Source organism: Klenkia taihuensis (genome assembly GCF_900112525.1).
In the GTDB taxonomy this organism is placed as follows: domain Bacteria; phylum Actinomycetota; class Actinomycetes; order Mycobacteriales; family Geodermatophilaceae; genus Klenkia; species Klenkia taihuensis.
Genome location: NZ_FOMD01000003.1, coordinates 509,268 through 624,087 on the forward strand (window position 1 = coordinate 509,268; position 114,820 = coordinate 624,087).

General features: G+C 75.2%; 111 protein-coding genes and 1 tRNA gene (2 of these 112 only partly in view). 71 read left to right on the forward strand and 41 right to left on the reverse strand.

Annotation, left to right across the window (positions count from 1 at the left end):
- Window positions 1–197 carry the 3' end of a leucine-rich repeat domain-containing protein gene (locus BM158_RS21380; RefSeq protein ID WP_109504849.1) on the forward strand. Its footprint begins 688 nt before the window's first position, so only the last 197 of its 885 coding nucleotides appear in the window; its start codon lies beyond the left edge, outside the window; the stop codon is at window positions 195–197.
- Window positions 198–286: 89 nt separating this feature from the next.
- Entirely contained in the window at window positions 287–2,407 is a 2,121-nt protein-coding gene (locus BM158_RS14545; RefSeq protein ID WP_091560330.1) for a DEAD/DEAH box helicase, read from the forward strand.
- A gap of 43 nt (window positions 2,408–2,450) precedes the next feature.
- Here the strand turns inward: BM158_RS14545 and wrbA are convergent, their stop codons facing one another.
- The 4 genes from wrbA to BM158_RS14565 all read right to left on the reverse strand — a co-directional run bounded on the left by wrbA (window position 2,451) and on the right by BM158_RS14565 (window position 7,314).
- Entirely contained in the window at window positions 2,451–3,050 is a 600-nt protein-coding gene (gene wrbA, locus BM158_RS14550; RefSeq protein WP_207506602.1) for an NAD(P)H:quinone oxidoreductase, read from the reverse strand.
- Window positions 3,051–3,107: 57 nt separating this feature from the next.
- On the reverse strand, window positions 3,108–4,412 hold the full coding sequence (locus BM158_RS14555) for a carboxylesterase family protein (RefSeq protein ID WP_207506604.1): 1,305 nt from the start codon (window positions 4,410–4,412) through the stop codon (window positions 3,108–3,110).
- A 509-nt stretch (window positions 4,413–4,921) separates the two neighbouring features.
- On the reverse strand, window positions 4,922–5,935 hold the full coding sequence (locus BM158_RS14560; protein ID WP_091560336.1) for a hemolysin family protein: 1,014 nt from the start codon (window positions 5,933–5,935) through the stop codon (window positions 4,922–4,924).
- Window positions 5,932–7,314: a hemolysin family protein gene (locus BM158_RS14565; protein ID WP_091560340.1), complete on the reverse strand. Its 1,383-nt coding sequence runs from the start codon at window positions 7,312–7,314 to the stop codon at window positions 5,932–5,934. The genes BM158_RS14560 and BM158_RS14565 overlap by 4 nt, the downstream gene beginning before the upstream one ends.
- 228 nt (window positions 7,315–7,542) lie before the next feature.
- On the opposite strand from BM158_RS14565, the gene BM158_RS14570 reads away from it, so the two are divergent.
- Together BM158_RS14570 and BM158_RS14575 are read left to right on the forward strand one after the other, a co-directional pair.
- A complete protein-coding gene (locus tag BM158_RS14570) occupies window positions 7,543–8,415 on the forward strand; it encodes an NHL repeat-containing protein (protein ID WP_091560344.1) in 873 nt (290 codons plus the stop codon).
- Complete coding sequence (locus BM158_RS14575) at window positions 8,416–9,510, forward strand: DUF7507 domain-containing protein (protein WP_091560348.1); 1,095 nt, start codon at window positions 8,416–8,418, stop codon at window positions 9,508–9,510.
- A 6-nt stretch (window positions 9,511–9,516) separates the two neighbouring features.
- Here BM158_RS14575 and BM158_RS14580 read toward each other — a convergent pair whose 3' ends face one another.
- Both BM158_RS14580 and BM158_RS14585 read right to left on the reverse strand, forming a co-directional pair.
- Window positions 9,517–10,107, reverse strand: coding sequence for a pyridoxine/pyridoxamine 5'-phosphate oxidase (locus BM158_RS14580; RefSeq protein WP_091560351.1), 591 nt, complete (start codon window positions 10,105–10,107; stop codon window positions 9,517–9,519).
- The gene (locus BM158_RS14585; protein ID WP_091560356.1) at window positions 10,104–11,438 is read right to left on the reverse strand and encodes an FAD-binding oxidoreductase; all 1,335 of its coding nucleotides are present in this window, start codon (window positions 11,436–11,438) and stop codon (window positions 10,104–10,106) included. Before BM158_RS14585 ends, BM158_RS14580 begins: the two co-directional genes overlap by 4 nt.
- Window positions 11,439–11,527: 89 nt before the next feature.
- Here BM158_RS14585 and BM158_RS14590 point away from each other — a divergent pair, with 89 nt between their 5' ends.
- The 8 genes from BM158_RS14590 (at window position 11,528) to BM158_RS14625 (ending at window position 20,445) form a co-directional block, all read left to right on the forward strand.
- The gene (locus BM158_RS14590; protein WP_091560360.1) at window positions 11,528–12,484 is read left to right on the forward strand and encodes a PDR/VanB family oxidoreductase; all 957 of its coding nucleotides are present in this window, start codon (window positions 11,528–11,530) and stop codon (window positions 12,482–12,484) included.
- A complete protein-coding gene (locus BM158_RS14595; RefSeq protein ID WP_091560363.1) occupies window positions 12,481–13,479 on the forward strand; it encodes a methylenetetrahydrofolate reductase C-terminal domain-containing protein in 999 nt (332 codons plus the stop codon). Before BM158_RS14590 ends, BM158_RS14595 begins: the two co-directional genes overlap by 4 nt.
- A complete protein-coding gene (locus BM158_RS14600; protein WP_091560367.1) occupies window positions 13,476–14,711 on the forward strand; it encodes an amidohydrolase family protein in 1,236 nt (411 codons plus the stop codon). The genes BM158_RS14595 and BM158_RS14600 overlap by 4 nt, the downstream gene beginning before the upstream one ends.
- Before the next feature lie 115 nt (window positions 14,712–14,826).
- Complete coding sequence (locus tag BM158_RS14605; protein WP_207506606.1) at window positions 14,827–15,606, forward strand: ABC transporter ATP-binding protein; 780 nt, start codon at window positions 14,827–14,829, stop codon at window positions 15,604–15,606.
- A complete protein-coding gene (locus tag BM158_RS14610) occupies window positions 15,603–16,469 on the forward strand; it encodes an ABC transporter permease (protein ID WP_091560373.1) in 867 nt (288 codons plus the stop codon). Before BM158_RS14605 ends, BM158_RS14610 begins: the two co-directional genes overlap by 4 nt.
- Window positions 16,470–16,575: 106 nt before the next feature.
- Window positions 16,576–17,751, forward strand: a complete 1,176-nt coding sequence (locus tag BM158_RS14615; RefSeq protein ID WP_091560376.1) for a nitrate ABC transporter substrate-binding protein — start codon at window positions 16,576–16,578, stop codon at window positions 17,749–17,751.
- 103 nt (window positions 17,752–17,854) lie between these two features.
- A complete protein-coding gene (locus tag BM158_RS14620; protein WP_091560379.1) occupies window positions 17,855–19,039 on the forward strand; it encodes an LLM class flavin-dependent oxidoreductase in 1,185 nt (394 codons plus the stop codon).
- Window positions 19,036–20,445 (forward strand): amidase family protein, encoded by a 1,410-nt coding sequence (locus tag BM158_RS14625; RefSeq protein WP_091560381.1) that lies wholly within the window; start codon window positions 19,036–19,038, stop codon window positions 20,443–20,445. The genes BM158_RS14620 and BM158_RS14625 overlap by 4 nt, the downstream gene beginning before the upstream one ends.
- A gap of 19 nt (window positions 20,446–20,464) precedes the next feature.
- Here the strand turns inward: BM158_RS14625 and BM158_RS14630 are convergent, their stop codons facing one another.
- From BM158_RS14630 to BM158_RS14645, 4 genes are all read right to left on the reverse strand, one after another.
- Window positions 20,465–21,595 carry an acetamidase/formamidase family protein gene (locus BM158_RS14630; protein WP_091560384.1) on the reverse strand — a complete coding sequence of 377 codons (1,131 nt, stop codon included), beginning with the start codon at window positions 21,593–21,595 and terminating at the stop codon, window positions 20,465–20,467.
- A complete protein-coding gene (locus BM158_RS14635) occupies window positions 21,592–22,953 on the reverse strand; it encodes an amidohydrolase family protein (RefSeq protein ID WP_091560387.1) in 1,362 nt (453 codons plus the stop codon). The genes BM158_RS14630 and BM158_RS14635 overlap by 4 nt, the downstream gene beginning before the upstream one ends.
- On the reverse strand, window positions 22,950–24,053 hold the full coding sequence (locus BM158_RS14640) for a Rieske 2Fe-2S domain-containing protein (protein WP_091560390.1): 1,104 nt from the start codon (window positions 24,051–24,053) through the stop codon (window positions 22,950–22,952). The genes BM158_RS14635 and BM158_RS14640 overlap by 4 nt, the downstream gene beginning before the upstream one ends.
- 101 nt (window positions 24,054–24,154) lie before the next feature.
- Window positions 24,155–25,714, reverse strand: coding sequence for a phytoene desaturase family protein (locus tag BM158_RS14645; protein ID WP_091560393.1), 1,560 nt, complete (start codon window positions 25,712–25,714; stop codon window positions 24,155–24,157).
- A 139-nt stretch (window positions 25,715–25,853) separates the two neighbouring features.
- On the opposite strand from BM158_RS14645, the gene BM158_RS21575 reads away from it, so the two are divergent.
- Window positions 25,854–26,837, forward strand: a complete 984-nt coding sequence (locus tag BM158_RS21575; protein ID WP_165628942.1) for an isopenicillin N synthase family dioxygenase — start codon at window positions 25,854–25,856, stop codon at window positions 26,835–26,837.
- 72 nt (window positions 26,838–26,909) lie between these two features.
- On the opposite strand, the gene BM158_RS14655 is transcribed toward BM158_RS21575, so the two are convergent.
- Window positions 26,910–28,190: an amidohydrolase family protein gene (locus BM158_RS14655; RefSeq protein ID WP_091561308.1), complete on the reverse strand. Its 1,281-nt coding sequence runs from the start codon at window positions 28,188–28,190 to the stop codon at window positions 26,910–26,912.
- Window positions 28,191–28,287: 97 nt separating this feature from the next.
- Between BM158_RS14655 and BM158_RS14660 the strand changes: the two genes are divergently transcribed.
- From BM158_RS14660 to BM158_RS14680, 5 genes are read left to right on the forward strand one after another with little or no spacing between them, the layout of a single operon-like run.
- Window positions 28,288–29,067 carry a creatininase family protein gene (locus tag BM158_RS14660; protein ID WP_091560400.1) on the forward strand — a complete coding sequence of 260 codons (780 nt, stop codon included), beginning with the start codon at window positions 28,288–28,290 and terminating at the stop codon, window positions 29,065–29,067.
- Complete coding sequence (locus BM158_RS14665; protein ID WP_109504851.1) at window positions 29,064–29,819, forward strand: SDR family NAD(P)-dependent oxidoreductase; 756 nt, start codon at window positions 29,064–29,066, stop codon at window positions 29,817–29,819. The genes BM158_RS14660 and BM158_RS14665 overlap by 4 nt, the downstream gene beginning before the upstream one ends.
- Window positions 29,816–30,565 carry a cysteine hydrolase family protein gene (locus tag BM158_RS14670; protein ID WP_229827392.1) on the forward strand — a complete coding sequence of 250 codons (750 nt, stop codon included), beginning with the start codon at window positions 29,816–29,818 and terminating at the stop codon, window positions 30,563–30,565. The genes BM158_RS14665 and BM158_RS14670 overlap by 4 nt, the downstream gene beginning before the upstream one ends.
- A complete protein-coding gene (locus tag BM158_RS14675; protein WP_091560404.1) occupies window positions 30,565–31,002 on the forward strand; it encodes a cupin domain-containing protein in 438 nt (145 codons plus the stop codon). The genes BM158_RS14670 and BM158_RS14675 overlap by 1 nt, the downstream gene beginning before the upstream one ends.
- Complete coding sequence (locus BM158_RS14680) at window positions 30,999–32,522, forward strand: AtzH-like domain-containing protein (RefSeq protein ID WP_091560407.1); 1,524 nt, start codon at window positions 30,999–31,001, stop codon at window positions 32,520–32,522. The genes BM158_RS14675 and BM158_RS14680 overlap by 4 nt, the downstream gene beginning before the upstream one ends.
- Window position 32,523: 1 nt before the next feature.
- On the opposite strand, the gene BM158_RS14685 is transcribed toward BM158_RS14680, so the two are convergent.
- Genes BM158_RS14685 through BM158_RS14695 form a run of 3 tightly spaced genes read right to left on the reverse strand, consistent with a single transcriptional unit; the run spans window position 32,524 to window position 35,840 of the window.
- Entirely contained in the window at window positions 32,524–34,524 is a 2,001-nt protein-coding gene (locus BM158_RS14685) for a potassium transporter Kup (RefSeq protein ID WP_229827391.1), read from the reverse strand.
- A 46-nt stretch (window positions 34,525–34,570) separates the two neighbouring features.
- Window positions 34,571–34,858 (reverse strand): hypothetical protein, encoded by a 288-nt coding sequence (locus BM158_RS14690; protein WP_091062101.1) that lies wholly within the window; start codon window positions 34,856–34,858, stop codon window positions 34,571–34,573.
- A gap of 37 nt (window positions 34,859–34,895) precedes the next feature.
- Window positions 34,896–35,840, reverse strand: coding sequence for an SDR family oxidoreductase (locus BM158_RS14695; RefSeq protein ID WP_091561316.1), 945 nt, complete (start codon window positions 35,838–35,840; stop codon window positions 34,896–34,898).
- 138 nt (window positions 35,841–35,978) lie between these two features.
- On the opposite strand from BM158_RS14695, the gene BM158_RS14700 reads away from it, so the two are divergent.
- The 4 genes from BM158_RS14700 to BM158_RS14715 all read left to right on the forward strand — a co-directional run bounded on the left by BM158_RS14700 (window position 35,979) and on the right by BM158_RS14715 (window position 40,364).
- On the forward strand, window positions 35,979–36,818 hold the full coding sequence (locus BM158_RS14700; protein ID WP_091560410.1) for a helix-turn-helix transcriptional regulator: 840 nt from the start codon (window positions 35,979–35,981) through the stop codon (window positions 36,816–36,818).
- Between the two features lie 87 nt (window positions 36,819–36,905).
- A complete protein-coding gene (locus BM158_RS14705) occupies window positions 36,906–38,240 on the forward strand; it encodes an MFS transporter (RefSeq protein ID WP_091560413.1) in 1,335 nt (444 codons plus the stop codon).
- A 73-nt stretch (window positions 38,241–38,313) separates the two neighbouring features.
- Window positions 38,314–38,991 (forward strand): response regulator transcription factor, encoded by a 678-nt coding sequence (locus BM158_RS14710; protein WP_091560417.1) that lies wholly within the window; start codon window positions 38,314–38,316, stop codon window positions 38,989–38,991.
- Window positions 38,988–40,364, forward strand: a complete 1,377-nt coding sequence (locus BM158_RS14715; RefSeq protein WP_091560419.1) for a sensor histidine kinase — start codon at window positions 38,988–38,990, stop codon at window positions 40,362–40,364. The genes BM158_RS14710 and BM158_RS14715 overlap by 4 nt, the downstream gene beginning before the upstream one ends.
- Here the strand turns inward: BM158_RS14715 and BM158_RS14720 are convergent.
- Entirely contained in the window at window positions 40,294–41,274 is a 981-nt protein-coding gene (locus tag BM158_RS14720) for a TAXI family TRAP transporter solute-binding subunit (protein ID WP_165628943.1), read from the reverse strand. The genes BM158_RS14715 and BM158_RS14720 overlap by 71 nt on opposite strands.
- A 100-nt stretch (window positions 41,275–41,374) precedes the next feature.
- On the opposite strand from BM158_RS14720, the gene BM158_RS14725 reads away from it, so the two are divergent.
- Window positions 41,375–42,076: a hemerythrin domain-containing protein gene (locus tag BM158_RS14725; RefSeq protein WP_229827390.1), complete on the forward strand. Its 702-nt coding sequence runs from the start codon at window positions 41,375–41,377 to the stop codon at window positions 42,074–42,076.
- Between the two features lie 20 nt (window positions 42,077–42,096).
- Window positions 42,097–42,903 (forward strand): DNA-formamidopyrimidine glycosylase family protein, encoded by an 807-nt coding sequence (locus BM158_RS14730; RefSeq protein WP_091560428.1) that lies wholly within the window; start codon window positions 42,097–42,099, stop codon window positions 42,901–42,903.
- A gap of 10 nt (window positions 42,904–42,913) precedes the next feature.
- Here BM158_RS14730 and BM158_RS14735 read toward each other — a convergent pair whose 3' ends face one another.
- Both BM158_RS14735 and BM158_RS14740 read right to left on the reverse strand, forming a co-directional pair.
- Window positions 42,914–44,983 carry a SpoIIE family protein phosphatase gene (locus tag BM158_RS14735; RefSeq protein ID WP_091560433.1) on the reverse strand — a complete coding sequence of 690 codons (2,070 nt, stop codon included), beginning with the start codon at window positions 44,981–44,983 and terminating at the stop codon, window positions 42,914–42,916.
- A 120-nt stretch (window positions 44,984–45,103) separates the two neighbouring features.
- A complete protein-coding gene (locus BM158_RS14740) occupies window positions 45,104–46,000 on the reverse strand; it encodes a LysR family transcriptional regulator (protein ID WP_091560437.1) in 897 nt (298 codons plus the stop codon).
- Window positions 46,001–46,083: 83 nt separating this feature from the next.
- Here BM158_RS14740 and BM158_RS14745 point away from each other — a divergent pair, with 83 nt between their 5' ends.
- From BM158_RS14745 to BM158_RS14755, 3 genes are all read left to right on the forward strand, one after another.
- Complete coding sequence (locus BM158_RS14745; RefSeq protein ID WP_229827389.1) at window positions 46,084–47,376, forward strand: aspartate aminotransferase family protein; 1,293 nt, start codon at window positions 46,084–46,086, stop codon at window positions 47,374–47,376.
- A gap of 73 nt (window positions 47,377–47,449) precedes the next feature.
- On the forward strand, window positions 47,450–48,256 hold the full coding sequence (locus BM158_RS14750; RefSeq protein ID WP_091560443.1) for an aquaporin: 807 nt from the start codon (window positions 47,450–47,452) through the stop codon (window positions 48,254–48,256).
- A 185-nt stretch (window positions 48,257–48,441) separates the two neighbouring features.
- Complete coding sequence (locus BM158_RS14755) at window positions 48,442–48,957, forward strand: VanZ family protein (protein ID WP_091560447.1); 516 nt, start codon at window positions 48,442–48,444, stop codon at window positions 48,955–48,957.
- Here the strand turns inward: BM158_RS14755 and BM158_RS14760 are convergent.
- Window positions 48,911–49,567: an HAD family hydrolase gene (locus tag BM158_RS14760; protein ID WP_091560450.1), complete on the reverse strand. Its 657-nt coding sequence runs from the start codon at window positions 49,565–49,567 to the stop codon at window positions 48,911–48,913. The genes BM158_RS14755 and BM158_RS14760 overlap by 47 nt on opposite strands.
- 130 nt (window positions 49,568–49,697) lie before the next feature.
- Here BM158_RS14760 and BM158_RS14765 point away from each other — a divergent pair, with 130 nt between their 5' ends.
- From BM158_RS14765 to BM158_RS14800, 8 genes are all read left to right on the forward strand, one after another.
- Window positions 49,698–51,359 (forward strand): CocE/NonD family hydrolase, encoded by a 1,662-nt coding sequence (locus tag BM158_RS14765; RefSeq protein ID WP_165628945.1) that lies wholly within the window; start codon window positions 49,698–49,700, stop codon window positions 51,357–51,359.
- 120 nt (window positions 51,360–51,479) lie between these two features.
- Window positions 51,480–52,274: an ABC transporter ATP-binding protein gene (locus BM158_RS14770; RefSeq protein WP_091560455.1), complete on the forward strand. Its 795-nt coding sequence runs from the start codon at window positions 51,480–51,482 to the stop codon at window positions 52,272–52,274.
- Window positions 52,271–52,981 (forward strand): ABC transporter ATP-binding protein, encoded by a 711-nt coding sequence (locus BM158_RS14775; RefSeq protein ID WP_091560458.1) that lies wholly within the window; start codon window positions 52,271–52,273, stop codon window positions 52,979–52,981. The genes BM158_RS14770 and BM158_RS14775 overlap by 4 nt, the downstream gene beginning before the upstream one ends.
- On the forward strand, window positions 52,982–53,863 hold the full coding sequence (locus tag BM158_RS14780; RefSeq protein ID WP_091560462.1) for a branched-chain amino acid ABC transporter permease: 882 nt from the start codon (window positions 52,982–52,984) through the stop codon (window positions 53,861–53,863).
- Window positions 53,863–54,966 carry a branched-chain amino acid ABC transporter permease gene (locus BM158_RS14785; RefSeq protein WP_091560467.1) on the forward strand — a complete coding sequence of 368 codons (1,104 nt, stop codon included), beginning with the start codon at window positions 53,863–53,865 and terminating at the stop codon, window positions 54,964–54,966. Before BM158_RS14780 ends, BM158_RS14785 begins: the two co-directional genes overlap by 1 nt.
- A 20-nt stretch (window positions 54,967–54,986) precedes the next feature.
- Window positions 54,987–56,240: an ABC transporter substrate-binding protein gene (locus BM158_RS14790; protein WP_091560470.1), complete on the forward strand. Its 1,254-nt coding sequence runs from the start codon at window positions 54,987–54,989 to the stop codon at window positions 56,238–56,240.
- Between the two features lie 93 nt (window positions 56,241–56,333).
- Complete coding sequence (locus BM158_RS14795) at window positions 56,334–57,863, forward strand: sensor histidine kinase (protein WP_165628946.1); 1,530 nt, start codon at window positions 56,334–56,336, stop codon at window positions 57,861–57,863.
- Entirely contained in the window at window positions 57,860–58,543 is a 684-nt protein-coding gene (locus tag BM158_RS14800; RefSeq protein ID WP_091560476.1) for a response regulator, read from the forward strand. Before BM158_RS14795 ends, BM158_RS14800 begins: the two co-directional genes overlap by 4 nt.
- Before the next feature lie 14 nt (window positions 58,544–58,557).
- On the opposite strand, the gene BM158_RS14805 is transcribed toward BM158_RS14800, so the two are convergent.
- Entirely contained in the window at window positions 58,558–60,282 is a 1,725-nt protein-coding gene (locus BM158_RS14805; protein WP_131802056.1) for an HNH endonuclease signature motif containing protein, read from the reverse strand.
- A 217-nt stretch (window positions 60,283–60,499) separates the two neighbouring features.
- Window positions 60,500–61,903, reverse strand: coding sequence for a vanillate/3-O-methylgallate O-demethylase (gene ligM, locus BM158_RS14810; RefSeq protein ID WP_091560479.1), 1,404 nt, complete (start codon window positions 61,901–61,903; stop codon window positions 60,500–60,502).
- 221 nt (window positions 61,904–62,124) lie between these two features.
- Here ligM and BM158_RS14815 point away from each other — a divergent pair, with 221 nt between their 5' ends.
- From BM158_RS14815 to folP, 3 genes are read left to right on the forward strand one after another with little or no spacing between them, the layout of a single operon-like run.
- Complete coding sequence (locus BM158_RS14815; protein ID WP_229827388.1) at window positions 62,125–62,475, forward strand: protocatechuate 3,4-dioxygenase; 351 nt, start codon at window positions 62,125–62,127, stop codon at window positions 62,473–62,475.
- A 28-nt stretch (window positions 62,476–62,503) separates the two neighbouring features.
- Window positions 62,504–63,325: a class III extradiol dioxygenase subunit beta gene (locus tag BM158_RS14820; RefSeq protein ID WP_242657472.1), complete on the forward strand. Its 822-nt coding sequence runs from the start codon at window positions 62,504–62,506 to the stop codon at window positions 63,323–63,325.
- 4 nt (window positions 63,326–63,329) lie between these two features.
- Window positions 63,330–64,208 carry a dihydropteroate synthase gene (folP, locus tag BM158_RS14825; RefSeq protein ID WP_229827387.1) on the forward strand — a complete coding sequence of 293 codons (879 nt, stop codon included), beginning with the start codon at window positions 63,330–63,332 and terminating at the stop codon, window positions 64,206–64,208.
- A 15-nt stretch (window positions 64,209–64,223) separates the two neighbouring features.
- Here the strand turns inward: folP and BM158_RS14830 are convergent, their stop codons facing one another.
- On the reverse strand, window positions 64,224–65,534 hold the full coding sequence (locus tag BM158_RS14830) for a bifunctional folylpolyglutamate synthase/dihydrofolate synthase (protein WP_229827386.1): 1,311 nt from the start codon (window positions 65,532–65,534) through the stop codon (window positions 64,224–64,226).
- A 210-nt stretch (window positions 65,535–65,744) separates the two neighbouring features.
- Here BM158_RS14830 and BM158_RS14835 point away from each other — a divergent pair, with 210 nt between their 5' ends.
- Genes BM158_RS14835 through BM158_RS14855 form a run of 5 tightly spaced genes read left to right on the forward strand, consistent with a single transcriptional unit; the run spans window position 65,745 to window position 70,396 of the window.
- Window positions 65,745–67,106, forward strand: coding sequence for an aminomethyltransferase family protein (locus BM158_RS14835; protein ID WP_091560488.1), 1,362 nt, complete (start codon window positions 65,745–65,747; stop codon window positions 67,104–67,106).
- Window positions 67,106–67,987: a methylenetetrahydrofolate reductase gene (locus BM158_RS14840; RefSeq protein WP_109504852.1), complete on the forward strand. Its 882-nt coding sequence runs from the start codon at window positions 67,106–67,108 to the stop codon at window positions 67,985–67,987. The genes BM158_RS14835 and BM158_RS14840 overlap by 1 nt, the downstream gene beginning before the upstream one ends.
- Window positions 67,984–68,904, forward strand: a complete 921-nt coding sequence (locus BM158_RS14845) for a bifunctional 5,10-methylenetetrahydrofolate dehydrogenase/5,10-methenyltetrahydrofolate cyclohydrolase (RefSeq protein ID WP_091560492.1) — start codon at window positions 67,984–67,986, stop codon at window positions 68,902–68,904. The genes BM158_RS14840 and BM158_RS14845 overlap by 4 nt, the downstream gene beginning before the upstream one ends.
- Window positions 68,901–69,773, forward strand: coding sequence for a formyltetrahydrofolate deformylase (gene purU, locus BM158_RS14850; protein WP_091560494.1), 873 nt, complete (start codon window positions 68,901–68,903; stop codon window positions 69,771–69,773). Before BM158_RS14845 ends, purU begins: the two co-directional genes overlap by 4 nt.
- Entirely contained in the window at window positions 69,770–70,396 is a 627-nt protein-coding gene (locus tag BM158_RS14855; RefSeq protein ID WP_207506608.1) for a cyclodeaminase/cyclohydrolase family protein, read from the forward strand. The genes purU and BM158_RS14855 overlap by 4 nt, the downstream gene beginning before the upstream one ends.
- Window positions 70,397–70,405: 9 nt before the next feature.
- Here BM158_RS14855 and BM158_RS14860 read toward each other — a convergent pair whose 3' ends face one another.
- The 8 genes from BM158_RS14860 to BM158_RS14895 all read right to left on the reverse strand — a co-directional run bounded on the left by BM158_RS14860 (window position 70,406) and on the right by BM158_RS14895 (window position 76,439).
- The gene (locus BM158_RS14860; RefSeq protein ID WP_091560497.1) at window positions 70,406–71,125 is read right to left on the reverse strand and encodes an SDR family NAD(P)-dependent oxidoreductase; all 720 of its coding nucleotides are present in this window, start codon (window positions 71,123–71,125) and stop codon (window positions 70,406–70,408) included.
- Entirely contained in the window at window positions 71,122–71,397 is a 276-nt protein-coding gene (locus tag BM158_RS14865) for a muconolactone Delta-isomerase family protein (protein WP_091560499.1), read from the reverse strand. Before BM158_RS14865 ends, BM158_RS14860 begins: the two co-directional genes overlap by 4 nt.
- 14 nt (window positions 71,398–71,411) lie before the next feature.
- Window positions 71,412–72,116 carry an alpha/beta fold hydrolase gene (locus BM158_RS14870; protein ID WP_091560505.1) on the reverse strand — a complete coding sequence of 235 codons (705 nt, stop codon included), beginning with the start codon at window positions 72,114–72,116 and terminating at the stop codon, window positions 71,412–71,414.
- Complete coding sequence (locus tag BM158_RS14875; RefSeq protein WP_091560509.1) at window positions 72,113–72,832, reverse strand: 4-carboxy-4-hydroxy-2-oxoadipate aldolase/oxaloacetate decarboxylase; 720 nt, start codon at window positions 72,830–72,832, stop codon at window positions 72,113–72,115. The genes BM158_RS14870 and BM158_RS14875 overlap by 4 nt, the downstream gene beginning before the upstream one ends.
- Complete coding sequence (locus BM158_RS14880) at window positions 72,829–73,554, reverse strand: PIG-L deacetylase family protein (protein WP_091560512.1); 726 nt, start codon at window positions 73,552–73,554, stop codon at window positions 72,829–72,831. Before BM158_RS14880 ends, BM158_RS14875 begins: the two co-directional genes overlap by 4 nt.
- A gap of 109 nt (window positions 73,555–73,663) precedes the next feature.
- Window positions 73,664–74,557, reverse strand: a complete 894-nt coding sequence (locus BM158_RS14885) for an alpha/beta hydrolase fold domain-containing protein (protein ID WP_091560516.1) — start codon at window positions 74,555–74,557, stop codon at window positions 73,664–73,666.
- Window positions 74,558–74,602: 45 nt separating this feature from the next.
- Window positions 74,603–75,637, reverse strand: a complete 1,035-nt coding sequence (locus tag BM158_RS14890) for an aldo/keto reductase (RefSeq protein ID WP_207506610.1) — start codon at window positions 75,635–75,637, stop codon at window positions 74,603–74,605.
- Window positions 75,638–75,641: 4 nt separating this feature from the next.
- On the reverse strand, window positions 75,642–76,439 hold the full coding sequence (locus BM158_RS14895; protein ID WP_091560518.1) for an SDR family NAD(P)-dependent oxidoreductase: 798 nt from the start codon (window positions 76,437–76,439) through the stop codon (window positions 75,642–75,644).
- Between the two features lie 54 nt (window positions 76,440–76,493).
- Here BM158_RS14895 and BM158_RS14900 point away from each other — a divergent pair, with 54 nt between their 5' ends.
- The 4 genes from BM158_RS14900 to BM158_RS14915 all read left to right on the forward strand — a co-directional run bounded on the left by BM158_RS14900 (window position 76,494) and on the right by BM158_RS14915 (window position 79,502).
- Window positions 76,494–77,099, forward strand: coding sequence for a TetR/AcrR family transcriptional regulator (locus BM158_RS14900; protein WP_091560520.1), 606 nt, complete (start codon window positions 76,494–76,496; stop codon window positions 77,097–77,099).
- Between the two features lie 80 nt (window positions 77,100–77,179).
- Window positions 77,180–77,803, forward strand: a complete 624-nt coding sequence (locus BM158_RS14905; protein ID WP_131802057.1) for a DUF6518 family protein — start codon at window positions 77,180–77,182, stop codon at window positions 77,801–77,803.
- Window positions 77,800–78,720, forward strand: coding sequence for a class A beta-lactamase (bla, locus tag BM158_RS14910; protein WP_091560528.1), 921 nt, complete (start codon window positions 77,800–77,802; stop codon window positions 78,718–78,720). The genes BM158_RS14905 and bla overlap by 4 nt, the downstream gene beginning before the upstream one ends.
- 20 nt (window positions 78,721–78,740) lie before the next feature.
- Window positions 78,741–79,502 (forward strand): dienelactone hydrolase family protein, encoded by a 762-nt coding sequence (locus BM158_RS14915; RefSeq protein ID WP_091560531.1) that lies wholly within the window; start codon window positions 78,741–78,743, stop codon window positions 79,500–79,502.
- On the opposite strand, the gene BM158_RS14920 is transcribed toward BM158_RS14915, so the two are convergent.
- Both BM158_RS14920 and BM158_RS21825 read right to left on the reverse strand, forming a co-directional pair.
- Complete coding sequence (locus BM158_RS14920; RefSeq protein WP_091560534.1) at window positions 79,499–79,840, reverse strand: UBP-type zinc finger domain-containing protein; 342 nt, start codon at window positions 79,838–79,840, stop codon at window positions 79,499–79,501. The genes BM158_RS14915 and BM158_RS14920 overlap by 4 nt on opposite strands.
- A gap of 18 nt (window positions 79,841–79,858) precedes the next feature.
- On the reverse strand, window positions 79,859–80,020 hold the full coding sequence (locus BM158_RS21825; protein WP_165628947.1) for a hypothetical protein: 162 nt from the start codon (window positions 80,018–80,020) through the stop codon (window positions 79,859–79,861).
- 57 nt (window positions 80,021–80,077) lie between these two features.
- On the opposite strand from BM158_RS21825, the gene BM158_RS14925 reads away from it, so the two are divergent.
- The 5 genes from BM158_RS14925 (at window position 80,078) to BM158_RS14945 (ending at window position 84,035) form a co-directional block, all read left to right on the forward strand.
- Window positions 80,078–80,965: an NAD-dependent epimerase/dehydratase family protein gene (locus BM158_RS14925; protein ID WP_091560537.1), complete on the forward strand. Its 888-nt coding sequence runs from the start codon at window positions 80,078–80,080 to the stop codon at window positions 80,963–80,965.
- A 103-nt stretch (window positions 80,966–81,068) separates the two neighbouring features.
- Window positions 81,069–81,881 carry a DUF4397 domain-containing protein gene (locus BM158_RS14930; protein WP_091560539.1) on the forward strand — a complete coding sequence of 271 codons (813 nt, stop codon included), beginning with the start codon at window positions 81,069–81,071 and terminating at the stop codon, window positions 81,879–81,881.
- A 13-nt stretch (window positions 81,882–81,894) separates the two neighbouring features.
- Entirely contained in the window at window positions 81,895–82,563 is a 669-nt protein-coding gene (locus BM158_RS14935) for a class F sortase (protein WP_091560542.1), read from the forward strand.
- 37 nt (window positions 82,564–82,600) lie between these two features.
- Window positions 82,601–83,191 (forward strand): RNA polymerase sigma factor, encoded by a 591-nt coding sequence (locus BM158_RS14940; RefSeq protein ID WP_229827385.1) that lies wholly within the window; start codon window positions 82,601–82,603, stop codon window positions 83,189–83,191.
- Window positions 83,172–84,035, forward strand: a complete 864-nt coding sequence (locus tag BM158_RS14945; RefSeq protein WP_091560549.1) for an anti-sigma factor — start codon at window positions 83,172–83,174, stop codon at window positions 84,033–84,035. The genes BM158_RS14940 and BM158_RS14945 overlap by 20 nt, the downstream gene beginning before the upstream one ends.
- 134 nt (window positions 84,036–84,169) lie before the next feature.
- Here BM158_RS14945 and BM158_RS14950 read toward each other — a convergent pair.
- A tRNA-Leu gene (locus tag BM158_RS14950) sits at window positions 84,170–84,254 on the reverse strand.
- 121 nt (window positions 84,255–84,375) lie between these two features.
- Here BM158_RS14950 and BM158_RS14955 point away from each other — a divergent pair.
- Both BM158_RS14955 and BM158_RS14960 read left to right on the forward strand, forming a co-directional pair.
- Window positions 84,376–85,707, forward strand: a complete 1,332-nt coding sequence (locus BM158_RS14955; RefSeq protein WP_091560552.1) for a M20/M25/M40 family metallo-hydrolase — start codon at window positions 84,376–84,378, stop codon at window positions 85,705–85,707.
- 2 nt (window positions 85,708–85,709) lie between these two features.
- Window positions 85,710–86,072 (forward strand): hypothetical protein, encoded by a 363-nt coding sequence (locus tag BM158_RS14960; RefSeq protein ID WP_091560554.1) that lies wholly within the window; start codon window positions 85,710–85,712, stop codon window positions 86,070–86,072.
- On the opposite strand, the gene BM158_RS14965 is transcribed toward BM158_RS14960, so the two are convergent.
- Complete coding sequence (locus BM158_RS14965) at window positions 86,054–87,988, reverse strand: sensor domain-containing diguanylate cyclase (protein WP_131802058.1); 1,935 nt, start codon at window positions 87,986–87,988, stop codon at window positions 86,054–86,056. The genes BM158_RS14960 and BM158_RS14965 overlap by 19 nt on opposite strands.
- 87 nt (window positions 87,989–88,075) lie before the next feature.
- Between BM158_RS14965 and BM158_RS14970 the strand changes: the two genes are divergently transcribed.
- Window positions 88,076–88,873, forward strand: coding sequence for an SDR family oxidoreductase (locus tag BM158_RS14970; protein ID WP_091560561.1), 798 nt, complete (start codon window positions 88,076–88,078; stop codon window positions 88,871–88,873).
- Window positions 88,874–88,896: 23 nt separating this feature from the next.
- Window positions 88,897–89,850, forward strand: a complete 954-nt coding sequence (locus BM158_RS14975; RefSeq protein ID WP_091560563.1) for an NADPH:quinone oxidoreductase family protein — start codon at window positions 88,897–88,899, stop codon at window positions 89,848–89,850.
- A gap of 1 nt (window position 89,851) precedes the next feature.
- On the opposite strand, the gene BM158_RS14980 is transcribed toward BM158_RS14975, so the two are convergent.
- Window positions 89,852–90,055 (reverse strand): DUF5703 family protein, encoded by a 204-nt coding sequence (locus tag BM158_RS14980; RefSeq protein ID WP_091560565.1) that lies wholly within the window; start codon window positions 90,053–90,055, stop codon window positions 89,852–89,854.
- 108 nt (window positions 90,056–90,163) lie between these two features.
- Between BM158_RS14980 and BM158_RS21830 the strand changes: the two genes are divergently transcribed.
- Entirely contained in the window at window positions 90,164–90,322 is a 159-nt protein-coding gene (locus BM158_RS21830; RefSeq protein WP_165628949.1) for a hypothetical protein, read from the forward strand.
- On the opposite strand, the gene BM158_RS14990 is transcribed toward BM158_RS21830, so the two are convergent.
- Entirely contained in the window at window positions 90,319–91,317 is a 999-nt protein-coding gene (locus BM158_RS14990; RefSeq protein WP_091560572.1) for an NHL repeat-containing protein, read from the reverse strand. The genes BM158_RS21830 and BM158_RS14990 overlap by 4 nt on opposite strands.
- Window positions 91,318–91,432: 115 nt before the next feature.
- Window positions 91,433–92,047 carry a 30S ribosomal protein S4 gene (gene rpsD, locus BM158_RS14995; protein ID WP_091560575.1) on the reverse strand — a complete coding sequence of 205 codons (615 nt, stop codon included), beginning with the start codon at window positions 92,045–92,047 and terminating at the stop codon, window positions 91,433–91,435.
- A 55-nt stretch (window positions 92,048–92,102) separates the two neighbouring features.
- Here rpsD and BM158_RS15000 point away from each other — a divergent pair, with 55 nt between their 5' ends.
- Window positions 92,103–92,873, forward strand: coding sequence for a DUF2470 domain-containing protein (locus BM158_RS15000; RefSeq protein ID WP_091560578.1), 771 nt, complete (start codon window positions 92,103–92,105; stop codon window positions 92,871–92,873).
- On the opposite strand, the gene BM158_RS15005 is transcribed toward BM158_RS15000, so the two are convergent.
- The 3 genes from BM158_RS15005 to BM158_RS15015 form a co-directional block, all read right to left on the reverse strand.
- Window positions 92,836–94,440, reverse strand: a complete 1,605-nt coding sequence (locus BM158_RS15005) for an ABC-F family ATP-binding cassette domain-containing protein (protein WP_091560579.1) — start codon at window positions 94,438–94,440, stop codon at window positions 92,836–92,838. The two genes, BM158_RS15000 and BM158_RS15005, sit on opposite strands and share 38 nt — an antisense overlap.
- Before the next feature lie 123 nt (window positions 94,441–94,563).
- A complete protein-coding gene (locus BM158_RS15010; RefSeq protein WP_091560583.1) occupies window positions 94,564–96,483 on the reverse strand; it encodes an AAA family ATPase in 1,920 nt (639 codons plus the stop codon).
- Window positions 96,480–97,457, reverse strand: a complete 978-nt coding sequence (locus BM158_RS15015; protein WP_091560586.1) for an aldo/keto reductase — start codon at window positions 97,455–97,457, stop codon at window positions 96,480–96,482. Before BM158_RS15015 ends, BM158_RS15010 begins: the two co-directional genes overlap by 4 nt.
- Window positions 97,458–97,509: 52 nt before the next feature.
- Between BM158_RS15015 and BM158_RS15020 the strand changes: the two genes are divergently transcribed.
- From BM158_RS15020 to BM158_RS15045, 6 genes are read left to right on the forward strand one after another with little or no spacing between them, the layout of a single operon-like run.
- Window positions 97,510–98,340 carry an undecaprenyl-diphosphate phosphatase gene (locus BM158_RS15020; protein ID WP_091560589.1) on the forward strand — a complete coding sequence of 277 codons (831 nt, stop codon included), beginning with the start codon at window positions 97,510–97,512 and terminating at the stop codon, window positions 98,338–98,340.
- Window positions 98,341–98,349: 9 nt separating this feature from the next.
- Window positions 98,350–99,054 carry a histidine phosphatase family protein gene (locus BM158_RS15025; RefSeq protein WP_091560593.1) on the forward strand — a complete coding sequence of 235 codons (705 nt, stop codon included), beginning with the start codon at window positions 98,350–98,352 and terminating at the stop codon, window positions 99,052–99,054.
- A gap of 10 nt (window positions 99,055–99,064) precedes the next feature.
- Window positions 99,065–99,616: a DUF3090 family protein gene (locus BM158_RS15030; protein ID WP_091560597.1), complete on the forward strand. Its 552-nt coding sequence runs from the start codon at window positions 99,065–99,067 to the stop codon at window positions 99,614–99,616.
- 32 nt (window positions 99,617–99,648) lie between these two features.
- Entirely contained in the window at window positions 99,649–100,494 is an 846-nt protein-coding gene (locus tag BM158_RS15035) for an SCO1664 family protein (RefSeq protein ID WP_229827384.1), read from the forward strand.
- A 35-nt stretch (window positions 100,495–100,529) separates the two neighbouring features.
- Window positions 100,530–101,777 (forward strand): cysteine--1-D-myo-inosityl 2-amino-2-deoxy-alpha-D-glucopyranoside ligase, encoded by a 1,248-nt coding sequence (mshC, locus tag BM158_RS15040; RefSeq protein WP_091560600.1) that lies wholly within the window; start codon window positions 100,530–100,532, stop codon window positions 101,775–101,777.
- Window positions 101,778–101,782: 5 nt separating this feature from the next.
- Complete coding sequence (locus BM158_RS15045; RefSeq protein WP_091560603.1) at window positions 101,783–102,805, forward strand: HD domain-containing protein; 1,023 nt, start codon at window positions 101,783–101,785, stop codon at window positions 102,803–102,805.
- Between the two features lie 105 nt (window positions 102,806–102,910).
- Here the strand turns inward: BM158_RS15045 and BM158_RS15050 are convergent, their stop codons facing one another.
- On the reverse strand, window positions 102,911–103,765 hold the full coding sequence (locus BM158_RS15050) for a PAC2 family protein (protein WP_278247577.1): 855 nt from the start codon (window positions 103,763–103,765) through the stop codon (window positions 102,911–102,913).
- A gap of 151 nt (window positions 103,766–103,916) precedes the next feature.
- Here BM158_RS15050 and metH point away from each other — a divergent pair, with 151 nt between their 5' ends.
- Window positions 103,917–107,714: a methionine synthase gene (gene metH, locus BM158_RS15055; RefSeq protein WP_229827383.1), complete on the forward strand. Its 3,798-nt coding sequence runs from the start codon at window positions 103,917–103,919 to the stop codon at window positions 107,712–107,714.
- Window positions 107,715–107,728: 14 nt separating this feature from the next.
- Window positions 107,729–108,418, forward strand: coding sequence for an HAD family hydrolase (locus BM158_RS15060; RefSeq protein WP_229827382.1), 690 nt, complete (start codon window positions 107,729–107,731; stop codon window positions 108,416–108,418).
- 7 nt (window positions 108,419–108,425) lie between these two features.
- Here the strand turns inward: BM158_RS15060 and BM158_RS15065 are convergent, their stop codons facing one another.
- Window positions 108,426–109,364: a RecB family exonuclease gene (locus BM158_RS15065; protein ID WP_165628951.1), complete on the reverse strand. Its 939-nt coding sequence runs from the start codon at window positions 109,362–109,364 to the stop codon at window positions 108,426–108,428.
- A 67-nt stretch (window positions 109,365–109,431) separates the two neighbouring features.
- On the opposite strand from BM158_RS15065, the gene BM158_RS15070 reads away from it, so the two are divergent.
- The 5 genes from BM158_RS15070 to BM158_RS15090 all read left to right on the forward strand — a co-directional run.
- Window positions 109,432–110,310, forward strand: a complete 879-nt coding sequence (locus BM158_RS15070) for a tRNA (adenine-N1)-methyltransferase (protein WP_229827381.1) — start codon at window positions 109,432–109,434, stop codon at window positions 110,308–110,310.
- A gap of 188 nt (window positions 110,311–110,498) precedes the next feature.
- Entirely contained in the window at window positions 110,499–112,220 is a 1,722-nt protein-coding gene (gene arc, locus BM158_RS15075; RefSeq protein ID WP_229827380.1) for a proteasome ATPase, read from the forward strand.
- Window positions 112,221–112,223: 3 nt separating this feature from the next.
- On the forward strand, window positions 112,224–113,066 hold the full coding sequence (locus tag BM158_RS15080) for a septum formation family protein (protein WP_091560622.1): 843 nt from the start codon (window positions 112,224–112,226) through the stop codon (window positions 113,064–113,066).
- Window positions 113,067–113,075: 9 nt separating this feature from the next.
- A complete protein-coding gene (gene dop / locus BM158_RS15085; RefSeq protein WP_091560626.1) occupies window positions 113,076–114,581 on the forward strand; it encodes a depupylase/deamidase Dop in 1,506 nt (501 codons plus the stop codon).
- Window positions 114,582–114,583: 2 nt separating this feature from the next.
- Window positions 114,584–114,820, forward strand: the beginning of a protein-coding gene (locus tag BM158_RS15090) for a ribonuclease E inhibitor RraB (protein ID WP_091560629.1). The gene runs 315 nt beyond the window's last position; the window shows 237 of its 552 coding nt (coding positions 1–237); the start codon lies at window positions 114,584–114,586; its stop codon lies beyond the right edge, outside the window.

The window sequence follows — 114,820 nt, forward strand, 5'->3', positions numbered from 1 at the left end:
TGGCCGACGTCACCGGGCTGGCCGGCGCACCGCTGCTGCAGGAGCTGCAGCTGGGCGCGAACCCGGTGACCGATCTCCGGCCGCTGCTGCGGGTGGGTACGCTCATCAACCTGGGGCTGGACGAGACCGACGGCACCCGCCTGACCGGCGTCGCCGAACTGCGCGCCGCCGGGGTCTCGGTGAACGGGCTCGCCTGACCGGATCGCCGGTCACGCCGCCGTCCCCGCAGGGTGCGCCGCCGTGTGCGACGGGCGGCGCCGCACAGCACGTCTTCTGGAGGTAGCGAGTGGCTCGAGCAGGCCAGCGTCGTGACGGCGCTCGCCGCACCGCCGGTCGGGGTGGCCACCGGCCGCGCAACGGCGACCTGGTCGCCGAGCTCGCCCGCGCCGTCCGCGACGTCGAGGCCGCGGCCAAGCGCAACCGGGTGACCCCGACGGTGCGGGCCACCTTCCAGGCCGTCGCGCTGCTGCTGCGCGAGGAGCGCGCGCGGGTGCGGACGGCGGCGGTCAGCGACAGCCACCGCACCGAGCAGCTCAAGCGGCTGGAGGGCCTGGCCACGATCATGGCCACCACCGCCGTCCGCGACGCCGGCCTGCTGGCCCTGCTCGCCGACGAGGCGGTGCCCTCGGAGGCCGCGCGCCGCATCGCCAAGGAGATGAAGCGCGACCTCGGCGTCGAGGTGGAGGAGGAGCCGGAGCCCGAGCCGGTCGCCGTCGCCCCGGTCGAGGCCACCCGCCGCGTCGTCCCGCAGTCGGTCGCCGCCCGGCAGCTGGCCAACCCCTTCCTCGCGCCGGACTACGACGCCGGCGCCGCCCAGCGGGGCCCCCGGCCCGGCCGGCTGGCCGGCTGGGAGCTCATGGGTCCGCTGCTGGCCTCCTTCGAGCGGGCCGGCGGCGGCGCCCCCGCCTGCATGCCGCTGCCCTTCCCGACGCAGCGGTTCACCCCGGCGGGCCTGGAGCTCATGCCGCACCAGGGCCAGCTGGTCGCCGCCGTCGCCGAGGGGCACCGCAGCTTCCTGCTCGCCGACGAGCCCGGCCTGGGCAAGACCGCGCAGGCGCTGCTGGCCGCCGAGGCCGCGATGGCCTACCCGCTGCTGGTCGTCGTCCCCAACGTGGTGAAGACCAACTGGGCCCGCGAGGCCGCGCTGTGGACGCCGCACCGGCCGGCCACCGTCGTCCAGGGGGACGGCGACACCGTCGACGGGTTCGCCGACATCGTCGTCGTCAACTACGAGGTGCTGGACCGGCACCGCGGGTGGCTGGAGGAGTTCGGCTTCCGCGGGATGGTCGTGGACGAGGCGCACTTCATCAAGAACGTCACCTCGCAGCGCTCCCAGCACGTGCTCGCGCTGTCGGCCGGGCTGCGGGTGCGCACCGCCAAGCCGTTGCTCATGGCGCTGACCGGCACCCCGCTGATCAACGACGTCGACGACTTCCGCGCCATCTGGCGCTTCCTCGGGTGGGTCGACGAGACCAAGCCGCTGGCCCAGCTCACCGAGTGCCTGGAGGCCACCGGCTACGTCCCGGCCGACCGGGAGTTCTACGAGGCCGCCCGCCGGTGCGTCGTCGACATGGGCATCGTGCGCCGCCGCAAGGTCGACGTCGCCGCCGACATCCCCGCCCGCCGGATCGCCGACCTGCCGGTCGAGCTGGACGGCGCCGTGGGCCGCTCCATCCGGGCCGCCGAGCGCGAGCTGGCGCAGCGGATGGTGGCCCAGTACCGGTCGGCGATGTCCTACCGCGACGTCGTCGACGACGAGCTCGACATGGACCTGGTGCGCCGGGTGGCCAAGAGCGAGCTCAAGGACGCGATGACCCGCCAGACCGGCGAGAACGTGTTCTCGATGATGCGCCGGATCGGCCTGGCCAAGGCCGAGCTGGCCGCCGACTACGCCGCGCAGCTGGCCCGCAGCGCCGGCAAGGTCGTCTTCTTCGCCAAGCACATCGCGGTCATGGACGCCGCCGAGGCCTCCTTCGAGAAGGCCGGCGTGCGGTTCTCCTCCATCCGCGGGGACCAGACGCCCTCGGTCCGGCAGAAGGAGGTCGACGCCTTCGTCAACGACCCGGGCGTGCAGGTCGCGGTCTGCTCGCTGACCGCCGCCGGCGTCGGGCTGAACCTGCAGGTGGCCTCCAACGTCGTGCTCGCGGAGCTGTCCTGGACCGACGCCGAGCAGACCCAGGCCATCGACCGCAGCCACCGGATCGGGCAGACCGAGCCGGTCACCGCGTGGCGGATCATCGCCGCGCAGACCATCGACTCCCGCATCGCCGAGCTCATCGGCTCCAAGGCCGGGCTCGCCGCCCGCGCGCTGGACGGCTCGGACGAGGAGGTCGCGGCCACCGGCGACGTCCAGCTGGAGGCGTTGGTCGCGCTGCTGGTCGACGCGCTGCGGGCCGAGACCGCCTGACCGGTCCCGGGGACGGCGGTCGCCGCCGTCCCCGGGTCGGTGGTCAGCCGCGGATCTTCGCGGTGATCTCCGCCAGCCGCCTGCCCTGGTAGCGGGCCGCGGTGAGCGCCTCGTCGCTGGCCGCGGCCGAGTTGCCGGCCGAGGGCACCGAGGTGCCGTAGGGGTTGCCGCCCGCGGCGAACAGCAGCGGGTCGGTGTAGCCCGGGGGCACGATGACCGCGCCGAAGTGCGAGAACACGTTGAACAGCGTGAGGATCGTGGACTCGTTGCCGCCGTGGGTGTTCTGCGCGCTGGTGAAGGCGGTGGCGCCCTTGTTGGCCAGGGTGCCGTTGGCCCACAGGCCGCCGAGGGTGTCGATGTAGGCCTTGAGCTGGGCGGACGGCGTCCCGAACCGGGTGGGGGTGCCGAAGGCGTAGCCGTCGGCCCAGGCCAGGTCGTCGGGGGTGGCGACCTCGACGCCGGACACCTCGTCCAGGTGCGCCCGCCACGCCGGGTTGCTGTCGATCGCGGCGTCGGGGGCGGTCTCGGCCACCCGGCGCAGGCGCACCTCGGCGCCGGCCTCCTGCGCGCCCTCGGCGACGGCCTGCGCGAGCTGGTGGGTGTTGCCCGTCGAGGAGTAGTAGACGACGGCGATGTTGGTCACGGGGGTCCTCCCGGTCGCGGATCTGGTTGCACGCTCAATCGTCGAAGACGTGCACCGTCACCGCAACCGGCGGGTGCGGAGGAACCCGGGGACGTCGACCTCCTCGACCGTCCCCGTGCGGGCGAACCCGGCCCAGACCGCCCGCAGCTCCCGGCCCCTGCGCTCGACCTCGGACCAGGGGACCCCCGCCAGCAGGGGCGCCCCGCGCCACGCCTGCGCCGAGCCGAACAGCAGCGGGAGGTCGGTGCAGTGCGCGGCCCGCAACGGTGCCCCGGGTGCGCCCCAGTCCAGCCGGTAGGTCGACGCCCGGCCACCGGCCCGGGCGTGCCGCCGGGCCAGCGACCGCACCGCCCGGCCGTAGACCACCCAGCTGGCCAGCGCGACCGCGGCCCGGGCCAGCAGCGGCACCCGCCGGACGACGGCGAGCCGCTCGGGCAGGCCGGGCAGGAACAGCGCCACCTCCCGCGCGGTGCTGCCCACCAGCAGGTCGACGTGCGCGGCGGCGGCCGACCAGGCGGCGTCCACGGCGTCCTCGGCCGGCAGCGGCGGGTGGCCGTACCGGGTGCCGAAGGGCATCGCCGCCACCAGGCCGAACGGTGCGGCGGCGGCCTCGACGCGGGCCTCGGCGGCCAGCAGCTCCGCCAGCGGCGTGCCGGCGTCCAGGTCGCCGGCGGCGGCGTCCATGGCCGCGGACATCCGGGCCCGGCCGCGGCTGATGCCCAGCGGCGCGCTCTGCACGACCGCCCGCCGGAAGAGGCCGCGGGCGCCGTCGGCGGCCATCAGGTGGGCGACGGCGTCCCCGCCGGCCGAGTGGCCGAACACGGTGACGGCGTCCGGGTCGCCCCCGAACCCGGCGATCGCCCGCTGCACCCAGCGCAGCGCGGAGAGCTGGTCGAGCAGGCCGAGGTTGGCCTGACGCGGGCCGCCACCCAGGTAGCCGAGCAGGCCGAGCCGGTAGGTGACCGCGACCAGCACCACGCCCTGCTCGCGCACCAGCGGCCGCGGGTCGAAGACGGGGGAGTCGCCGGCGCCGGCGCGGTAGGAGCCGCCGTGCAGGAACACCATCACCGGGGCGCCCTGCACACCGGCGGGGGCGGTGACCGACAGCCGCAGGCAGTCCTCGTCGACGACCAGGTCGCCCATCGGGTCGACGAGCAGGTCGTCCAGCAGCGGGGTGGGGTTCTGCGGACAGGCGGGGGCGAGCCGGGTGGCGTCGACCGGGTCGGCGGCCGCGGGCTCGTCGACCGGGGCGCGGAACCGCTCGGCGCGGGCGTACCGGATCCCGGTGGCCCGCACCAGGTCGCCCTCCCGCCGGGCGAGGAAGGTGCCCGCTGCGGTCTCGACGGTCACGGGCGTCTCCACCGCCGCGACGCTACGGCGCACCCTCCGCCGACAGCCGATGCACGCCACGGGTGACGGGCGTCGAGTGTGCAGCCACCGCCCTTCGGGACCGCTCGCGGGGGCGGTGGCTGCGCACTCGGGCCGCCGCGTGCGCCGCCGACCGGTCGCCCGTGCGGCGCACCCGTGCATCGAGCGGCCAGCAGCCGACCTCGCCGCACCCGCACCCGAGCAGCGTCACCGTCCGCCCGGGCGCGGGGCCGACGGACGCGTGCCCCTGGTCGAGCGGCGCCGGCGCGTAGCCCCCGACGACGTCGACACCGCGCTCTGCCTCGTAGGCGGCCACCAGGTCGACGAGGGCCTCGCCGTCGACGAGGGGGAGGGCACCCGCGCAGTCCCCGAACCGCGGCCGGCCGGGTCACCACCTCCGACGGCGTCCTCCTGCGCGGAAGTCCGTCCTCCTGCGCCAGATCTGGTGCAGGAGGACGGACGTCGACCAGGGGCCCTGATCAACGCTGACCGGGCGGCGGGCGTCAGGCGACCGGCTCGGGCTGCGGGAACAGCCGGCGCAGCACGTCGGCCAGGGTGACCACGCCGGTCACCCGGTCGCCGTCGGTGACCACGGCCAGGTGGTTGCGGGTCTCCTGCATCCGCTGCAGCGCGGTGGCCACCGGCGTGCCGGCCGTCAGCGCGAACACCGGCCGGCCGACCGGCGCGGCCGGGGCGTCGTCGGGCAGCACCAGGGTGTCCCGGACGTGGACGACGGTGCCCAGCCGGTCGCCGTCCCCGAGCAGGATCCGCAGGTGGCCGCTGGACCGGGTGGCGGCGCGGACGTCGCCCGCGGTGGCCGACCCCGGCACGGAGGCCACCGGCCCGCCGTCGACGAGGTCGGCGACGGTGAGCTCCTGCAGCTGCAGGGCCCCGGCGATCTGGCTGGAGAAGCCCTCCTCCAGGGCGCCGACCTCGACCGAGTGCTCGACCAGCACCCGCAGGGTGTCGGGGCTGTGGCCGGCCGCGACCTCGTCCACCGGCTCGACCCCGACCCGGCGCAGCATCCAGTTGGCACTGCCGTTCATGGCCCTGAGCGCCGGGCGGAACAGCCACATGAAGGCCCGCATGGCCGGGCCCAGCAGCACCGAGGACCGCTCCGGGTGCGCGATCGCCCACGACTTCGGCGCCATCTCGCCCACCACCAGGTGGATGAACGTGACCACGAACAGCGAGACCACGAAACCGGTGACGTCCGCGGCCACCGGCGGCAGGCCGACCGACTCGAACGCGGGGGTCAGCCACGCGTCGACGGCGGGCTTGCTCAGCGCACCGAGGGCCAGGACGCAGGCGGTGATGCCCAGCTGCGCGCCGGCCAGCACCAGGGTCAGCTCGGCGGAGTTGCGCAGCGCCGCGCGGGCGGAGCGGCTGGTGGGCGCCATCTCCTCGAGCCGGTGCCGCTTGGCCGCGAGGGCCGCGAACTCGACGGCGACGAAGAACGCGCTCAGCGCGACGATGACCACGGTGGCCGGGACGACCACCCACGGGTCGGCGCTCATCGGGCCTCCTCCACGGCGGGCTGGTCGGCGGACCCGGGCAGGTGCAGCCGCACCCGGGTGGGCACGTGCCGCTCGACCGCCAGCACCTCGACCTCGGCGTGCCGGACCGTCGGCTCGTCCTCGTGCACCAGTTCGGCGGGGTCGGGCGGCAGCTCGACGCGCACCCGCTCGCCCTCGCCGGGCAGCCCGCCGTGGGCGGCGATGACCAGCCCGGCGACGGTCTCGAAGTCACCGCGCGGCAGGTCGACCCCGACCGCGCGCTCGACCTCGTCGACCGGCACGTCGCCGGCCATCTCCCAGCTCCCGCCGGCGTCGACCGGCAGGCCGACCAGCTCGGGGTCGTGCTCGTCGCTGATCTCGCCGACCAGCTCCTCGGCCAGGTCCTCCACGGTGACGACGCCGGCCAGCGCGCCGTACTCGTCGACCACGCAGGCCAGCTGGTTGCGGGTGGCGGTCAGCTCGGCGAGGACGGCGGGCAGCGGGGTCAGGTGCGAGACGACCACGGCCGGCCGCGCGATGGCGGACACCGGCGCGTCGTCGTCCTCGGTGGTGGTGAGCAGGTCCTCCAGGTGCACCACCCCGGTGACGTCGCCGTCCGAGGCCGACAGCACCGGGTAGCGCGAGTGGCCGGTGGCCATCAGCTCGCGCAGCCGGCCCAGGGTGTCGGCCTCGGCCACGGTGTCGACCCGGTGGCGGGGGACCATCGCGTGCTCGGCGTCCTGCTCGGGGAAGTCGATGATGCGGTCCAGCAGCACCGACAGCTCCGGCGGTAGGTCCCCGCTGGCCTTCGAGTCGGCCACGATGCTGTCCAGGTCGCGCGCGGTGGCGGAGTGCTCGACGTCGTGCACCGGCTCGATGCGCAGCGCGCGCAGCAGCAGGTTGGAGGACTGGTCGAAGAACCAGATCAGCCAGCCGAAGACCTTGAGGTAGACCACCGTCGAGGTGGCCAGCCAGCGCGAGACCGGCTCGGGCCGGGCGATGGCCAGGTTCTTCGGGAACAGCTCGCCCAGCAGCATCTGCACCAGGGTGGACAGCACCAGCGCGGCGACCGCGCCGACGGCGATGCCCACGCCGGTCGGGACGCCGACGCCGCCGAGCAGGGTGCCCAGGCTCTGCCCGACCAGCGGCTCGGCGGTGTAGCCGACCAGCAGGCCGGTGACGGTGATGCCCAGCTGGGCGCCCGACAGCATGAAGGAGGTGCGGCGGGTGACCTGCAGCGCCCGTCCCGAGGCGCCGTCACCGGCCTGCGCGCGGGCCCCGAGGCGGGAGCGGTCCACCGACATGTAGGCGAACTCCTGCGCCACGAAGTAGCCGGTGGCGACGGTGATGGCCAGCACCACCAGCACGCCGAGCAGGAGGGTCAGGACGGCGGCGGTCATGTCGGGGTCCTGCGGTGCGGGTCGGCGGTCACGGGTCTGTGGCTGTCGGCCATGGCTCTTCCGGCTCGGGGACGGGACGACGGCGGACCTCGGTCCGCCGTCGCGCCGCCAACGAACGGTGCCGGGCAACCGTTCCTGGGCGCGCGCTGTGCACCCGGCCCACCCGCAGGGGTGAGGCCGCCCGCACCCGGATGGTTTGAGGGGACTGGATCGTCCGATATCCGGGCCGTGACTCCACCGCGCCGCGCCTCCCTGCGCCCCGTCGCCGGCGCCCTGCTGCTGGCCGCGGCGGCGACGGGGCTGTCCTGGGGCCAGGCGCCCCCGGCCTCGGCTGCACCGTCGTGCCAGCAGGCGCACCTGCTGGTCAACACCGGGACCACGTCCGGCCAGGAGCAGCTGCTGCGCTACGACCCCACCGGTCGGCTGCGTGCCTCCGTCCCGGCCCAGCGGCCCTACGGGGACGTCGCCGTCCTGCCCGACGGCACGCTCTTCGGCGTCGACCTCGACACCGGCGCGGACACCCTGTACCGGGTCGACCTCGGCACCGGCGCGGAGACCGCGTCGGTGCCCATCACCGGCCCGCCCGGGCTCACCTACGACGCGCTGAGCGGCGCACCGGACGGCGACCTGCTGCTCGGTGCCCACCAGGACGACCGGGTCCTGGAGGTGGACCCGGCCACCGGCGCCACCACCCTGTTCGCGACCCTGCCGCCCGGCTACGGCTCCGCCGGCGACTTCCTCACCCTGGCCGACGGCGACGTGCTGGCCGTGGCCGAGGGCGGCGGGGGCAACGCCCTGGTCCGCATCCACCCCGGTGGGGCCACCACGCTCATCGGCACCGTGCCGGAGTCCTACGGCGCCATGCAGTCCGGCGGCCAGGTCTACCTGGCCGGCAGCGACGGCACCGTCCGCCGGGTCGACGCGCTGCCGACGACGGCGGGCACCGCGCCGCTGCCGACCACCGACGTCGTGTCGACCGGGACCGACCTCTACGGCGCGACGTCCGTCGGCGACGCCGGCCTGTGCGCCGACCTGGTCACCGACCTCGCGGTGTCGCCCGCCGACGGCGCGGTCGTCGACGCCGGGGGCACCGCCACCTAGGTGCTCACCCTCGACAACACCGACGGCGCCGCCGCCGCGCAGGTGGACTCCGTGCTGGTGCTCGACGGCGTGCTCGACGACGCCGTGGTCGAGGCGCCGGCCACGGCCACACCCGGCTCCGGGGTCCAGGTCGGGCCGCTGACCGGGGGCCGCATCGAGGTCGGTGGCCTGCTGCCGCCGGGCACCACCGCCACCGTCACCCTCCGCGTCCGGGTCACCCCGTCGGGCACCGGCGACCACCTGCTGCGCGCCCTGGTCGTGCCCTTCGGCACCCCGGTCCCGGCGAGCTGCGCCCCCGGGTCGCCCGGCTGCACCGAGAACCTCGTCGCCGACCTCGCGCTGACCCAGAGCGGCACCCCGGTGACCCGGACCGGGCAGACCGTGACCTGGACGCACCGGGTGACCAACACCGGCCGCGCCGCGCTCACCGGGCTCGTCGTCACCGGGCCCGGGGGCGGTCCGGTGAGCTGCCCGACCACCTCGCTGGCGCCCGGCGCCGCCACCACCTGCACCGCCACGACCACCGCGACCCAGGCCGACGTCGACACCGGCACCCTCACGGCGTCCGCCACCGCCCGGGCCGGCCGCGGGGGCGCGACCCTGCAGGCGGCCCCGGCGTCCGCGGTGGTCGCCGTCCCGGCCGCGCCCGCGCTGACCGTCACCCAGACCGGCCGGCTGGCCGGCGACCGGGTGCGCTGGACCTACCGGGTCACCAACACCGGCACCGTCACCCTGCACGGGCTGGCCGTCACCGGGTCCGGCGCCACCGCGGTGACCTGCCCGGTCGCGGTCCTCGCGCCCGGCGCGCACACCACCTGCACCCTCGAGACCACCCCGACCGACGCGGACCGGGCGGCGGGCGCCGTGACGGGGACGGCCGTCGCCTCGGCCCTGCCGCCGGGCGCCTCCGCGCCGGTGGTGTCGGCGCCCGCGCAGGCCACGGTGCGCCTGCCGGCCGCCCCCGCACCGCAGGCCGCGCCGCCCCGCGACCTGCCGGTCACCGGGGTCGAGGGTGCGCGGACCACCGGTGCCGCGCTGGTGCTGCTCGGCACCGGCACCGCCGCGCTCACCCTGGCCCGGCGCCGCCGGGCCTGACCCGGGTCAGCCGGCCAGCCAGCGGCGGGCCCAGCCGGACCCGTCGCGACGGAACTGCAGCCGCCGGCTGGCGGTGTCCGCCCCGCCGGCCCAGAACGTCAGCTCGACGGGGGCCACCCGGAACCCCACCCAGGACGGCGCCGGCGGCGACCCGGCGTCCGTGGGCACGTCGGCGGCCCAGGCCGCCACCCGGCCGGCGCGGTCGCGCGCGGCCAGGTCGTCGTCGTTGAGCCAGGCCAGCCGGCGCAGGTGGTCCGACCGGGCCGCCCACACCCGGGCCGCGGACGCGTCGGCGTCGGGGACGACGTCGCCGCGCACCACCAGCTGACGGGTGGACCCGGGCCAGCTGAGCACCAGGGCGGCCCGGGGGAGGACGTCCAGCTCGGCGACCTTGCGGCTGGACCGGTGGGTGTGGAAGGCGAACCCGGACCGGTCCACCGCGCTGACCAGCACGGTGCGGGCGTTCGGGTAGCCGTCGGCGCCGGTTGTGGACAGCACCGCCTGCGGCCGGTCGGCGTCGTCGTCGGCGGGCAGCCAGTCGGCCACCAGCTCCCACGGGTCGTCGCCGGGGTCGGCGTCGGCCTGCAGGTCGATCACCGGACGGCGCCCTTGGTGGGGCCGCCGTAGTCGGGGTTGAGCTTGCCCGGGTTGAGCAGGCCGCCGGGGTCGGTGCGCCGGGCGGTCTCGACCGTGCGGGCGAGCTGGAAGTCCACGTTCCACTGGTGCGGGTCGTGCACGCCCACGCCGAGGGCCTCCAGCGCCGCGATGCCCTCGCGCACCTGCTCGGGGCTGCGGTAGACCCCGGCGAGCATGCCGATCGGCCCGGAGTGGCCGACCTCGTTGTGCAGCAGCGCACCCTCGAAGACCTGGTGCACCTCGTCGACCCGGTCGACCAGCGCCTGGCCGCCGACCTCGAGGTGGAAGTAGACCCCCGGGGCGCTCTTCTGCAGCCACTCGATGGGGTGGTTGTAGCTGAGCACGCTGAGGCCCAGCGGCACCTGCGGGCCCTCGCGCACGTCCTCGACGCGCCCGCCGGCCGCCTCCACCGCCGCGCGGGCGGCCTCGACCGTGGAGGCCTCCAGGATCCCGCGCACGCTGGCCCGCCCGGCCGGGAACGCCGGGTCCTCGGGCAGCGCGGCGGTGATCTCGGGGGTGTCGGCCGAGACCAGCCGCGGCGTGGGCTCCAGCTTCCCCAGCGCCACCATGACGGCCTGCGCGGTGCGGAAGTCCGCGCAGCTGGCGTAGAACCCGACCCACTCCTGCAGCGGCTCCAGCCGCACGGTCGCGCGGGCGATGACCCCCGCCGTCCCGTAGTTGTGCACGTAGAGCTGGGCCTCCTCGCCCTCGACGTGCACCAGCTCGCCGGAGCCGTCGGCGTGCACCACGTCCAGGGCGGCGACGAAGCCGGCGTCGTTGGTGCCGTGCACGATGCTGCCGGTGCCGCCGGACCCGCCGGCGAGGAAACCGCCCAGCGAGCTCTGCACCGTCGAGGGGTACATCCACAGCTGCTGGCCGGTGGCCTGCGCGGCCCGCTCGCAGGTGACCATCGGGGTGCCCGCCTCGGCGGTGAGCAGGCCGTCGGTGACCTCGACGACCGCGCGGGCCCGGGAGAGGTCGAGCACCAGGCCGCCGGCCATCGGGATGCCCTGCCCGTAGTTGCCGGTGCCCTTGCCGCGCGGGGTCACCGGCACGCCCAGCCGGACGGCGGCGGCCACCGCCTGCGCGGCGAGCTCCGCGGTGGTGGGGAAGGCGACCAGGTCGGCGACGCCGAGGGGCAGCAGCTCGCTGATGATCGGGCTCATCCGCGCGCCGTCCACCGAGACCCGTTCGCGCACCCGCAGCTCGCTGCTGACGTTGCGCTCGCCGAGCAGCGCGGCGAGCTCGGTCTCCAGCTGGGACAGGGCGGTGGGGGCGGCCGTCGTCGTCACGCCGTGGACGGAACCGCACCGCGGTTACATCCGTGTGACCCTTCTGCGTCATCTGCACCCGGCGGGCCCGACGTGTGCAGGATCGGCCGGTGAGCTTCTTCTCCGACGTCGAACGCGACCTGGTGGTGGCCGGTCGCACCCTGCTCGCCGACGGCGTGCTGGCCCTGGACCTGGTGTCCCACAACGGCCGCGACCTGCCCGCGTGGACGCCCGGCTCGCACCTGGACCTCGTCGTCCGCCCGGGCCTGGAGCGGCAGTACTCGCTGTGCGGGGACGTCGCCGACCGGGCCACCTGGCGGGTCGCCGTGCTGCGCGAGGCCGACGGCGGCGGCGGGTCGCGGGCGCTGCACGACGACGTCGAGGTGGGCCAGCGGCTGCGGGTGCGCGGGCCGCGCAACCACTTCCCGTTCGAGGTCACCCCGGGCACCCGGTACCTCTTCGTCGCCGGCGGCATCGGCATCACCCCGCTGCGCGCGATGGTCGCCGCCGCCGACGCGGCGGGCGCGGACTGGACCCTGGAGTACGCCGGCCGCTCGCGGGCGCGGATGGCCTTCGCCGCCGAGCTGGCCGCCGCCCACCCCGGCCGGGTGCGGCTGCACGCCGGCGACGAGGGAGACCGGCTCGACGTCGCGGCGCTGGACGTCGACGCGACCACCGCCGTCCACGCCTGCGGCCCGGCCAAGCTGCTCGACGCGCTGGAGGCCGCCGCCGCGGGCTGGGCCGGCACACTGCACGTCGAGCGGTTCGAGGCGAAGGAGTTCGGCGCCCCGGTGTGGCCGGACCCCTTCGAGGTGGAGCTCGCGCTCACCGGCACGACCGTCGTCGTCGAGCCCGGCACCTCGGTGCTCGACGCCCTGTCCGCCGAGGGGGTCGACGTGCTGTCGTCCTGCCGGGTGGGCACCTGCGGCACCTGCGAGACCCCCGTGCTGGAGGGTGCGGTCGAGCACCGCGACTCCGTGCTCAGCCCCGGCGAGCAGGCCGACGGCACCGCGATGATGGTCTGCGTCTCCCGCGCCGCCGGCCCCCGGCTCGTGCTCGACCTGTGACCGCCCCCGCCTGCCCCAAGGCGATGACCTACGGGCCGTGCGGCGGGGTGGCCGAGGACGGCAGCTGCGAGGTCGCACCGCACCCGTGCGCCTTCCTGCCGCTGCCCACGGTGCGCTGGCCCGGCGACCGGGTGACCCGCCCGGGCCCCGAGCCCCGGCTGCTCGCGCTGCTGCGGCAGCGGCCGGTGGTGGTGGCCGACCTGCCGGCCGTCGCGCTGTCCCGCGGGTCGCTGGAGCGCTGCGCGGACCTCGTCGCCGCCCGGGTGGACGCCGTGCTGCTGGGCGACCACGCGGCCGCCCGGGTGCAGTTCCCGCCGGCCTACCGCGCCGCGCTGGTGCAGGCCCGCGGCGTCCCGGTCTGGCAGGGCCTGAACTGCCGCGACCGCAACCGGGTCGCGCTGGAGGGCGAGCTGGCCGCGCTGGCCGACCTCGGCGTCGGCGCGGTGCACTGCGTGACCGGCGACCACACCGCCACCGGCGACCGGCCCGACGCCCAGCCGGTGTTCGACCTGGACTCCACGCAGCTGGCCGCCGCGGCCCGGGCCGCCGGCCTGCTGGTGTCGGTGGGGGAGACCCCGCACGGCCCGCCCGCGCAGCGCCGCCCGCACCGGCTGGTCGAGAAGGCCCGCGCCGGCGCCGAGGTCTGCTTCGTCGACCACGCCGGCGGACCGGCCGAGCTGGCCGAGTTCGTCGGCGCGGCCACCGACGCCGGCGCGGACGTGCCCTTCGTCGCCTGCGTCGCGGTGGCCACCGACCCCGGCTCGGTCGCCGAGCTGCGCCGGTTCACCGGGCTGCGGCTGCCCGCGGGCTACCTGGCCGGCATCGAGGGCGCCCGCGACCCCCGCCGGGCCGGGGTCGCCGCCGCCGTCGCGCTGGCCGAGGCCTACCTCGCCGTCCCCGGCGTGCGCGGCGTGGACCTCTCCGGGGTCGCCGCCCCCGGCACCGAAGCCACCACCGCCGCGGCCCTCGCGGAGATCGGGAGAGCACTGACATGAGCCTGCTGCTGCGGTCGGTCACCACCGTCGACGGCGACGTCGTCGACGTCCGCTGCGACGGGGGGACGGTCGCCGAGGTCGCGCCGGTGCTCATCCCGGGCCCGGACGACGAGGTGCACGAGCTCGCCGGGTCCCACCTGCTGCCCGCCCCGGCCGAGCCGCACGCCCACCTGGACAAGGCGCTGACCAGCCACCGCGCGCCGAACCGCACCGGGGACCTGGCCGGCGCGATCGAGGCGATCCGGACCATCGCGGCCGGGTTCACCCACGAGGACCTGGTCGACCGGGCCACCCGCGCCGCGCACGAGTACCTGGCGAACGGCACCACCGCGATCCGCACGCACGCCGACCTCGGTGCGCACACCGGCCTGCGGCACGTCCGGGCGCTGCTGGAGGTCCGCGACGCCCTGGCGGGGCTGGTCGACGTCCAGGTCGTGGCGCTGTGCAGCGCGCCGTGGTCGCCGGGGGAGGCCGAGGCCAACGCCCGGCTGCTGGAGGAGGCCTGCGACCTGGGCGTCGACCTCGTCGGCGGCGCCCCGCACATGTGGCCCGACCGCGCCGCCGGGCTGGACCTGTCCTTCGGCGTCGCGCAGCGCCGCGGCCTGCCGCTGGACCTGCACACCGACGAGACGCTGGACCCCACCGCGCAGGGCCTGCTGCACCTGGCACAGCGCGTGCGGGCCACCGGCTTCGGCCCCGGCGTCACCGCCAGCCACTGCGTCTCCCTGGGCGTGCACCCCCTGGAGGTCGCCCGGGCCACCGCCGCCGAGGTGGCCGCGGCCGGGGTCGGCGTCGTCGCGCTGCCGCAGACCAACCTCTACCTGCAGGGCCGGGAGTCGACCGTGGCCACCCCGCGCGGGCTGACCGCCGTCCGGGCGCTGCTGGACGCCGGGGCCGTGCTCGGCGCCGGCGGGGACAACCTGCGCGACCCGTTCAACCCGATGGGCCGGGCCGACGCCTGCGAGGCGGCGTCCCTGCTGGTCACCTCCGGGCACCTGTCCACCCGCGAGGCCTGGGACGCCGTCAGCGCCGGCGCCCGGCGCTGCATGGGTCTGCCGGTGCCCGCGGCCGCCCCCGGGTCGGTCGCGGAGTTCCTCGTGGTGCGCGCGGAGAGCCTGGACGCCGCCGTCGCCGGGGCGGGCACCGACCGCCTCGTGGTCTCCCGCGGCCGGGTGGTGGCGAGCACGCAGGTGCAGCGGGTGTTCCCGGGGAGGGTCGTGGCCCAGTCGTGACCAACCGGTCGGCGCCGTTCACCGACGGCACACGCAGGCGAAACAGACCGCGCCCAAGGTGACCGCATCGCCCGGACAGCCGCCCGGGTGACCGCACACCGCACCGGAGGTGACCGTGAGCGCACCGGCCCCGACCGCTCCGCCCGCCGCCCCACCCACCGCGACCCGGGTCCTGGAGTTCGCCGACGTCGCCCGGCAGTTCCCCGACGGCACGGTCGCGCTCGAGGGCGTGGACCTGACCATCGACCGCGGTGAGTTCGTCACCGTCGTCGGCCCGTCCGGCTGCGGCAAGTCCACCCTGCTGCGCATCGCGTCGGGGCTGGACGCCGCCAGTGCCGGCTCGGCCCGGGTGGACGCCGAGCGGATCGGCTACGTCTTCCAGGACGCCACGCTGCTGCCCTGGCGCAGCGTGAAGAAGAACGTCGAGCTGCTCGCGGAGCTGCACGGCATGAGCAGGACCGCCACCAACCAGGCCGCCCTCGACGCCATCGAGCTCGTCGGGCTGCGCGGGCACGAGAAGAAGCTGCCCCGGGCGCTGTCCGGGGGCATGAAGATGCGCGCCTCCCTGGCCCGCTCGCTCACCCTCGACCCCGACCTCTTCCTCTTCGACGAGCCCTTCGGCGCGCTGGACGAGATCACCCGCGAGCGCCTCAACGACGAGCTCATCCGGCTGTTCGTGGCCAAGGGCTTCGGCGCGCTGTTCATCACCCACTCGGTGTCCGAGGCGGTCTACATGTCGACCCGGGTGCTGGTCATGAGCGGCCGCCCGGGCCGCATCGTGGAGTCCTTCGACGTCCCCTTCGGCAGCGACCGGACACCGGAGCTGCGGTTCACCCCGGAGTTCGCCAAGCTCGCCGGCGAGGTCTCCCACGCCCTGCGGGAGGGCCACTCGTGACCGCCACCCTGGAGACCCCGACCACCACCCCGGTGGCCGCCGGCACCACCCCCGCGCCGGTCGTGCGCCGCCGCCGGGGCCGCCGGGCGGTGAACCTGGTCCTGCCGGTCGCGGTGTTCGCCGCGCTCCTCGGGGTCTGGTACGCCATCACCTACCTGGTGCTGGACCCGGGCCGCCGGTTCCTCATGCCGGCCCCGCACACGCTCGTCACCGACGCGCTGCTGGACCCCACCATCACCGACAAGGTGTGGCCGGCGCTGGGCCGCTCCATCGTGGTCACCTTCACCGGCCTGGCCATCGCCATCGTGATCGGCATGCTGTGGGCGATCGCGATGAGCCAGAGCAAGGCCGTGGAGAGCTCGCTGTACCCCTACGCGGTCGCGCTGCAGTGCATCCCGATCCTGGCCCTGGTGCCGCTGATCGGCTTCTGGTTCGGGTTCGGCTTCCCGTCCCGGGTCATCGTCTGCGTGATGATCGCGCTGTTCCCGATCGTGTCGAACACGCTGTTCGGCATCCAGTCGGTCGACCGCGGCCACCACGAGCTGTTCACCCTGCACAAGGCCGGCCGGACCACCCGGCTGCTCAAGCTGCAGCTGCCCGCGGCGCTGCCGGCCATCTTCGCCGGGTTCCGCATCTCCGCCGGCCTCTCGGTGGTCGGTGCGATCGTCGGTGACCTGTTCTTCAAGCAGGGCGAACCGGGCTTGGGGATCCTGCTGTCCAACTTCAGCTCCCGCCTGCAGGGCGCCCCGCTGTTCTTCACGATCGTGGTCACCGCCGCGCTCGGCTTCGCGGTGTTCTTCCTCTTCGGCTGGCTGTCCAAGCTCGTGGTCGGCAGCTGGTACGACCAGTCCCGCGACCGCTAGGCAGCCCCCTCCCGGACCGCACCACCCGGGGCGCCCGTCGCCGTCCGTCCCGGTCACCGACACCCCGAACCCGAGGTGCCGGCCCCACCCATCCCCAGGAGCACGTGTGCGCATCACCCGTTCCACGACGGCCCTCGCGGCCACCGCCGTGCTGGCGCTGTCGCTGGCCGCATGCGGCAGCGACGACGGCGGCTCGGCCGCCGCAGGTCCCTCCGGCGAGGTCGGCAGCAACGACCTGGCCGCCGCCGGCTGCCCCAGCACCATCGTGGTGCAGACCGACTGGAACCCCGAGTCCGAGCACGGGGGCCTGTACGAGTCGCTGGGGGACGACTACGTGGTCGACGCCGGCAGCAAGTCGGTCACCGGCACGCTGATCGACAGCGAGGGCGAGAGCACCGGGGTGACCCTGGAGATCCGGGCCGGCGGCCCGGCCATCGGCTTCCAGACCGTGACGTCGCAGATGTACGCCGACACCGACATCACCATGGGGTACATCGCCACCGACGAGGCCATCCAGCTCTCGGACACCCAGCCCACCACCGCGGTGCTGGCCCCGCTGGAGAAGTCGCCCACGATGATCATGTGGGACCCCTCGACCTACCCCGACGTGGAGTCCATCGCCGACCTGGGCAGCGAGGGCGTCACGGTGCGGTACTTCGAGGGCTCGGCCTACATGGCCTACCTGACCGGGGCCGGGGTCCTCAACACCGACCAGGTCGACGGCTCGTACGACGGCACGCCGTCGGGCTTCGTCGCCGCGGCCGGCGAGGTCGCCCAGCAGGGCTTCGCCTCGGCCGAGCCCTACATCTACAAGAACGAGGTCGAGGCCTGGGGCAAGGACGTGAGCTACCAGCTCGTCTACGACGCCGGCTTCCAGCCCTACCAGTCCTCGATCTCGGTGCGCTCCGGTGACCTGGACTCGATGTCGGACTGCCTGACCGCGCTCGTCCCGCTCATGCAGCAGGCCGACGTGGACTACCTCGAGGACCCGGCGCGGGTGAACGACATCATCCTGGACCTGGTGCAGCAGTACGACACCGGCTGGGTGTACTCGCAGGGCGTCGCCGACTACTCGGTGGAGACGCAGAAGGAGCTCGGCCTGGTCGGCAACGGCCCGGACGACGTCCACGGCAACTTCGACACCGACCGGGTGGAGACGCTCATCGAGCAGACCACGCCGATCTTCACCGAGCAGGGCACCCCGCCCACGGACGGCCTGACCGCCGACGACCTCGTCAGCAACGAGTTCATCGACGACTCGATCGGCGTCCCCGCCAGCTGATCCACCGCACACCCGGCGCCCGTCACCCCACCCGGGGTGGCGGGCGCCGGTGCGTTGCGCGACCGGAACGTCGGGGAAACGTCCGGGTCCGAGGATCGGCGGCATGCGGATCGACACCAACCTGCTCGGCGCGGTCGCGATGCCCGACGCCGGCCTCGACGGCCCGCCGGCCACCGAGCGGCGCTACGGCCGGGCGGACTTCGCCGCGGCGTACGAGGACTTCGTCGCGCTCGCCGAGGCCGGTGACCGGCTCGGCTACGACACGATGTGGTGGACCGAGCACCACTTCCAGCACGAGGGCTACGAGGTCGTCGGCAACCAGATCCTGCTGGGCCTGTGGTGCGCGGCCCGCACACCGCGGATGCGCTACGGGCAGATGTTCAACATCGTCCCGCAGTGGAACCCGCTGCGGCTGGCCGAGGACTTCGCGACGGCCGACCTGCTCACCGGCGGCCGGATGCGGTTCGGCGTCGGCCGGGGCACCGTGCCGCGCGAGATGGAGACCCTCGGCGCGAGCATCGAGAGCAACGACAACGACATGGACACCGGCGCCGAGCAGCGCAACCGGGAGGTGTTCGCCGAGGCCATGGAGGTCATCCGCACAGCCTGGGCCAACGACCGGTTCGCCTACTCGGGCAAGCACTTCACGCTGCCCCCGCCCGGCATCCCCGACCGCGGCGGCGTGGTCACCGACCTCACCCTGGTGCCCAACGTGACCCGGCCGGTGGAGATCCACCAGGCGTGCACCTCCCCGGCGACGGTGAAGTACGTCGCCGAGCACGGCCACACCGGGGTGTACGCCTGGCAGTCCCCGGACACCATGGCCCGCCGCTGGGCCGAGCACGCCGCCCACGCCGAGGCCGCCGGGCGCACCCTGGCCCCGGGCGAGGAGCGGATGCTGGTGCTGCACGTCTGCGTGGGCCGGACCCGTGAGGAGGCGATGGCCGCTGCCCGCCCCAACCACGAGGAGGTCGTCAAGCTGCTCGCGCCCTACGGCCGCTACAACAGCTACGACCTGCCCGAGGGGTGGACGTCCAAGCCGCACGACTTCGCCCCCACCCTGGAGGAGTCGGTGCGGCAGCGGATCTGGGCGGTGGGCACCGCCGACGACGTCGCCGAGGTCATCGACGAGTACCGCACCAAGCTGGGGATGACGACGATCTCGGTCGCCGTCGACGGCCCCGGCACCACCCGGGACAGCGTCGAGGAGCAGCTGACCCTGGTGGCCGAGGAGGTCGCCCCCCGGCTGGGCGTGGCGATGACCGGCCCTCGGGCCGCCGCCGCATGACCAGCACCGCGCTGGACAGCCTGGTCGACGGCACCGCCATGCTGGCGGCGCTGGCCGCCGGCGACGTGTCGGCCGAGGAGCTCACCCGGGCCCACCTGGACCGGATCGCCGGCCCGGGCGCGGCGGTGAACGCGCTCGTCGCGGTCGACGCCGACGGCGCGGTGGCCGCTGCCCGCGCCCTGGACGCCGACCGCGCGGCGGGCCGCCCGCTCGGCCCGCTGGCCGGGCTGCCGATCACGGTCAAGGACTCCGTCGACGCCCTCGGCCTGCCCAGCTCGCACGGCCGGGCCCTCGACCGGCGGGTGGCCACCGCCGACGCGCCGGCCGTGCGCCGGCTGCGGGAGGCCGGCTGCGTGGTGCTGGGCAAGACCAACGTCCCGGTCTGGCTGGCGAGCATGCACAGCGAGAACGAGCTGTTCGGCGCCACGCTCAACCCGTGGGACCCGACCCGCTCCAGCGGCGGTTCCAGCGGCGGGTCCTCGGCCGCCGTCGCCGCGGGCCTCGGGGTGGCCGACCTGGGCAGCGACCTCTCCGGCTCGCTGCGCGTGCCGGCCGCCTGGTGCGGCCTGTTCGGCCACCGGCCCAGCAACGGCGCGGTGTCCAAGCTGGGCAACCTGCCGTGGCCGGACGGCGGCCTGCTGGAGCCGATGGTCAGCGCGATCGGCCCGTTCGCCCGCTCCGCCGCCGACACCGCGGCCTTCAGCGAGGTGCTGTTCGGCGCGGAGGGGATCGAGGCCGTGGGCTGGCAGCTGCGGCTGCCCCCGCCCCGGGTCACCTCGCTGACCGGCCTGCGGGTCGGCGTGTGGCTCACCGACCCCGTCGCCCCGGTCGACCCCGAGGTGGCGACGGCGATCCGCGGGTTCGCCGACGCCCTGGCCGGCGCGGGCGCCCACGTCGCCGAGCTGGCCGACCCGCCGGTGGGCGGGGCCGACGACCTGGCGCTGTACCTGCGGCTGCAGTCGGCGGAGATCGTGCACGGGTTCGACGCCGACGACCTCGCCGCCGCCGACGACCGGTACCACCAGTCGGTGTGGGCGGCGCTGCGCGACCTGGAGGCGCAGCGCGCGGCCACGGCCCGCTGGGCGGAGGTGTTCACCGGGGTCGACGTCGTCCTGTGCCCGGCGGTCTCGCGGGTGGCCACCACCTACACGTCCGCGATGACCGCCCCGGAGACCGTCGTCGTGGACGGCCGCGAGGTGCCGATCGACTCGGTCTGCGACTGGGCCCGGCTGTCCAGCCTGGGCCGGCTGCCGGCCACCGTCGTCCCGCTGGGGCCGGGCCGGGTCAGCGGGCTGCCCGTCGGTGCGCAGCTGCTCGGCCCCTACCTGGAGGACCGCACCCCGCTGGCCGTCGCGTGCCTCGCCGAGCAGGCCGGGCTCGTGGCCTTCACCCGCCCGCCCATCTGAGCAGCCCGGCTGGCCGGTCCTACGGTTCTGCCGGCCCCGCCGCAGGGGCCCGCCGCGTGCGGAGCGCGTGGCGGGGGGCGGCGGGGTCGTTCTCGAAGTCGGACTTCCGGATGGTGGCGTGCACACCCTTGACCACGTCGACGACCTGGCTGATCCGGAAGTCGGTCGCGGCCGAGAGGTAGGCGTAGGCGAGGGAGGGGTCCATGCCGAACCGGGCCTGCAGGAGGGCGACGGCCGCGCGCACGCAGTCGGCGACGGCCAGGTCGAGGTCCTCGTCCATCCCGGTGGGCACCAGGAACTCCGCCGTCTCCGCGAGCGGCCCGACCAGCTCGCCGAACCGGGCCAGCGCGTCCTCCCGGGCCACCACGTCCAGCCGCACCGTGGCCCGCAGGCTCGCCTCCATCGCGGTCAGCGACACCTCGCCGTCCCCCTGCGCGAAGTGCGGGTCGCCGACGTAGGCCAGCCCGCCGTCGGCCTGCACCGGCAGGTAGAGCGTGGACCCGGCGGTCAGCAGGGCGATGTCGACGTTCCCGCCGTGCCGTCCCGGCGGCACCGAGTGCGGGCGCTGCCGGCCGGCCACCGCCACGCCCATCACGCCGAGGAAGGGCCGCAGGGGGAAGGCCACCGTCGGTTCCGCACCGGGGGTCAGCGGCAGCAGGCCGTGCGTCCCGTCCTCGCTGACCGTGGCGAAGGCGCTGAACACCGGCGCCCCGCCGAGCGGGTGCTCGCCGACCAGCACACCCTTGCCGTGCCGGTTGGAGATCACCCCGTAGGGCACCCGCGGGGTGGCGTCGAGCAGCGTCATCGCGAGCAGGTCCCCGACCTGCGCGCCGGCCACCGCCACCGGCCGGCTGACCACGTGCGGGCCGTCCACGCCGAACCGGTGCGGGTGCTCGCTCGCGGCCAGCGCGACGGCGTCGGCGAGCACCTCGGTCACCCCGTGCGCGCCGAAGAACGCCGCCGGGTCGCGGCCCTGGTCCTCCAGGATCCCCTCGTGGCTGATCGTGTCGACCGTGACCGCGGTGCCCGGCTCGACCTCCAGCACCGGCTCGTCGGCCGCGCAGGGCAGCCGGCCCCACAGCACGTGCTCCGGCGCCGCCGTGAGGTGCACGTCGCCGAGGACGGGACCGGTGCCCGGCTGCAGGATCACCCGCCCAGGTCCGCGGCGATCCGGGCCAGCCGCTCGTGCACCTGGGACTCCACCTCGCCGGCCTGCGGGTCGACCAGGTCGGCACCGTGCGCCACGGCCTTCCCGCCGACCCACACCGAGCGCAGGTTGCGCAGCGAGCAGGCCAGCACGTAGGTGCCGACGGCGTCCCACACCGGCCCGGTGTCGGGGCGGCGCGGGTCCACGACGCAGAAGTCGGCGTACCGGCCCACCCGCAGCGAGCCGACGTCGCCGTCCACGCCCAGGGCCTCGGCGCCGCCGCGGGTGTGCATCATCAGCACGTCGCCGACGGGCGCGGCGGTGGGGTCCTTGTACTGCGCGCGCAGCAGCGCGATGCCGGTGCGCATGTTGTTCCACGGGTCGGCGACGTCGGTGCAGGACTGGTCGTCCAGGCCCATCCCGACCCGCATCCCGGCCGCCCGGATCTCCGGGATCGACGCCACCCCGCTGGCCAGGCGGCCGTTGCTCATCGGCTGCCAGCTCATCGCGCAGCCGGCCGCCGCCGCGGTCGCGATGATCTCCGGCGTCGTCTGGATGAAGTGGCCGAACACCAGCTGCGGCGACAGCGCCCCGGAGTCGGCGTACCAGGCGAACTTCGAGCGCTGCAGGTCCAGCATCTCGGCGGTCTCCAGGAAGTGCGCCTGGTTGACCAGCCCGTACCGGCGCATCACCTCGGTCTCCAGCGCGGCGGTGTCCGGGGTCGGCGCCCACTGCACCGCGCCGCTGACCGCCACGCCCAGCAACAGCGAGGGGTCGGCGTCCGCGGCGGCCCCGACCGTCTCCTCGACGTGGGCCAGCGCATCGGCCCGGGGCACGTGCCCCTGGGCCAGCATCACCGAGTGCAGGCTGCGCAGCCCGGCGTCGGTCTTGGCCCGTAGCTGGGCGTGCTGGCGGTCCAGGGACGGGATGCGGTCGCCGAAGCTGGCGATGGACGGGTCGAACTGCAGTCCGCCGTCGGTGAAGTCGTAGGCGGTGGTGATGCCGTTGCGCAGGAAGTCCTGGGCGCCGTGCCGGGTGCACCAGTACATGTCCTCGGGGCTGGCCGGCAGCACGTAGCGGAGCATCGCCTCGATCCAGCCGTAGAGCGTGGAGTCCATGCCCAGCCCGCGGCTGCCCGAGGTGAACAGGTGGCTGTGCGCGGAGACGAAGCCCGGCCCGATGATCGTCCCGCCGGCGTCGAGCACCTCGGCCGCCTGCGCGAGCTGCTCCGGCGTCGGCTCGCCGGGCTCCACGGCGGTGATCCGGCCGTCGTCCCCGACGGAGAACCAGCCCACGAACGGGTCGGGGCGCTCCGGGTCGACGGTGAGCAGGGTGGCGCCGTGCACGAGCAGCTCGGTCATCGGGTCTCCACGGCGGTGGTCGGGTGCGGGGTGGGGATCCAGGCGCCGGTGACGAGCTCGGTGTACATCCGGCGCAGCAGCAGGCTGTTCTTGTCCGCCTTGGCGTGCGCGTTGAGGTGCTGGGCCAGCGGGAACTCGTCGGGCAGCCGGTCCAGCAGGGCCTTGTCCTCCAGCTCGACCTGGTGGTCGAAGGCCCGGATGTCGGCGGCCGGCCGGTCGGCCTCGGTGTCGGTGCGCAGCACGACCTGGTGGATGGTGCAGTGGCTGTCGTCGACCGGCGTGATGGCCTTGAGCATCACGTGGCCCAGGCCGTCGGGGTAGCGGATGAGCAGGTGCATGAAGAACGGCAGGTGCACCTGGCTCCAGGTGTGCCGCACCGTCGCGCCGTCCTCACCCGGCCGGCCCTCGACCGGGACGTCGGTCCAGGTGATGAGCCCGTACGGCGTGCGCTGCACGTTCTGGTCGGTGAGCTCGGGGTTGTCGGGGTTGCCGAAGCTGTTCATGTGCACGAAGGCCACGTGGCCCGGGTCGATGTTGTTCTCGACCAGGTGCATGGCGGTGCAGTCGAAGTCCCACGAGCCCTCGGGCACCTGGCGCCAGGCGGGGTCGTCCCACTCGACGACCTCCGGGATGTCCGCGACCGGCCCGCCCTCGGCGTCGGTGGCCAGGCAGACCCAGACCAGGCCGTACCTCTCCTGGCTGCGCACCATCGTCAGGCCCGACTTGGTGGGGTGCGGGGCCCCGGGGAACTGCGGGATGCGCTGGGTCAGGCCGTCCTTGTCCCACTCCCAGCCGTGGTACGGGCAGACCAGGTGGCAGTCGGCGACCCAGCCCATCGACAGCGGCGCGTCGCGGTGGGCGCACCGGTCGTGGGCGACGCTGACCGGGCCGGCGGGGTCGGGCCGCCAGACCACGAGGTCGGTGCCGAGGACCGTCCGGTGCAGCGGCGCGGCGCCGCGGCGGCCGGGCTCGACCTCGGTGCGCACGTCGTCGACGGCGCACACGGCGTACCAGAAGCGGCGGAAGACGGGGTGCTCGGACAGCACGAGGGTCTCGGGTCCGGCATGGCGGGTGGTGCGGGGCTCCTGCAGGGCGGTCATGGTGGTTCCCGGTGGTGACGGCGGGCCGCTCGCGCCGTTCGCGCGGCCCCGCGTGCACGCTGCCGGGCGGTCGTTGCGGCCCGGTTTCGCCCCCGTTCCGGTCAGCGCCGGTCCAGGTCGGCACGGACGACGGCGGCGGCGTTGCGGCCCGACGCGCCCCACACGCCGGCGCCGGGGAACGTGCCCGCGCCGGTCAGGTAGAGCCCGCGCACCGGGGTGGCGTAGCGGGTCAGCTCCCGGTCCCGGCCGACCAGCGCGGCCAGCGGCCCGCCGGAGAAGGACGGCGCCCACCCGCGCGGCAGGCCGAGGTCGCGCTCGTAGTCCTCGGGCGTGACCACCCGCCACCGCCGGACCCCGGCCGCGAACGCCGGGCCGACCTGCGCGGTCAGCAGGTCCAGCCAGCGCCGCGGCTCGGCCGAGGTCGCCCAGCCGCCCGGGACGGCGTAGGGCGTCCAGAGCACCTCCAGGGACAGCACGTGGTCCTCGCCCACCCGCATCGAGGGGTCCAGCGCCGAGGGAGTGTTCACCAGCGCCATCGGCCGGGCGGCGACCTCGCCGCGGTGCAGCGCCGCGTGCGCCCGCTCGATCGCCGCGGTATCGGGGGCGAGGGTGACGGTGGGTGCGTGCTGGTCGAACGGACCCACCAGCTCCTGCAGCCGCTGCACCTGCGGGAACACCGGCAGGGTGCCGACGACGGCGTCCAGCTTGGACTCGTAGCCGTCGGGGGTGGTGCGCGCCCGCCAGCGGGCGACCACCGCCTCGGCGCCGGCCGGCGGGTGCGGGCCCAGCCAGTCCACGACCGTCGTCCGCGGGTCGACCGAGCTGACCACGACCTCGGCGGGCACCTCCTCGCCGGTGTCCAGCAGCACCCCTCGCGCCGCGTCGCCCTCGGCCAGGACCCGGGTCACCCGGGCGCCGGTGCGCACCCGGCCGCCGGCGGCCTCCAGCGCCGACCGCAGCGCCGCGGGCAGCGCGCCGGACCCGCCGACCGGCCGGCCGATGCCCACCAGGTGCCGCATCGCGATGCCGACCGCGCCCAGCCCGGTGCCGGGGGTGGACGGCGCGGCACCCCAGACCGCGGGCCCGGTGGTGAAGGCGCCGGCCACCAGGAACGGGTCGGTCAGGTAGCGGCCGAGCACCTCGCCGACGCTGCGGCGGGACCAGTCCAGCAACCGGGGGAGCGCGGTGACCCGGCGGTCGGCGAGCGTGGCGAGCACCCGCCCGGGGGTGGGCGGGGTCGAGGTGAGCTCGGTGAGCAGCCGGGCCACGGGGGTGGCGTCGGCCAGGTAGCGGCGGTAGCCCTCGACCTGGGTGGGGTGGGTGCGGGCGAGGGCGTCCAGGGTCCGCTCGACCTCGCGGAACTGCACGAAGGCGGGGCCCGCGGCGTCGTCCCAGCCGACGTGCAGCGCCTGCGGGTCGACCTCGAGGTAGCGCAGGCCGTGCGCGGCGAGGTCGAGCTCGTCGGCGATCGCGGTGGTGCGGACCATCGTGTGGTCGCAGTTGCAGATGTTCACCCGGGCGCCGAGCGCGTCGACGGTGGCAGCGCACCCGCCGGTGTCCGGGCCGGCCTCGAGCACGGTGACGTCGTGGCCGGCGCGCGCGAGGTAGGCGGCGCAGACCAGGCCGTTGTGCCCGCCGCCGACCACCACCACCGTCGCCATGCGGGCACGGTGCCGGTGCGGCGTGACGTCTGGGTTACGTCTGCGTGCACCCCTGGACGGCGGCCGCCGGGCGCGGTGAGGATCGCCGCACTCCCCGATGCGGCCACCCTGTCGCCGGGTACGAGGAAGGCACGCCATCGTGTCCAGCACCCCCGCCATCCCCGTCGTCGACGTATCGCCGGCGTTCGGCGACGACCCCGAGGCGCTGGCCGCCTGCGTCGCGCAGCTGCGGCACGCCCTGACCGAGGTCGGCTTCCTGCAGGTCGTCGGCCACCGCGTCGACCCCGCCGTGGTCGACGCGGCCTACGCCGCGATGGACCAGGTCGCGGCCATGCCCGACGCCGAGCGGCGGGCGCTGGTCCGGCCCCGGGCCAGCTCGCGCGGGCTGTTCGAGGAGATCGACGACCGCGGCCGGGTGCTCAACCGGGCGCTGCAGTTCATGAAGTACAACGACCTTGCCGCCGCCGAGGCCGACGACGCGGTGGGCGGGCACCCCGACTACTTCGTGCCGAACGTGTGGCCCGAGCAGCTGCCGGGGTTCCGCACCACCTGGAAGGACTACGACGCCGCGACCCGGTCGCTGGCCGGCACGCTGATGGGCCTGTTCGCGCTGGCCATGGGCCTCCCGCGGGACTTCTTCGCCGAGCCGTTCAGCAAGGACGTGACGCTGTTCAGCGTCAACCTGTACCCGCCGCAGCCGGTGGACGACGACTACGTCGAGGAGGTCGTGCTCAACCCGCACGCCGACTCCGGTGGGCTGACCGTGCTGCACCAGCGCGGCACCTACGAGGGGCTGCAGGTGCGCGACGCGGCGGCCGGCTGGGTCACCGTGCCGCTGCGCGAGGACGCGTTCGTGATCAACATCGGGCACCTGATGTCGCGGTGGACCAACGGCCGGTTCCCGGCGACCGTGCACCGGGTGGTGGCCGGCCCCGACACGTCGGCGGAGCGGCAGTCGATCGCGATGTTCTTCCTGCCCAACATCGACCAGGTGGTGGCGCCGGTGGACACCATGGTCGGCGCCGAGGGCGCCCGCTTCCTGCCCATCACCGCCTACGACTGGCAGGAGCAGTTCATGAAGGAGTACGTGCTGGTCAACAGCTACGCCGAACCGGTCAGCTGACCGCCGGCGCCGCCCCCTGCCCGGCACGTCCTCCCGCCCGACGTCGGGCCGTGGGCCACGCTGGGGTCGGCCTCAGCGGCGGGCGGCGAGCAGGCGGCGCAGGTCGGCGGCGACGTCGGCCTCGTCGCGGGTGACCAGCCGGCCGTCGCGCACGACCACCCGGCCACCGACCACCACGTGCTTCGGGCGCCGGCCGGGGGAGGCCCACAGCAGCCCCGCCACCGGGTCGGCCACCCCGGCGTCGGCGACCCCGCTGACGTCCCAGCAGACCAGGTCGGCGCGGGCCCCCACCTCCAGCCGGCCGAGGTCGGGCCGGCCCAGGCCGTCGGCCGAGCCGCGGGTGGCGAAGCCCAGCACCTCCTCCGCCGACAGCACCCGGCCGACGAGCGGCGCGACCTGCATCGCCAGCCGGGCGTCGGCCAGGAGGTGACCGGCGTCGTTGGACCCGCCGCCGCTGGTGCCCAGCCCCACCGGCACGCCGGCGTCGGCCAGGGCGGCCACCGGCGCGATGCCCCACCCCATCGGCAGGTCGCAGCCCGGCGCGTGCGTCGCGCTCACCCCGGCCGCCGCGAGCCGGGCGACCTCGGCGTCGGTGACGCCGCACAGGTGCGCCAGCGTGACGTCGGGGGCCAGCCAGCCCCACTCGTCGAGCAGCTCCAGCGGCCGCCGTCCGTACCGCTGCGCCGCGATGTCGACGTCGACCTGCTCGTTGGCCTGGGTCCGGCGGCGCAGACCCCGCGCCGCGGCGACCTCGGCCATCAGGCGGAAGGTGTCCGGGCCGTCGCTGTGCACCCCGGCCGGGCCGACCGCCACCTGCAGGGTGCCGTCGGCGGTCACGCCGCCGTGGGGGACCAGCGCCGCGGCGACCGCGTCGGCCGAGGCGGCGGCGCCGGCCGCGTCGTCCCTGGCCGACCCGCGGACGAAGACCAGCCGGGCGCCGAGCTCCCGCGCCGCCGTCGCCACGGCGGAGGCGATCGCCACCCCGTCGCCGGTCGACGCCGGCCAGGTGAGGTGGTGGTCGGCCACGGTGGTCACGCCGCACAGCAGCGCCTCCGCCAACCCGGCCGACGCCGCCGCGTGCGCCAGCTCCGGGTCGACACCGACCGCGCCGTAGGCCGCAGCCATCGTCGGCAGCCACTGCGCCATCGGTACGCCGCGGGTGCCCGGCAGCGTGCGGAACGCCGTCTGCAGCAGGTGGTGGTGGGCGTTCACCAGCCCCGGCGTCACCACGCAGCCGGTGGCGTCCAGCACCTCGCCGCCCACCGCCGCGAACCCGGCCACCAGCCCGTCGTCGTCGCACGAGACCTCCCGGGAGGTCGACCCGAGCACGGCCACGGCACCGGTCACGTCCATCACGCGACCGACCCTGGCAGCCGTGTGTTCCGGTCAGGTGTCGGCTGGAACGCGACCGTCACCGGGCTGCAACGACGCGGTCCTAGCGTCCGCTGCCGTGACCGCCCGCCTGCTCACCGAGCTCTCCGCCCCCGCCATCGCCGACGCGCTCGGCCCGGACTCGGTGCTGGTGCTGCCGACCGGGGCGATCGAGCAGCACGGCCCGCACCTGCCGGTCGCCACCGACCTGATCACCGCGCAGAGCATGGCCGAGCGTGCGGTCGCGGAGTTCGGCGAGGAGCTCGACCTCTGGCTGCTGCCGCCGCTGGCCTACACCAAGAGCAACGAGCACCACTGGAGCTGCGGCACCTTCTGGCTCTCGGCGCAGACGCTGCTGGGCGTGCTGCACGACCTTTGCGCCTCGATGACGAAGACCCCGGCCCGCCGGCTGGCGTTCCTCAACGGCCACGGCGGCAACTCCGCGCTGCTGCAGGTGGCCGCCCGCGACCTGCGGATCGCCTACGGCCTGCGCACCTTCACGATGCACCCCTCGCTGCCGGCCGACCACGGCGGGACGAGCCCGGAGAGCGAGCTCGGCCTGGGCATCCACGGCGGGCACGAGGAGACCTCGCTGATGCTGCACCTGCGTCCGGAGCTGGTGGACATGGAGCAGGCGCAGCGCTGGGTGCCCGAGCAGCTGACCGAGTACCGGCACGTCCGGTTCGGCGGGTCGGTGAGCTTCGGCTGGACCTCCGACGACTTCGGCCCGGACGGGGTGATCGGCGACGCCAGCACCGCCACCGCCGAGCACGGCAAGGAGAAGGCCGAGGCGATGCTCGCCCACCTCGGCGAGGCCTTCGCCGAGGTGGCCCGCTTCGACCCCGGCCCGCGCGCGTGAGGCTGGCCGGCAAGCGCGTCGTCGTCACCGGCGGCGCACGCGGCATCGGCGCGGCCATGGTGCGCACCTTCGCCGCCGAGGGCGCCGCGGTCGCCGTCCTGGACGTGCTGGCCGAGGAGGCCGGCAAGCTCGCCGCGGAGGTGGGCGGGCACGCCGTCGAGGTCGACCTGGCCGACGTGGCCGCCACCCGCGCGGCCACCCAGAGCGCCGTCGACGCCCTCGGCGGGGTCGACGTGCTGGTCAACAACGCCGGCATCCTGCGCTTCGCCCCGCTGCTGGACATCGAGCCGCACGAGTGGGACGAGGTGTTCGCCGTCAACGTCCGCGCGATGCTGGTCACCACCCAGGTCGCCGTCACCTCGATGGTCGCCCAGCGGGCCCCGGCGTTCCCCGGCGACGTCGTCGGCAAGGTCGTCAACACCGCGTCGATGGGCGGCAAGGCCGGGGGCGCGGGGCAGGCGCACTACGCCGCGTCCAAGGCCGCGGTCATCGGGCTCACCCGCGCGGCCGCCGAGGAGCTGGGGCCGCTGGGCATCACCGCCACCTGCCTGTGCCCGGGGTACGTGCTCACCGAGATGGGCGCCGGCACGCGCACCGACGCCGACGTCGCCCGCTGGTCGGCGCGGTCGCCGCTGGGCCGGCTGGGCCAGCCCGAGGACGTCGCCCGCGCCGCGCTGTTCCTGGCGTCCCCGGACTCCGACTACCTGACCGGCGAGGCGCTCAACGTGGCCGGCGGGATGGTCACGCATTGACCCGCAATGCCTGGACCCTCAGCGAGGACCACGTCGACCTGCGCCGGCCGGCGCAGGCACCCAGGCCCGTCGAGGTCATGGCGCTGCCCCAGCGGCTGACCCTCGACCTGGCCCGCACCGCGCTGGTCGCCGTCGACCTGCAGAACGACTTCTGCCACCCCGACGGCTGGCTGGCCTCGATCGGCGTCGACGTCTCCGGTGCTGCGGCGCCCGTCGCCGCGCTCGCCGCCGCCCTGCCCGGGCTGCGCGCGGCCGGCGTCCCCGTGGTGTGGCTGAACTGGGGCAACCGGCCCGACCGGGCCGACCTGCCGCCCGGCGTCCGGCACGTCTACGACCCCGACGGCGCCTCCACCGGCATCGGCGACCCGCTGCCGGGCGGGTCCCGGGTGCTCGAAGCCGGCTCCTGGTCGGCCGCGCTGGTCGACGAGCTGGTGCCCGGCCCGGGCGACCTGCACGTGGCCAAGCAGCGGATGAGCGGGTTCCCCGGCACCCCGCTGGACGCCGTGCTGCGCAACCTGCGGGTGGACACCCTGCTGTTCGCCGGGGTCAACACCGACCAGTGCGTCTACGCCACGCTCGTCGACGCGGCGAACCTCGGCTACGACGTCGTCCTGGTCGAGGACCTGTGCGGCACCACCTCGCCGGGCTTCTGCACCGAGGCGACCGTCTACAACGTGCGCCAGTGCTTCGGCTTCACCACCACCTCGGCCGACCTGCGCGCCGGCCTCGACCCCCAGGAGCCCTGATGGCCCTCGCCCCCGTCGTCAAGTCGCTGTCCGACATCACCCCGCACTACATCGGCGAGAACCGCACCGTGCGGCTGGCCGTGCTGTCCGGCCCGGCCGACGGGTCCTCGACCACGGTGGTGCTGGAGATCTGGGAGCCCGGCGGCTCGCAGCCGGACAACTCGCACGAGGCCTCCACCGAGACCTTCGTGGTGCTGCGCGGGACCGCGCGGGCGCACAGCGACGAGCACGTCGCCGACCTCGGGCCGGGTGACGTCATCGTGCTGCCGGCCACCTCGGTGCACCACATCGTCAACACCTCGGCGACCGAGCGGCTGTACACGATCACCGTGATGGAGAACGACGGCGGCTTCGCCGACCTGATCCTCACCGGCCCGGAGGCCTTCCTGGACGCCGACGACGCCGCGGTGCTCGGCGCAGTCCTCACCTCGGCGTGACGGTCGAGCAGGAGGTCCGGGCCGCCGTCGCGCGGTACGAGGCGGCGCTGGCCGCCGACGACCTGGCCGAGCTCGACGCCCTGTTCGCCCCCGGCGAGGACACCCTGCGGGCCGACGCCGCCGGCGTGCTCGTCTCGCACGCCGCGATCAGCGCCTACCGCCGCGGCCGCGGCGGCGCGCCGGCGCGGGAGGTCGTCGCGCTGCACGTCGTCGCGCACACCCCGGACCTGGCGACGGCGGTCGCGGAGACCCGCCGGCCCGACGGCACCCGCGGGCTGCAGACCCAGGTCTGGGAGCGCGGCGCGGCCGGCTGGCAGGTCCGGGTCGCGCACGTCAGCTCCGGCCCCCAGCCGCTGGACCCGGTCGAGGACCCCACGACCTGGCGGGTGCTGGGCTCCCCGCTGGTGGCGCCCACCGGCACCGGCCCGCTGGACGGCGTGGCGGTCGCGGTCAAGGACCTGGTGGCCGTCGCCGGGCAGCGGGTGGGCGCGGGCAACCCGACCAAGCTCGCGCTGGCCCGCACCGAACCCGCGCACGCGCCGGTGCTCGCCGCGCTGCTGGCCGCCGGGGCGCACGTGCGGGGCATCGCCACCACCGACGAGCTGGCCTACAGCATCTCGGGCACCAACGTGCACACCGGCAGCCCGGCCAACCCGTGGGGCGCCGGGCTGGCCGTCGGCGGGTCGACCAGCGGACCGGCCGGCGCGGTCGCCCGCGGCCAGGCCGACCTGGGGCTGGGCACCGACACCGCCGGGTCGATCCGGGTGCCGGCGTCCTGGTGCGGGCTGCACGGCCTGCGGCCCACCCACGGCGCGCTGCCGCTGGACGGCGTGGCCCCGCTGGCCTCCGGCTTCGACGTCGTCGGCTGGCTGACCCGCGACGCCGGGCTGCTGCACCGCACCGCGCAGGTGCTGCTGCCCCCGGCCGACCCGGTCACCGAGCTGCTGCTGGCCGAGGACCTGCTGGAGCTGGCCGCCCCGCCGGTCGCCGACCTGGTGCGGGCGGTGGCCGCGGCGTCCGGGCTGCCGGTGCGCACCACGCGGCTGACCGCCGGCGAGGAGCACGAGGCCTGGTTCACCGCGTTCCGCGCCGCGCAGGGCGCGCAGGCGTGGGCGGTGCACGGGGCCTGGGTGACCGCGCACGGCGGCACGCTCGGCCCGGGCATCGCGCAGCGGTTCGCCGACGCCGCCGCGGTGACCGCCGCCGACGCCGAGCGCGCCGCCGAGGTGGTGGCCGCGGCCCGGACGGCGCTGCGCGACCGCATCGGACCGGGCACCGCCGTCCTCGCCCCGGCCACCAGCACCACCGCCCCGCCGGTGGTCGCGGCCGCCGCGGACAAGGCGGCGCTGCGCGGGGCCACGCTGCGGCTGACCTGCCTGGCCGGTCTCGGTGGGCTGCCCTCGGCGGTGGCCCCCGCCGGCCGGGTCGGCGGCCACCCGGCCGGCGTCGCGCTGATCGGGGCGGCCGGGGCGGACACCGCGCTCACCGGCCTGCTGGCCGCCTGGGACCGGACGCCGTAGGTCAGACCTCGATGCGGGCGCCCATCACCACGGTGCGGTCCTTGGGCAGCTCGAAGGAGCGGGCCGCGTCGGTGGTCAGGTGCGAGGTCGCGGTGAACACCGCGCGCCGCCAGCGCGGCAGCTCGCCGGGCCGGTGGTGGCCGGGGGAGCGGCTGACGTCGATGGTGGACAGGAACCAGGAGGCCCGCTCGAGGTCGACGTCGAGGTCGGCCTGCGCCAGGGCCCGGGCGAGGGCCTTCGGGACGTCGGTGCGCTGCCGGTAGCCGAAGTGCAGGGCCACCAGCACCACCGAGCCGTCGCTGCCCTCGGGGACGGTGACCGTGCCGATCTCCTCGTCGACCACCCACGGGCTCAGCGCGGTGGTCAGCGAGACCACCAGCACCCGCTCGTGCAGGGCGTGCAGGTGCTCGACGGTGGAGCGCAGGGCCAGCGGCGCGGTGGGCTCGCCCGCGGTGGCCCGGTTGAGGTAGACCGCCGTGCCGGGCACCCGGACCACCGACGACCCCGGCCCGCAGGCGTCGGTCAGCAGGTCGTCCAGCGGGCCCTCCTGCTCGTGCCGGCGCTTGGTCACCAGCAGCCGGCCGCGGAACCACGTCGTCATCACGGTGAACAGCAGGACACCGATGACCAGCGGCACCCAGGCGCCGTGGGCGAGCTTGGTCAGGTTGGCGGCCAGGAAGCCGAGCATGATCGCCCCGACGAACGCGGCCCCGGCCAGCACCAGCGGCCGCGGCCAGCCCCACCGGTGCACCGCCACGACCGACGTCAGCACGATCGTCACCAGCACCGTGCAGGTCACCGCCATGCCGTAGGCGAAGGCCAGCGCCGCCGAGCTGCGGAAGGACAGCACCAGCAGGACGACGGCGACCATCAGCCCGTAGTTGACGTAGGGCACGTAGACCTGGCCGATGGTGTGCGCGGAGGTGTGCACGATCCGCAGCCGCGGCAGGTAGCCCAGCTGCACGGCCTGCCGGACGACGGAGAACGCGCCGGTGATCACCGCCTGGGAGGCGATCACCGTGGCCAGGGTGGCCAGCACGACCAGCGGGACCAGCGCCCAGTCGGGGACCACCCGGAAGAACGGCGCGGTGATCGGGCCGTCGGGGGACAGGTCGCCGATGACCAGCGCGCCCTGCCCGTAGTAGGACAGCATGCAGGCCGGGTAGACCAGGAACAGCCACGCCCGGGTGATCGGCGCCCGGCCGAAGTGACCGAGGTCGGCGTACAGCGCCTCGGCGCCGGTGATGACCAGCACCACCGCGGCGAGGGCGAAGAACGCGGTGCCGGGCTGGTCGAGGAAGAAGCCGACGGCGTAGGTGGGCGACAGCGCGCGCAGCACACCGGGCTCCTGGACCACCCGGGACAGCCCGGACAGCCCGATGACCAGGAACCAGGCCACCATCACCGGCCCGAAGGCCGCGCCGACCTTGGCCGTGCCGAACCGCTGGACGCCGAAGAGCACCACCACGATGACCAGGACGGCGGGGACGACGAGGTCGCCGAGCGCCGGGTCGATGACCGTCACGCCCTCGACGGCGGACAGCACCGAGATGGCCGGGGTGATCATGCTGTCGGCGAGGAAGAGCGCGGCCCCGGCGATGCCGGCCAGGGCCAGCCGGCGCACGACCACCGGGGGCAGCTTCCGGCCGTCCCCGCCGCGGCGGCCGACCAGGGTGATCAGCGACATGATGCCGCCCTCGCCGTGGTTGTCGGCGTGCAGCACGACCCCCACGTACAGGCCGGTGACCACGATCGTCGCGGCCCAGAAGATCAGCGACAGCAGGCCGAGCAGGTTGGCCTCGGTCAGCGGCACCGGGTGCGGGTCGTCGGGGCTGAACAGGGTCTGCAGCGTGTAGATGGGGCTGGTGCCGATGTCGCCGAACACGACGCCGAGCGCGCCCAGGGTCAGCGCCGCCCGGGTCGGGGACCCGCCGCCGGGGCGCACCCGGCCGCGGCCGGCAGGCCCGTCGTGCGGCGGCGCCGGGGCGGTCTGCTCGGTCACGACGGGCAGTGAACCCCGTGGCCCTGTGCGGCACACCTCGACGCGCTCAGTTGGGGAACCGGCGGCGGCTGGGGGAGGGGCGCCGGGGCTCGGGCTCGAGTCTGCGCAGGTAGCCGGCCTGCACCCAGGTGTCGATCACCGCCGGGCCCAGCCCCTGCGGCACGGTGTAGGCCACCCGGCCCCACCAGCGGCCGTCGCCGTCGCGGCCCCAGCCGAGCAGGATGGCCGGCCAGGCATCGTCGAGCTGGCCGGGCATGCCGGTCACCCAGCAGTGCTGCGCCGGCCGGACGGGCGTCGAGACGCCCTCCGGCGGCTCGCCCGTCCGACCCGCCACCCCGACAGCATGCCACGGGTGTCGAACACGTGTTCGATCAGCGCGCCACGTCGAGGGCGACGCCGGCCTGGGCGAGGGACAGGTCCCACACCCGGCGGGCGGCGGCCTCGTCGGTCAGGGTCCGGTACAGGTCCTGCCGGGCCGCCGGTCCGCCCACGTGGCCCGGGCCGGAGGGCCCGAAGAGGGCCCCGCCGGCGTCGGGCGCGGTGGCGGCGAGCAGCGCCGGCTCGGCGGCGCTGGCCACCGTGCCGACCAGCAGGCCGCGGGCGGACAGGAACCGGATCACCCGGCGCGCGGCGGTGTCGGAGCTGCGGCCGACCTCGGGCCGGGCGGCCAGCAGGTTGGTCGGCGCCACCCCGGGGTGGGCCAGCGCGCTGGTGATGCCCCAGCCGCCCGCCGTGCTGCGCCGCTGCAGCTCGAGGCCGAACAGGCCCAGCGCGATCTTCGACGAGCGGTAGGCGCGCATGCCGTCGTAGGAGCGCTCCGAGTCCGGGTCGTCGACCTGCACCGTGCCGCGGGCGGCCGCGATGCTCAGCTGCGAGACCACCCGGGCGCGGCCGGCGACCAGCAGCGGCAGCAGGTGCCCGACCAGCGCGACGTGGCCCAGGTGGTTGGTGCCCCACTGCAGCTCGTGGCCGTCAGCGGTGGTCTGCCGCTCCGGCGGGGTCATCACGCCGGCGTTGGCGACCAGCAGGTGCACCGGCCGGTCCTCGGCCCGCAGGGTGTCGCCGAGGGCCGCGACCGAGGCCAGCGAGGACAGGTCCAGCTCGCGCAGCGAGACGTCGGCACCGGGGACGGCGGCGCGCACCGCGGCGACCGCGGCCTCGCCCTTGGCGGGGTTGCGGACCGGCAGCACCACCTCGGCGCCGGCCGAGGCCAGCCGGGTGGCGATCACCTGGCCCATGCCGTCGCTGGCGCCGGTGACCACGGCGCGGCGGCCGGTGAGGTCGGGGAGGGGGACGAGCTGGGGTGTGCGTGCCACGGTGTGCTCCTTCGGTCGGTCGGTGTGCGGCCCACGCTGCCGCGGTCCGCGGAGGCGCACCACGGCCTGCTCATCCTGGGATCGCCAGGTCCAGGCTCAGCCCTCCCTCGGGGCGGCGCCGGCGGGCAGGATCGCGGCGTGGACATCGACCGGGCCGGGCTGGCCGACTTCCTGCGCCGCTGCCGGGAGGCCCTGCAGCCCGAGGACGTCGGTCTGCCCCGCGGGCAGCGGCGCCGCACGGCCGGCCTGCGGCGCGAGGAGGTGGCCGCGCTGGCGCACATGTCGCCGGACTACTACTCGCGGCTGGAGCGCGAGCGCGGCCCGCAGCCGTCGGAGTCGATGGTCGCCTCGATCGCCGCGGGCCTGCACCTGTCGCTGGACCAGCGCGACCACCTGTTCCGGCTCGCCGGCCACCAGCCCCCGCCCCGCGGCGCCGAGGGCACCCACGTCGGGCCGGGCATGCTGCGCATCCTCGACCGGCTCGACGACACCCCCGCCGAGGTGGTCACCGAGCTCGGCGAGACGCTGCGGCAGACCCGCCTCGGGGTGGCCCTGCTGGGCGACGCGTCGCTGCGCACCGGCCCGGCCCGCAGCCTCGGCTACCGCTGGTTCACCGACCCCGAGGTGCGCCGCCGCTACCACCCCGACGACCACGAGCACCTGGGCCGGCTGTGGGCCTCGGGGCTGCGCGCGGTGGTCGCCGTCCGGGGACCCCGGTCCCGCGCGGCGGCGCTGGCCGAGGACCTGCTGGCCCGCAGCGAGGAGTTCCGCGAGGTGTGGGCCCGGCACGAGGTGGGGCTGCGGCCGACCGACGGCAAACGGCTCGTGCACCCCGAGGTCGGCCTGCTGGAGCTGCAGTGCCAGACGCTGCAGGACCCGCAGCAGGGCCACACGCTGCTGGTCTACACCGCCGTCCCCGGCAGCGAGACCCACGAGAAGCTGCAGCTGCTGTCGGTGCTCGCCGGGCGGGTTCTGTAAAGGCTCTGTGAAGAAGGCCCGCTCCGGGTCGGTGTGTGGTGCCGGTCATACCTAGCGTCGGTGCACCGACACCAACGGAGGTGCCCCATGAGCTCGACACCATCCCGGACGCAGCCTGCGCCGCTGACCGCCCCGTCCACCCGCAGGGCGGTGTTCAACACCATCCGCGGGTCGCTGGGCAACCTCGTCGAGTGGTACGACGTCTACATCTACACGGTCTTCGCGACCTACCTGCAGGCCAACTTCTTCGCCGAGGGCGAGCCCAACGCCGGCATCTACACGCTGGCGATCTTCGCGGTCACCTTCGTCATGCGGCCGGTGGGCTCGTGGTTCTTCGGCCGCTACGCCGACCGGCACGGCCGCCGTCCGGCCCTGGTGTTCAGCATCTCGCTGATGGCCGCGGCGTCCCTGGTCATCGCGGTCACCCCGACCGCGGAGACCATCGGCGCCGGCGCCGTCGTCCTGCTGGTGCTCTGCCGGCTGGTGCAGGGCTTCGCGACCGGCGGTGAGTACGGCACCTCCGCCACCTACATGTCCGAGGCGGCCACCCAGGGCCGGCGCGGCTTCTTCTCCTCGTTCCAGTACGTGACCCTGGTCGGCGGGCACGTGCTCGCCCAGGCCACCCTGCTGATCCAGCAGGCGTTCCTCACCGACGAGCAGATCAACGACTTCGGCTGGCGCATCGCCTTCTTCATCGGGGCCATCAGCGCGGTCGTCGTGCTCTTCCTGCGCCGCGGCATGGACGAGACCATGCGTCACGACGGCACGAAGAAGTCCGGCTCGATGGTCGAGCTGTTCACCGCCTACCCCAAGCAGCTGCTGGTCTGCTTCCTGGTCACCCTCGGCGGGACCATCGCCTTCTACACCTACAGCGTCAACGGCCCGCGGATCATCAAGGGCGTCTACGCCGAGGACGGCATGACCGGCACGTGGATCAACTTCATCGCGCTGGTGCTGCTCATGCTCATGCAGCCCGTCGGCGGGTGGCTGTCGGACAAGGTCGGCCGGCGCCCGCTGCTCATCGGCTTCGGCGTCGCCGGGGTGCTGTGGACCTACACCTTCCTCACCCTGCTGCCCACCGTGACCAGCCCGGTCGCGTCGTTCCTGCTCATCACCGGGACCTACGTGATCCTGACCGGCTACACCTCCATCAACGCCGTGGTGAAGGCCGAGCTGTTCCCCTCCCACGTCCGGGCGCTGGGCGTCGGCCTGGGCTACGCGCTGGCCAACTCGATCTTCGGCGGCACCGCGCCGGTGATCTACGAGGCGGCCACCGAGAACGGTGCGGAGTCGGCGTTCGCGATCTACGTGACCGCGGCGATCGCGGTCTCCCTGGTCGTCTACGTGTTCGTCCTGCAGCGCTCGAGGAACTACCTGGACACCGAGGTGGTCGAGCGCAGCCCGGAGCCCGCCCGGGTCTGAGCAGGGTCCCGCCGTACCGGGCCGTGGCGGACGCCGCGGCCCGGTACGGTGCGCGCGGACGGAGGGGTCACGGGTGCGGGTGCTGCTGGTCGAGGACGACGCCGGGGTCGCCGAGGCGCTGACCCAGGGGCTGCGCGGCAGCGGCTGGACCGTCCGGCACGCGGCCACCGGCCGGGCGGCGCTCGAGGCGCTGGACGACGGGACCGACGGCCGCACCGACCTCGTGCTGCTGGACATGGGGCTGCCCGACCACGACGGGTTGTGGGTCTGCGCCCGGATCCGCGAGCGCAGCGACGTCGCCGTCGTCGCGCTCACCGCCCGGCGGGCCGAGGCCTCGGTGGTCGCGGCGCTGCGGGCCGGCGTCGACGACTACGTGGTCAAGCCCTACAGCCTGGCCGTGCTGCTGGCCCGGATGGAGGCCGTGGTGCGGCGCAGCGGCGGCCGCGCCGCCCCCGCACCGGCCGTGGACGCCGGGTTCTCCCTGGACGTCGAGGCCCGCCGGGTGCGCACGGCCGACGGCGAGGTGGCGCTGACGGCCAAGGAGGCCGAGCTGCTGGCCGCCCTGCTGCGCCAGGCCGGCCGACCGGTCACCCGGGCCGCCCTGATGGAGGAGGTCTGGGACACCACCTGGATCGGCGCCTCCCGCACCCTCGACGTCCACGTCGGCACGCTGCGGGCCAAGCTCGGCGCCGACGTGGTGGAGACCGTCCGCGGGGTGGGCTACCGGCTGGTGCCGCGGGGGGAGCGGTGAGGCGCCGGCTGCTGGTGCTCGCGCTGCTGACCACGGCCGGTCTGCTCGCCGCGCTCGTCGTCCCGCTGCTGGTGGCCTACGCCGAGGGGCGCGCGGAGGCACTGCACCAGGAGCGGCTGTCGGCGGCGACCCGGTTCGCCACGCTGGCCGCGGCCGACGACCCCGACGTGCTCGCCCCCGACCTGGCGCGCTACCGCGACGTCACCGGGGTGCAGGCATGGCTGGTGGGCACCGACCGCTCGCTGCTGGCCTCCTCGGGCACCCCGCTGCCCGACGGCGCGCTGGTGGACGCCGCGCTGCGCGCCGCCCTGGACGGCGTCCCGTCGGCGCCGCCGCCGGCCGTGTGGCCCTGGCGGACCGACCCGCTGGTGGTCGCGACCCCGGTCGGCCGGGACGCCCAGGTGCTCGGCGCGGTGCTGCTGGTCGAGGGCACCGACCGGGTGCGCACGGAGGTGGCCCGGCGGATCGCCGCGGCGGCCGCCGGCAGCCTGGTGCTGCTGGGCCTGCTCGGCTGGCTGGTGGCCAGCCCCCTGGTCGGCTGGATCGCCCGCCCGCTCAGCGACCTGGAGGACCAGGTGCGGCAGGTGGGGGAGGGCCGGCCGGCACGGGCCCGCATCGAGGGCCCGCCGGAGCTGCGCCGGCTGGCCGAGTCGTTCAACACGATGTCCGCCCAGGTCGAGCGCTCCCAGCAGCAGCAGCGCGACCTGGTCGCCGACGTCTCCCACCAGCTGGCCAACCCGCTGACCGCGCTGCGGCTGCGGCTGGAGTCCCTGTCCGCCGACCGGCCGGCCGACGTGGGCCCGGTGCTGGCCGAGACCGACCGGATGGCCCGCATCCTCGACGGGCTGGTCGAGGTCAGCCGCACGGGCGCCGCCGACCGGGAGCCCGTGGCGCAGGACGTCACCGCGCGGGTGCGCGACCGGGTGCAGCTGTGGGAACCGCTTTTCGGCGGCCGGCTGGTGCTGGCCCTGCCCGACGTGCCGGTGCCCGCGGTGCTGGAGCGCGACCTGGTGGAGACCGTCGTGGACGCGCTGCTGGACAACGCCGCCAAGTACGCCCCCGACGCCGTCGTCGAGGTGTCGCTGCAGCCCTCGGGCGCCGGCTGCGTGCTCGCCGTCCGCGACCACGGGCCGGGCGTGACGCCGGCGGAGGCCGCCGAGCTCGGCCGGCGGTTCCACCGGCTGGCCCGGCACGCCGACGTCGACGGCACCGGGCTGGGCCTGGCCATCGTGGCCGGCCGGGTGACCGACGCCGGCGGGACGACGACGGTCGAGGCGGCCCACCCCGGCCTGCGGGTGGCGGTCAGCCTCCCCGGCGGTCCCGGTCCCGGAACCAGCGCAGCGCCCCCGGGTGCAGCGGTACCGGCTGGGTGAACATGCCCGCGGCGGTGGTGGGCTGCCGGACGTCGGGCACCCGGTCGCGGATGGCGTCCTGCCGGTCGAACACCACGCTGCACACCCCGTACGCGGCCTCCTCCGACAGGTCCGCCGCGGCCAGGAGGTAGGTCTTCACCGCCACGGTCCGCACCGCCTCCGGCAGCCCGTAGGGCCCGGCGGGCAGCGGCCCGGCGACGTACTGCGGGCCGTGCGCCTCGACCAGCGGGGCGACCAGGTCGCCGAGGTCCAGCGCCCGCAGCGGCAGCGACCGGCCGAGCTCGACCAGGGCCGGGGCGGGGAAGCCGCTGCCGTAGGCCAGCGCGTCGGCGGCGCCGGTGCGCAGTTGCTCCGCGCCCTCGGCCAGCGGCCCGCCGAGCAGCTCGACCTGCCCCTCGATGCCCAGGGCGGCCAGGCAGCGGGAGACCACCACCCGGCCGCCGGAGCCGGTGCCGCCGTCGGCCAGCCGCCGCCCGGCCAGGTCGGCCAGGGTCCGCACGGGGGAGTCCCGGGGGACGACCACCTGCAGGAAGCTGTCGTAGAGCCGGGCCAGCCCGGTGGGGCTGAGCGGGGTGGTGAAGGGGTCCTCGCCGGCCAGCGCGAGCAGCACGGTGTCGCCGAGGGAGAACGCGACGTCGGCCCGGCCGTCGGCCAGCGCCAGGTCGTTGTCCACCGACCCGGTGGTGGTCAGCACGTCGGCACCGACGCCGGGCATGAGCAGCCCGGCCTCGGCCGCCAGCGCCGAGCCGTACCGGTCGAACACCGCGCCGGGCGACCCGGTGGCGATCCGCAGCCGGCCGGTCGCGCCGTCCGCGGGCCCGGACGAGGCGCAGCCGGGCAGCGCGGCCGCGGCGCCGACGGCGACCAGCCCGCCCAGGAACCGCCGCCGGTCCAGGGGAAGGCTGCGCACGCGCCGAGCGTAGGGGCTGGGCGTGGTTGACCGGTCGCCGTGGCGGGCAGGGGCGGGGTGGTCCAGCCGGTGGCCGCACCGCCGTCCGGAGGAGCCGACCGTGACCGATCCGTCCCTGCCCACCATCGCCGACCGCCCCGCCGCCGAGCTCGGGGGTGAGCGCAGCGTGCTGGTCCGCCAGCGGGCCGACCACGTCGAGCTCGACCGGCTGCTGCACGAGCTGGACGGCACGACCGGGGACGCCCAGCGCGCCGTGCTGCGGCGGATCGACCGGTTGGTGTTCAGCCACGCCTTCGCCGAGGAGGTCGTGCTGTGGCCGGTGCTGCGGCGGGTGCTCCCCGACGGTGCACAGCTGACCACCCAGGTGGAGCGGGAGCACCAGGAGGTCAACGACCTGGTCGCCGACCTGGAGCGCACCGCCGACGACGACCCGCGGCGGGCGGCGCTGCTGGACCGCCTGGTGACGGTGCTGCGCGAGGACGTCCGCGACGAGGAGGACCAGCTGTTCCCCCGGCTGCGGGACCGCCTCGACGACCGGGCGCTGCGCCAGCTCGGGTGGGCGTGGGCGGTCGTGGCCCGGGTGTCGCCGACCCGGCCGCACCCCACGGTCGGCCGCCGGCCGCCGGGCAACGCGCTGTCCGGGCTGCCGCTGTCGGTGCTGGACCGGGGCCGCGACCACCTCGACGCGCACGCCGGGTGGCCCGGGGCGCGCGCGGCGTCGGCCCTGCTGGCCCGGGTCGCCGGGCTGGTCGAGCGCACCCCGGCGGCCCGGCACGGCGACACCCCGGCGACCCACCGGTGACGTGACTACCGTGGGCAGCCGTGCCAGAGGGGGACACCATCTACCGGCTCGCGCGCCGGATGCAGCCGCTCGTGGGCACCGTGGTCGAGAGCAGCGACTTCCGCGTCCCGCGCTTCGCCACCGCCGACCTGTCCGGGGCCCGGGTGCTGTCGCTGGTCCCGCGGGGCAAGCACATGCTCACCCGCTTCGACCACGACGGCCGGGCCGTCACGCTGCACACGCACCTGGAGATGGACGGCGAGTGGAGCATCGTCGGCCACGGCAAGCTGCTGCCGCGCCGGCTGATGGGCGACGCCCGCCTGGTGCTGGCCACCAGCGGGCCCACGGCGATCGGGCTGCGGCTGCCGGTGGTCGAGCTGCTGCCCACCGAGGCCGAGCACACCGTCGTCGGGCACCTGGGCCCCGACCTGCTCGACGACACCCGCCCCGCGCCGGAGGTCATCGCCGAGGCCACCGCGAACCTCGAGGCGCAGCCGGACCGGCCGCTGGTGTCGGCGCTGCTGGACCAGCGGCTGGTGCTCGGCCTGGGCAACGTCTGGGTCAACGAGCTGGCGTTCCTGCGCGGCCACCTGCCCTTCACCCCGGTCGGCCGGGTCGAGGTCGAGCCGCTCATCCGGCTGGCGGTGCGGGCGATGCGGTTCGCGGTCAGGCCCGGGGGTCCCGGACGGGTCACCACCGGCAACACCCGGCCCGGGGAGCGGTACTACGTCTACGGCCGCACCGGGGAGCCCTGCCGGCGCTGCGGCACGAAGCTCCAGTTCAGCCCGGAGATCCCCAACGAGCCGGGGGTGCGGCACACCTGGTGGTGCCCGCGCTGCCAGACCTGAGGCGGCGCGCTCACTGCGCCGGGTGGGCCGGGGCCGGTACGCCCGGCGGCACCACCTGCGGCCCGGCCTCGGCCGGGCGCGGCCGGTCCTGCCGGTGCAGCCGGACGGCGACGAGCGCGATGTCGTCGTCGGGGTGGCCGTCGACGAGCTCGCGCACCAGGCCGTCGCACAGCTGCTGCAGGGGGAGGTGGCCCAGCCGGGCGGTGACCGCGGTCAGCCGCGCCGTCCCCTCGTCCAGGTCGGCGTCCCGCCGCTCGACCAGGCCGTCGGTGTAGAGCAGGACGGTGGCCCCGCGGTCGAGGACGACGACGTGCTCGGTGCGGGGCGTGCCGGGGTCGACCCCGAGCAGCAGCTGGGGCCGGCGCTCCAGGACGTCGACCCGGCCGTCGGTGTGCAGCACCAGCGGGGGCGGGTGGCCGGCGTTGGACCACACCATGCGGGTCACCCCGCGCTCGACCTCGTCGGGTGTCTGCTCGAACCTGGCCACCGCGGCGGTGGCCAGGGCCCCGACCTGCAGCACCTCGACGGCCGCGTCCAGGCCCCGCAGCACCTCGGCCGGCCCGCCGTCGGAGTAGGTGGCGATCCCGCGCAGCAGGCCGCGCAGCTGACCCATCGCGGCCGCGGCGGCGGTGTCGTGCCCGACGACGTCCCCGATGACGACCATCGTCGTGCCGTCGCGCTGCAGGAAGGCGTCGTACCAGTCCCCGCCCACCCGGGCCGCCTCGGCGGCCGGCTGGTAGCGGACGACGACCTCGGCGTGGTCGGGCTCGGGCGGGGCCGTCAGCATGCTGCGCTGGAGGTCCTCGGCCAGCTGGGTCCGGGCCCGGCGGAGCCGGTCGGCGTCGAGGGCGGTCGCGACGCGGTCGGCGATGTCGACCACCACCCGCTCGGTGTCGGGGTCGCGGGGCCGGTCGGCGGCGCTGAGCAGGGAGAGGGCGCCCAGTACGCGGCCGCGGGTGCGCAGCGGCACGATGGACGCCCGCGCCGGCCCGAGGGCGTCCAGGTGCGTCCGGGCCACCGGGTGCAGGGGGAGGGCGGCGACCTGCTCCGGTGCGACGTGCCGTAGCAGCCCGGTGTGCACCACCTGCGCGAACGGTGTCGTGCCGGGCAGCTCGACCAGCCGCCTGGTGGCGTACGCGGCCAGGTCGGCGCGCTTGCCGGGGTCGGTGTGCCAGGAGCTCACGTCCCGGGCCCGGCCGTCGGGGCCCAGGACGGTGACGATGCAGGCGTCGGCGGTGAGGGGGACGAGCAGCCGGGGCAGGGCGTCGAGCACGTCGGCGACGTCGGGGGCGGTCACCAGCGCGTCGGCCACCTCGGCCAGCAGGGCGAGCCGCCCGGCGGTGGCCGCGGCACGCCGGTCGGCCAGGGCGCGCTCGGTCGCGTCGGCGAAGAACAGGGTCAACCCCTCGGGCGACGGCCAGCAGGAGACGTCGAACCAGACGTCCACCGGCGCCGGGTGGTGGGCGGTCAGGGTCTGCGCCTGCTGGGTCGAGACCGCGGTGCGGAAGGCCGTCTCCAGCTCCCCGCCGAGCACGGCGGGGAACGCCTCCCAGACGGTCCGGCCCAGCAGCTGGTGAGCCGGCTGCCGCAGCAGGACCTCCGCGGCGGGGTTCACCACGGTGAACCGCCACGAGTGGTCCAGCACGACGAAGCCCCACGGCATCGTGGCCAGCAGCCGACCGGTGCGGACGTCCCCGGTGTGCACCTCGGTCGTGTCGTAGGCCGTGCCGACGAACCGGACCGGCGCGCCGGTGCCGTCGGCGAGCACCCGGCCCCGGCCCTGGACCCAGCGGGTCCGGCCGTCGGGCAGCACGACCCGGTACTCGGCGACGAACCCGCCCTGCGTCGCCACCGCGGCCTCCACCGCGCGCGTCACCCGGTCGCGGTCCTCGGGGTGCAGCCGGCGGAAGAAGGACTCGGTGGTGGGGCGGAAGTCGGCCGCGGTGTAGCCGAACATCTCCTGCAGGGCCGCGTTCCACCACATCGCGTCGCCGGTGAGGTCCCAGTCGAAGACGCCCACACCGCCGGCCTCCACGGCGAGGGCGACGGGGTCGGGGACCCCGGGGACGTCGGCGGGCACGGCGCGGCTCCCTGCTCGGCCGGGGGCGTCGCTCGAGGGCTACGAGGTGCGCGCCCGCGTTCCGCGCGGCCGCCCGTCCCGGACGTGCACGACCCTAACGGCCCGCGCGCGGACGGTCGGTCACCGGTGGCGCAGACCCACCCCGGCCGTCGTCCGCAGCTGGTCCAGCACCGCCCGCACGGCCGGCTGCGCCGCCGAGGGACGCCGGACGGCGGCGACCACCCGGCGCACCGACGGCGGGTCCAGCGGCCGGGTCACCACGTCGGAGCGGGCGTCCACGGCGAGCGAGGGCAGCAGCGCCACCGACCGGCCGGCCGCGACGTGCTGGAGCGCGAGGAGGTAGTTCTGCAGCCGGCAGACCACGTGCGGCTCGAACCCGGCGTCCCGGCACCGGCGGGTGGTCAGCTCGGACATGTAGGAGCCCGGCACGTCCAGGGTCCAGCGCTCGCCGGCGCAGGCGGCCAGGTCCAGCCGCTCGGCGGCCGCGGCGGGGTGGCCCGGCGGCAGCACGGCGACGACTTCGTCGGTGCCCAGCGGCAGCAGGTCCACCGCCGGGCCGAGCTCGGTGCCGGCCAGGTCGGTGGTGGTGACGATGACGTCGACGTCCCCGCGGCGCAGCGCCGGCATGCTCTCGTGCGGCTCGAGCTCCAGTACCACCACCTCGACGGCGGGGTGGGCGGCGGCGACCGCCTCCGCGGCGGGGACGGCGAGGGCGTGCACCGCGCTCTGGAACACCGCCAGCCGCACGGTGCCCGACGGCGCGTCGCCGGTGCCGGCCGACAGCTGCTCGAGGCGGTGCAGCACGTCGCGGGAGCGGTCCGCGAGCAGCTGACCGGCCGGTGTCAGCCGCACGCGCCGGCCCTCGCGCTCCACCAGCGCGGCACCGGTCTCCCGCTCCAGGACGGCCAGCTGCTGGCTCACCGCCGACGGGCTCAGGTGGGCCCGGCCGGCGACCGCGCGCACGGTGCCGAGCTCCTGCAGGTCGACCAGCAGCTGCAGCCGCCACGGGTTGAGCACCGGGCCAGTGTGCAGCAGAACTGCACAGCAGCATCGGGAATCCGTGCTGGACCTGTGCAGTCCGGGTGGTCACGCTGGGCGCCGTGGACCTCGAGCGCAACCTCATCCGGTACCTGGGCACGGGCAGCTTCACCCCGGAGGTGATCGCCTCGGCGCAGGGCAGCTACGTCACCACGGAGTCCGGACGGCGGCTGCTGGACTTCACGTCGGGCCAGATGAGCGCGATCCTCGGCCACTCCCACCCCGACGTCGTGGCCACCGTGCGCGAGCAGGTCGGCGCGCTGGACCACCTGTTCAGCGGCATGCTCAGCCGCCCGGTGCTGGAGCTGGCCGAGCGGCTGGCCGCCTCGCTGCCCGACCCGCTGGAGAAGGTGCAGCTGCTGACCACCGGCGCGGAGTCCAACGAGGCCGCGCTGCGGCTGGCCAAGCTGGTCACCGGCGGGCACGAGGTGGTCGCCTTCTCCGGCTCGTGGCACGGCATGACCGGCGCGGCGGCGGGGGCGACCTACAGCGCCGGCCGCAAGGGCTACGGGCCGGCCGCGCCGGGCAACATCGCCATCCCGACACCGAACGCCTACCGGCCCGACGTCGTCGACGCCGACGGCGAGCTGGACTGGGCCCGCCAGCTGGACCTGGCGTTCGCGATGGTGGACGCGCAGTCCACCGGGGCGCTGGCCGCCTGCATCGTGGAGCCGATCCTCAGCTCGGGCGGCATCATCGAGCCCCCGCCGGGCTACCTGGCCGCCCTGCAGCGCAAGTGCCGCGAGCGCGGCATGCTGCTGGTGCTCGACGAGGCGCAGACCGGCCTGTGCCGCACCGGCACCTGGTACGCCTTCGAGCGCGACGGCGTCGTCCCCGACATCATCACGCTGTCCAAGACCCTGGGCGCCGGGCTGCCGCTGGCCGCCGTCGTCACCAGCGCCGAGGTCGAGGCCGCCGCCCACGAGCGCGGGTTCCTCTTCCTGACCACGCACGCCTCCGACCCGCTGGTCGCGGCGGTGGGGACGACGGTGCTCGACGTGCTGGAGCGGGACCGGCTCGACGTCCGGGCCGCGCAGCTCGGCGCCCGGCTGGGTGCGGGGCTGCGGGCGCTGGCCGAGGAGCACGAGGTGGTGGGCGACGTCCGTGGGCGGGGCCTGCTGCAGGGCCTGGAGCTGGTGGTCGACCGGGCCACCAAGCAGGGGTCCGACGTGCTGGGCGCCGAGGTCACCCGGCGCTGCTACGAGCTCGGTCTGCACATGAACGTGGTGCAGCTCAAGGGCATGTCCGGGGTCTTCCGGATCGCCCCGCCGCTGACCGCCACCGACGCCGAGGTGGACGAGGGGTTGGTGATCCTGGACCAGGCGCTGCGCGACGCGGGCAAGGCCGTTCTCTGAACCGAGGTTTACGGCGTTACGTGTGCGGTCACCTGGTGGCCCGCAACCGATGTCCGCTTCGAGAAGAGGAGCCATGGCCACCGCCGCCCGCACTGCCCGACCCACCCCCGCCGCCCCGGCAGCACCCGCCCAGCCGGCGCTGCCCATCCGGGCACTCGCTGAGTTCCTCGGTACCGCCCTGCTGGTGATCGGCGGTGTCGGCACCGCGGTCGCCGCTCCCGGGACCGGCACCGTGGGGATCGCCCTCGCCTTCGGCCTGAGCCTGCTGGTCCTGGCCTACACGATCGGCCCGGTCTCCGGCGCGCACGTCAACCCCGCCGTCACCCTCGGCGCGCTGATCGCCAAGCGCATCGAGCCCGCCGCGGCCGGCGCCTACGTGGTCGCCCAGCTGCTGGGCGGTCTGGCCGGCGCGGGCGTGGTCTACGCCTTCCGCTCGGCGGACCCGAGCTTCGACCTGGCCACCGACGGCCTGGGCACCAACGGCTGGGGCGCCGCCTCCACCGGCGGCTACGGCATCGGCGCCGCGATCACCGTCGAGCTGGTCTTCACCGCGCTGCTGGTGATGGTCGTCCTGGCCGCCACCGCGCGCAGCTCCAACGCCGCGGTCGCCGGCATCCCGATCGGCCTGGTCCTGGTCGTGGCGCACCTGGTCGCCATCCCGGTCGACGGCACCTCGGTCAACCCGGCCCGCTCGCTGGGCCCGGCGCTGGTCTCCGGCGGCACCGCGCTGTCGCAGGTCTGGCTGTTCGTCGTCGTCCCGCTGGTGGGTGCGGTGATCGGTGCCCTGCTGCACAAGGTGCTGTGGAGCGCCGACGGCGGCCACTCCGTCGCCGCCGCCGTCACGACGCCCGACCCGACGACCAAGGCCGGTGCCCGCTGATGGCCGCCAAGAAGAACGCCTTCGCCGCCGTCGGCTGGGTCGTGGTGAAGCTGGCCGCGAAGGTCGGCGTCCCCTACGCCAAGCGCAAGGTGCGCGACCGCAGGCACTGATCCGGTACTCCAGGACCAGGCGGGTCCGTCCGCAGGCTGATGCCTGCGACGGGCCCGCCCCGTCATGCTGCAGGCGTGATCACCAACTGGCTGCTGGACCACCCGTGGGCGACCACGGCGGGTCCCCTGGTGCTCCTCGTCGCCGGTCCGCTCCTCGCGGCGGGCCTGGCGGGTCGGCCGCGGGTGGCGGGGTGGCTTGCCGCGGCGTGGCTGGTGCCGCTCGCCGCGCTGACGCTCAGCCCGACCGGGCGCGTGACCGGCACGGTCGGGTGCACGGTGCAGTGGTCGCTGCCCTCGTGGGGCGCGGTCGAGCTGGTCGCCAACGTGCTGCTGTTCGTCCCGCCGGCGCTGCTGGCGACGGTGGCCACCCGCCGGCCGTGGGCCGTGCTGCTGGCCGCCAGCGGGTTGTCCGCCGGCGTCGAGGCCGTGCAGGCGGTGGCCACCGGGCTGGGCCGCGCCTGCGACACCACCGACTGGACGTCGAACACCCTCGGCGCCGCGGCCGGGGTGGCGCTCGGCGTCCTGGGGCTGTGGCTGGCCCGTCTCAGCCGAGCCGGTCGAGCACCCCGGGGAGTGCGTGCAGGTCGGTGACCGTGTGCGCAGGCTGCGGGCCGGCCGGGTCGGTGCGGTGCCCGGGCCGGGCCACCCGGACGACGGCGATCCCCGCCTCCAGCGCACCGCGGGTGTCGCGCGCCGACGCCGGGACGTGCACGTCCACCCCGGCGTCGACGGCCCGCCGGTAGAGGGCGGGCGAGGGCTTGTACGCGCGCAGCCGCTCGCTGGTGAGCCGGTCGGCGTCGTCGACCAGCGGCGCGACCCGGGTGCGGGCGAGCAGGTCGTCGTCCACGTTGGACAGCACCCCGACCCGGTGCCCGGCGGCCCGCACCCCGGGGAGGGCGTCGGCGACGTCGGGCCACAGCGGCCAGTCCGGCAGCGAGCCCAGCAGCGCGGCGGCCGGTGCGTCGCCGGCGTCCCAGCCGCGGGCCGCCCAGGTCGCGACCAGGGCCTGCCGGCAGTGCTCGGCGAAGGGCACCCAGTCGGTGCGGTCGCGCTGGGTGGCCTTGTTCCGGGCGTCCCAGTCGTCGTACAGCTCGCCGCCGTCGGCGTCGTGGCCCTGGTCGGCGGCCAGCGCGGCCAGCACCGGCGCCGCGCCGCTGCGGCTGTCGACCAGCGCGCTGAACAGGTCGATGGTCACGAACACCGGCCCACCCTGGCACGCGGACGGTGCGCGGACGAGACGGATGACGCTGGTGGGCCGGCGGCGCGGGGGCGGAGCGTGCGCGGTGACCGGTGCGCCGAGCCCAGGCGGCCGGGTGCACCCGGAGGACGCCGTGACCGACCGCTACACCTTCCGCCCGCCGCGCAGCACGCCGGAGTCCCGGGGCGGCCGGCCGCCGCAGCACCGGGTGGAGCGCCGTCCGGGCATGGTGGTCGAGCGCGACGTCGCGGTCCCCTTCGGCGACCAGGGGCACGTGCTCCACGTCGACGTGTACCGGCCCGACACCGACGTCCCGGCGGCGCCGCTGGTGAGCTGGTCGCCCTACGGCAAGCACAACCCCGCACCCATCGGGCAGATCTACCCGCGCGCGGGCGTGCGGCCGGAGTGGACGTCGGACCTGACCACCTTCGAGGCCCCCGACCCGGAGTACTGGGTGCCGCACGGCTACGCGATCGTGCTCGCCGACGTCCCCGGTACCTGGTACTCGCAGGGCCGGGCGACCTACCACTCCCCGGAGGAGGCGGCCGCCTTCGCCGACCTTGTGGAGTGGGCCGGCACCCAGCCGTGGAGCGCCGGGAAGGTCGGGCTGTCGGGGGTGTCCTACCTGTCCAGCCTGCAGTGGTTCGTCGCCGCGCTGGACCCGCCGCACCTGGCGGCGATCAACCCCTGGGAGGGCTGGAACGACACCTACCGGGAGGTCGCCCGGCACGGCGGGATCCCCGAGACGTCGTTCTGGCCCTACATCTGGGAACGCTGGGGCGCCAGCACGACCGAGGTGGAGGACCTCGAGGCCGAGACCGCCGCCCACCCCTGGTTCGACGAGTTCTGGGCCAGCAAGACCCCCGACCTGGAGGCCGTGCGGGTCCCGGCCTACGTGGTCGCCAGCTGGGCCGACCACGGCCTGCACAGCCGCGGCACGCTGGAGGGGTTCCGCCGGTTGGGGTCGGCCGAGAAGTGGCTGGACGTGCACGGCCGCAAGAAGTGGGCCTACTACTACGAGCCGGAGCTCGTCGACCGGCAGCGTGCCTTCTTCGACCGCTACCTCCTCGACCGCGGCCCCGGTCTCGACGGCCTGCCGCGGGTGCGGGCCGAGGTGCGGGAGGCCTACGGGCAGGGCACCTGGGTCGATGCGCGGGAGTGGCCGCTGGAGGACGTCGAGCTCCGGCCGCTGCACCTGGACGCCGTCGACGGCTCGTTGTCCTGGGAGCCACCGCAGCGCGGGGGGACGACGTCCTACGACGGGCTGGGCAGCGGCCTGGCCCCGCGCCGCGCCAGCTTCACCATCACCTTCGACGAGCCGGTCGAGCTGGTCGGGCACGTCCGGGCGGTGCTGCACCTGTCCGCCGAGGCCGAGGACGCCGACGTGTTCCTGGCGCTGTTCAAGCTCGACGCGGCGGGGGAGCAGGTCGGGTTCGCGCACTACGGTCAGTTCGAGGACGGCCCGGTCGCGCTGGGCTGGCTGCGCGCCTCGCACCGGGAGCTGGACCCGGACCGCAGCACCGACCACCTGCCCGTGCTGGCCCACCGGCGCGCGCTGCCGCTGGTGCCCGGTGAGCCGACCAGGCTCGACGTCGAGGTCTGGCCGTCGGGCACCCGGTTCGCCGCGGGGGAGGGTCTGCTGCTGGTCGTGCAGGGCACCGACGTCATGCGCTACCCCGAGCACCTGACGTACGCCCGGCACACCGACACGGTCAACGACGGCCGGCACACCGTGCACACCGGCGGCGCGCACGGCTCGCACCTGCTGGTCCCCGTGCTGCGCCCCCCGGCCTAGGACGGATGTCGCTGTCGGTGCGCGCCAACCGGCCCGCACCGACGGCGACATTGCGGTGTTCCGGATCACATCCGCCCTCCATAGCTTTCCCTCAGCGGTCCACGACGGAGGGGAGCACCGATGGCGACGACGCCACCGGCCGAGCCGGGCCTGAGCGTGCGGGGGGTGTCCCTGCGCTTCGGCGGCATCACCGTGCTCGACGACGTCTCCTTCGACGCCCCGCGCGGCGGCATCCTGGGCCTGGTCGGCCCCAACGGGGCCGGCAAGACCTCGTTGTTCAACTGCATCAGCGGGCACTACCAGCCCACGGCCGGCTCGATCCTGGTCGGCGGCACCGAGACGGTGCGGACGCCGGCCTGGCGGATGGCGCGGCTCGGGCTGGCCCGCACGTTCCAGCACCCGGCGCTGCGGCTGGACGCCACCGTGCTGGAGAACGTCATGCTCGGCGCGCACTCCTGGCTGCCCGGCGGCCCGGTCTCCTGGGCCCTGCGGCTGCCGACCACCCGCCGGCACGAGCGGCAGGCGCGCGACCGCGCCCTGGAGCTGCTCGAGCGCACCGGTCTGGGCTGGGCGGCGCACACCCCCGCCGACGAGCTGTCGCACGGTCTCCACAAGGGCGTCGAGCTGTGCCGGGCGCTGCTGTCCCGCCCCTCGCTGCTGCTGCTCGACGAGCCGGCGGCCGGGCTGTCGCACGGCGAGGTCGAGGCCCTGATCAGCACGGTGCGCGAGGTCCGCCAGGAGTTCGACCTGACCGTCGTGGTGGTCGAGCACCACATGGGCCTGATCTCGGCGCTCACCGACCGGGTCGTCGTCCTCGACCACGGCGCCAAGCTCATGGAGGGCACCGCGGCCGAGGCCCAGTCCGACCCCCGGGTCGTGGAGGCCTACCTCGGCAAGGAGGTGGGCGCGGCGTGAGCCTGCTGGAGCTGGAGGACGTACGGGCCTCCTACGGCCACGCCGACGTGCTGCACGGGATCTCGCTGACGCTGCCCGACAACGGGGCGACCGGCCTGCTCGGTGCCAACGGCGCCGGCAAGACGACGACGCTGCGCGCCATCAGCGGCATGGTCCGCACCACCGGCCGGGTCCTGTTCGAGGGCCGGGACATCTCGGGTCTCGGGCCCGACCGCACCGCAGCGCTGGGCATCGCCCACGTGCCGGAGGGCCGCGGCACCCTCGGGCAGCTCACGGTCCGCGAGAACCTGCTGGTCGGCGCCTACCGCCGCAAGGACAAGGCGGCGGTCTCCGCCGACCTGGACTACTGCCTGGACCTGTTCCCCAACCTCGCCGAGCGGATCCGGTCCCACGCCGCGGCGCTGTCCGGCGGTGAGCAGCAGATGCTCGCGGTGGGGCGGGCGTTCATGGCCAAGCCGCGGGTGATGCTGCTGGACGAGGCGTCGCTGGGCCTGGCGCCGAGCACCGCACGCCGCGTGTACGACGCCGTCGTGCGGCTCCGGCAGGAGGCCCAGGTGGCGATGGTCGTCGTCGAGCAGAACGCGAACCTGGCGTTCTCCGTCGTGGACGACGCCACCGTCCTCGAGACCGGCCGGGTCGCCCTGCACGGCACCAGCTCCGAACTGCTCGGCATGGACGCCGTCCGCCGCGCCTACCTGGGGGGTTGAATGTCCTACTTCGTCCAAGTGGTGGTCGACGGGTTGTCCAACGGGGCCATCTACGCGGCCCTCGCCCTGGCCATCGTGCTGGTCTTCCGGGCCACCGGGCTGGTGAACTTCGCGCAGGGCGGGATGGCGGTCGCGGCCACCTTCGTCGCCTACGCCCTCGTCCGCGCCGGCGTCCCGGTGCTGGCCGCCCTGCTGGCCGCGGTGGTCGCGGGCTTCGCGCTGGGGGCCCTGCTCGAGCGCGGGGTGATGCGGCACTTCGAACGCGGGGAGCCCGACACGGCGATCGTCGCCACCATCGCGTTGCTGCTGCTGCTCACCGGCGGCTCGGCGTTCTTCTTCGGCTACGAGCCGCACCCCTTCCCGTCGCTGTTCCCCAACCGGACCTTCGAGGTGCTGGGGGTGTTCGTCAGCCTCCGGTCGGTCGGCACGATCGTGGTCCTGCTCGCGGTGATGGCGGGTCTGCAGCTGCTGTTCCGGTCCACCAAGCTCGGCCTGGCGATGCGGGCGGTGGCCGACAACCCCGAGTCGTCCGCGCTGTCGGCGCTGCCGGTGAGCCGGCTGCTCATGGTCGGCTGGGGCCTGGCCGCCGCGCTCGGCGCGATCGCCGGTGTCCTGGTCGCCCCGCAGCTGTTCATCAGCCCCGGGATGCTGGACTTCGTCCTGGTCTACGCCCTCGCCGCGGCCATCCTCGGCGGCCTGGACTCACCGGTCGGCGCGGTCGTCGCCGCGGCCTTCATCGGGGTCGCGGAGAGCCTGGCCGGCGCCTACGTCGACATCGTCGGCGACGACCTGAAGATCGCCGTCCCGTTCCTCGCGGTGATGGTCATCCTCGTGCTGCGGCCGCAGGGTCTGTTCGGCAAGAAGACGACGGTGCGCGTCTGATGGCCACCGCATCCGGCACCGCACCCGCCACCGCTCCGGCCACCACCGCCCCGCGGCGCCGCTCACCGCTGGTCCGGCTGGCCGCCCTCCTGGGCGGTCTGGCCCTGGCCGTGGTGCTGGTCGTCGCCCCGCTGGTCTCCAGCCCGTTCATCAACTACCAGCTGTCGTCGATCATGGTCTTCGCCGTCGCGCTGCTGGGCCTGAACGTGGTCATGGGGTACACCGGCCAGGTCTCGCTGGGGCAGAGCGCGTTCCTCGGCCTGGGGGCGTACGTGACGGCCTACGGCGTGGTGCAGGGCTGGCCGTTGTGGCTGTCCCTGGTGCTCTCCGCGGCGCTGCCCGCGACGGTCGGCATGCTGGTCGCCCTGGCCGCGGCCCGGCTGCGCGGGCTCGCGCTCGCCATGATCACCATCGCGCTGCCGATCGTCGGCGTACCGCTCGCCCGCCGGCTCGACGAGTTCACCGGTGGCTCGCAGGGCCAGGTGGTCAGCTTCCTGCGCGCGCCCGAGACCACCGGTCTGGCCAACGACCAGTGGCGCTACTACGTCGTCACCGTCATCGCCGTCGTCGTCTTCGTGCTGGTGCGCAACCTGGTCCGCGGCCGCGTCGGCCGGTCCTTCGCGGTGGTGAAGGAGAACGAGGCGGTCGCGCTGTCGATGGGCGTCTCGCCCTACCGCACCAAGGTGCTGGCGTTCACCATCGCCTCCCTGCTCGGCGGCCTGGCGGGCTTCATGTACCTGGCCGTCGTGCAGTACACCTCGCCCGAGACGCTCGTCTTCGCCACCTCCATCAACCTGGTCGCGGCAATGGTCATCGGCGGCTCGGCCAGCATCGTGGGGACGGTGCTGGGCGCCCTGTACTACGTGCTGGTCCCGGTCGTCGCGGGGCAGGTCAGCTCCTCGCGCACCGCGCTCATCTCCGGCGCCGTCCTGCTGGCCGTGCTCTTCGTGCTGCCGGCCGGCCTGGCCTCGCTGCCCCGCCGCGTCGGCGGCCGCCTGCGCCGGCGGACCCCGGCCGCCGAGGGCGCGCCGGCCACCCCAGACCCCGACGGGACGGCGCCTGCGGTGCCCACCCCGGCGGCTGCCTCCACCGATCGACGATGACCACCAGGAAGGCCCGCCCCATGAGGATCACCCACCGCTCCGGTGCCGTGCTGGCGACGGCGAGCATCGCCGTCCTGCTCGTGACCGGCTGCACCCGCGGCGAGAGCGCCGGCGGCCCCGGCTCGGACGGCGCGAGCCCCGGGATCACCGACGACTCGATCAGCATCGGCATCAGCAGCCCGCTGTCCGGGCCGACCGCGGGCCCCGGCTCGTGCACGGTGGCGGGCCTCGCGGCCTACATCGGGGCGAAGAACGCCGACGGCGGTTTCGAGTTCGGCGACGGCCAGACCCGGCAGGTCGAGTTCACCTACCTGGACGACGTGTACGACCCGGCCCGCGCGGTGTCGAACTTCCGGCAGCTCACCAACGACGGGATCTTCGCCTACGTCGGGGCCCTGGGGACGCCGACCAACGCGGCGGTCATGCCGATCGCCGAGGAGGAGGAGGTGCCGCAGGTGCTGCTCACCACCGGCGCCCGCACGTTCTCCGAGGACGCCGACGCCCACCCGTGGACCACCGGCTTCCTGCCCACCTACGTCACCGAGGGCCGCAGCTTCGGGGAGCTCTTGGTCGACGCCGGCCAGCCGATCACCGTCGCCACGCTGGCGCAGAACGACGACTTCGGCGAGAGCTACCTCGACGGGTTCAACGAGGCCATCGACGGCAGCCAGGTGGAGATCGTCGCGTCGGCGACCTACGAGCCCACCGACACCACGCTGGACTCGCAGGTCACCGAGCTGGCCGCCAGCGGCGCCGACGTGCTGCTCAGCGCGGTGTCGGTGACGCCGCTGCAGGTCGGCGTGCTGACCAAGGCCCAGTCGTTGGGCTGGTTGCCGCGGGTGTTCCTGCCGTCGAACACCTCGACGCCGGGCACGATCCTGGAGCCCGGTGGCGCAGCCGCCTACCCGGGCGTCTACACGCCGTCGTTCTCGAAGAACCCCAACTCCCCGGCCTTCGCCGAGGACGAGGACGTGCAGGCCTACAACGCGGCGTTCGAGGAGTACGGGTCGCAGATCGCGGCCACCTACACGCCGCACTGCGCGTGGAGCTACGCCGAGGGCGCGGTGCTGGAGCAGGCGTTCGCCGGCATGGAGGAGCCGACCCGGGACTCCTTCATGGAGTCGCTGCGCTCGATCACCGACTTCCAGGCGCCGATGCTGCTCGACGGCATCACGGTGGACACCACCAGCTCCGACGAGTCGGGCATCTCCACCGTCCAGCTGGTGCGCTACGACGCAGCCACCGGCGGCTACGGCCCGGTCGACGGCTACTGACCGGCCCGGCGGCCGGGACCCGGGGTGCACGCCCCGGGTCCCGGCCCGCTGTGCATGCTGGTCCCGACCACCCACCCCGGCCGAGGAGGCCACGTGCACCCGCTGGTCGACCACGACTGGGCCGACGTCGCGCGCCGCGCCCCGGACGGGCTCGCCGTGCTGGACGCCGACGGCCGCTGGCTGCGGCTCAACCCCGCCGCCGAGGAGCTGTGCGGCGTCCCGGCCGAGCACCTCGTCGGGTCGGCGTCGCCGTTCCGGACCACCGCGGGTGCGACCGGCGCCCAGGGCCTGCTGGACGACGACGGCGCCGAGCTGGTCTGCACCTGGTCCGGCGGGGGCCCACCGGCGCTCCGCGAGTTCGCCTACCGCACCCACCTGCTGGACCCCGCCACCGGTGAGCACGTGGTGTCCTTCCGCGACTGCACCTCCGAGCGGCACCGCCGCCGCCGGGTGGCCGCCCTGGCCCGCGCGTCGGCGCGGCTGGCCGGGCAGGGCTCGGTGGCCGCGACCCTGGACGCGCTGGCCCGGGAGGTGCTGCGCGCCGACGCCCTGGCCGGGGTGCAGATCCTGAGCATGGACGAGAACGGGTCCGGGCTGCGGATCATGGGCTCGGCCGGCTTCCCGCGGTGCGACGACTTCTTCGACCGGCTGCTGGCGTGCGGCCAGCAGGGTGCCCGGCTGGCCATCTTCGAGGCGTTCCGGCGGCTGGAGCCCGTCGTGATCCCCGACCGGTGGGCGATGCTGCGCGACGACCCGACGTGGGCGCCGCTGCACGCCTACCTCAGCCACTCGGACTGGAGCTGGTTCGCCAGCGTGCCGCTCACCATCCGCGGCCGGCCGGCAGGGGTGCTCAACGCCTACCTGGCGCCGGGGCAGGTGGTCGGCAACCAGACGCTGGAGTTCCTGACCGCCATGGCCGAGCAGGCCGCCGTGGCCCTGGACCACGCCGACCTGCTGCAGGCCGAGCGCGAGCTCGCCCGTCGCGAGGAGCGGCAGCGGCTGGCCCGCGACCTGCACGACAGCATCGTCCAGCAGGCCTTCTCGATCGGGATGCAGGCCAAGGTGCTCGGCGTCGTCGCCAGCCGTGGCGACGTGCCGACGGACCGCGTGCGCGGCATCGCCCACGAGATCGGGGTGCTGTCGCAGACCGTGCTGGCCGACCTGCGCGCCATGGTGCACGAGCTGCGTCCGCTGTCCTCGACGTCGCTGGGGCTGCAGGAAGCGCTGCGCGCCCTGGCCGAGAGCACGACCAACCGCACCGGCATGCGGGTGACGCTGCAGGTCGGGGCCGGGGTGGACGGGCTGGACGACGAGGTGTCCGAGGACGTCTACCGGATCGTCGCCGAGGCCCTGCACAACGTCGTCAAGCACGCGGAGGCCGGCCGGGTCACCGTGCGGCTGGGGGTGCGGGGGCCGTCGCTGGCGATCACGGTCACCGACGACGGCCACGGCCTGCCCCCGCAGCGGCCGCGCGAGGGCTACGGCCTGACCAGCATGCGCGAGCGTGCGGAGAAGTGGGGCGGCACGCTCGCCGTCGGGCCGCGGGCCCGCGGCACCGGTACCTCGGTGCGCGCGGTCGTCCCCCTGCCCGCGCCGCACCGAGCCCAGGGGAGGACGACATGACCGCTGCACCGGACGAGACCACCGACGGGGTGGTGCGGGTGCTCATCGTCGACGACCACGCCGTGGTGCGGCGCGGCATCCGGGCCTACCTGGAGGTGCTCGACGACCTCGAGGTCGCCGCAGAGGCGGGCAACGGGGTGGAGGCGCTGGCCCGGCTGGGTGCGCTGTCGGCGCACGGCGAGCTGCCCGACGTCGTCCTGGTCGACCTGCTGATGCCGAAGATGGACGGCGTCGCGACGACCGCCAGGATCCGGGAGGAGTACCCCGAGCTGCGGACCGTGGTGCTCACGAGCTTCGGCGAGATGGAACGGGTGCACGCGGCGCTGGCCGCCGGTGCCTCGGGCTACCTCCTCAAGGACGCCGAGCCGACCGAGGTGGTGGCCGCCATCCGCGCGGCCGCCCGCGGCGAGGTGTTCCTCGACCCGGCGGTGGCCCGCCAGCTGACCCAGGAGATGGTGTCGCCGCCGACCGGGCTGGGCTCGCTGACCGCCCGCGAACGGGACGTGCTCGGCCTGGTCGCGCACGGCCGCTCGAACCAGGAGATCGCCGACGAGCTGGTGATCAGCGAACGGACCGCCCGTACCCACGTGAGCAACGTGCTGCGCAAGCTGCAGCTGACCTCCCGGACGCAGGCCGCGCTGGTCGCCGTGCGCCAGGGCCTGGTCCCGCCCCAGGGCTGACCGGCCCCCCGGCGTCAGAAGGGCGGCGGCTCGTCGTCGGCCGGGGGCGCTGGGACGAGGGCGGGGTCCCCCGGCGCGGTGTCGGGGCGCAGGAGCCGGTCGAGGCGGGCGAGGCCGTGGCCGGTGCCGGGCGGTCGGGTGGTGCGGGTGACCCCGGACGGCGTCGTGACCGACAGCATTCCGTCGCCGGTCATGACGAACCGCCAGCCGGGCGCGTGGGTCTTGAGCCGGTGGTGCCGCCGGCAGAGGGTGCAGAGGTTCGCGCAGTCGGTCGCTCCGCCGACGTCATGGGCCACGACGTGGTCGAGGTCGGTCCAGATGGCGGGCCGGCTGCAGCCGGGATGGCGGCAGCCGCGGTCCCGGGCGGTGACGAACCGGCGCTGGGCCGCGGTGGGTCGGTAGGCCGGGGTCGGTGGTGGCTGGCCGGCCGCAGCGCAGCCGCACCCGACGGGCGCTGGGCTCGCGCCCAGGCCGATGTCGCTCGGGTTGGTGTCGCTCGGGTCGGTGCCCGCGGGCGGCGGATGCCGCCGGGAGCCGCTCGCAATCGGTGGTGGCGGTGCTGCCGGGTGGAGGAGGCACGGCCGCCGTGCGGCGCGGCGGAGCTCGGGTTCGGTGACGACGGCGCGCAGACGCCCGGTGTCCGGATCCGCGAGCGCGATGTCCAGCGAGCCGCCGTCCGGCGCGTGCAGCCCGTCGAGGCCGGCGTCCGACCATCGGCGGAGCAGCTCGCGGAGGTGGGCCGACGTGACCGGCTGGCCACCGACGCTGCCGCACCGCTCGACGCCCTCGACGACGGGCGCAGAGCTCGCGCTGTCCGTGGGCGCCCCGCCGGTACCCGGGCCGGGTGAGCGGAGGGAGGGCAGCGGGGCATGGATGGTGATGTGCGCGGTCACCGGTGGGCGGCTGGTGTCCCAGGCGCGGAGCAGGAGGTCGGCGGCGACCAGGGTGCGGAGCTGGCCGATGGGGCGGTCGTCGCCGTCGGCCTTCCACATGCGGGCATAGCGGTCGGTGGCGTCGCGACAGGCGGCGGCGACGTCGGGTTCGAGGGTGATCGTGAGGTCGGTGAGCCCGTCGCGGCGGCCCTGCAGGGTGACGTCGGTGGTCCGGGCGGCCTCCTTGCGGGCGCGGTCGGCGGCTGCGGCGTCGTGCTCCAGCAGCAGCGCGGCCGTGCGGTTCTGCAGGCGGTACGGGCCCTCGCCCGAGACGGCCCAGGCCAGGGCCTCGGCCTCGACGGCGGCGATGACCTCGGGCGCGACGTCGGGTTGCTGCCAGCCGAGGACGGCGACCAGGGCCCGTGCGCGCGGGAGGTCGATGAGGCCGTCGGCGAGGGCGTGCCAGGTGGTGGGCAGCTGGTGCACCAGGACCAGCGCGGTGTCGGCGACGGTGTGGGCGCGGGTGCGGGAGATGCCGAGGACCAGAGCGACCTCGTCCACGAAGAACTCGCTGACCCCGCCGAACTGGCGCTGAGCGGACCAGCCGTCGGCGCTCTGGCCGGGGTCGTCCGCGTCCTGCCAGAAGTCGGGTCGCAGGTCGGCCAGGCGGGCGACGACGCCGATCTCGTAGGCGTCCAACCGCGCGCGCATCGCGGCGACGGCCTGCATCTCGGAGGCGCAGGCGGCGTCGTCGAGCCAGGCGGGGTCGAGGACCTCGGACAACCGCGGGCGGTCCGGAGCGCGCGCACAGGAGCGGTCGACGACGGCCACCGCCAGCGCCACCCCGAACTCTGCCTCCCGCTCCATGACCCGCACGGTAGGCGAGGGGTACGACAGTTCGGGGTCCGTCGACCAGGCCGCTGAGCAGGCAACTTCCCGCCAGGTCCTGGTCACGGCGGGTGTCCGCCGGCGCACCGGGGATCTGGTGGGCGGGGCGCAGGACCTGCTGTCCGGGCTCGCTGCGGGAGGCGCGAGGCACCACGGCGGCCGGCCCCCGCGTGGGGACCGGCCGCCCGCATCGACCTCAGCTCGTGGCGGAGGTGCGCCAGCCCTGCTGGTAGGTCTCCCGCGCCATGGCGGCGTACGGAGTCGGGCTCACGATGGCCCGGACCCGGAACTGCTCGTGCGGCTCGACGGTGGTCTTGCCCGAGCCGCCGTCCGGCTCACCCCAGACCACGGTCACCTCGGCGCCCAGCGGCACGTCGGGGGCGACGGTGGCCAGCGACAGCGCGGTGCGCTCGTTCGCGCTGTAGCCGGTGAACATGGAGACGCCGACCACCGTGCCGTCGGCGTCGAGCACCGAGTCGAAGTTCGAGGAGCCGTAGTTGGCGTTGGGCAGGTCGAAGAACTGGTAGCCCGGGCCCGGCCGCACCGGGGAGGCGAGCAGCTCGGCGACGTCGTCGGCGTTCCAGGCCAGGGTGACCTTGCGGCGCTGGGTGGCCGGGTCGACCGCCTCCAGGGCGTCGCGGCCGATGAAGTCGTGGTCGAACTTCACGAAGCTGCCGTACCCCAGCTCCCAGGGGTTGGTGTAGTAGTCCTCGATGTCCGAGGAGACGAAGCTGCCGGCCAGGGCGTTGGTGGCCTCGTAGCCCTGCGCGGGCAGCCACTCGCGGTAGGCCCGGAGCTCCTCGCCGGTGTAGATCGCCGGCAGCGGGGAGGGGATCCAGCCCGACTCCAGGGTGTTGCAGCTGTACGCCCGCGCGCCGGCGGGCTCCAGACCGAACTCCGCGCCGGCGTCCAGGATCGCCTCGCGGACCTTGTCGTAGCTGGCGTAGGGGCCCCAGATCTCCAGGCCCGGCGCGCCGGCCATGCCGTGCCGCAGCGTGCGGACCTCCTCGCCGGCGATGGTCATCGTGCCCATCCGGAAGAACTTGACCTTCTCGACGGTGCCGCCGTTGACCTTCTCGATGACCTCCCAGGCGCGGGGACCCTGGATCTGGAAGCGCCACACGTCCCGGGTGACCTGCTTGCCGTAGGGCCGGGACGGCGACCGCGGGTCGTTGCGGACGTCGACGGCGTAGCCGCCGGTCTCGGCCTGGAACATCAGCCAGTTGGCGACCGGTGCGCGGCCGACGTAGACGAACTCGTCCTCGGCGAGGCGGAAGAGGATGCCGTCGCCGATGACGCCGCCGTCGGGCGCGACCGGCACGAACTGCTTGGCCGAGTCGACCGGGAACACCGCGGTCGAGTTGATGCCGGTGTCGGTGAACAGCTTCAGCGCGTCGGCGCCGGACACCCAGAGGTTGGTCATGTGGTGGGACTGGTCGAACAGCACCGCGGTCTGCTGCCAGGCCTTCACCTCGCGCCGGAAGTTGGTGAACTCCGACGGGACGACGGGGTAGATGTAGGTGCCCAGCTGCGAGTTGCGGAGCAGCTCCACGGTGCTGCCCGCCTGGTCCAGCACGTCCTGCAGGTTGTTGGCCGTCATGTCCTACCCGTTCTCGTCACGCCCCGGGTCGCGCCCGGGGGACAGCGGTCGCTGTCGCGGTGGTCCCCCAGCGACGCTAGGGACGGCGCGGCCCCCGCGGACCCGAGGAATGGCGGCTCCGGGGCGTCGGATGCGACACCCGCACCCCGGTCATTCGACGTACTCCGGGTCGGGACAGCCGGGCGGTGCGCGGGCCGCCCGCGGCGGCCTAGCGTCGCGGTGTGACCAGTCCGCAGCCAGCACCGACGTACGTCTTCGACGGCCCCACCAGCCGGCGTGGCCACCGGATGAACAAGATGTTCATGTCGCTGACCCGGGCGCAGGCCCGGGAGGAGTTCCTGGCCGACGAGAGCGCGTACTGCGACCGGTTCGGGCTGGCGGAGGACCAGACCACGGCGGTCCTGCGACGTGACTGGCAGGCGATGCTCGACCTGGGCGGCAGCATCTTCTACGTCTACAAGCTGGCGATGATGGACGGCTTGTCCATGCAGTACCTCGGTGGGGTGTTCACCGGGATGACCGAGGCGGACTTCAAGGCCGCCATGCTCGCCGGGGGGCGGACCGATGTCTGAGGTCATCTGGGGTCTGGGGACCTCGCACGTGCCGTCCATCGGCGCGGCCATGGACCGGGGGCTGCACGACGACCCGGTGTGGTCGAAGCTGTTCGCCGGCTACCAGCCCGCCCGCGAGTGGCTGGCCGACCGCACGCCCGACGTCGCCGTCCTGGTCTACAACGACCACGCCAACGGCGTCGACCTCGACGTCGTGCCCACCTTCGGCATCGGCGTGGCCGACCGCTACGCGGTCGCCGACGAGGGGTTCGGGCGACGCGCCGTGCCCGACGTGGTCGGGCACCCGGAGCTGTCGTTCCACCTGCTGCAGAGCCTGGTCGACGACGGCTTCGACATGACGGTCTTCCGCGAGCTGGACGTCGACCACGGCTTCACCGTGCCGCTGTCGGTGTGGACCCCCGACCCCGGGGACGCCTGGCCGTGCCCGGTGATCCCGCTGATGGTCAACGTCATCAGCTACCCGCAGCCCACCGCTGCGCGCTGCTACGCCCTCGGGCAGGCGCTGGGCCGCGCCCTGGCCAGCTACCCCGAGGACATCACGGTCGGCATCCTCGGCACGGGCGGGATGTCCCACCAGCTGGCGGGCACCCGTGCCGGCTTCATCAACCCGACCTTCGACCACATGTTCCTGGACGCCATCGAGGTCGACCCGGAGAAGCTGGCCGCCCTCAGCCGCGAGGACTACATCCGCGAGGCGGGCTCCGAGGGCATCGAGCTCATCATGTGGCTGGTCATGCGCGGGGCGATGAACGCCGAGGTGACGAAGGTCCACACGGCCTACCACGTGCCCGCCTCGAACACGGCCGCCGGCCTCGCGCTGTTCGACAACCGGGCACCGGCCCGGGCCTGAGCCCGTGACGAGCGCCGCGACGACCCTGGCGACCCGCCGGCCCGTCACCCGGCCCGGGGCCGGCGGCGGCCCCGGGTGCCTGGTGATGGGCGTCGTGAACGTCACCCCGGACTCGTTCTCCGACGGCGGCCGGCACGACCGGGCGGCGTCGGCCGTGGAGCACGGCTGCTCCCTGCTCGAGCAGGGCGCCGCATGGGTGGACGTCGGCGGCGAGTCGACGCGTCCGGGCGCCGGCCGGGTGCCCGCGGCGGAGGAGCTGCGCCGGGTCCTGCCGGTGGTGCGGGCACTGTCCGGGCACGGGGTGCCGGTCAGCATCGACACCACCCGGGCGGCGGTGGCCCGGGCGGCCGTGGAGCACGGCGCCACGATGGTCAACGACGTCAGCGGGGGACGGGCCGACCCACGCATGGCCCCGACCGTCGCCGACCTGGGCGTGCCGTACGTGCTGACCCACAGCCGCGGCCCGAGCAGGGACATGGCCGCTCGGGCGCACTACGGCGACGTCGTCCTGGAGGTGCGCGACGAGCTGCTGCGCCGCGTCGACGAGGTCTGCGCGCTCGGCGTCGACCCGGCACGGGTGCTGCTGGACCCCGGGCTGGGCTTCGCGAAGACCGCAGAGCACACCTGGCGGCTGCTGGGCCGGCTGGACGTCCTGGTCGCGACGGGCTTCCCGGTGCTGGTCGGTGCGTCCCGGAAGGGGTTCCTGGCCGCCGCGGTCCGCGGCGGCGAGGGTCGACCGGCCGCCGACCGCGACGGCGCCACGGCCGCGACCACGCTGCTGGCCGCGCAGGCAGGTGCGTGGGGCGTGCGGGTGCACGACGTCGACGGGTCGATGGACGTGCTGCGGGTGCTGCGCGCGACGGTCGCGCACCGCGGCGGCTGACCGGGCCCGCGCCGGTCAGCCGCGCAGCAGGTCCGCCGCCCGCCCGGCGGTCACGACGCTGCCGGTGACCAGCACACCCGTCCGGCGTCCGCGGCGTGCGGCCTCGGCCCGGGCGCGGTCGACCGCCGCGTCCAGGCCCTCGACCCGCACCACCCGGTCGTGCCCGAGCCGCCGCCGGGCGGTCGCCTCCAGCTCGACCGCGGGCAGGGCGCGGGGCGAGTCGGTGCTGGTCACCACCAGCAGCGCGGCGACCGGGTCCAGGGCCGCCACGACCTGGTCGGCGTCCTTGCCGGCCAGCACGGCCAGGACGACGACCAGCTCGTCGACGTCCAGGGCGTCGGTCAACCCGTGGACGGTGGTGGCCATCCCCGCCGGGTTGTGCGAGGCGTCGACCACCACGAGCGGGTCCTCGGCGACGACCTCCAGGCGGCCCGGGCTCCGCACGCCCGACAGCGCCCGGCGGACCTCCTCGGGGTGCAGCCGCGCCCCGTGCCGCGACAGCAGGGCGTCGGCGGCGGTGATGGCCAGGGCGGCGTTGTCGGCCTGGTGGCCGCCGAGGAGCGGCAGCTCGACCCGGGTGAGGACGCCGGCGACCACCACGTCCAGCAGCTGACCGCGCCCGGCGGGGCGCCGGCGCACCGGGACGACCGGACGTATCCGGGCCCCGGTCCGGCGCACCCGGTCCAGCAGGACGGCCCGGGCGGCCGGCACCTGGTCGGCGAGCACGACGTCCGCCCCGGGCTTGATGATGCCGGCCTTCTCCCGGGCGATCGCCGCCTCGTCCGGACCGAGGTGCTCGGTGTGGTCCAGCGAGATCGGCGCGACCACGGCGACCTCGCCGTCGACGACGTTGGTCGCGTCCCACGTCCCGCCCATGCCCACCTCGACGACGAGGGCGTCGACCCCGGCCCGGGCGAAGGCGACGTAGGCCATGGTGGTCACGACCTCGAAGAACGACATGGGCACCGGCGAGCGGTCGTCCACCTGCCGGACGGCCGGGAGCACCGCCTCGTGGGCGGCGACGAAGGCGTCCTCGGTGACGGGGACGCCGTCGACGACGATGCGTTCGCGCACGGTGGACAGGTGCGGGCTCGTGCAGCGGCCGGTGCGCCGCCCGGTCGCCTGCAGCAGCTCGTCGACCATCCGGGCGGTCGAGGTCTTGCCGTTGGTCCCCGTGATGTGCACGGCCGGCGCGACGGTCTGCGGCCGGCCCAGCAGGTCGACCGCCGCGCGGACCCGGTCCAGCGAGGGTGCCACCCGGCTCTCCGGCCAGCGGGCCAGCAGCGCCTGCTCCACCTCCGCCATCCGCCGGCCCACGCTGCTCACCCCGTCGATGGTGTCGGTCGCGGTGCCCCGGCGGATCGTTGGTCCGGGGTGGCGGTGCTACGTCACTTGCCCTACCGCGGTCGCGACGCCTGATCAGCCACGTCCGGTCATCCGAGCGATCTCCGCGGGGCTGCTGCCGATCTAGCGTCGGACCAGGTCAGGAGCGGGGTGCACCCGCTCGCTGACACCGTCCACGAGGGAAGGCCCGACATGTCGACCGAGACCCTGGCAGCCGCGATCGAGCGGGCCGGCAGCCCGGTGGAGCTGCTGCGGCACTCCGCTGCGCGCGCCATGACCTTCCCGGTGGCGCCGGAGTTCACCAACTGGCGTTCCGAGCAGCGCGCGTGGGCCGAGACCTGCGCCCTGCTGGACCAGTCGCACCACATGACCGACCTGTTCCTCTCCGGTCCGGACGCCCTGCGGCTGCTGCGCGACCTGGCCGTGAACACCTTCGAGGGCTTCGGCGTCGACAAGGCCAAGCAGTACGTGGCGGTGAACCCCGACGGCCAGCTGATCGGCGACGCCATCCTCTTCCACCTGGAGGAGGAGCTGTTCGACCTGGTGGGCCACCCGATGGTGATCGACTGGGTGCTGTTCCACCTGCAGCGCGGTGACTACGACGTCACCGCCGAGCGGGACGACAACTCCGCCGTCCGCACCGACGGCCCGCCGCGGCTCTACCGCTACGAGCTGCAGGGCCCCACCGCGGCCGCGGTCCTGGAGCAGGCCACCGGCGAGCCGCTCCCGGAGACCAGGTTCTTCCACATGGCGACCTTCACGATCGCCGGGACGACCGTGCGCGGGCTGCGGCACGGCATGGCCGGCCAGCCCGGGTTCGAGCTGTTCGGCCCGTGGGCCGAGGGGGAGAAGGTCCTGCAGGCGCTGCTGGACGCCGGTGCCGACCACGGTCTGGTCCGGGCCGGGGCGAAGGCCTACTCGACGGCGAACCTGGAGTCGGGCTGGGTACCCGCACCCCTCCCCGCCGTCTTCGGCGACCACCCGATGCTGCAGGAGTACCGGGAGTGGCTGCCGGCCGGCGCGATCGGGGCCATCGGGGGCAGCGTGGACTCCGACGACGTCGCCGACTACTACCTGACCCCCTACGACATCGGCTACGACCGCAACGTCAAGTTCGACCACGAGTTCATCGGTCGCGCAGCGCTCGAGGCGCTCGCCGCCGACCCGCCGCGCCGCAAGGTCACCCTGGTGTGGGACACCGAGGACGTGGCCGCGGCGATGGCCTCGATGATGGCGCCGGGCCCCGGCGCCAAGTACTTCGACCTGCCGAAGATCCGGTACGCGCTGCACCAGGAGGACCAGGTCCTCCGCGACGGCCAGCAGGTCGGCGTGTCGCTGGACTGCGGCTACATCGCCAACGAGCGCGTCATGGTCTCCCTGGCCACCCTGGACAAGGCGCACGCCGAACCGGGCACCGAGGTCGTGGTGCGCTGGGGCGAGGAGCCGAACTCCCGCAAGCCCCAGGTCGAGGAGCACCGCGTGGTGGAGATCCGCGCGACGGTGGCCCCCGCGCCCTTCGTGCAGTTCGCCCGCAGCAGCTACCGGGCCCGGTGATGGCCGTGGTCGACGGCCCCCGCGCCGGCGGTGCCCGGGTCGCCCGGCCGGGCCGGGCCGAGCTGGTCGCGGCCCTCCGCGACGCCACCTACGAGGTGCTGCCGTTCAGGAGCGCCGAGGAGAAGGTCCTGGCCGACGTCCCCACCGACGTGGCCCTGACCGTCACCACGACGGAGGCCAAGGGGCTCGGACCCACCGTCGACCTGGCGGTGCGGCTGACCGGCGCGGGCTACCGTGCCGCGCCGCACCTGGCCGCCCGGCTGGTCCGGGACCGCGCGCACCTGGCCGACCTGGTCGCCCAGCTCACCGAGGCCGGCGTCGACCGGGTGTTCGTCATCGGCGGCGACGCCGCCGAACCCGCGGGGACCTACGTCGACGCCCTCGGGCTGCTGGAGTCCCTGGACGACCTGGGCCGCCCGTTCGCCACGGTGGGCATCGGTGGCTACCCCGAGGGCCACGGCAGCATCGCCGCCGAGCACATCGAGCGGGCCCTGGAGGCCAAGGCCGCGCACGCCACCCAGGTCATCACCCAGCTGTGCTTCGACGCCGGCACGACGGTCGACTGGGCCAGGACGGTCCAGCAGCGCGGGGTCACCCTGCCCATCCGCGTCGGCATCCCGGGGGCGATCAGCCGGCAGAAGCTGATCCGGGTCTCCGCCGGCCTCGGCCTCGGCCAGTCCGCCCGGTTCCTGAAGAAGCAGCAGAACATGTTCTGGCGGTTCTTCCTGCCCGGCGGCTACAGCCCGGACCGGCTGATCCAGCGGCTGACCCCGGCCTTCGGCCGCACCGACAACGGGCTGCACGGGCTGCACGTCTTCACCTTCAACGAGCTCGACACCACCGAGGCCTGGCGGCAGCGGTGGCTGGCCCGGCTCGGGTGAGCGCAGAGGTCATCGACGGGCGCGCGTGCGCCCGTCGGCTGAAGGAGCAGCTGGTCCGCGACGTGTCCGCGGCCCGGGCGGACGGCGTGGGCATCGGCCTGGCGACCCTGGCGGTCGGCGACCAGTACAGCGCCGGGGCCTACGAGCGCCGGCTGCGGCGGCTGGCCGCCGAGGTGGGCGTGCCCTACCTGCACCGGTCGCTGCCCGGCACGGCGAGCGAGGCCGACGTGCTGGCCGAGCTCGAGGTGCTGGGCGCGGACCCGTCGGTGACGGGGATCCTCGTGCTGCGCCCGCTGCCGCCGGGCATCGACGAGGCGCGGGTGTTCCGCGCCGTCGACCCGCTGAAGGACGTCGAGAGCGTGCACCCGGAGAACGCCGGCCTGCTGGCGCTCGGCGTGCCGCGGTTCGTGCCCTCGACCGCCGCCTCGGTCTTCCACCTGCTCGACACCTGGCTGGACTCCGTGGGCGAGGACCGGGCCGCGTTCTACCACCGGGCGAACATCGTCGTCGTCGGCCGGTCCAACAACGTCGGCAAGCCGGCGATCAGCCTGGGCTACGAGCGGCAGGCCACCGTGCAGTCGGTGGACGAGTGGGCCGACCGCACCACCGGCATCGGCCGGCACACCCGGTGGGCCGACGTCCTGGTGGTCGCCGCCGGCAAGGCCGGCCTGATCAGGGCCGAGCACGTCAGCGAGGGCGCCGTCGTCATCGACGTCGGCATCAACCCCCGCACCGGTGCCGACGGGAGCGTGCACATGGTCGGGGACGTCGACTTCGAGTCGGTGGCGCCCCGCGTCCGCGCCATCACCCCGGTCCCCGGTGGCGTCGGCCCGGTGACCGACGTCTGGCTGCTGCGCAACACCGTCACCGCGGCCCGGCTCGTCGCCGGGGCCCGTACCCCCGTGGAGGTGCCATGACCCCGCCCCTGGGTGCCCAGCACGGCGTGCTGCTGCTGCACTGCCCCGACGCCCCCGGCATCGTGCACGCGGTCACGGGTGTGCTGGTCGACCAGTCCTGCACGATCGTGCAGAGCGCTCAGTTCGGCAGCGCCAGCACCGGTGAGTTCTTCATGCGGGTGGAGTTCGCCCACCTCGACGGCAGTCCGCTGGACCTCGACGCCGTCCGCGCCGCCGTGCAGCCGCTGGCCGACCGGTTCGGGATGACGTGGACGCTCGCCGACCGCAGCCGGCGACCGCGCGTCGTGGTCATGGTGAGCAAGTTCGCGCACTGCCTCAACGACCTGCTGTTCCGCAACTCGGTGGGGGAGTTGGCCCTGGACGTCGTCGCCGTGGTGTCCAACCACCCCGACCTCGGTCGCGTCGCGGACAGCTTCGGCGTGCCCTTCGTGCACATCCCGGTCACCCCCGACACCAAGGCCGAGGCCGAGGCGCAGCTGCTCGAGCTGGTCGAGTCCGAGCAGGTCGAGCTGGTCGTGCTGGCCCGGTACATGCAGATCCTGTCCGACGGGCTGTGCCGCGCGCTCGAGGGCCGGGCGATCAACATCCACCACTCGATGCTGCCCAGCTTCAAGGGCGCCCGGCCCTACCACCAGGCGCACGCCCGCGGCGTGAAGGTCATCGGCGCCACGGCGCACTACGTCACCGCCGACCTGGACGAGGGCCCCATCATCGAGCAGGAGCTCATCCGGGTGGACCACTCCCACAGCCCCGACGACCTCGCCGCCCGGGGCCGCGAGGCGGAGAGCCGAGCGCTGGCCCGGGCCGTCCGGTGGCACACCGAGACCCGGGTCGCGGTGGTGGGCAACCGCACCGTCGTCTTCGCGTGACGGAGCTGGCCGGCCGGTCCCTGGGCGCGTTCCTCGACGACCTGGCCGCGCGCGTGCCCGCACCGGGGGGAGGCGCGAGTGCGGGGGTCCACCTCGCACAGGCCGGTGCGCTGCTCGGCATGGTCGCGGCCTGCAGCACCGGTCCGCGGTACGCCCAGCACGCCGACCGGGTCGCCGCCGTCGCCGCCGTGGCCGAGGAGGAGTGCCACCGGGGCCTGCAGCTCGCCGCCGCCGACGCGGCCGCCTTCACCGCCGTCGGCGTGGCCCACCGGATACCCCGCGGGTCCGACGGGGAGCGCGTCGCGCGCGACCGGGCCGTGCAGCAGGCCCTCGCCGGCGCCGTGCGTCCCCCGGTCGAGGTGGTGCGCGGAGCGGCGCGGCTGCTGGACGCGGCCGAGCAGCTGCTGCCGGTCGCCAACCCCACCGTGCTGACCGACGTCGGCGCGGCGACCGAGGCGGCCCGGGCGGCGGCCACCACGGCCCGGTTGGTCATCCTCGTCAACCTGCGCGAGCTGACCGACCCGGGCGCCCGCTCGGCGTGCACGCCCGGCCTGGCCGTCGTCGAGGAGGTGGTGGCCCGGGCCGCCGAGGTCGACCGGCGGGTCCGGGAGCGGGTGCGCTGACCCCGCCGCTCAGCGAAGCAGGCCGCCGCCGTCGACCACCAGGACCTGGCCCGTGGTGAGCCGGCCGTCGGGGCCGGCCAGGTAGGACACCATGCCGGCGACCTCGACGCCGGTGACCGGCTCGGGGATGGCCTGCTGCGCGCGGGTGCGGGCGAACACCTCCGGGCCGGAGTGGGCCCGGGTGCCCGGGGTCTCCACCTGGGCCGGCACGACCGCGTTCACGGTGATCCGGTGCTCGCCGAGCTCCCGGGCCATCACCCGGGTCATGCCGAGGACGGCGCCCTTGCTGGCGACGTAGGCCAGCTGTCCGGGGGCCCCGGTGAAGAACGTCCGGCTGCCCAGGTTCACCACCCGGCCGTGCCCCGGGGCATCGCGCAGCTGCGGGAAGCAGGCCTGGGTCATCAGCAGGGTGCCGACGGCGTTGACGTCGAAGTAGCGGTGCAGCTGCTCGGGCGTGGCCTCGAGGAAGCTCGCCCGGCCGGACAGCAGCCCGGCGTCGTTCACCAGCACGTCCACCCGCCCCAGCCGGTCCACGACCGCGGCCACCGTGGTGGCGACGGCGTCGGGGTCGGTGACGTCGCAGGTCCACCAGGTGACGCCGTCGACCTCCCCGGGGGCGGCGACGTCGAGGCCCGCCACGGTGAACCCGTCGGCGACCAGCCGGGCGGCGATGTCCGCGCCGATGCCGCCGGCCGCCCCGGTGACGACGGCGACGCCTGCGGTGCTCACCGCTCCTGCGGGTGGGTGGCCAGCGCCTCGACGCGCACGTCCATGTGCTTCCACATCGGCAGCGAGACCAGGGCGTCGTGCAGCTCGGCGGGGTCGGCGGCCTCGTAGAGCCCGACGGTGGCGTTGCGGCCTGGCACCCGCCACAGCCGCTTGAGCACCCCGGCGTCCCGCAGCTCCTGGGCGCGGGCGCGCTCGCCGGCGCGCAGGGACTCCCGGACGTCGTCGGGGGTGTCGGCGGGCAGCAGGTTCTCGGTGCGGACCAGGAACTCCACGGCGGTCTCCGTTCTCAGCGGGTCAGTCGGTCGAGCAGGGCGGCGAGCTCGTCGGGGGCGGTGACCATGGCCTCGTGGCCGGTGGCGATCTCGTGCACCGGCCAGCCCTTCGCCCGGGCCCGGTCGGCCTGGGCGGCGAAGACCCGCATCCAGTCGGTGCACTCGACGAACGCCGCGGGCACGGCGTCGACGGCGCCGGTGAGCCGCAGCGGGTCGAGGTAGGTCCGCCACGGGTGCGGCGTGAGCTTGGGGGTCAGCCAGTCGACGTCGGCCTGGTCGGTCACCCCGAGCACCGAGAGCTTGCGGACGGCGACCAGCCAGCCGAACCCCTGCTGCTCGGCGGACTCGGCCCAGTGGTGGGCCACGGTCTCCGGCAGCAGGTCGCGGGCGCACTCGCCGTCCTCGCCGACGAACGCGTCCAGGTGCACCCGCAGCGCGACCCGCTCGGGCACCCGGTCGGCGACGGCGGTGACCACCTGACCGGCGTAGCTGTGCCCGACGAGCACGACGTCGCGCAGGTCCAGGGTCTCCAGCACCCGGACGACGTCCTCGACGTGGGTGTCCAGCCCGACCATCGGGGTGAGCAGGTGCGCCCGCTCCGACAGGCCGGTGAGCGTGGGGGCGAGCACGGCGTGCCCCGCGGCGCGCAGCGGTGCGGCGACGCGGTCCCAGCACCACCCGCCGTGCCAGGCGCCGTGCACCAGGACGAACGTGCTCACGCGTCACCGTCGGCTGCGTCGCCGTCCACCGCGTCGCCGTCCAGGTAGGTGACCCCGAGCCGTTCCAGGGTGGGGCGCAGGTCGTAGAGGTCCAGGCCGAGGACGCCGTCGCGGAACTGCTGCCGCTTGGCCTCCTCGTTCGCCTCCCGGGCGGCCGCGGCGGCCACCACGGCGGGGACGTCGGCCAGCGGCACGCACATCACCCCGTCGTCGTCGGCGACCACGGCGTCCCCGGGGGTGATCAGCCGGCCGGCGACGACGACGGGCACGTTGACCGACCCGGGGACCGCCTTGGCCGTGCCCTGCGCGTGCACCGCGCGGGACCACACGGGGAAGCCCATCGCGGTGAGCTCGGCGACGTCCCGGACACCGGCGTCGGTGACCAGCCCGAGGACGCCGCGCGCGGCCAGCTGGGTGGCGAACAGTTCGCCGAACATGCCGTCGGTGCTGCGCGAGGTGGTGGCGATGACCAGCACGTCGCCGGCCCGGCACTGCTCGATGCAGGCGTGCACCATCAGGTTGTCGCCGGGGTGGGAGAGCACGGTGACCGCGCGGCCCGCGATCCGGGCGCCGGGGTAGATCGGCCGCAGCTCCGGACCGACCAGACCGGTGCGGCCGGCGGCCTCGTGCGCGGTGGCGACGCCGGAGCGGGCCAGGGCGGCGAGGTCCTCGGGGGCCGGCCCCCTCGACGTGCGGACGACGACGTGCCGGCTCACCGGAGCTCCGACCCGACCGAGGGGAAGGTGCGGCGGAAGGCCTCGGCGTGGGTGACCTGCGCGGGGGCGCCGTTGCGGCGGGCCTGCACCCCGCGGCGGGTGCCGAGGTCGGTGTAGTAGTCGACGAGGTGGCCCTGGCCGCCGGCCATGCAGCGCATCGCCTCGAGCTTGCGGTCCCAGACGGGGGAGACGTCCAGCAGCAGGTCGGGGAGGAAGCCGCAGACCTCGGGCTGGTGCGGCTCGTACTGGAACACCTGGGCGGCGCCCAGCGGCGTCGTCGAGGGGTCGTGGCCGTGGGCCTGGGCGACCATGCGGGTGCGCAGGGTCGTGGCGTGGGCCAGGTCGTGGTCGGTGTTGTACGGGTCGCGGGCGACGTGGGTGAGCAGGACGTCGGGGGAGTGCTCGCGCAGGATGTCGACCAGGCGGTCCTCGGCGGCGTCGTCGACCCGCAGCGGGTAGTCCCCGAGGTCCAGGAACTCCACGCTGGCGCCCAGCGCCGCGGCCGCCGCGGTGGACTCCTCGCGGCGGGCGTCCTTGACCCCCTGCAGCGTCATGCCCTCGCGCTGCCACAGACCCTGGGACTCCCCGCGCTCGCCGAAGCTGAGGCAGACCACGTGGACGGCCGCGCCCCGGCCGGCGTACAGCGCCAGCGCACCGCCGGCGCGCCAGACGAAGTCGGCGGCGTGCGCGCTGACGACCAGCACGGAGCCTGGGTCGGCCATGGGGAACACCTTCCGTCGACGGGCTCGGCGTCCCGACGCTAGGCGGGGAGCGGACGGCGGCCGACGCCTCTCCGTCCCCTCCCCGCTACGTCATCCGTCCCGGTCGCGCTCAGCCACGGAGCAGGTCGACCAGGTGCCTCCGCGCCGCGGCGCCCTCGGGGACGGGCAGCAGCGGCCAGACGTGCACCATCCCGGGGCCGTCCTGGTCGTCGACCTCCACCCCGGCCGCCCGCGCCCGCTGCACCAGCAGCCGGACGTCGGGGTGGGTGATGTCCAGCGAGCCGCCGAACACCGTCAGCGGACCGAGCCCGGCGAGGTCCCCGGCCAGCGGGCTGACCAGCGGGTCGTCCAGCGCCAGCCCGTCGCGCCACAGGTCGATCGCCACCCGCGTGCCGGGCCGGGCCAGCCACGGGTCGGTGGGCTCGACCCGGTCGATCTCCGGGTTGGCCAGCGACAGGTCCAGGGCGGGGGAGATGAGCACCGTGCGGCGCAGCGCGGGCACGCCCCGGTCGCGCAGCAGCAGCGTGGCCGACAGCGCGATCTGCCCGCCGGCCGAGTCCCCCATGACGGTCACCCGGTCCGCGCCGTGCTGCTCCACGAGCCCGGCCAGCAGGTCGGCCACCGCGGGGACGACGACGCCCGCGGTGCCGACCGGCGTGAGCGGGTAGATAGGCACGGTCACCGTCACCCCGCTGTGCCGGACCAGGTGGGCGACCAGCCGCCAGTGGAACGGGCTGATCTCGAACGCCCACGCCCCGCCGTGCGCGTAGAGCGCGTGCTGCCCGGACGCCGGGCCCTCGGGCGCGACCACGTAGACCGGCCACCCCGACTCGTGGCCCACGCCGACCTGCACCCCGCGCAACCGGGCGGGCGGGCCGTAGGCCTGCGGCCGCAGCGCGACCTCGGCCAGCCGCTCGCGCATGCCCTCCGGCGTGGCGAACGTGCGCTTGCGACCCATGAGGCGGAGCAGCGGGGGCAGGAGGCGGCTGAGGGCGCTGGGCACCGGCCGAGTCTGCCCCGCCGCTGCCGGGCCGACCTCCCGGCAGCGTCAGCGGGCGAGCCGCCGGTAGGGCGTCCCCCCGGTGATCACGGCGGCCATCGTGGCCGGCTCGAACAGCGCGGCCGCGCCGAGGTCGGGGGTGCTGACCCGGTCCAGCCGTGACCGGACGTCGGCGGGCAGGTCGACGTCGGCCGCCACCAGGTTGGCCTCGACCTGCTCGGGGGTGCGGGCACCGACCAGCACGGTGTCGACGCCGGGCCGGCCCAGCACCCAGGCCAGCGCGACCTGCGCCGGGGTCAGGCCCAGCCCGCCGGCGACCTCGCGCAGCACCTCGACGACCGCCCGGTTGGCCGGGGTGTCCTTGCTGCTGCCGAACGGGTTCGGGCCCGACAGCCGACCGCCGGCCGCGCCGTCGCGGTACTTTCCGGTCAGGAAGCCCCCGGCCAGCGGGCTCCACGGCACGATGCCCAGGCCCAGCTCCCGGGCGGCCCGGACGTGCTCGACCTCGACCGACCGGGCCACCAGCGAGTACTCCAGCTGCAACGCCACCGGGCCGGGGACACCGTGCGCACCGGCCAGGGTGGCGACCTGGGTGGCGAACCACGCGGGGACGTCGGACAGCCCCCAGTGCGCGACCTTGCCGGCCCGCACCAGGTCCGTCATGGTCGCCAGCACCTCCTCGGCGGGGGTGACGTCGTCCCACACGTGCAGCCAGTACAGGTCGACCGCGTCGGTGCCCAGCCGGCGCAGCGACCCCTCCAGCGAGCGGACGGCGTGCCGCCGTCCGGCCCCGCCGGCGAGCGGCCCGCCGCCTGCGTGGAACCCGTACTTCGTGGCCAGCACGACCTGCTCGCGCCGGCCCCCGGTGGCCAGCAGCCGGCCCAGCACCTCCTCGCTGCGGCCGCCCGAGTACACGTCGGCGGTGTCGACGGCGTTGCCGCCGGCCGCCAGGTAGCGGTCCAGGACGGCGGCGGAGACGGCCTCGTCGGACCCCCACGCCGGGTTGCCGATCGTCATCGCGCCGAGGGTGAAGGGGCTGACGAGCAGCCCGGAGCGGCCCAGGGTGCGCAGTGCGGTGACCACGGGGTCAGCCCAGCCGGGTGGCGGTCATGCCGCCGTCGACGTCCAGGGTGGTGCCGTGCACGAAGGCGGCCTCGTCGGAGACCAGCCAGCGCACGGCGAACGCGACGTCGACCGGGCGGACCGGCCGCCCCGCGACGGTCGAGGCGGTCATCGCCTCCAGCACGGCCGCCGCGTCGGCGTTCCCGGGGGTCGCGGTGGCGCCGGGCGCGACGGTGTTCACCCGCACGCCGCGCGGCCCGTACTCCGCCGACCAGGACCGGACCAGCTGCTCGAGCGCGGCCTTGGTGGCGGTGTACATCGCGCCGAACGGGCTGCCCACCCGGGCCATCCAGGAACCGATGCCGACCACGACGCCGTCCCCGCGCTCGGCCATCGCGGGCGCGAGCGCGCCGACCAGGACGTGCGGGGCGCGGACGTTGACGGCCAGCATGGCCTCGAGGTCGGCGTCGGGCAGGGCCTCGGTCGCCGAGACCGGGTAGACCCCGGCGTTGGCGACCAGGACGTCGAGCCGGCCGCCGAGCAGGTCGACGGCGCGGGCAGCGGTGGCGCGCAGCTGCTCCGGGGGCGCGGCCAGGTCGGCCACGAGCGTGGCCGCGGTGCCGCCGGCGTCGGTGATCGCGGTGGCGACGGCCTCGGCGCGGGCGCCGTCGCGGCCGCTGACCACGACGGTGGCGCCCGAGGCGGCCAGGACGTGCGCGGTGGCCTCGCCGATGCCGCTGGTGGAGCCGGTGACCCAGACGGTGCGCCCGACCAGGCGGCCGTCCCGGGGCAGGGTGGAAAGGACCTCGTCATTGGACTGCATGGTCCAGTTCCTACCAGGGTTGGACCGATCGGTCCAACGCGATACCGTCGGGACGTGGCGGAGCTGACCGAACGGGGCCGACGGACCCGGCAGCGCATCGTGGAGGCGACCGGCCGGCAGATCCTGGCCGCCGGCATCGGGGGCACGAGCCTGGACGACGTCCGCGCCGCGACGCTGACCAGCAAGTCCCAGCTGTTCCACTACTTCCCTGGCGGCAAGGCCGAGCTGGTGCGCGCCGTGGCGGAGTGGGAGGGCGGTGAGCTGCTGGCCGCACAGCTGCCGCACCTGGAGGACCTCTCCACGCGCGCGTCGTGGGAGGCCTGGCGGGCCGCTCTCGTCGACTACTACATCGGCCAGGGCCGGTGGGCCTGCCCGATCGGGTCGCTGGCCAACGAGGCCGCCGTCGGCGACCCCGAGCTGGCCGCGCTCGTCGCCGACACCTTCCGGCAGTGGGCCTCCCGGCTGGCCGCGGGCGTGCGCCGGATGCAGGGGGTCGGCGAGGTCGACGCCGCGGCCGACCCGGACCGGGTGGCCGCCTCGATCCTGTCGGCGATCCAGGGCGGGCTGGTGCTCAGCCAGCCGCTGCACGACCCCTGGCCGCTGGAGGCCGCGCTGGACCAGGCGCTGCACGCCCTCGACGCCCCCGCGGTCCGGACCTGACCCCGGTCCTCCCCGGGGTGGACGGGTGGTCCGACCGCGGGCCGATGTGCCGCGGCCCGGCGACCAGCACCATCGACCTCGTGACCACCTCCGTGCTGTCCCGCCCCCGGCCCGCCACCGCGCCGGTCCGCCTGCTGCCGGCCGCGCTCGCGGCCGGCCTCGCCGTGGGCGCGCTGACGTCGCCGGGGCAGACGCTGCTGGGCGGGACAGCTCTCGGCGGGCTGGTCAACGCCGTCGGGCCGTGGCTGCTCGCCCCGTTCGTCCTCGGCGCCCTCGCCCGCTCGCCGCGGGTCGCCGTCCTGGCCGGGGTGCTGGCCTGCACGGCGCAGGTGCCCGGCTACTACCTGGTCGCCGCGGCCCGGGGGTTCGCGGTGAGCACGCCGTGGGTGCTCGCGTGGACCGCGGGCGGGCTGGTCGGCGGGGCGGTGCTCGGGCTGGCCGGGTGGGCCTGGTGGACGGGCGCGGGCCGGTGGCGCGGTGCCGGTGCGGCGCTGCTGGTCGCGGTCTGGCTGACCGAGGCGCTGGTCCTGTTCGGCGCGGTGCTCCGGTACTGGGACTCCGCGGCGGTGTCCGCCGTCGTCGGCCTGGGGCTGCTCGCCGGGCTGGGCGCGCACGGCCGGCAGTGGGGCGCCGTGCTGCGCTGGCTGGCCCCCGCGCTGGTGCTCGGGGTCGCCGGCTTCGCGGTGCTGCTGGCGGTGCTGTGAGGGTCGCGCCGCTGGCCTGCGCGCTGGTGCTCGCCCTCGCCCTCGGCCTCGCCGGGTGCGGGTCACCCGCGGCGACGCCCCCGCCGGCGTCGTCGTCCGCCCCGCCGGCGTCGTCGTCCGCGCCCACGGCCGAGGAGCTGGGCGGGGTCGATGCGCTCGAGGCCACCTACGGCGCCCGGGTGGGGGTGTGGGCGCTGGACACCGGCACCGGGCGGGTCGTCGAGCACCGCGCCGGCGAGCGGTTCGCGCACGCCTCGACGCTGAAGCTGCTGCTCACCGGGCTGCTGCTGGACCGGGTCAGCGACGCCGAGCTGGACGCCGTCGTGCCGATCGCCGCCGACGACGTGCTGGAGTACGCGCCGGTCACCTCGCAGCACGTCGGTACCGGTCTGCCGTTGCGGGAGGTGATGGCCGCGGCGACCACGGTCAGCGACAACACCGCGGCCAACCTGCTCGTCGAGCAGCTGGGTGGCCCCGCGCAGGTGCAGGCGGCCCTGCGCGAGCTGGGCAACCCCACCACCCGCGTCGACCGGGTCGAGCCCGAGCTGAACGAGGCCACCCCGGGCGACCCGCGTGACACCAGCACCCCGGCCGACCTGGGCGCGTCGGTGCAGCAGCTGGTGCTCGGCGACGTCCTGGCCCCCGACCGGCGGGCGCTGCTGCAGCAGTGGCTGCGGGACAGCACGACCGGGGACGCCGCCATCCGGGCCGGTGTGCCCGACGGCTGGGAGGTGGGGGACAAGACCGGCAGCGGCGGCTACGGCACCCGCAACGACGTCGGCGTGGTGGAGCCCGACGACGGCGGCGCGCCGCTGGTCGTCGTCCTGCTCACCGACCGCGGGGTGCCCGACGCCGACACCGACGACGCCCTGCTGGCCGACGCCACCCGCCTGGTGGTGGACCAGCTCGGCCGCTGAGGCGGGCGTAGCTTCCGGGCATGACCCCGCAGCTGCAGCGCCTGCTGGACACCGTCCCCGCCGCCGACGTCGAGACCGGCACCGTCCGGCTGACGGCGGGGGACACCGAGCTCGAGGCCTACCTGGCCGCGCCCGCCGGGGACGGACGGCGACCGGGCGTGCTGGTGCTGCACGACTGGGCCGGGGTGACCGACCACGTGCGGGTGCGCGCACAGATGCTGGCCCGGCTGGGCCACGTGGCGCTGGCCGGCGACGTCTTCGGGCGGGAGAACCAGCCCGCCGACCAGGGGGAGTCGCAGCGGCTGGCCGGTGAGCTCTACGGCGACGTGGCGCTGTTCCGGGAGCGGGTGCTGGCCAACCTGGACGCCCTGCGCGCCGACCCGCGGGTCGACCCCTCGCGGGTGGTCGTGATGGGTTACTGCCTCGGCGGCAGCGGCGCGCTGGAGGCCGCGCGGGCCGGGGCCGACGTCACCGGCGTCGTCTCCTTCCACGGCGGGCTGGGCACCGGTGCGCCCGCCGAGCCGGGCAGCGTCACCGGGTCGGTGCTCGTGCTCACCGGCGCGGACGACCCGATGGTGCCGATCTCGGCGGTGCAGGGGTTCGAGGACGAGATGCGGGCGGCGGGCGCCCCCGACTGGCAGGTGGTCACCTACAGCGGCGCGCTGCACGCCTTCGCCGTCCCCGGGGTCGACGCCCCCGAGCACGGCGCGGCCTACCAGGAGACCGCCGACCGGCGGTCCTGGCGGGCGCTGCAGGACTTCCTCGGCGAGGTGCTGGCCTAACCGCCGAGCCGGGCCACCCAGTCGGCCGGGACCCGGTCGGCCGGGCCCGGGACCGACTGGTCGGCCGGGTGGCTGCCCGGCGCGGCGAGCTCGGGACCGGTCAGGCCCTGCTGCGTGCGGTAGTCGTAGAACCAGTCCTCGCCCGGCTCGTAGCTCTGGATGACCGGGTGACCGGTCTCCTCGGCGTGCGCGGTGGCGTGCTTGCCGAGCGAGTCGTCGCAGCACCCCACGTGGCCGCACTGCGCGCAGCGGCGCAGGTGGAACCACCACGAGGAGCTGGCCTCGCACTCGACGCAGCCGGGGCCGCTGGGCGGGACGGAGGGGTCGATTCCGGTCACCGGACCAGCTTCCCGCGCTCACGCCGGCTCGGGAACCCCACCGGGGTCGCCGCCCGGGTCCTCCGGGGTGGGCTCGACCGGAGCCGGCGGCAGGGTGTCCGGGGTGTCGGGCAGCAGCTCGCCCGGGTCGTCGGGGATCGGCTGGCTGGGGTCCAGGGGACCGGGCAGGGGAGCGACCATGCCCGGGAGTGAACCAGCCGCGCTGCGCCGCCGCCGGTCGCGGCGCAAGGTGGAGCCATGAGCACCCCCGCAGCCGTCGTCGTGGTCACCGGTGCGAACGGTCTGGTCGGTGCCGCGGTCTGCCGCGCGCTCGCCGACCGGGGTGCGCAGGTGCGCGCCGTCGTCCGCCGTCCGGGCACCGCGCCCGAGCTGGACGGCGTCGCCGAGCACGTCGGGGACGTCTCCGACGTGCTGGCGGGTGCCGACGCGCTGGTGACCACCGTGCACCCGATGGGGTCGTCGCGGGAGGTGCAGCACGAGGTCGGCGTGGAGGGCACCGCCGCCCAGGCCCGGGCGGCCCGGGACGCCGGCGTGCCGCGGCTGGTGCACGTCTCCACCGCCGGGGTGCACGACCGCTCCGCCGGGCTGGGCGACCTGGCCGAGGACGCGGCGCTGCTGCCGCAGGGCAGCGGTGACTACCCCGACACCAAGAACGCCGCGGACGAGGCGCTGGCGCAGGTGGAGGGCCTGACGACGGTGCTGGTGCGCCCGCCGGCCATCGCCGGGGCCGGCCCGACCTCGGTCTGGAACACCCTGCGCCCGCAGGCGTTCGTCGACGGCGACCGGGGTGTCAACCCCGCGAAGAGCTGGCCCTGGGTGCACGTGTCGGACCTGGCCGCGCTCATCGCCGACGTCGCGGTGGGCGCCGTCGCCACCTCCGACGACCCCGAGCAGGGCCCGGTCCCCGGGGGGACGACGCCGGTGCTCGTGGCGGGGGAGCCGGCGACGTGGGGCGACTACCTCGGCGCCGTCGGCGAGGCCGTGGGCGCCGAGCCGGAGTGGACCGACGAGCCGGCCTGGACCGGCCAGCTGCGCACCGACCGCGCCCGCCGCTGGGGCTGGGCGCCGCGGGTGGGGCTCGAGCAGGCCCTCGCCGAGCTGCGCGGGGGCCTCGCCGACCGGTGACGTGACCGTTGTCCGTCTTCCTGCTCGTGGGGTGCATCCGAACCGGGGGTGCTGCCGGAAGAGGGGGTGAGAGCACCACCCACCCTCCACGGAAGGACCCGTCATGACCCCGATCCGCAGGACCCTCGTCGTCGGCGCCGCCAGTGCCTTCGCCCTCGGCGCGTTCGCCGCCCCGGCCTTCGCCGCCGAGGACACCGCGACCGTCTCGGTGCTGCACGCCGTCCCCGGCGTCCCGGTCGACGTCTACGCCAACGGCGAGGAGCTGATCCCGGACTTCCAGCCCGGCACCCTCACCGACCCGCTGCAGCTGCCCGCCGGCAGCTACGACCTGGCCATCTACCCCGCGGGCTCCGACCCGGCCACCACCCAGCCGGCCGCCTCCGCGGACGACGTCAGCGTGCCCGCGGGTGCGAACGCCACGATCGCGGCGCACCTGACCCCCGAGGGCACCCCGGTGCTGACCCCCTACGTCAACGACACCTCCCCGGTCCCGGCCGGGCAGGCCCGGGTGACCGTGCGGCACACCGCCGCCGCCCCCGCCGTCGACGTGCGCGCGAACGGCCAGGTCATCGCGCCCGGGCTGACCAACCCGGGCGAGGCCACCGTCGAGACCGCGCCGGGCACCGTGTCCGCCGACGTCGTGCTCGCCGGCACCGACACCGTGGCCATCGGCCCGGCCGACCTGACCCTGGCCGAGGGCACCTCGACCGTCGTCTACGCCTGGGGCTCGCAGGACGCCGGCTACCAGCTCGCCGTGCAGACCATCGAGGGCACGCACTCCAGCCCGTCCGGCGTCCCCGGCGGCTCGGCCGGACTGGTCGACTCCTCGGTGCCGCTGCCGGTGGTCGGCGCGACATTGCTCGGCATGGTCGTCCTCGGCCTCGGCGCCCGGCGGCTGACCGCCGCGCGCGACTGATCGGGGGCCACCCGTGCGGTCGAAGGTCCGTCCCCCCGTCCTCCTGGTCGTGCTGGGGGTGCTGCTCGTGGTCGGCGTGCCGACCGCCTGGCTGCTCACCCGGCCGGGGACGTCGGACGGCCCTCCGGTCGCCGAGGTGGTCGCCACCCCGGACGAGGCCGGGTCGGGTGGGTCGTCGGGGGTGCCCCTCCCCCCGGTGACCACCCGCCCGGCCACCCCCCAGGTCGTCGCGGCGCCGCCCGCGCCCACCCGGCTGGCGGTGCCGGCGCTGGGCATCGACGCCGCCGTCGACGCGGTCGGCGTCGAGCCCGACGGGAACATGACCATCCCCGAGGACGTGTCCCGGGTCGGCTGGTACCGCTTCGGCCCCGCCCCCGGCGCGCCGGAGGGGTCAGCGGTCCTGGCCGGCCACGTCGACGACGCCGAGCAGGGACTGGGTGCGATGTCCCCGCTGGCCGAGGCGTCGGTCGGGGACCGGGTGCAGGTCACCGACGAGTCCGGCGGCTCGACGACCTGGCAGGTGGTGGCCCGGGAGGAGTTCGGCAAGGAGTCGGTCCCCTTGGCCGACCTGTTCGCCCGCACCGGTCCGCCGCGGCTGGTGCTCATCACCTGCGGCGGCCCGTTCCTGGCCGACATCCGGTCCTACGAGGACAACGTGGTCGTCATCGCCGAGCCGGTCTGAGATGCCGTTTGCGCTGGTCAACCCTAGGGTCCACGGCATGGTCGCCATGGACGTGCCGCCCGGCCCGGATCCCGCGGACGACCCGTCGGACGCCGAGGTCGGCCGGCGGTTCGCCGCCGGGGACGAGCAGGCCCTCGCCTGGGCCTACGAGCGGTGGGGCGCACAGCTGCACGGCGCGGCGGTCCGGGCACTGGGGCCCGGACCGGAGGCCGAGGACGTCGTCCAGCAGTCCTTCGTGTCCGCCTGGACCGGCCGGCACGGCTACCGCCCGGACGCCGGACCGCTGCCGGCCTGGTTGACCGGGATCTGCCGGCACCGCATCGCCGACGCGTGGGCCCGCCGGGAGCGGGACCGCCGCGTGGAGGACGCCGCCGGCACCACCGCGGCCCCGCCCGCCGAGCCGGTCGACCGAGTCGCGGTGGACCGGGTGCTCGTCCTCGGCGAGCTGGCACGGCTGGGCCAGCCCCAGCGCGGCATCATCGAGCTGGCGTTCTACGCCGACCTGACCCACAGCGAGATCGCCGAGCGCCTCGGCCTCCCGCTCGGCACGGTCAAGAGCCACATCAGACGGACCCTCGAGCGGTTGCGGACCAGGTTGGAGGCCGACGGTGCAGCACTGCAGCCCTGAGGACCTCGCCCTCGCCGCGCTGGGCGAGGAGCTCCCCGCGGAGCAGGCCGACCACCTGGGCGGCTGCGCCGACTGCACCGCCGAGGTGACGTCGCTGCGCCGCGCCGTCGACGCCCTGGACACCGCCGACCTGCCCGTCGACGACGGCCCGGCCATCCCCGTGCCCGACCGGGTGTGGGCGGCCATCGCCGCGCAGACCGGCGTCTCCACCGCACCCCGGCCCTCTGCCGGCCCGGCGCTGATCGGCCTGCCCAGCACGTCCGGCACCCCCGACCCGGCCGCCGACACCGTGCCGGCCACCCGCACCCTGCGGTCACTGCCCACGCCCTCCGCCGAGGGGGCCCCCGTCCCCGGCGAGGGTGCCGACGACGCCCGGCCCCCGGCCCGGCGGTCGCCGGTGCGCCGCTGGCTGGTGGTGGGCGCGGTGGCCGCCGGCCTGCTCGTCGGCGTGGCCGTCGGCGCCGCCGTCACCCGCGGCGGGCCCGGCGACCCCGCCCCGGCACCCGACCCCGGCTCCACCGTGGCCTCGGCCCGCCTGGACCCCTTCGGCGACTGGGACTCCACCGGCGAGGCCACCCTCCGCGAGGTCGACGGCCGGTGGGACCTGCAGCTGCAGATGACCGCGCCGCCGCCGCCCACCGCGGACGGCTTCTACGAGGTGTGGCTGCTGTCCGCGGACGGGGGCGCGCAGTCCCTGGGCACGCTCCAGGGCGACTCGGGCAGCTACGCCGTGCCCGACGGGGTCGACCTGGCCGACTTCGACGTCGTCGACGTGTCGCTGGAGCCCTACGACGGCGACCCGCAGCACTCGACCGACTCCGTCGCCCGCGGCACGCTCGGCTGACCGGCAGCGCGACGGCGGTGGGGTCCGCGCACCCGGGGCGGGGGACGCCGGGCCCCACGAGCAGGGGGAACGGGTCGACGGTCCACGCGAAGAGCCCCGGGCTCCTGACCTGCAGGAACACCGGGGCTCGTCTGTGTCCGAGGGGGGACTTGAACCCCCACGCCCGATAAAGGGCACTAGCACCTCAAGCTAGCGCGTCTGCCATTCCGCCACCCGGACAGGTGGGCCGGCGCACTGCGGCGCGGCCACGGGGAAGCATACGGGACCCCGATCGCCGCCCGGGCACCCCCCGGCACCGGCGGGTCGGCCGGGTCGCCCGGCCGGTGGGAGGATCGGGCGCATGGCCGAGACGACCGCACCCGCCCCGCTCGAGCAGGCCCAGGCCGAGGTCGCGGACCTGCTCAGCGAGCTCATCCGCATCGACACGACCAACACCGGCGACACCACCACCAGCGTGGGGGAGCGGAAGGCCGCCGAGTGGGTGGCCGGCAAGCTCGACGAGGTCGGCATCGACTCGGTCATCCACGAGTCGGAGAAGGGCCGCGCCTCCCTGGTCGCCCGCATCCCCGGCGAGGACCGCGACCGCCCCGGCCTGCTCATCCACGGCCACCTCGACGTCGTCCCCGCCGACAAGCGCGAGTGGACCGTCGACCCGTTCTCCGGCGAGCAGCGCGACGGCTACGTCTGGGGCCGCGGCGCGGTCGACATGAAGGACATGGACGCCATGACCCTCGCGCTGGTCCGCGACTGGGCCCGCACCGGCACCAAGCCGCCGCGCGACGTCGTCCTGGCCTTCGTCGCCGACGAGGAGGCCGGCGGGACGTACGGCGCCCACTACATGGTCGACCACCACGCCGACCTGTTCGAGAACGTCTCCGAGGCCATCAGCGAGGTCGGCGGGTTCAGCCTCACCGTCCGCGACGACCTGCGGCTCTACCTCATCCAGACCGCCGAGAAGGGCCTGGCCTGGATGCGGCTCACCGCCGCCGGCCGCCCCGGCCACGGCTCCTTCGTGCACGACGACAACGCCGTCACCCGGCTGTCCGCCGCCGTCGCCCGGATCGGCTCCAGCCGCCTGCCGACCGTGCTCACCCCGCCGATGAAGCAGTTCATCGAGGAGGTCTCGGACGCCTACGGCGTGGAGATCGACGTCGACGACCCCGACGAGGCGCTGTCCCGCCTGGGCTCGATCAGCCGGATGATCGGCGCGGCCCTGCGCAACACGGTCAACCCGACGATGCTCGACGCCGGCTACAAGACCAACGTCATCCCCGGCACCGCGTCGGCCACCATCGACGGCCGCTTCCTCTACGGCCAGGAGGAGGCGTTCGAGGCCCAGATCGACGAGCTGCTCGGCGAGGGCGTGACGCGGGAGTACATCCACCAGGACCAGGCCGTGGAGACCACCTTCGACGGCCCGCTGGTCGAGCAGATGGTCGCCGCCCTCAAGGCCGAGGACGACGGCGCCCGCCCGGTCCCGTTCACCATGAGCGGCGGCACCGACGCCAAGAGCTTCGAGACCCTCGGCATGCGCTGCTTCGGGTTCTCGCCGTTGCGGCTGCCCGCCGACCTCGACTTCGCCGGCCTGTTCCACGGCATCGACGAGCGGGTGCCGGTGGAGAGCCTGCAGTTCGGCATCCGCGTGCTCGATCGGTTCCTCAAGGCCAGCTGAGGGTGGACGCGCTGGTCGCCTTCCTGGTCGGGCAGCTCACCCAGGACGGCTTCGCCCCGGCCACCGTGCTGCGCGTGACCCAGGGCCGGGTGCCCGCCCCGGGCAGCGCACAGGCCCTCGCCGTCGCCGGCGGTCGGCTCTGGCTGGCCCACGCCCAGCTGATCGGGCAGCCCACCCTGGCCGGGGTCGACCTGGCCCAGGTCCGGGGTGTCGACGTCCGGTCGGTGCGGCGGCTGACCGGGCAGCGCCGGGAGCTCTCGGCCTGGGTCGACGGCAGCACGCTGCGGTTCACCGTGCTCGACGACGACGCGGCGGTCGCGGCGTTCGTCACCGCCGTCCGCGGGGGTCAGACAGGCAGCGGCTGACCGGCCAGCACCGCGCGGGCCCGGCCGGCGTGCTTGCCCTCGTAGAGCGCGGCGTCCGCGCGGCCGAGGGCCTCGCCGACCGTCTCGCCGGGCACCCACTGGGCCACCCCGACGGTCGCGGTCTGCCCGCCGGGCACCGCGGCGATGATCCGCTGCGCCACGACCAGCGCCTCGGACGCCGGGCAGTCGGGCAGCGCGACGGCGAACTCCTCGCCGCCCCACCGGGCGATGAGGTCGCCCTCGCGCAGGCAGCCGGACGCAGCGGCGGCGAACTCCTGCAGCAGCACGTCGCCGGCCTGGTGGCCGCGGGTGTCGTTGAAGACCTTGAAGTGGTCGAGGTCGAGCAGCAGGAAGGTCAGCGGCGCGGCGTGCCGCTGCGCGCGGGACACCTCGACCACCGACAGCTCGTCCCAGCGGCGGCGGTTGGCCAGGCCGGTGAGCTGGTCGCGGTCGGCCGCGCGGGCCAGCTGCTCGAGCAGGTTGCCCCGCTCGATGGCGCGCGCGGCCTCGCCGCCGAGCACGGTGAGCACGCCGCGGGTGGTGTCGCAGAACGCCTCGACCGGGGTGCGCCACATGACCGCGATGACCGCGACCACCCGGCCGCCGCTGATCGCGGCCGGCTGCCAGGCGGCGGAGACGACGCCGAGGTCCCCGACGAACTGCTGGTGGACGCCGGGCTCGGCGGCGGCGTCGGTCACGAAGCGCGGCAGGCCGTCGGCGAAGATCCGCGCGGTCAGCGACAGCGCGGGGTCGGCCGGGAAGCGCAGGGGCGGCAGGTCCAGCCCGACCACCGCGGTGGACACCAGCCGGCCCTCGCCGTCGGGCTCCATCAGGTAGGCGCCGTCGGCGCCCACGGCCTCGCGGACCGCGGCGCAGACCGCGTGCCGCGGGTCGTCGGCCATCAGCACCGAGCGGGTCGCGTCGGCCAGCACCCGGACCTGCCGGTGGCGTTCCTCGGAGTACTCCACGGCCTCGCGGAGCCGGTCCACCAGCACCAGCCGCTCGTCGCGGTTGAGCGCGAGCGCCAGCCCGAGGGCCGCGCCCAGGGCCACGTAGGCCTGCACGATCCCGGCCTGCGCCACCGGGTCGGGGATGGCGGCGAACGGCCCGTGCCCGGCCGCGGTCATGAGGACGGCCACGGTGCTCACCGCCACCGTGCGCAGCGCGGTCAGGCCGGTGTCGAAGCGCAGCGCCACCCAGGCCGTCAGCGCGAACAGCGGGAAGGCGACCGGGTAGCCGGGCATCCACCAGAACACCGTGAGGTTGCCCAGCACGGAGGCGACGACGGCCAGCGCGAGCTCGGCGAGCCGCCACCGGCGGGGCACCCGGAAGGTCAGCAGCCCGGGCGGGAGGGGGGCGCGTCGCTGCCGGAGCAGTTGGCGGACGCGCAGGCCCAGGGCCACCACGACGAGGACGGCGGTGGCGCTGCGGGCCTGCCAGACGAGGGCGCCGCCGGGGGACCAGGGGGTGCCCGCGAGGTCCAGCACGACGCTGCCTGCCAGCGCGCCCCCGGCCGCACCGACCCCGGCCGCGACGAGCAGCGCGACGAGGTCGCGGGCGTCGGCCAGCAGCGGACCTGCCCCCGCCCGCGGGGTGGCCAGCCGGTGCCGGACGGCGACGACCAACAGCGCCTGGCCCAGCTCGACCACCGCCAGGCCGAGGGCGGCCGGCAGCGGGAACCCGCCGACCAGCACGTGCACCGCCGCGCCGGTGGCGACCAGCAGGACCGGGTCGAGCACGCGGCCGGGCCGCAGCAGCAGCCACAGCGCGGCCACGCCGGCCGCCGGCCACACCATCGCCACCCCCGTCCCGGCGATCTCCGACCAAGGGCCCAGGGCCGCGGTCACGGTGTGCAGGGCGGTGAACAGGCCGGCGGGCAGCATCGCCCGCACGGTCGGCGGCACACGACTGGTCACCCCCTCCCATCGGCCGGCACCGGGCCGCGGTGCACCCGGTCCACCCCTCCGGGTGACCTGGGTCCCACCCGTGCTCCAATGCCGGGCATGGACGCGCAGACTCCCCGGCCCGGCTCCGTCGCACTCATCACCGGAGGGGCCGGCGGTTTCGGCCGCGCGCTGGCCACCCGGCTGCGGGACGCCGACGTCCGGGTGGTGCTCGCCGACCTCGACAGCGAGCGCAACCGCGGCGTCGCCGAGGAGCTGGGCGTGGGCTTCGCCGTCCTCGACGTCGCCGACCACGCGGCCAACGTCGCCGTCGTCGCCGCGGTGGAGGCCGAGCACGGCCGGCTGGACGCCGCCTTCCTCAACGCCGGCATCGCCGGCTCGGGCACCACCGACGCCCTCGACGTCGAGGAGTACCTGCGCGTGGTCGGCATCGACCTGCACGGCGTGGTGTTCGGCACCGACGCCGTCCGCCCGGCGCTGCGGCGGGCCGGGGGCGGCTCGATCGTCGTCACCGCCTCGCTGGCCGGTCTCTCGCCGATGCCCACCGACCAGGCCTACTCAGTGGCCAAGGCCGGGGCGGTGGCCTTCGTCCGGTCGATCGCGCCGGTGCTGCACCCCGAGGGCATCACCATCTCCACGGTCTGCCCCGGCTTCGCCGACACCGCGATCATCGACCCGCTGCGCGACCACTTCGCCGCCGCCGAGTTCCCGGTGCTCACCGCCGACGAGGTCGCCGCCGCGATGCAGGCCGCCTGGGCCGGTGCCGACCCGGGCGCGGCCTACGTCGTGCAGCCCGGCGTGGGTGCGGTGCCCTACCGGTTCAAGGGCGTGCCCGCGGCGAAGAACGCGGCGGGGGAGTCCGCCCGCATCCCCGGGGCCCTGCAGGGCCCGCTCTGAGGACGTCTGGCAAGGTCGCGGCCATGCGCGCATGGCAAGTGCACTCCCTCGGTGACCCGGTCGACGTGATGACCCTCGACGAGGTGCCCGAGCCCGAACCGGGCCCCGGTCAGCTCAAGGTCAAGGTGCGGGCCGCGGCGCTGAACTTCCCCGACATCCTCATGGCGCAGGGGACCTACCAGGAGAAGCCGCCGCTGCCGTTCACCCCCGGCCTCGAGCTGTGCGGGGAGCTGCCCGACGGCCGGCGCGTGCTCGGGTCGCCGTCCGGCGGGCCCGGCGCGCTGGCCGAGTACGCGCTCGTGGACGAGGCGTTCGCCTGGCCGGTGCCCGACGGCATGTCCGACGAGCAGGCCGCGGCGCTCTACATCACCTACCAGACCGGCTACGTCGGCCTGCACCGTCGCGCCGCCCTGCAGCCCGGGGAGTGGCTGCTCGTGCACGCCGGCGCCGGGGGCGTGGGGACGGCGGCCATCCAGCTGGGCAAGGCCGCCGGGGCGCAGGTCATCGCGACCGCGGGTGGCGAGGCCAAGACGCAGGTGTGCCGCGACCTCGGCGCCGACCACGTCGTCGACTACTCCAGCGAGGACTTCGTCGCCCGGGTCAAGGAGATCACCGGGGGCCACGGCGCGGACGTCGTCTACGACCCGGTCGGCGGCGACGTGTTCGACGGGTCCACCAAGTGCATCGCCTTCGAGGGGCGGATCGTCGTCGTCGGGTTCACCTCCGGCCGGATCCCCGCCGCCAAGGCCAACCACCTGCTGGTCAAGAACTACTCGGTGCTCGGCCTGCACTGGGGCCTGTACCGCAGCAAGGACCCGGGCCGCATCGCCGAGGTGCACGACGCGCTGTGCGCGCTGTTCGCCGAGGGCAAGATCGACCCACTCATCGGGCAGACGCTGCCGCTGGACCAGGCGCAGACCGCGCTGGTCGCCCTCGGCGACCGCGGCACGGTCGGCAAGGTCGTGCTGGTCCCGTAGGTCAGACCGCCGGGCGCGGCAGGTAGCTGAGGCGCGCCCGGCGCCGCATCATCACGCGGCGGGTGCCGTCGGCGAACAGCTGCAGCCGGTCGAGCTCCCACCCGCCGACGTCGCTCTGCAGCGCCATCATCTGCGCCGCGGCCGAGCGTCCGGTGCCGGACGGGATGCGCAGCGGGGCGTACTCCCACTCACCAGTGATCGACACCCGCCCGATGGTGCCAGCCGTTCGGCGGCCGGTCACCTGCTGGACGTGTCAGCAAGGTCTCCCCGGGACAGGGAGGAGGGGTCCGTGCAGTCGACCGAGGAGGACCCCGTGAGCGAACCCGTACCCGAGGCCGACCGGCTGGAGCAGGAGGTCGCGGTGACCGACGAGGTCGGGCCCGACGCCGCGCCCGGTGCCGAGGCCGACCCCGTCGACGCCGCGGAGCAGGCGGCCGCCGTCCCGCACGACGAGGACGACGACCGCCGCTAGCCCCGGGTGTCGACCAGCTGGAGCTGCCCGGTCTCCCGGCTGCCCACGAAGACCCGGCCGGTCGTGGGGTCCACCGCGACCGTGTTGGGCTGGCGGACGGTCGGGAACCGGGCCACCTCGGTGAGCTCGTCCCCGGCGGTGGACAGGCCCACGACCTCGTTGGTGGCGGTCAGCGTCACCCAGACGACCTGGTCGGTGCTGTCGTGGGCCAGGCCGTAGGGGTTCCCGTCCAGGGGGTAGGTCGACTCGAGCTCCAGCGGGTCGGACCCGTAGACCAGCATCGCGTCGCCGCGGGTGTCGGCGACGAGGAACCGGCCCTGCCCGTCGGCCACCACGTGCGTGGGCCCGTCCCCGGCGTCCAGCACGGTCTGCAGCTCGCCGGCGGCGACGTCGTAGGTGGTGATGGTGAAGGCGCCGACGTCGACCACGCCCGCGACGTCGCCCACGGTGGCCACCCCGCCGGGCTGGGTCTGGCTGTCGAAGGTCTGGGTGACCTCGCCGTCGGTGACCACCGAGAGGGTGCCGCCCATCTCGTCGCCGACCAGGATCTGGCCGCTGGCCACCTGCGCGGCGTCGTGCGGGTAGTCCCCGACCGCCGTCTCGGTGACCTCCCCGCCGGGCAGCGCGACCTGGACGAGGGTGTTGGAGTCCTCGGCCGGCACCAGCACCGGCCCGCCGGGGGCGGCCAGCTGCAGGTGGCGGGCGTGCCCGGGCAGCATGATCTCCTGCTGGGTCGCGCCCTCGGCGTCGGTGAGCACCAGCCGGTTGGGGTCCCGGACGGCGACGGCGAGCAGGCCGGTCACCGGGTCGAAGACCATGCCCTCCGCGTCCGGGTCCAGGTCGACCACGGTGCCGGCCGGGTCGGTGGTGAGCTCGGGGGAGTCGGCCGGCTCGGCGGCCTTCCTCGGCTCGTCGGCGGGGGCCTCGCCGCCGCCGGAGGAGCAGGCGGCGAGCACCAGGGCGAGGGGGAGCAGGGCGGCAGCGGTTCGTCGCACCCGTCCACCGTGCGGGTTGTGCCCGCCGTCCGCAGCGTTGATCTTGCAGAACCGCAACGGTGACGCGCCGAGGTACGGCGCGCCCCCGTTGCCGAACTGCAAGGTCGACGGCGGGTCAGCGGGAGTAGTGCTCCACGACCAGCTGCTCCTCGCACTGCACCGGGATCTCGGTGCGCTGCGGACGGCGGGCGACGAAGCAGGTCAGCTCGGCCAGCCGGACGTCGAGGTACTTCGGGGCCTCGGCGTGGGCGCCCGAGGCGGCGACCTGGAAGGGCTGCTTGCTGCGGCTGCGCTCGGCGATCGCGACCACGTCCCCGGGCTCGACCCGGTAGCTCGGGCGGTCGACGCGGCGCCCGTTCACGGTGACGTGCTGGTGGCTGACCACCTGGCGGGCCTGGTAGATGGTGCGGGCGAACCCGGCGCGCAGCACGGTGGCGTCCAGCCGCGACTCCAGGTCCAGCAGCAGCGCCTCGCCGGTCTTCGCGCCGGTGGTGCGGCCGACCTTCTTGGCCCGGTCGAAGGCCAGCCGCAGCTGGGTCTCGCTGACGTCGTACTGCGCGCGCAGCCGCTGCTTCTCCAGCAGCCGGGTCTTGTAGTCGCTGGTGCTCTTGCGCTTGCGGCCGTGCTCGCCCGGCGGGTACGGCCGGCGCTCGAAGTACGCCACGCACTTCGGCGTGAGCGGGATGCCCAGCGCGCGGGAGAGACGGACCTTCGGACGAGGGGTGTTCACGGTGCCTCCTGGTTCGGTTAGGCTCACCTTACCCACATCGACAGGGAGAGCCGCGATGACGTCGACCACCCCGCCCGCCGTCCGACCCACCGCCGCCGAGCGCGCCCGCACCGTGGCCTGCCGCCCGTCCGCCGCGGTGTGCGCGGCCGGGGTGTCGGGCACCCGGGTGCTCGCCCACGCCACCACCGGAGCCGGTCAGGTGTTCGTCGTCGTCCCGGCCGACGGCGAGCTCGCGGTCGCGGTCCGCACCGACCCGGACGGCGACCTGCCCGCGCTCCTCATGGTCACCGACCACGCGCCGGTGTCCCTGCGCGACCCGGTCCGCGCCCAGCTGTGGCTGTCGGGCTGGCTCACCCCGGTCCGCGCGGAGGACGAGCGCGCCGTCGCGGTGGCCTTCGCCGAGGCCGTGCCCGCCGGTGCCCTGCTCGACGTCGGGACCACGGCCACCCTGCTGCGGCTGGACCTCGCCGAGGTGGTGCTCGGCGAGGGTGGCGGCACCGTCGAGGTCGACCCCGACGACTACGCCGCGGCCGGCCCCGACCCGCTGGTCGCCGTCGAGGCCGCCGCGCTCCAGCACCTGGACGCCGACCACCCCGCCGAGCTGGCGCTGCTGCGCTCCCGCATCCCGGGCGACTGGCTGGCCGAGGACGACGTCGTCCGGCCGCTGGGCCTGGACCGGGCCGGGTTCCGGCTGCGCATCGAGTCCGCCCGCGGGCACCGCGACGTCCGGGTGCCCTTCGACGTCCCCGTGACCAGCGAGGCCGAGCTCGGCCCGGCGGTGCACCGGCTCATGTGCGCGGCGCGGCGGTGCTGCCGGCAGGGCTGAGCACCACCCGGCGGTCCAGCCGCAGCTCGGCGAGGAACCGCTCGTCGTGGCTGACCACCACCAGGGCGCCCTGGTAGGCCTCCAGCGCGGCGGCCAGGTGCGCGGTGCCGGCCAGGTCGAGGTTGTTGGTCGGCTCGTCGAGCAGCAGCAGCTGGGGGGCGGGCTGGGCGAACAGCACGCAGGCCAGCACCGCCCGCAGCCGCTCGCCGCCGGACAGCGCACCCACCGGCAGGTGCGCCCGCGCACCCCGGAACAGGAACCGGGCCAGCAGGGTCAGCCGCTCGGCCGCGGGCCGGTCCGGCGCGGCGGCGGCGAGGGCGTCGGCCACCGTCGTCGCGGGGTCGAGCAGGTCCAGCCGCTGGGACAGGTAGGCGGTGCGGCCCTCGGCCCGGGTCACCGTGCCGCGGTCGGGCGCGAGCTCACCGGCGAGCACCCGCAGCAGGGTGGTCTTGCCCGACCCGTTGTCCCCGGTCAGCGCCACCCGCTCGGGCCCGCGCAGCGACAGGTCCACCCCGCCGGGGAACAGCCCGCGGACGTCGACGCCGGCCGCGTCCACCACCGTGCGCCCGGCCGGGACCCGGGTGCCCGGCAGGTCCAGGGCGATGGTGGTGTCGTCGCGCAGCGCGGCCCCGGCGCGGTCCAGCCGGGCGTGCGCCTCGTCCACCCGGGCGCCGTGCGTGCCGTCGGCCCGGCCCGCGGACTCCTCGGCCCGCCGCTTCCGGGCGCCCAGCAGGATCTTCGGGATGCCGGCGTCCGGGGCGCGGCGGGCGGCGGACGCGCTGCGCCGGTCGGCCCGCTCCCGGGCCTCCTGCCGCTCCCGCTCCACCCGCCGCAGCGCCTGCTCGGCCCCGCGGACGTCGCGCTCGGCGGCGGTCTGCTCGGCGGCCACCACGGCCTCCCAGGCGCTGAACCCGCCGGTCACGGTGCGCAGGGACCCGCGGGTGAGCTCGGCGGTCCGGTCCATCCGGTCCAGCAGGTCGCGGTCGTGGCTGACCACCAGCAGCGTCCCCGGGAACGCCTCGACCACCCCGGCCAGCCGGTCGCGCTCGGTGCGGTCCAGGTTGTTGGTCGGTTCGTCCAGCAGCAGGACGTCGGGACGGCGGAGCAGCTGGCCGGCCAGCCCGACGGCGACCACCTGCCCGCCGCTGAGCGCGGTCAGCCCGCGGTCCAGCGCCGTGCCGCCGAGGCCCAGGCGGTCCAGCTGCGCGGCGGCGCGCTCCTCGACGTCCCAGTCCTCGCCGATGACCTCGAAGTGCGCCGGGTCGGCGTCGCCGGCCTCGACCGCCCGGATCGCGGCCAGCACCGGGGCCACGCCGAGCGCGTCGGCGACCGTGCCGGTGGCGGTCAGCGGCAGGTCCTGGCGGAGGTGGCCGAGGACGCCGTCGACGGTGACCGACCCGCCGGTGGGGGTCAGCTCCCCGGTGACCAGCCGCAGCAGCGTGGTCTTGCCACCGCCGTTGGGCGCGACCAGGCCCGTGCGCCCGGGGCCGATCGTCGCGGTGACGCCGTCGAGCACCGGGGTGCCGTCGGGCCAGGAGAAGGACAGGGCGTGCAGCGTGATGGACACGGGTGGACCTCGCGGGGTGTCGCCGGGGGAGGGGCGGGGGCGAGGTCGTCAGCGCACGGAGCCGATGCTGCCGCAGCGTGTGCGGGCCCGCACCCCCTTTTCGCCCGGGTCGGCCGGGGTGCGCTACGCGTCGAGGTGCTCGCGGAGGAGCGCGGCCAGCCGGGTGCGGCGTGGCTGGACGTCGACCTCGCGCACCGCCCTCGCCAGGGCGGCGCCGCTGGCGTGCACGATCGACAGGTGCCGCTGCGCACGGGTGAGCGCGGTGTAGACCAGCGGCCGCGACAGCATCCCGCCCGCCTCGGGCGGCAGCACCACCACGACGCCGGGCCACTCCGACCCCTGCGCGCGGTGCACGGTGATCGCCCAGCCGTGCTTGAGGTCGCCCAGCGCCGAGGTGGGCACCGTGCACGGGCCGGAGCTGAAGTCGACCGACAGGGTGCCGTCGCCGGTGCCGGTGACCACGCCGACCTCGCCGTTGGCGAACCCGACCGGCTCGAGGTCCAGGTGGTTGGCGGTGGCCACCACGCGGTCGCCGACGTCGAAGCCCCACACCGTGCCGTCGCCCGGGTTGAGCTGTGCCTTGAGCGCCTTGTTCAGCTCGATGGTGCCGGCCGGCCCGCGGTGCACCGGCGTCACCACCTGCACGGTGGCCGGGTCGATGCCCAGCACGCGCGGGATGGAGTCGGTGACCAGCTGCACCACCCGGCGGGCGGCCTCGCCGCTGCCCTGCGCCGGGACGACGACCACCTCGCGGTCCTCGGACTCCACCTGCGGCAGCTCGCCGCCGCGGACGCCGGTGGCCAGCTTGGCGATCGCGCCACCGGCGGCCTGCCGGTGCAGGGTGGTCAGCTCGGTCACCGGGACGGCGCCGGAGTCGATGAGGTCGCCGAGCACGTGGCCCGGGCCGATCGAGGGCAGCTGCGCGGGGTCCCCGACCAGCAGCAGGTGGGTGCCCTCGGGGCAGGCCTCCAGCAGGGCCGCGGTGAGCTCGACGTCGAGCATCGAGGCCTCGTCGACCACGACGACGTCGGCGTCCAGCGGCCACTCCTCGTTGCGGGAGAAGCCGCCGGTCATGCCCTGCGCACCCAGCAGCCGGTGCACGGTGGTCGCCGGGTGGTCGGTCAGCTCCTCCAGCCGCTTGGCCGCGCGACCGGTCGGGGCGGCCAGCGCGATCTCGACGTCCTTGCTCTGCAGCAGCTTGACCACGCTGGCGACCGTGCGGCTCTTGCCGGTGCCCGGCCCGCCGGTCAGCAGCGAGACACCGGCCGAGAGCACCTGCTCGACGGCCTGCTTCTGCGCCGGGTCCAGCCCCTTCGCCACGGCCTTGACCGCACTGGCCGGCGCGATGGGCTCGGCGGTGGCGGCCAGGCGGGCGATGCCCTCGGCGACCGCGTCCTCGGCCATGCCGTAGCGGGCCAGGCTCAGCGTGCGCAGTGCCGGGTCCGGCTCCTCGTCGGACTCCGGGTCGAACGGGGGTTCGTGCTCCAGCACGTCCCCGGAGTCGACGGCGGCCAGCACCGCGGCGGCGACGTCCTCCACGCCCTCGCTGCGCAGCGCGGAGACCACCCGGTCCACCGGCAGCACGGTGTGCCCGTCGCGGCTGGCGGTGCGCAGGGTCAGCGCGACCAGCGCCCGGCCGCGACGGCTGTCCTGCCGGTCGGCGCCGTTGAGGACGGCGATGGCCAGCCGGTCGGCGTCGGCGAGGGAGACCTGGTTCATCAGCAGCAGGCGCCAGGGGTCGTCGCGCAGCCGGCGGCCGGCGTCGGGCCCGAGGACGTCGCCCACCCCGGCGGCGAGCTTGGCCGGCAGCCCGGCGGCGACCAGCATCTCGACGACCTCGTAGGCCGGCGCCGCCGACAGGAACGAGGAGAACAGCCGCTCGGCGCGCTGGCGGCCGACGCGGGGCAGCTTGACCAGGTGGTCGGCGGTCACCTGCTCCGGCGTGGTGATGCCGGCGCCGGGCAGCTCGGCGGCCGCGCGCTTGCCCAGCCCGGGCCAGAGCCCGGCGGCGCAGAAGGCGGCGAAGACGTCGGGCGAGCTCATCCGGGACGGCGGTCGGGGTACGAGGTGTGCGGCGCGGACACCTCGTCCAGGGCGAAGCGGATCGCGGCGGGGAGGGTGACGTCCTCGGCGTCCAGGCTGACCTGCAGCTGGGCCGCCGTCCGGGCGCCGACGACGGGGGCGACGACGCCGGGCCGGTCGCGCAACCAGGCCAGCGCCACGGCCAGCGGCACGGTGTGCAGGCCCTGCGCGGCGGTGCAGACCGCCTCGACCACCCGGTCGGTGTCCTTGGAGCGCAGACCGTCGACGAACGGCGACCACTGGGCCGACGCGCCACGGCTGTCGCTGGGTGTGCTGTGCCGGTACTTGCCGGTGAGCAGGCCGCGGCCCAGCGGCGACCAGGGCAGCAGCCCGATCTCCAGCGCCTCGGCGGCCGGGACGACCTCGCGCTCGATGCCGCGCTGCAGCAGCGAGTACTCGACCTGGCTGCTCACGATGGGCGCGCGGCCGGGCCACGCCCGCTGCCAGGTGGCCGCCTGGGCGGTCTGCCAGCCGGTGAAGTTGCTCACGCCGACGTAGCGGGTGCGGCCGCTGCTGACCGCGGTGTCCAGCGCGGCGAGGGTCTCCTCGAGCGGGGTGTGCTCGTCCCAGGAGTGCAGCTGCCACAGGTCGACGTGGTCCAGGCCGAGCCGCTCGAGCGAGGCGTCCAGCGCCGAGAGCAGGTGCCCGCGCGACGCGCCGCGGCCCATCGCTCCGGTGCGCGTGCGGCCCACGGCCTTGGTCGCCACCAGCACGTCGTCCCGCGGGACGACGTCGGCCAGCAGCCGGCCCAGGGTCCGCTCGGACTCGCCGTCGGCGTACACGTCGGCGGTGTCCACCAGCGTGCCGCCGGCGTCGACGAAGGCCGTCAGCTGCATCGCGGCCTCGTCCTCGTCGGTGTCCCGGCCCCAGGTCATGGTGCCCAGTGCCAACCGGGAGACCACCAGGCCGCTGCGCCCCAACGCCCGCTGTTCCACGAGGGGTCAACCTACCGGGACCCCGGAGGTCCGGACCGTAGGCTGCCGCCCCGTGGGTTGGGTTGAAGCCGTCGTCCTCGGGCTCGTGCAGGGCCTCACCGAGTTCCTGCCGATCTCCTCCAGTGCGCACCTGCGGGTGGTGGGCTCGGTCTTCGGCTGGGACGACCCCGGTGCGGCGTTCACCGCCATCACCCAGATCGGCACCGAGCTGGCCGTGCTCCTGTACTTCCGGCACGACATCTGGTCGATCATCCGGACCTGGGTGCTGTCGCTGAAGGACAAGGAGCTGCGCGCCGAGCCCGACGCCCGGATGGGCTGGTTGATCATCATCGGGTCGGTCCCGATCGTCGTCCTGGGCCTGCTGTTCCAGGACGCCATCGAGACCACGTTCCGCGACCTGCGGATCATCGCCATCGCGCTCGTCGTGTTCTCCCTGGTCCTCTACTTCGCCGACCGCATCGGGTCCAAGCAGCGCACGCTCACCGACCTCACCGTCAAGCACGGCATCCTCTACGGCCTCGCCCAGGCCGCCGCGCTCGTCCCGGGCGTGTCCCGCTCGGGCGGCACGATCACCATGGGCCTGTTCCTCGGCTACAGCCGCGCCGCGGCCGCCCGCTACTCGTTCCTGCTGGCCATCCCCGCCGTCCTCGGGTCGGGGTTCTTCCAGGCCTACGAGGCCTTCACCGGCGGCACGGCCGGCGGCCGGATCGAGTGGGGCCCGACGGTCGTGGCCACCGTCATCGCCTTCGGCGTCGGGCTCGCGGTCATCGCCTGGCTGCTGCGCTACCTCGAGCGCGGCACCTTCACCCCCTTCGTGGTCTACCGGGTGGTGCTGGGCCTGCTGCTGCTCGCCGCGGTCGGCGCCGGGCTGCTCACGCCCTAACCTCCAGGGATGACCACTGTCATCCTCCTGCGCCACGGCCGGACGACGGCGAACGCCGCCGGGGTGCTGGCCGGGTGGAGCCCCGGCGTCCGGCTGGACGAGAAGGGCCAGGAGCAGGTCGCCGCGGTCGGCGCCCGGCTGGCCGCCGTCCCGCTGGCCGCGGTGGTGTCCAGCCCGCTGGAGCGCTGCCGGCAGACCGCCGGCGCCGTCGTCGCCGGCCGGGAGCTCGAGCTGCAGACCGACGACCGGCTGGGGGAGTGCCGCTACGGCGACTGGACCGGCCGGCCGATCAAGGAGCTGCTCAAGGAGCCCATGTGGAAGGTGGTGCAGCAGCACCCCTCCGCCGCGGTGTTCCCCGGCCCCGAGGGCGAGCCGCTGGCGCACACCCAGGCCCGCGCCGTCGCCGCCGTCCGGGAGTGGAACGCGACGCTGGGCCCCGACGCCGTCTGGCTGGCCTGCACCCACGGCGACGTCATCAAGGCCGTCCTGGCCGACGCCTACGGGATGCACCTGGACTCCTTCCAGCGCATCGTCGCCGACCCCGCCTCGATCTCGGTGGTCAACTACACCGACACCCGGCCGTTCGTGCTGCGGGTCAACGACACCGGCGGTGACGTCAGCGGGCTGATCCCGCCCAGGAAGCGCGGGCGTCGTCCCCGCAAGGCCTCCTCGGACGCCGTCGTGGGCGGGGGCGCGGGCCCCTCCGGCGCGTAACCTCGTCGCCGTGCCACGCCAGGTCTTCCTCTTCGAACGCCCCGTCCGCTTCGTCGCGGGCACCGTCGGCCAGCCCGGGGACCGCACCTTCTACCTGCAGGCCTCGGACGAGGCCGGCCGGGTCATCAGCGTCGCGCTGGAGAAGTCGCAGGTCGAGGTGCTCGCCGAGCGGATGAGCGAGCTGCTCGACGAGATCGCCACCCGCGCCACCACCGTCGTCCCCCCGGACGCCGACGTCGACGACCTCGACCCGCTGACCGCCCCCGTGGACGAGGAGTTCCGCGTCGCGGCGATGGGTCTGGCCTGGGACGGCGAGGCGCAGGCCGTCGTCGTGGAGGCCGTCGCTGCCGGCGAGGAGCCCATCGACGAGGACGCGATCCTGTCCGACTCCGACGAGGGCCCCGACGCGCTGCGGGTGGTCATCACCCCCGCCGCGGCCCGCGGGTTCGTCGCCCGCGCCCGCCGGGTGGTCTCGGCCGGCCGGCCGTCGTGCCCGCTGTGCTCGATGCCGCTGGACCCCACGGGCCACGTCTGCCCGCGGCAGAACGGGTACCGGCGCTGACCGGACCCGAGCCGCGGACGGGGGACGAGCTGGTGGACGCCTTCCTCGACGGCGAGCTCGACGACCTCGCCGAGGACGACGACGAGCTCGAGGACGACCTCGAGGACGACGAGGGGACCCGCGAGGTGGAGGGCCTGGCCTTCGACCACGGCGACCGGCGCTCCCCGGTCGGCGACGCCGAGGCCCGCACCCTGCTGCTGGACGGCGAGCTCGACCTCGAGGGCCGGCTGCTCGACGCCTCGAACGTCACCCTGATCGGGGCGATCCGGACCCCGGAGCTGGCGGGGGAGTGCGTCTACAAGCCCGTCCGCGGCGAGCGGCCGCTCTGGGACTTCCCCGACGGCACCCTCGCCGGCCGGGAGATCAGCGCCTACCTCGTCTCCGAGGCCACCGGCTGGCGGGTGGTGCCGCCGACCGTGCTGCGCGACGGCCCGTTCGGCCCCGGCATGGTGCAGCTCTGGCAGCACGCCGACCCCACGGTGGAGATGACGACGTTCGTCCGGCGCGACCACCCGGCGCTGCGCCGGATGGCGGTGTTCGACGCGGTGGTCAACAACGCCGACCGCAAGGGCGGCCACATGATCCCGACCGCCGACGGCCACGTGTACGGCGTCGACCACGGCATCTGCTTCTCGCCCGACCCCAAGCTGCGCACCCTGCTGTGGCGCTGGGCCGGCCAGCCGCTCACCGCCGAGGCGGTCGAGGTGCTCGAGCGCCTGCAGGACCAGCTGCGCGACGACCTGGGGGAGCAGCTGCACGAGCACCTGACCCGCACCGAGGTCCGGCGCACCCAGCAGCGGGTGGCCGACCTGCTGCGCACCGGCCGGCACCCCGAGCCCAGCGGCGACTGGCCGGCGCTGCCCTGGCCGCCCTTCTGATCTCCGCTGTCGGACCCCCGCCGTAGGCTCGGGTCGTGCTCAGCTGGCCCGCCCCCCTCCTGCCCTCCCTGCCCGGGAACGGCCCCGCCCTGCGGTTGCACGACACCGCGCGCCGCGAGGTCGTGCAGACCGAGCCGGGCCCCGTGGCGAAGATGTACGTCTGCGGCATCACGCCCTACGACGCCACCCACCTGGGGCACGCCGCCACCTACCTGGCCTTCGACCTGGTCAACCGGCTCTGGCGCGACCTGGGCCACGCGGTGCACTACGTGCAGAACGTCACCGACGTCGACGACCCGCTCTTCGAGCGGGCGAACCGCGACGGCGAGGACTGGATCGTGCTCGGCATGCGCGAGACCGCGCTGTTCCGCGAGGACATGACGGCGCTGCGGGTGCTCCCGCCCGAGGACTACGTGGGCGCCGTCGAGGCCATCCCGCAGATCGTCGCCCACGTCGAGGAGCTGCAGGCCGCGGGCCTGGCCTACACCCTCGACGACGGCACCGGCGACGTCTACCACGACATCGCGCAGGCCCCCGGCTTCGGCGGGGAGAGCGGCTACGACGAGCCCACCATGCTGCGGTTCTCCGCCGAGCGCGGCGGAGACCCCGACCGGCCCGGCAAGCGCAACCGGCTCGACCCCCTGCTGTGGCGCGGGGCCCGCGAGGGCGAGCCGTCCTGGCCCGGCCCGCAGGGCGTCGCCGGCCGGCCCGGCTGGCACGTCGAGTGCGCCTCCATCGCGCTGGGCACCATCGGCATGGGCTTCGACGTGCAGGGCGGCGGCAGCGACCTGGTCTTCCCGCACCACGAGTTCTCCGCGGTGCACGCCGAGGCGCTCACCGGCACCAAGCCCTTCGCGCAGGCCTACGTGCACGCCGCGATGATCGGCCTGGACGGCGAGAAGATGAGCAAGAGCCGGGGCAACCTGGTGTTCGTCTCCCGGCTGCGCGGCGACGGCGTCGACCCGATGGCGATCCGGCTGGCGCTGCTGAGCGGCCACTACCGCACCGACCGGGCCTGGACCCCCGACCTGCTGGAGGCCGCCGAGCGCCGGCTGGCCACCTGGCGGGAGGCGGTCAGCCGCCGGTCGGGTGCCTGCGCCGCCGAGGTGCTGGGCGCCGTCCGCGAGCGGCTGGCCGACGACCTCGACTCGCCCGGCGCGATCGCCGCCCTGGACGCCTGGGCCACCGCGACCCTGGCCGGCGGCGAGGTCGCCGAGCAGGACGAGGGCGCGCCCGACGTCGTCCGCGACGCCGTCGACGCCCTCCTCGGCATCGCCCTGTAGCCCCGGTGGCCACGTTCCGGCTCACCGACCGGGCCGCCCGCGAGCAGGCCGAGCAGCAGCTCGCGCCCGGGGCCGCCCGGTCCACCGCCGGGCGGGGCCGGGCCCGGCCGGAGCCCGAGGACCCGCTGCGGACGGCGTACGAGCGCGACCGCGACCGCATCCTGCACGCCAAGGCCTTCCGGCGGCTCAAGCACAAGACGCAGGTCTTCCTGCACCCCGACGGCGACCACTTCGTCACCCGGCTGACCCACACGCTGCAGGTCACCCAGGTGGCCCGGTCGCTGGCCGCGGCGCTGGGGCTCAACGAGACCCTCGCCGAGGCGATCGCGCTGGGCCACGACGTCGGGCACTCGCCGTTCGGGCACATCGGCGAGGAGGCGCTGGACCCCTACGTCCCGGGCGGCTGGCACCACGCCGCGCAGGGCGTGCGCATCGTGGAGCGACTGGAGGACCTCAACCTCACCTGGGAGGTCCGCGACGGGGTGCGGGCGCACAGCTGGAAGATCGACCCGCCGCCGACCACCCGCGAGGCCGAGTGCGTGCGCTACGCCGACCGGATCGGCTACCTGTCCCACGACGCGCTGGACGCCGTCCGGGCCGGGGTGCTGGAACCCGGTGACCTGCCGGCGCGGGCGCGGGAGGTGTTCGGCGAGCCGGGCAGCCAGATGGTCGGCGCGATGATCGACGCGGTGGTCGCCGGGAGCCTGGCCGACGGCGGCCGGGTGGTCATGGCCCCCGGGCCGCTGGAGGCCATGCACGAGCTGCGGGCGTTCATGTTCGAGCGGGTCTACGGCTCGGAGGTCGCCGCCGGGCAGAAGCACGTGGCCATCGACGTGATCCGCCGGCTGGTGGAGCACTACCTGGCCCACCCCGAGCAGATCCCCGACAGCTACCGCGACGCGGATGCCGACACGATGACGCAGGTCGTCGACCACGTCACCGGCATGACCGACCGCTACGCCCTCACCACCCACGACCGCCTCTTCGGCGCCGACGCCACCAACCTGATGCGCCCTCTGCTGCCCTGACCGCCCGGACCCACTGCGGCGGTGATCATGGGGTTGTGGCCACCGGACACGCCGGCCGCGGCGTGTCGCTCGGCGACAACCCCATGATCACCTGGGCGGGGTGAGCTACCCGCGGTCGCGGCGCTTGAGGTAGCGCTCGAACTCGCGCGCGATCTGGTCGCCGTCGGCGTCGGCCAGGTCGGTCTCGGTGGCCTTCTCCTCCAGCGCCCGCACGTACTCCACGACCTCGTCGTCGTCGGCGGCCATCTCGTCGACGGTCTTCACCCACTGCGCGGCCTGCTCGGTCAGCCCCTCCATCGGGACGGTGACCTCGAGGACCTCCTCGACCCGGTGCAGCAGCGCGACGGTCGCCTGGGGGGAGGGCGGCTGGGAGACGTAGTGCGGGACGGCGGCCCAGAAGCTCACCGCCGGCAGGCCGGCCTGCACGCAGGCGTCCTGGAACACGCCGAGGATGCCGGTCGGGCCGGAGTACTTCGACGTCTCCAGGCCCCAGGTGCGGGCGGACTCCTCGTCGTAGGCCGAGCCGGTCACCGGGGTGGGCCGGGTGTGCGGGGTGTCGGCCAGCAGCGCGCCCAGGGCCACCACCGTGCTGACGTCGAGCTCGGTGAGGATGCCGATCAGCTCGGCGCAGAACCCGCGCCAGCGCATGTTGGGCTCGATGCCGCGCACCAGGACGACGTCGCGCTCGCCGCCGGCGGGCCGCCGGGCCACGGAGATGCGGGTGGTGGGCCACTCGATCCGGCGGCTGACGCCGTCGACGAGGTTCACGGTGGGGCGGTTGACCTGGAAGTCGTAGTAGTCCTCGGGGTCCAGCGCGGCCAGCGGCTCGGCGTCCCAGATGAGCTCCAGGTGCTCCAGCGCGCCGGTCGCGGCGTCCCCGGCGTCGTTCCAGCCCTCGAAGGCGACCACGACGACGGGGTCGGTCAGGCGGGGCAGATCGGAGGGGCCGTGGTCGATCACCCGACCGAGCCTACGTCGCCCGCGCTGCTGCGCCGTCCGACCGGCCCGGCGTGCGACCATGGACGACGACCGGTCGCACCGCGGAGCCCCGCAACGCTGCTGGCTCGCCCCCGCGCGAGCAGCTCCCGTTGACCCCGCCCGTGAGGATCCCGTGCCCGAGACCCCCGCCGTCCGTCCCGACGCCACCGAGCAGCTGCGTGCCCTGCTGGCCCAGCGGATCCTCGTCCTCGACGGCGCGATGGGCACCGCCATCCAGCGCGACCGGCCCGACGAGGCCGGCTACCGCGGCGAGCGGTTCGCCGACTGGCCCACCGAGGTGCAGGGCAACAACGACCTGCTCTCCCTCACCCAGCCGCAGATCATCCGGGCCATCCACGACGAGTACCTGGCCGCCGGCGCGGACCTGCTGGAGACCAACACCTTCAACGCCACGGCCGTCTCCCTGGCCGACTACGGCATGTCCGCCCTGGCCTACGAGCTCAACGTGGCCAGCGCCCGGCTCGCCCGCGAGGCCGCCGACGCCGTCGCCACCCCGGAGAAGCCGCGGTTCGTCGTCGGCGCCATCGGGCCCACCAGCCGGACGGCGTCCATCAGCCCCGACGTCAACGACCCCGGCGCCCGCAACGTCACCTTCGACGAACTGGTCGAGGCCTACCGCGAGCAGGCCGAGGGCCTGGTGGACGGCGGGGCCGACGTCCTGCTGGTCGAGACCGTCTTCGACACGCTCAACGCCAAGGCGGCGATCTTCGCGCTGGAGTCGCTGTTCGAGGACCGCGGCCGCCGCTGGCCGGTGATGATCTCCGGGACCATTACCGACGCCTCCGGGCGCACCCTCTCCGGCCAGGTCACCGAGGCGTTCTGGAACTCCGTCCGGCACGTCCGGCCGCTGCTGGTCGGGCTGAACTGCGCGCTGGGCGCGGCCGAGATGCGGCCCTACATCGCCGAGCTCTCCCGCGTCGCGGACACCTTCGTCTCCTGCTACCCGAACGCCGGGCTGCCCAACGCCTTCGGCGAGTACGACGAGGCACCCGACGAAACCGCCGCGGTGCTGCGGGAGTTCGCCGAGGCCGGGTTCGTCAACCTCGTCGGCGGCTGCTGCGGCACCACCCCGGCGCACATCGCCGCGATCGCCGGCGCCGTCGAGGGCCTGGCGCCGCGGACCCCGGCCGAGGTGGGGCCGGCGCTGCGGCTGTCGGGCCTGGAGCCGCTGGTCGTCGTCCCGGAGTCGCTGTTCGTCAACGTCGGCGAGCGGACCAACATCACCGGGTCGGCCCGCTTCCGGAACCTGATCAAGGCCGGGGACTACCCGGCGGCCCTGGCCGTGGCGCGCCAGCAGGTCGAGGCCGGCGCGCAGGTCATCGACGTCAACATGGACGAGGGCATGATCGACGGCGTCGCGGCGATGGACCGCTTCGTCAAGCTCATCGCCTCCGAGCCCGACATCAGCCGGGTGCCCACGATGGTCGACTCCTCCAAGTGGGAGGTCATCGAGGCCGGCCTCAAGTGCGTGCAGGGCAAGGCGGTCGTCAACTCCATCTCGCTGAAGAACGGCGAGGAGGAGTTCGTCCGGCAGGCGCGGCTGTGCCGCAAGCACGGCGCCGCCGTCGTCGTCATGGCCTTCGACGAGCAGGGCCAGGCCGACACCCTGCAGCGGCGGCAGCAGATCTGCCGGCGGGCCTACGACGTGCTGGTGGACCAGGTCGGCTTCCCGGCCGAGGACATCATCTTCGACCCGAACGTCTTCGCCGTGGCCACCGGCATCGAGGAGCACGCCCGCTACGGCCTGGACTTCATCGAGGCCACCGCCTGGATCAAGGCCAACCTGCCCGGCGCGCTGGTGTCCGGCGGGGTCTCCAACGTGTCGTTCAGCTTCCGCGGCAACAACAAGGTCCGCGAGGCCATCCACGCGGTGTTCCTGTTCCACGCCATCCGCGCCGGCATGGACATGGGCATCGTCAACGCCGGCGCGCTCGAGGTCTACGACGAGGTGCCGGCGCAGCTCCGCGAGCGGATCGAGGACGTCGTCCTGGCCCGCCGGCCCGACGCCACCGAGCGGCTGCTGGAGATTGCCGGGGACTTCGCCGGGGACGGCGCCGCCCGGGAGGTCGCCACCGAGGAGTGGCGGTCGCTGCCGGTGGGGGAGCGGATCACCCACGCGCTGGTCAAGGGCATCGACGAGTTCGCCGAGAGCGACACCGAGGAGCTGCGGCTGGAGATCGCCGCCCGCGGCGGCCGGCCGATCGAGGTCATCGAGGGTCCGTTGATGGACGGCATGAACGTCGTCGGCGACCTGTTCGGCGCCGGCAAGATGTTCCTGCCGCAGGTGGTCAAGAGCGCCCGCGTGATGAAGAAGGCCGTGGCGCACCTGGTGCCGCACATCGAGGCGGAGAAGCAGCCGGGGGACGCCGGCCGCAGCAACGGCACGGTGGTCATGGCCACGGTCAAGGGCGACGTCCACGACATCGGCAAGAACATCGTCGGCGTGGTCCTGCAGTGCAACAACTACGACGTCGTCGACCTCGGCGTCATGGTGCCGGCGCAGAAGATCCTGGACGCCGCCAAGGAGCACGGCGCCGACGTCATCGGGCTGTCCGGGCTCATCACGCCGTCGCTGGACGAGATGGTCGGCTTCGCCACCGAGATGGAGCGGCAGGGCTTCGACATCCCGCTGATGATCGGCGGCGCCACCACCTCCCGCGCGCACACCGCCGTCAAGGTCGACCAGCGCTACCACGGCCCCGTGATCTGGGTGAAGGACGCGTCGCGGTCGGTGCCCGTCGTCGCGGCGCTGCTGTCGGACGAGCAGCGGCCGGGACTGCTGCAGAGCACCGAGGCCGAGTACGACGCGCTGCGCGAGCGGCACGCCGCCCGCGAGGACACCCGCACGCTGCTGCCGCTGGCCGCCGCACGGGCCGCCGCCCCGGCCATCGACTGGACCGACTACCGGCCGCCCCGCCCGCGGTTGCTGGCCCGCCAGGCCCACGACGCGTGCGCCGGGCCGTCCTGCGACCACCGCGGCGGCCACGTCACCCAGACCACCCGGGTCTTCACCGACTACCCGCTGGCCGAGCTGCGCGACTACATCGACTGGCAGCCGTTCTTCAACGCCTGGGAGATGCGCGGCCGGTTCCCCGACATCCTCAACAACCCGGCGACCGGCGAGGCCGCCCGGCGGCTGTACGAGGACGCCAACGCGATGCTCGACCGGGTCGTCGAGGAGAAGTGGCTGCGCGCCGCCGGCGTCGTGGGCCTCTTCCCGGCCGACCGGGTGGACGGCGTCGAGGACATCACCGTCTACGCCGACGACGACCGCACCCAGGTGGCCGCCACCCTCCACCACCTCCGCCAGCAGGGCGAGGGCCGTGACGGCTCGGCGCGCAAGTCGCTGGCGGACTTCATCGCGCCCGCCTCGACCGGCCTGCGCGACCACGTCGGGGCCTTCGCGGTGACCGCCGGGCTGGGCTCGGAGGCCAAGGTCGCCGAGTTCAAGGCGGCGCTGGACGACTACTCGGCGATCATGCTCGAGGCGCTGGCCGACCGGCTGGCCGAGGCTTTCGCCGAGCGGCTGCACGAGCGGGTGCGCACCGAGTTCTGGGGCTACGCCCCCGACGAGGACCTGGACGGCGAGGCGCTGATCGCGGAGAAGTACCGTGGCATCCGGCCCGCGCCCGGCTACCCGGCGTGCCCCGAGCACACCGAGAAGCAGACCATCTGGCGCCTCCTCGACGTCGAGGACGCCATCGGGGTGCGGCTGACCGAGTCGATGGCGATGTGGCCCGGCGCGGCGGTCAGCGGGCTGTACTTCTCCCACCCGCAGTCCCAGTACTTCGTGCTGGGGCGGCTGGGCCGCGACCAGGTCGCCGACTACGCCGCCCGCAAGGGCTGGACGGTGGCCGAGGCGGAGAAGTGGCTGGCGCCCAACCTGGGCTACCGGACCGAGGACGAGTGACCGGAAGGACCCCCGTGCCCCCGACGACCCTGCAGGCCGTGCTCTTCGACATGGACGGCACCCTGTTGGCGACCGAGCAGTACTGGGACGAGGCGCTCGCCGAGCTCGCCGCCGGCTGGGGCGGTGCCGTCTCGGCCGCCGCGCTCGCCTCGACCGCCGGGGTGGACCTGGACGGCGCCATGGAGATCGTGCGCCGGGACGTCGGGGTGCAGCGCACACCCGCGCAGGCCCGGCAGGACGCCGAGTGGGTGCTGGGCCGGGTCACCGCGCTCATGGCCCGGTCGGTCACCTGGCAGCCCGGCGCCCGGGAGCTGCTCACCGAGTGCCTGGCCTCCGGGGTGCGCACCGCCCTGGTCACCACCACCTACCGCCCGCTGGTGGAGCTGGTGCTGGGGCACCTGCGCGCCGACCTGGGCACGGAGCCGTTCGAGGTGACCGTGTGCGGCGACGAGGTACCGGCCCTCAAACCCGACCCGGCGCCCTACCTGCAGGCGCTGGCCGCCCTCGGGCTCTCGGCAGCCGAGTGCGTGGTCGTGGAGGACTCGCACACCGGCAGCCGGGCCGGGCTCGCCGCGGGCTGCCGCGTGCTCGTCGTGCCGCACGGCCAGGAGCTGCCCAGCACACCGGGCCTGACCGTCGGCGACACCCTGGTCGGCATCGGGGTCGCCGACCTCGCCGGGCTGGCGGACCCGGCCGTCGTCTGACCCGCCCTCAGCCGACCACCTCGACCGGCAGGGTGGTGCGCCAGCCCGCGGCGGCCGCGGCCTCGGCGGGGAACGGCGGCGGAGTGCCGCCGAAGGACGGGCAGAACGCCTGGTGGTCGCACCAGCTGCACAGCCGGCTGCGGTTGGGCCGGAAGTCGCCGGTCTCCACCGCCTTGCCGATCGCCGCCCAGATCGCCTGCAGGGTGCGCTCGAAGCGCAGCAGCTCGGCCTCGTCGGGGGCGTAGGTGAGGACGTCGCCGTCCTTGAGGTAGATGAGCTTGAGCTGGGCGGCGACCACGCCCCGGGTGCGCCAGAGCACCAGCGCGTAGAACTTCATCTGGAACAGCGCCTTGGCCTCGAAGGCCTCCCGCGGCATGCCGCCGGTCTTGTAGTCGACCACCCGCAGCGCGCCGTTGCGGGCGACGTCCAGGCGGTCGACGTAGCCGCGCAGCAGCAGGCCGTCGGGCAGGGTGACCTCGACCAGCTCCTCGCGGCCGTGCGGCTGGATGCGGGTCGGGTCCTCGAGCCGGAAGTAGGTCTCCACCAGCGCCCCGGCGGAGGCCAGCCAGGCCTCCAGGCTCTCCGCGGCGGGCTCGCCCTCGCCGGGCTCGAACAGCTCGGCCACCCCGGGCTCCTCGCGCAGCTCCGCCCAGGCGGGCTCGACCAGCTCGCGGGCCGCGGCGACCGTGCGCTCGGGCTGGGGCAGGTCGTAGAGGCGCTCCAGGACGGCGTGCACCAGGGTGCCCCGGACCGCGGCGCGGGACTTGCGCTCGGGCAGCCGGTCGATGGTGCGGAAGCGGTAGAGCAGCGGGCAGGTCTTGAAGTCGGCCGCGCGGGAGGGGGACAGGGAGGGCCGGCGCGGGGTGGTGTCGGCCGCCGTCGTCCGCTGGTCGGCCGGGTCGGCCGCGGGGTCGGTGACGTCCATCGCCAGCTCCGTCGTCGTCATGGTGGCAACGGTAGGTGCCGGGTACGACAGAACGGCCGCACCGACCCGCTCCGTAGTCTCGTCGGACGTGGAACCCCAGCCCGACCAGCCCGCCGCCCCCGCCCTCCCCCCGCGGGAGCCCGTCGACGGGGCCTTCGAGGTCGGGGACCGGGTGCAGCTGACCGACCCCAAGGGCAACATGCACACCGTCGTCCTGACCCCGGGCAAGCAGTTCCACACCCACAAGGGCGCCATCGAGCACGACCACCTCATCGGTGCGCCCGAGGGGTCGGTGGTGCACTCGACGAACAACACCGGCTACCTGGCCTTCCGGCCGCTGCTGGCCGACTTCGTGCTGTCCATGCCGCGCGGTGCCCAGGTCATCTACCCCAAGGACGCCGCGCAGATCGTCGGGTTCGGCGACATCGGGCCCGGCATGCGCGTGCTCGAGGCCGGCGCGGGGTCGGGCGCGCTGTCGTGCTCGCTGCTGCGCGCGGTGGGCAGCACCGGGCACCTGACCAGCTACGAGCGGCGCGAGGACTTCCTCGACGTCGCCCGGGGCAACGTGGAGACCTTCCTCAAGGAGGTGCCGGCCAACTGGTCGCTGCGGCTGGGCGACCTGGACCAGCACCCGGCGAGCGAGACCGTCGACCGCGTGGTGCTGGACATGCTCGAGCCCTGGGCGGTGCTCCCCACGGTCGCGGCGGCGCTGCGCCCGGGCGGGGTGCTGATCGGCTACGTGGCCACCACGACCCAGCTGTCCAGCTACGTGGAGGCGCTGCGGGCCCAGGCGTGCTGGACCGAGCCCTACGCCTGGGAGTCGATGAACCGTCCCTGGCACGCCGAGGGCCTGGCCGTGCGGCCCGAGCACCGGATGGTGGCCCACACGGCCTTCCTGGTCACCTGCCGGCGGCTGGCCGAGGGCGCCGTCGCCCCGCTGCGCGCGCGCAAGGTACGCCGCTTCTGAGGCGCACCGGGCGGGTGGGGTGAGCCGTTGCGCGCCCGTCACGGGGAGGTCCGGCGGCGCGGGCGTTCTGTCGCACCGCGTGGATACAGTGACGGCTCGGCAGCCCCTGACGTGTGCGGAGGTGCGTGATGGGTTCTCTCGGGCCTGATGAGTTCCGGGCGCGGCGTGATCGTGACGTCGCCTCGCTGGTGAGCCAGATCAGCTACCTGGAGGAGGAGATCGGCCTCCTGCGCCGCAAGGTGTCCGACAGCCCGCGCCAGGTGCGGGCGCTCGAGGAGCGGGTCGCCGAGGCCGAGGGGCGCGCGGCCTTCCTCTCCGAGCGCAACGACAAGCTCAGCGAGACCCTGCGCGGCGCCCGCGACCAGCTGGTGCAGCTCAAGGAGGAGATCGAGCGGCTGGGCCAGCCCCCGTCGGGCTACGGCGTCTTCCTGGGCCGGTTCGACGACGGCACGGTCGACGTGTTCACCGGGGGCCGCAAGCTGCGGGTGTCGGTGTCGCCGGCGGTCGACGTCGAGGGCCTGCAGTACGGCCAGGAGCTGATGCTCAACGAGGCCATGAACGTCGTCGAGGCGCGCGGCTTCGAGCGCTCCGGCGACGTGGTGATGCTCAAGGAGCTGCTGGAGCCGATCGAGGGCCAGGCGCCCCGCGCGCTGGTGGTCGGGCACACCGACGAGGAGCGCGTGGTCTCCCTCGCCGACTCCCTCGCCGGGCAGAAGCTGCGGGCCGGTGACTCCCTGCTGCTGGAGTCCCGCTCGGGGTTCGTCTACGAGCGCATCCCCAAGAGCGAGGTCGAGGAGCTGATCCTGGAGGAGGTCCCCGACATCGACTACGGCGACATCGGCGGGCTGTCGCGGCAGATCGAGCAGATCCGCGACGCCGTCGAGATGCCGTTCCTGCACAAGGACCTGTTCAAGACCTACGAGCTGCGCCCGCCCAAGGGCATCCTGCTCTACGGCCCGCCCGGGTGCGGGAAGACGCTGATCGCCAAGGCGGTCGCGAACTCGCTCGCCAAGCAGATCGCCGTGGCGCACGGCGCCGAGGAGGCGACCCGCGCGCGGTCCTACTTCCTCAACATCAAGGGCCCCGAGCTGCTGAACAAGTACGTCGGCGAGACCGAGCGGCACATCCGGCTGGTCTTCCAGCGGGCCCGCGAGAAGGCCAGCGAGGGCGCGCCGGTCATCGTGTTCTTCGACGAGATGGACTCGATCTTCCGCACCCGCGGCACCGGGGTGAGCTCCGACGTGGAGTCCACGATCGTGCCGCAGCTGCTCAGCGAGATCGACGGCGTCGAGGGCCTGGAGAACGTCATCGTCATCGGCGCCTCCAACCGCGAGGACATGATCGACCCGGCGATCCTGCGGCCGGGCCGTCTCGACGTGAAGATCAAGATCGAGCGCCCGGACGCCGAGGCCGCCCGCGACATCTTCACCAAGTACCTGACGACGACGCTGCCCATCCACGCCGACGACCTGGCCGAGCACGGGGGCAGCCGCGAGGCGACCATCGCCGGGATGATCCAGTCGACGGTGGAGCGGATGTACACCGAGAGCGAGGAGAACCGCTTCCTCGAGGTGACCTACGCCAACGGCGACAAGGAGGTCCTGTACTTCAAGGACTTCAACTCCGGCGCCATGCTGCAGAACATCGTCGACCGGGCGAAGAAGATGGCCATCAAGGACCGCCTGGAGACCGGCGTCGACGGGCTGCGGGTGGGCCACCTCATGGCGGCGTGCGTGGACGAGTTCAAGGAGAACGAGGACCTCCCGAACACCACCAACCCCGACGACTGGGCGCGCATCTCGGGCAAGAAGGGCGAGCGGATCGTGTACATCCGCACGCTCATCAGCGGCAAGGGCAGCGATGCCGGCCGGGCGATCGACACCGCCACCAACACCGGCCAGTACCTGTAGTCCGTGCGGAGGGCGCTGCTGGCGGTCGGTGCCGTCCTGGTGCTGGCCGGGTGCTCGTCGACCGTCGAGGGCTCGGCCAGCCCGGCGCCGGTGACCACGCCGACGCCGGGCGACGACCCGATGGTCGACGCACCCGCCGTCGGCACCTGCCACGCCGTCGAGTCCGCCTACGACCCGCTGGAGGTGCCCGAGGTCGTCGAGTGCGGCGACGGGCACACCGGGGAGACCGCCGCGGTGCTGGACACCGGCCTGCCCGTCGAGGCCGAGTACCCCACCCAGGACGACCTGGACGAGGGCTACCTCGGCGACGCCTACGACGACGTCTGCTCCTACGACACCGCCGACGACTACCTGCGCGCCCAGCCCGGCGACCGGTCCTACACCAACTACACCCAGGTGCTGCCCACCCCGGAGCAGTGGGCGCGGGGTGCCCGCTGGGTGGCCTGCGACGTCACCTACGGCTACTCGCAGCCCGAGCCGGCCCCGGGCCGGATGGCCGGTGCCCTGGAGTCCGGTGACACCGCCGCCTACCGCGCGTGCCTGACCGGCGACCCGGCCGACGACGCGGTGGTGCCCTGCTCCGAGCCGCACTGGGGTGAGCAGATCAGCGGCTACCCCGACGTACCCGAGGGGACGCCGTTCCCGGCCGACCGGGCCGCCCGCGCGGTGATCGCCGAGCAGTGCCGGCCCGCCGCCGTCGACTACCTCGACGGACCGGTCCCGGCCGAGGTCGGCCTCGACATCACCACCGACGACCCCGAGGACTGGGCGTCCTACCCGTTCCCGTCGTGCGTGCTCATCCCGGTCGACGGCGGCACGACGACGGGTTCGTTCCGCGACTCATAGGGTGGCTGCATGAGCGTGCGGCGGGTCATGGGCACCGAGGTCGAGTACGGCATCTCGGTGCCGGGGCAGCCGGGGGCGAACCCGACGACGCTGTCCAGCCAGGTGGTCAACGCCTGGGCCCCCGCCGACGCGGCGCCCCGTCGCCGTCCGCGCTGGGACTTCGAGGAGGAGAACCCGCTGCGCGACGCCCGCGGGTTCGACCTGTCCCCGGCGCGGGCGCTGGACCACGACGACCCCGACGAGGACCCGGGGATGGCGAACGTCGTGCTCACCAACGGCGCCCGGCTGTACGTGGACCACGCGCACCCGGAGTACTCGACGCCGGAGGTGACCGGCCCGCGCGACGTCGTGCTGTGGGACAAGGCGGGGGAGCGGGTGATGGCCGAGGCCTCGCTGCGCGCCGCGCGGGTGCCCGGCACCGTGCCCATCCAGCTGTACAAGAACAACACCGACGGCAAGGGCCAGTCCTACGGGGCGCACGAGAACTACCTGATGGACCGGCGCACCCCCTTCCTGGACATCATCAAGGGGCTCATCCCCTTCTTCGTGACCCGCCAGGTGTTCGCCGGGGCCGGCCGGGTCGGCATCGGCACCGACGGCCGCACCCAGGGCTTCCAGCTCTCCCAGCGCGCGGACTTCTTCGAGGTCGAGGTCGGCCTGGAGACCACGCTCAAGCGGCCGATCATCAACACCCGCGACGAGCCGCACGCCAACCCCGACGAGTACCGCCGGCTGCACGTGATCATCGGCGACGCGAACCTCGCCGAGCTGTCCACCTACCTGAAGGTGGGGACGACGTCGCTGGTGCTGGCGATGATCGAGGCGCGGGCCCTGGGCCCGGACCTGTCGATCGAGGAGCCGGTCACCGAGCTGCAGTCGGTCAGCCACGACCCCACGCTGACCCACGAGGTCCGGCTCAAGGACGGCCGCCGGCTGACGGCGCTGCAGGTCCAGCAGGAGTACCTCGCCCGGGCGCGCGCGTTCGTCGAGCGGACCGGCGACACCGACCCGCAGACGCTGGACGTGCTGGCCCGGTGGGGCGAGGTGCTCGACGACCTCGCGATCGACCCGATGCGCTGCGCCGACCGGCTCGACTGGCCGGCGAAGCTGCGCCTGCTCGAGGGGTACCGGCAGCGCGATGGGCTCAGCTGGGGCGATGCCCGGCTGGCCCTGGTCGACCTGCAGTACTCCGACATCCGGCCGGACAAGGGCCTGTACCAGCGGCTGGTGGCCCGCGGGGCGATGGAGCGGCTGGTGACGGAGGAGGAGGTCACCGCGGCGATCTCGGCGCCGCCGGAGGACACCCGGGCCTACTTCCGCGGGGAGTGCCTGCGGCGCTACCCGGCGCAGGTGGCCGCGGCGTCCTGGGACTCGGTGGTGTTCGACCTGGGCCGGGAGGCGCTGGTGCGCGTCCCGACGATGGAGCCGCTGCGGGGCACCCGCGACCACGTGGGCGCCCTGTTCGGCCGGGTCGGCAGCGCCCAGGAGCTGGTCGACACCATCACCGGGGCCTGAGCGTGCCCGACGAGCCCGCGCCCGCCGCGCCCGAGCCGGCGCCACCCCGGCGTCCTCGCCGCCCGGCCGCCCGGTCGGTGCGGCCCACGGACATCGCCGCCGTGGTGCGCGTCCTCTCGGCGCTGCAGGTGCACCTGCTGTCCGGCGACCTGCCGCCGCAGCTGACGTCCTCGCTCGGACGGCACCTGGTCACCGCCGGCCTGCTGGAGGCCGGCGCCACGCCGGCTGACGTCCTGCTC

Excerpts from the sequence above, each read along its gene's own strand:
- BM158_RS14970 (WP_091560561.1), top strand. The coding sequence starts at position 88,076 with ATGGACGCGCAGACTCCCCGGCCCGGCTCCGTCGCACTCATCACCGGA.
- BM158_RS14805 (WP_131802056.1), bottom strand. The coding sequence starts at position 60,282 with ATGGAGCGGGAGGCAGAGTTCGGGGTGGCGCTGGCGGTGGCCGTCGTC.
- BM158_RS14940 (WP_229827385.1), top strand. The coding sequence starts at position 82,601 with ATGGTCGCCATGGACGTGCCGCCCGGCCCGGATCCCGCGGACGACCCG.
- BM158_RS14925 (WP_091560537.1), top strand. The coding sequence starts at position 80,078 with ATGAGCACCCCCGCAGCCGTCGTCGTGGTCACCGGTGCGAACGGTCTG.
- BM158_RS14655 (WP_091561308.1), bottom strand. The coding sequence starts at position 28,190 with ATGGACGTGACCGGTGCCGTGGCCGTGCTCGGGTCGACCTCCCGGGAG.
- BM158_RS14915 (WP_091560531.1), top strand. The coding sequence starts at position 78,741 with ATGACCCCGCAGCTGCAGCGCCTGCTGGACACCGTCCCCGCCGCCGAC.
- BM158_RS14705 (WP_091560413.1), top strand. The coding sequence starts at position 36,906 with ATGAGCTCGACACCATCCCGGACGCAGCCTGCGCCGCTGACCGCCCCG.
- BM158_RS14645 (WP_091560393.1), bottom strand. The coding sequence starts at position 25,714 with ATGGCGACGGTGGTGGTGGTCGGCGGCGGGCACAACGGCCTGGTCTGC.
- BM158_RS14640 (WP_091560390.1), bottom strand. The coding sequence starts at position 24,053 with ATGACCGCCCTGCAGGAGCCCCGCACCACCCGCCATGCCGGACCCGAG.
- BM158_RS14600 (WP_091560367.1), top strand. The coding sequence starts at position 13,476 with ATGAGCCTGCTGCTGCGGTCGGTCACCACCGTCGACGGCGACGTCGTC.
- BM158_RS21825 (WP_165628947.1), bottom strand. The coding sequence starts at position 80,020 with ATGGTCGCTCCCCTGCCCGGTCCCCTGGACCCCAGCCAGCCGATCCCC.
- BM158_RS14560 (WP_091560336.1), bottom strand. The coding sequence starts at position 5,935 with ATGAGCGCCGACCCGTGGGTGGTCGTCCCGGCCACCGTGGTCATCGTC.
- BM158_RS14800 (WP_091560476.1), top strand. The coding sequence starts at position 57,860 with ATGACCGCTGCACCGGACGAGACCACCGACGGGGTGGTGCGGGTGCTC.
- BM158_RS14770 (WP_091560455.1), top strand. The coding sequence starts at position 51,480 with ATGGCGACGACGCCACCGGCCGAGCCGGGCCTGAGCGTGCGGGGGGTG.
- BM158_RS15000 (WP_091560578.1), top strand. The coding sequence starts at position 92,103 with ATGACGTCGACCACCCCGCCCGCCGTCCGACCCACCGCCGCCGAGCGC.
- BM158_RS14785 (WP_091560467.1), top strand. The coding sequence starts at position 53,863 with ATGGCCACCGCATCCGGCACCGCACCCGCCACCGCTCCGGCCACCACC.
- ligM (WP_091560479.1), bottom strand. The coding sequence starts at position 61,903 with ATGACGGCCAACAACCTGCAGGACGTGCTGGACCAGGCGGGCAGCACC.
- dop (WP_091560626.1), top strand. The coding sequence starts at position 113,076 with ATGAGCGTGCGGCGGGTCATGGGCACCGAGGTCGAGTACGGCATCTCG.
- BM158_RS14895 (WP_091560518.1), bottom strand. The coding sequence starts at position 76,439 with ATGCAGTCCAATGACGAGGTCCTTTCCACCCTGCCCCGGGACGGCCGC.
- BM158_RS14955 (WP_091560552.1), top strand. The coding sequence starts at position 84,376 with ATGGCCGAGACGACCGCACCCGCCCCGCTCGAGCAGGCCCAGGCCGAG.
- BM158_RS14635 (WP_091560387.1), bottom strand. The coding sequence starts at position 22,953 with ATGACCGAGCTGCTCGTGCACGGCGCCACCCTGCTCACCGTCGACCCG.
- BM158_RS14975 (WP_091560563.1), top strand. The coding sequence starts at position 88,897 with ATGCGCGCATGGCAAGTGCACTCCCTCGGTGACCCGGTCGACGTGATG.
- BM158_RS14930 (WP_091560539.1), top strand. The coding sequence starts at position 81,069 with ATGACCCCGATCCGCAGGACCCTCGTCGTCGGCGCCGCCAGTGCCTTC.
- BM158_RS14880 (WP_091560512.1), bottom strand. The coding sequence starts at position 73,554 with ATGGCCGACCCAGGCTCCGTGCTGGTCGTCAGCGCGCACGCCGCCGAC.
- BM158_RS14780 (WP_091560462.1), top strand. The coding sequence starts at position 52,982 with ATGTCCTACTTCGTCCAAGTGGTGGTCGACGGGTTGTCCAACGGGGCC.
- BM158_RS14625 (WP_091560381.1), top strand. The coding sequence starts at position 19,036 with ATGACCAGCACCGCGCTGGACAGCCTGGTCGACGGCACCGCCATGCTG.
- BM158_RS14835 (WP_091560488.1), top strand. The coding sequence starts at position 65,745 with ATGTCGACCGAGACCCTGGCAGCCGCGATCGAGCGGGCCGGCAGCCCG.
- BM158_RS15065 (WP_165628951.1), bottom strand. The coding sequence starts at position 109,364 with ATGACGACGACGGAGCTGGCGATGGACGTCACCGACCCCGCGGCCGAC.
- BM158_RS14750 (WP_091560443.1), top strand. The coding sequence starts at position 47,450 with ATGGCCACCGCCGCCCGCACTGCCCGACCCACCCCCGCCGCCCCGGCA.
- purU (WP_091560494.1), top strand. The coding sequence starts at position 68,901 with ATGACCCCGCCCCTGGGTGCCCAGCACGGCGTGCTGCTGCTGCACTGC.
- BM158_RS14620 (WP_091560379.1), top strand. The coding sequence starts at position 17,855 with ATGCGGATCGACACCAACCTGCTCGGCGCGGTCGCGATGCCCGACGCC.
- BM158_RS14675 (WP_091560404.1), top strand. The coding sequence starts at position 30,565 with ATGGCCCTCGCCCCCGTCGTCAAGTCGCTGTCCGACATCACCCCGCAC.
- BM158_RS14790 (WP_091560470.1), top strand. The coding sequence starts at position 54,987 with ATGAGGATCACCCACCGCTCCGGTGCCGTGCTGGCGACGGCGAGCATC.
- BM158_RS14840 (WP_109504852.1), top strand. The coding sequence starts at position 67,106 with ATGGCCGTGGTCGACGGCCCCCGCGCCGGCGGTGCCCGGGTCGCCCGG.
- BM158_RS15025 (WP_091560593.1), top strand. The coding sequence starts at position 98,350 with ATGACCACTGTCATCCTCCTGCGCCACGGCCGGACGACGGCGAACGCC.
- BM158_RS14565 (WP_091560340.1), bottom strand. The coding sequence starts at position 7,314 with ATGACCGCCGCCGTCCTGACCCTCCTGCTCGGCGTGCTGGTGGTGCTG.
- BM158_RS15010 (WP_091560583.1), bottom strand. The coding sequence starts at position 96,483 with ATGAGCTCGCCCGACGTCTTCGCCGCCTTCTGCGCCGCCGGGCTCTGG.